Origin of the sequence: Bacillus sp. SIMBA_005 (genome assembly GCF_046535585.1) — a bacterium.
Lineage (GTDB): Bacteria > Bacillota > Bacilli > Bacillales > Bacillaceae > Bacillus > Bacillus pumilus.
On record NZ_JAWRWI010000005.1, the window covers coordinates 57,498 to 172,840 of the forward strand.

The following is a 115,343-nucleotide window of genomic DNA, read 5'->3' on the forward strand; positions in this document are numbered from 1 at the left end:
GGGCATAACAAAAAAAGCCGCTCTCAGCGTGGGCGGCTTTTATGATTCAAACATTTTATGACACCATTCAATGGCTTCTATATAACATCCGTAGGCTTCTTGCTTCGGGAGATTCCCATCTAACATCTCATGATCCCATTCATTTCGTTCAATCCGTTTGGCGACATCCAGCACAAATGAATAATCATTTTCATAGCCAAGCAGTGCCTCACCAACTTCATCAGAAAGTGGCAGCTCTTTTACAAGTTCTGTGATATCTGCCCTGACAAGTGTATCAATGAGAGAAAACATGCCTGTCAGCATATAAGAGGCTGGGTGCTCTCGTTCGGTACGACTTGCAATCAGTTCACACGTTTTTGCCCGAATGAAGGACATTTTAATAATTTCTTTTTGGCTTGAGTTGGCTTGAACATTCAATTCTTTAAATGAAAGAATAAAGATCCACCGCCTAATTTCATTAAAACCAAGCAGAATAATCGCCTGCCGGATACTTTTGATTTGATAAAGACGTCTCATGCCGCCTGAATTGAGCATTTTTAATAATTGGTATGATAGCGAAAGATCACTTTCAATAAAATGGGTCACAACCTGGATATTCGGCTGTTCCTTGCTCAGCTCATTTAATAGCTGGTGATACGCATGGAAGCTGGTTGATAATGCTCGTCCTGATATAACATGCGGCTCACTAAAGAAATACCCTTGAAACAAATGGAAGCCGGCTTCTAGCGCTTCTTCATATTCTCTTCGCGTTTCCACCTTTTCTGCAAGGAAACGAAGTCGATATTTTTTATAGGTATGTAGAATTTTTCTACGTTCTTCCGATGTGGTCTTTAGAAAGTCAATTTTTAAAATATCAATGCAATAGAGGAGTTCCTCAAGCAACTTGTCACTGAAATGTGATCCGCTTAGAAAAAAATCATCAAGTGCAATCGTATATCCCCATTTTTTTAATTCCTTACATCTCATAATAAGTGCCGGGGTAATCGGGACATTTTCTAATATCTCGATCACAAGCTGATGCGGATCAAAATAGGTGAGCAGATCAGACGAAAGTAAGCTTTCGGTGAAATTAATGTAGCATCTTTTGCCTTCTGTCAATGTTTCGATGCCGATATTTAAAAAACTGTTAATAATGAGGTCCGTTGTCGCTTGGTCACCATCTTCAGCGCTATATGTATTGGTTTCACTATCTCTATAAAGCAGCTCGTATGATACGACTTGTTCTTTTCTGTTAAAAATAGGCTGTCTCGCAACAAACACCCTCAACTGCTCCAATCCTCCTTTATGCAATGACAAACAAGATGTGCTTTCAGTATACCAAATGATTGTGCTTATGGTTCATTTTGAATCGGTCAAAAAATAAAAAAAGAGATCACCTGACTTGATGATCTCCTTTCTTCCAACATTAGCTTTCATAAAGCTCTAGTTTAATTTTATTTTTCACGTCATGGATAAACTGCATCTTGTTATCCCAGCATTTTTGACTCAAATCGACTGGATATTCTTCTGGTTTGCTGATTCGTTTATATTCCTCCCAGAAAAGTCCGAGGCTCTCCTGCACATAGGCTTGAATCGTTTGAATATCCGGATTGTCATATACAAGTTTCCCTTGTTCAAAAATCGGGACATGTAGATCCTTCGCCACAAAGTTTGTGACAAATTTGCTGATAAATGTATGCACAGGATGGAACATTTTCAGCTTATCCTCACTATGAACATCTTCCTCTTCGAGCGCAATGTAGTCACCCTCAGAGTGATGATTCAATTGATTGATAATGCGGTACACACGTTTACGTCCAGGTGTTGTCACTTTCTCTGGGTTGGATGAAATTTTGATGGTATCATTCATCTTACCATTCTCTTCAATCGACACAAGCTTATACACTGCACCGAGAGCTGGCTGGTCAAATGCTGTGATCAGTTTTGTCCCAACACCCCACACATCAATTTTGGCACCCTGTGCTTTTAAATTCATGATGGTATGTTCATCGAGATCACTTGATGCAATGATTTTTGCGTCATGGAATCCAGCTTCATCCAGCATCGTTCTAGCTTTTTTAGACAAGTAGGCAAGGTCACCACTATCAAGTCTGACACCAATAAAGTTGATCTTGTCTCCAAATTCTTTCGCTACCTTAATGGCATTTGGAATACCGGATCTTACGGTATCATACGTATCGACTAAAAAGACACAGTCTGTATGGGTTTCAGCGTATTTTTTAAATGCCGTATATTCATCGCGGTATGCTTGTACAAGTGCGTGAGCATGTGTTCCTGACACTGGGATGTTGAAACGCTTCCCAGCACGAACATTACTTGTCGCCTGAAAGCCGCCGATGAGTGCCGCTCTTGCTCCCCACATCGCAGCATCCATTTCATGTGCACGTCTTGTTCCAAATTCTAATGCTGTCTCATCTTCAATGATTCCTTTAATCCGAGCTGCCTTTGTTGCAATCAGCGTCTGGAAGTTCACAATATTCAGCAAGGCGGTTTCAATGAGCTGCGCTTCGACAAGCGTTGCCTCGATACGCATAATTGGCTCATTTGCAAAGACAATTTCGCCTTCCCGCATTGAATGAAGGGAGCCTGTAAAGGACAACCCGCTTAAATAATCAATGAAATCGCTTTTATAACCGAGTTCGTCTTTTAAATACGCTAGATCACTTTCAGTGAAGGAAAAGTCCGATAAATATTCAATCGCTTTCTCTAAACCAGCAAATACAGCGAAGCCATTGTCAAATGGAAGCTTTCTGAAGAAGAGTTCAAACACTGCCTTCTTCTCATGAATGCCGTCTCTCCAATACGTTTCTGCCATGTTAATTTGATAAAGGTCTGTATGTAGTGATAAACTGTCGTCAATAAACCGATGCTCCAACTTCCATTCTCCTTCCCTTACTTAACCACTTTCGCACCAAGCGACTGCTCAAAGTGAGAAAGTGCCCACTCGTGCCCCGCTTCATTAAAACTCGCTACAGCATTCTCGTGAATCACAATTTCAAAGCCTTTATTGTACGCATCAACAGCTGTATGAAGTACACAAATATCGGTACATACGCCGGCTAAATGAAGTTCAGTGATGCCACGCTCGCGCAGTTTCATTTCTAATTGAGTGCCTGCAAAAGCAGAGTATCTTGTTTTTTCCATATAGTAGACATGTTTTAAATGCTTTGACGTGTGAAATAGTGAACTTAGTTTGCCATAAAGTTCAATTCCCTTTGTCCCGCGAATATTATGGGGCGGAAATAACTTTGTCTCTGGATGATAAAGGTCTTGCTCCTCATGATGATCGACTGCAAAGACGACAAAGTGCCCTTCATCAATAAACGAAGAAGTGATCTCTGTGATCTTAGGCTCAATCGCCTGTCCAGGCTTTCCGCATGTCAATTTTCCATCGTCTGCAACAAAATCAACGGTATAATCAATACAAATCAATGCTTTGCCCATCCGCATCTCTCCCATATGCTCTTTTGACTCATTATAGCTTATTCATTTCACTAGGGAAACCTATTCAACAGATTCGTGAGAAAAAGCCTTTTGAAACAGCTCATCTTCTATATAGATGTGCTTTTGATTGACCGCATTTGGCAGCTCTATCACAAGACCAAAAGGAGAATGTGCCTCATGATGATTCACCACTTTAAAGGAACATCCCGCGGTATTAGCCATTTTCACATATTGAGAATAAGAAGCATAGGACAACTCACCATTTAAAAGAACAGTGGCCTGACGGTTGGCCTTTAATACTTGTTCGACCTCTTGATACGGTTTATTTCGTGAGACCTGTCCCTTTGTCAGGGCAAGAAGCGCTCGTTCTCTTAATGAACCGAGAAACATTCTTCGTTCATCGGGTTTTGTTTCAGCATGTCCAAATATCCCTTGCTGCAAATAAAAGTCTACGGATTCTTCTTTCATCGCTGTTTTCACTCCTGGTTTTCATATTTACATTTCTGTGACCCAGTGCACAATCTTTAGTGCAAGTTCACGGGCTTCGTCTGTTTCTGCTCTTTCCATTAAGGATTGCTCGAGTGTATGGATCAGCTGCTCTTTTTCGTCCTCGTACGCAATGGAAATACTCCATTCAATATCAGGTACGGCAACAAGCGTTTTATATTCTTTTTTATTTTCATGTAAATATACATTGTAGGTCTTTGGTTGTCCGCTTGTGATGTGTGCTTTTCTAATTTTCATTTGGCTCTGTTCACACCTCTTTTTCCTTCTTACTTCCATATCCATTGTACCATAAAAAAAGACAGCTTCAGAAAAGGAATTCCCTTTCAAAGCTGGCTACGCATTGAAGCTCTTCTGCTGACTAATAAGATTTGAATCCCAAACAAATGTGACATTTGGACTGTTAAAAAATTGGACGAAGTCACCTGCATTATACGTACCTGATCCACCGGCAGAGTGATCGACACTTTTTGGCGAAATGGCAAAAACATCACCGAAATGTGCAGAACCATTTCCAATTACACGGTCAATATGAATAGGCCCAACAATCGCTGGCATCTTTCCACCACCTTTACTCCCCTCATCATATGCCTATGAGGAAAATATGTGTCTATCCAATATAAAAAAGACAGCTGATATGTGAGCATCAGCTGTCTTTCTATGCATTAAATGATTGAGGCTGGCCAAACAATGTGAAATCCCATAGCATCGTCGCATTCGGATCACTTGTAAGCGACATATAATCACCTGAATTAAAGGCTCCTGCCCCGCCAGTCGAGTGGTCTACAGCTAATGGGGCTATGGCCAGTACATCACCGAAAGTAGCTGCACCATTGCCTCCTAATGACTCAATATGAATAGGTCCAACGATTGCAGGCATCAGAATCTCCCCCTATCTGCTTATGACAATCATCTTATGCAAAAAGGGAAAAGTTGTGCATCTGCCCTAGACGTTTAAGTGCTGCTCTTTGCGAGAGCGCTGACGTAGCTGAACCAATCTGACAATATTCAGAGTGATGGCTTTGAGCAGTGCATAGACAGGAACCGCAAAGATCATGCCAAGGATGCCGCCAAAGCTTCCTGCCCCAATTAATAACAGGATAATGGTCAAAGGATGTGTGTTCAGGCGTTTCCCAATGATCAATGGAGAAATGACATTTCCGTCAATTTGCTGCACGACAAGAATCACAATCACTGTCACCACTGCTTTTCCAGGCGAATCAAGAAAAGCAATCAGTACAGCTGGTGCCGCTCCAAGATATGGTCCAAGGTATGGAATCACATTTGTGACCGCAATGATAATACCGAGAATAAGCGCATATTTTACACCTATTAATAAGTATCCAATAAAACAAGCGACTCCGACAAACAAACAGACAATAATCTGGCCCTGGATGTAAGCTGCGAGTGTGTCATTTAATTCTTTGAAGATCTTCAGCCCTTCCTTGCGGTAAGGCATTGGCAAGAACTGTACGAGCTTGTCCGGAAACTTATGCCCGTCTTTCAGCATATAAAATAAAATAAATGGAACTGTGATGACGGCTAAGGCAATATTCGCAATCACGCCAAACACCGCAGACATGCTTGAAGCAATGTTTTCCGGTAATGCCTTTAATGTCGAAACGACCGTCTGTTCAAACTTTGAGACAGATACATAATCTTGGCTCATCATCCAAGTAAATGTTTTAGAATGCGAAAAGTCATTGATAAATTTCTGCATGTCCGTCACATAACCAGGGAAGCTTTTGACAAGTCCACCAACCTGCGAGATAATCACCGGTCCAGCAGCATTGACGATAAACGTGATGAGTCCAATGAACAGGAGATAAATGATCAAGATAGCGAGAGTTCTAGGTATTTTCTTGGACAAAAATTGAACAATTGGATTAAAGATGAAAAAGAGAATACCCGCCAGCAAGATGGGGACAAACAGTGTTGATGCAAATAAAATAATCGGCTGAAATAAAAACGAAACCTTTGTTGATACATACACAATGAGTAAAACAAGTAATATTTGGAATGTCCAAAAATGAACTTTAGATTTTAACAAAGATGCTCCTCCTGTTACGTATTGATCTTATTAAAAAACTACTATTCAACCCCCCTTCTGTCAACTGCTTCTTGTTTTTAGAACCTCATTTTTTGAAAAAAAAAGAACAATTGGTATATCATGCACTTTTTCCAGATATACATTCTATAAGCATGAAAAAAAGCAGACACCTATGCGTCTGCTTGTTACACTCTTTCACTGTGATCAGGCATCACCGACACGATTTGCTGGATCCGCACATAAAAAACTGATTTCGCCCCCGCTTCTATGACAATATGATCCGGCATGACTTCCTTCAATTTCCCACGGACCGTATCTTTCACTGTTTGCACAATTAATCTCATACCGACCACTTTCTGCAATGTTTGATAAACATATGGATCAACTAATGAAACAAGCTGTGGACTTCCTTGTTGTGCCATACTACCCGCCCCTTTACTTGTGTATTTACCCACAGCGTATGCATGAACCCATGTGAATGTCACTCATGGCAACCCCACAACATTAATACCATATTTTAACATTTAGTTCGTTTTTACATTTTTTAGAAGTATAATAGATTGGTGCTGCCAACAATTTAAATCATTTGAAGAGGTGAATTTTCTTGAAAAAACTCATTTGTATTGTTGCTGTCATGCTCTTTCTATCCTCTGCAAGCTTTGCGTATGCAGGGACAATTGGAGATCCCCCAGGGACGCCAGGAAAGTGGTTTAAAGGAGAAGAGCCCATTCAAAAAGACGGGTCAAAACCACCACTTGTTTTTGTTCATGGTATTAACAGCTCCTCCTCCACTTGGTCCAACCGAAACGATATGGCAAATCAGGCTGTTCAGAACGGATACGAAAGCGCATTCATAGATTTGCACCCAGATCAGGACATGAAAAAGAACGGCAAACTATTAGCAGAAAAGCTCAAAGAAATCTATGACGCGTTTGGTAGAAAACTAATAGTGATTGGTCACAGTAAAGGAGGGGTCGATACACAGGCCGCCCTAGTGTATTTCAAAGCACATCCCTATGTGGAAAAGGTCATTACTCTTGGCTCTCCTCATAACGGGACACCGCTTGCGGATCTAGCATATAGCAAAGGTGGGAGCTGGCTCGCGCAAATTCTTGGACAAAAAAGCGAAGCGCTTTATTCTTTGCAAACTGGTCTGATGGCAGCTTTTCGAAGTGAAACCGACCAGCTAGAGGCGTTCCCCAATAAATATGTCACCTACTCTGGTTCGGAATGGGGAACATTTGGCGGTGCGCTGTATTTAGGCGGCATGTATTTAAAGAGCTTTGGTACAAATGATGGTGCCGTCACAGTAAACAGCACAAAACTATCCTATGCAAACAATATTTTAACAGGAAAATGGGATCACTATTCAATCAAAAACGGAACAAGTATGTTTCCTGTGTTCCAGCATCAGCTGCTGGCAAATGCCTCGAGCGCTGAAAATAAACATAAAGAGGAACAAGAGCCCGTCTCTGCTGAGCTCAATACAGATGTTTATGTGACAGGTGGAGAAAGTGAAAAGGATAAAACAGAAGCGTTCTATGTAGAGGAAGGAACGAATGGCTTATCGATCCAGTGGTTAAATGAAAGGCAGGAGTCGCAGCCCGAAATCATTGCCCCAAATGGAGACGTCTTAACAAATCTTAAGACATCGGAAGCTTCTTTCCCATATGAAGGCGCATATTCACACCATGTGAAAATCAATAAACCTGTTCCTGGAAAATGGACGATTCAATCGAACTCTGGAAAAAGAGCTCCTTATCTGCTGCTTGTATCTTTTGATTCACCATTAAATGAAGAAATGAAAGAAGCTGCTTCGAAGTCAGGAGGTGCATCGACCCATTCAAGCGGTCTAATTAAACGGTTAAGCAAATCTGTGGAAACCAATTACTTTAAAGACGCACAAAAGGATCATCCAGTGAAAACAAGTAGCTCATCAGCTATTCAATTGAAAAAAGAAGGTACTTATTCTGTCACGGTACAATACACTGGACTCACTACGTCAGGGACATCTGCGTTTAACCGTACCGTTATTCGCACATTGTATGTTGATCAGCACGGAACGATTCATGGAGACATTCCATATTAAACAGAGCGTTTCATGGGCTGAAGTGCCTGCTGCACTTTCTGATCCAAATCGGCAATTTTCTTCATTGCCAGTGATTCGTCTATTTGTCTGTAATGGTGGTGCCCGCCTGGCTCTTCATCCATTTCATCTGCTTTCTTCACAATTTGTTGGAGTGTGTCCTTATGAAGGTCACCCTCTGGCAAATATGAGTCTGTATGAAGCAGAATCGCAAGTGCAATATCTTTAGCTGCTTTTGGTTCCTCCCCGAGCCGTATGAGCAGTTTATGTGCCCGCTCTGCACCTTTAATGGCATGAATATCATTTCGTCTATATGTCTCGTAATCCCATTCTCCGCCGGCTGTATACCATTCATAGTGGCCGATGTCATGCAAGAGTGCTGCTTTCACAGCGAGATCTGGGTTAATTCCAGCCTTCATTGCCAGTTTAAATGCGTGATAAGCACAAGCAATCGCATGGGCTTTTCCTGAACGATTTAAATATTTTTGAGCAACTGGATGGGTGTAAACATCCATTAATGTAACCTTTCTCATGGAAACCCCTCCTTATCTATATTTTTAGCATCCTAACATATTCTGAAAAGAAACTCAAATGTTCTGTTATATTTTCTATGAGTCTCAAGATTATCTTATGTCAAATCAGCCGGTTTTGCTTGTACAAGACGGAAAAAAGCAGTCGTTATGACTGCTTTTTTCCATACTCTCGTGCATCATATACGCAGCCTCCAGCTGGATCATCCGCTATAAGATCGAGCAAAATAGATGCGACTTCATCTGGACTCTTCAGTGTGCCTGTTTCATATAATTGCTGAAAACGATCAATTTGTTCGAAGTCCTGTTTTGAAGATTTTCGAATCTCTCCCTGCATATCTGTATCAATCGTGCCTGGGGAAAATGAAAACGTGTTGATTGGATACGCCTCGTCCTGCTGTTCCTCATGCAAAGTCCTCATAAACATATCAAGTCCTGCCTTTGAGCTGCAATACGCACTCCAGCCTTTATAAGGATTTTTCGCCGCTCCAGAAGAAAGATGAACGATCGTTTTCTTTCCATTAAACGATTGAGTCTGTTTAACAAACACATGGCTCAGCAAAACAGGAATCACAAGATTCAGCGTATAATGCTGATGAAGCGTATCCTGTCCGCCTTGCCCCACACGCTTGATTGGTGTCACCATGCCAGCATTATTGACGAATAAGATGTCATCAGCTGCTGTCAGTGTTTGCGGCGTGAGACAATCTTGAAGCCATTGGGCTGCTGCTTTCTCATCTGTCAGGTCGACCTGTGTATGTGTGAGCTTCGAATGAGAAATTGGTGATGCGCTTCTTGCTGCCGTGTACACATGATCTCCGCGTGAGAGCAGCTGATTCACAAGTGCTAGGCCAAATCCTTTTGATCCTCCTGTAACGATTGAAATTCGAATGACAATCTCCTCCCTTGATAACCTTATTTTACGTAGTGAAACGGTATGACTTCAAGCAATGTGCATAAAGAAAAACCTGCCTCTTTTTAAAGAGACAGGCTATTTCTTTTCAGCCTTCACATTCACCTTCGGAATCAGAATGAACATCACAACGATGCCAAAGACGATCAAGAAACCAAAGATGATCGGAAGCAGTGCGGATGACTGCTTCTTGTGATCATCGCCAGAAGGTGCCGATACAGCGGCATCTCGAAAAGAGATATTCATCTCTTCCATCATGTGAACTGATGTTTTGGGCGGGTTCTCTTTTAGATCACTGAAAAGCTGCGGAGAAAGAGACCCTCCCGGAGTTTTAGGCGGTTCAGCAAAATGAATGTCTGTTTTAACTGTTGATGTCTTTTTGCTTTGTTCGTATTTCGTTTGATCCCTCAATATACTTGAGTTAATATTGAGTTCTTTTTCTTGATATTCATTCGGCTTGACATTTGTATCCGTATCTTCACCAGCAGCGAAAGCAGCAGGAATGAGAAGAAAAAGGGACATGACACCAAGTGCCATCCCATTCACGAACAGATTAAGCCTCATGAGTGACATCACGTTCCTCTGTTTTATCTTTCCATAGCTTTGTCACAAGAGGGATGACCATGAAGAGGACAGTTAAAATCACTAATCCTATCACACCCATTCCAAAGTGATCTCCATTTCCATATTGGATGGACAAGTACACGTCTGTCACTGGATTTGTGAAATGGAAATTCGGCATCACCAAATCAATTAATGGTGCGACAAAGAAGAAAATAAGCGCTGTTGCTGCCATCCATCCGGCAATGGAGCCGAAATGGAACGCCGTGCGAATAAAGGCGGAACAAGCCACTAATAGTAAAATCGTGAAAATGGACCACTGAATCGCTTGATCATCTGCAAGCTTGTAAATGTTCAGTCCGAACAAGCTGATCATAAGTCCGACTAATAGATTTAAGATGCCAAACAGTGCACCTTTCACCAGCATCGGAGCTGCCGCATAATACGAGCTGAAAAAGCCAATTAACAAACTACTGATCATCACAATGACCAAAATGACCACTGGCGGTACAGTCTGCGTTTTTTCTTCTGGTACATCACCACTGATTTTCAGCGGATTGGCTAAGTGATTATACACATAGTTGCTATTGCCTTGATCACTTAATGTGTTTCCTAAAATACCTTTTAAATCTTGCTGAACAAGCTTCGTGGAATGAACATTCTTGCTCCAGTTTTCATTCAGCGTATCCGCTTTTTCTTGGACCGTCGTCACACTCTCTTCAATGTTATTCGTATAATCCGCCACCCCTTTTTGGCGGTCGGTTAACGAACTCATATTTTCAGAAAGTCGAAGCACTTCCTGACCAATTGAATCCTGCGCACTGACAACAATTGAACTGCCTGCAAGTTCTGCCGTATACACTGCATCTCCTTGATCAGCCATTTGCTCCGCAACATTGTCCGCACTTTCAGAAATTGTGTTTAATTCCTGTTCCATGCTTGCCTGCTGAGTCGAAATGTATTCTGCATAGCCATCTGAAAACTTCTGCATCTCATCAATAAAAGTCGACACATCCTCGTTTGACGTCAGCATTTGTTTTTTGAGCGTATCCCAGTTTTCTGTTTCCTCTTTTTTGATGGAGAGGATGGACTGGATTTCATCTGGTTTGGTGTCGACCAAAGAAGAAGGATCCTTCTCTTGATAGAAGCTGTTAAGTAATGCTTCATAATGTACTAATTCATTTGAATACTTTAATAATTCTGATGCATTTTCTGATTTTGTATTAAAATCTCTAAGTTTATCCATTTTCGATGTATATCGATTTAATGGAGATTGAGTTGTTTCTATTCGTTCTAATTTTCTTGTAATAGCAGATTCTTGTTTGATGATGGATTTCTTTATATCACTTATGTTTTTATTGTTGCTAGTTTCTATTCTTATTATTTTTTCTTCTAGTTTATCTATTTTATCTGTTAAAGATTTTAATACTTTACTCAAAAGATCGACTTTTCCTTGTAATTGATCATTATGAGCTGTGGTTTTCTCCTCGATATTCTTTTTCACTTCTTCTAATTTTATGGATAGTGCTTTTAGTTGCTCTTTTGATTGAACTGACGTTGATTTGGTTTCCCCAGTTTGTTCTGGATTTTCTTCACCATTTTCTGGAGTAGGTGGCGTTTCTTCATTTCCAGACAACTCATCTGCCACTTGATTTATTTCTGTTGAGATTTCAGTTAATTTCTTCGTCTCTTCTTCAAGATTTATTTTCAAATCGTCTGTCGAGTCTTTTTGGTCTTCACCTTGATTATTCGAATCCTCATTCGGATCCTCTTTCGGTTTCTCTGCTTCAATCAATGCCTTTCTCGAAACTTTCAATTGCTCTTGCAATGGAGTAATTTTATCCCCTATGTATGCAAGATATTGAGCTTCATAATTACTAATCAATTCTTCCTGAGACGTCTTCACAAGTTTCTTTAATCCCTTTGATTGATCAGGAATAGCGTCTTCTCTTGACTTTTGAACAGATTGGATGGCACTGTCAGTTGTTTTCAGCTGACTTTGTACTCCGTTGATATCTGTTTTGAGTCCACCCATTTGATCCCTAAAGCTGCGGGCATTTTGGTTTTGGATATCAGCGAGCTGTTTGAGCCCCTGCTGGATTTGTTTTTGGTTTGTCGATTGCGCTTTGATCAAGAGGTCTTTTTGTTTGTCTTGATACTGCTGGTATTGATCGACTACTTTTACAAAGTCCTTTAACTGGTTCTTTGCTTCTTCTGTTGTAGTCAGACCGTCTTTATACTGTTTCTGCGAGTCAGTCATCGCATTTTTTAATTCTTCTATTTGTTTCTTCTGCTGCTGAACGGCGTCTGATAGTTTGTTTGAATTCGGCTTATAGAAGTTATACATCGTGTTTTGGAATTCGACTTCTTTCCCGACAATATGTTCAAACTCTTCTCTGACATTGCCGATTTCCTGTGATACAAAACTCCAGTATAACGTCGACATCTGTTCATTCATTTTCTTTTGCGCATTTTCCAGCTCTCTTTGCACTTTCTCTTTATTGACTGAATTGAGCTGATCTTGAATGGAAAATTGAATGGATGCCTTTTCAGGATGGTCTTTATCATAGCTCAGCACATTTTTAGAGAAATCAGACGGAATATAGAGGACAGCGTCATACTTTCTGCTTTTCAGTCCATTTTCTGCCGCACTCCGATTCACTACGGTCCATGTATAATCTGGACGCTCTGATAATGCGGCGGCAACATCCTGCCCGAAGCGAGCGGTGTTTTCACTTTCGCTCGCTCCCATATCCTCATTGACCACAGCTATATTACGTGTGGCATTCTTTTTCTGTTTTGCCGGGTCATCTCCAATGAGGTGGAAAAATAAAACCGGCAGAACCAGAATCAATATCATCGTCGATACGATTTTGATGGAGCTTTTTTGCTGCTCTGTCATTGAACACTCTTCCTTTCTACCGCACATAAAGGAACCTGGATTTTCTTCTCTTTCCCGTTTTCAACCAAATACCCGAAGCCTGGCTGAATATCTGGTTCTTGTCTTGCATACGGAAGCGGTATGATGTTTTGCTCTGATTTTTTCATGAGTAACATAGCATGACGAACTTGTTTGATTTCATTTGTGAGTGCATCATAGCCTTTACTGAATTCGGTATGATTTCCTGACGCAATCAGGCTAAAGCCTAGGTGTGCATATGACTTCATGAAATCAGCCAATTGATCTTGAAGACGCGGGTCGATTGTCTGCTGAAAACGCGTAATGCCATCAATCACAAGCACAATTTGAGAGAACGACAACTGATCAGTCTCTCCCCGGCGCACAGCTTCGACGTACATCTCTTCACGCACCTTGAATAAACGATCTATTTCCTCGGCCCATTCAGTGATATCATCCTTTGTTTCAAGGTAATCAATGTTCTCTTCTTTTGCATAATGAGAGAGCCCCCGATCAATCGAATCAAAGACGGCCAGCTTCTCAGGTTTTGCTGCTAATAGCTGATCAAGCATCAGTTTTGTCACATTTGTTTTCCCTCGCTGCGTTTGACCGATGATGAGGCAGTGTTTATTCTTCTTCAAGTCAAAGTAAACAGGAGCAACAGATTCCTCATCTAGTCCGACTGGAATGTCATACGGCTGTTTTTGTTCTTCTAAGCGGCTCTCTAGCTCCCAAATGGTTAGTTTATCAGGAAGCATTGGTACAGGTTTTGGTTTTTCAGCTGATTCAAAGCGATCATGAAGAAGCTGGATCTCTTGTTTCAAATGCTCAAACAGCTCAAGATCGTTCTCTCCTTCAACTGGCAGGAACATTTGTGCAAAGTATAGCTCTTCTTTGTTGATAATGACTCGTCCTGGAATCGGCTCTAAGCTAAATTTCGGTCTGCCAATAATCGAGTACGCCTCTCCTTGATCCATTAAGTAATGGACGACCTTTGTTTTCAAGTTGTTCATAAGAGATTGACGGACTGCGTTTACCCGAGTCGCTGTAATCAAGAAGTAAATTCCTAATGATTGCCCATCACGGCTCAGCTGGATAAATTCAGATTCAAGTTCATGCATTTCGTCTTTGACAATGTCAAAGTTGTCAATCACGATGAAAATGAATGGGAGCTTTTTCTCATTTAAGGCGTTGTACATTTTGATATGACTCATTTCTTGCTGTCTAAATAATCGCTTGCGGTATTCAACCTCTTCCCGCAGACGCGTCATCGACTTTTGAATCTTTCTCATTTGATCCATTAAGAAATAATCCGCCGTGTGCGACAGTTTGGCTAACGGAAGCAATGTTCCGTTTCCAAAGTCATAAATATACGCATGCCATTCTTCCGGTGAATATCTCTCCGCAAAGCTCATGAGCAGTGTTGTTGCAGCAAGCGATTTTCCGTAGCCGGAGGAACCAAAGATCCCAATGTTTCCATCCTCCATCATTTGATAAGAAAGTGGATGCTGGCTTTGTTGATCTGGCTCATCGACAAGCGCAAAATGGAAGACATGCTCTTCACTTGACGCGTAACGTGATTTTGGAATCCGTTCTTCGAGCGGTGGAAGCCATGGACTTGGGAGCTTCTCAATCCCAAGCTCCTGCTGCATACGTTCTATTTCATCCACAACAGCAGAAATCTCCGACACTGTCTCTTTTTTCACAGCCGGCTCTGTGCTCACCCCTGATAACGGAATAAGTCCAGTATCAGTCACAATGGCAATATCATCTTCTGATCCGTAGCCATCTTCCATATACGGCGCACCGCTCCAAGCTGATTGGAACAATTCATAGATTTCATTGTTCCCCACTTGTAGGTAGCCGCGGCCTGTAACGGTAATGGACGCCGCATCACTATTTTTCAATATTTCCTTACTGTCTGACGCATCTTGTACTTTTAGTGCGACCTTAAAGCGGGAGTTACTCCAAATCTGATCATCGATGACTCCGCCTGGCTTTTGGGTAGCCAAAATGAGATGAACCCCGAGGCTTCGGCCGATACGCGCAGCACTGACAAGCTCTCTAATAAAGTCCGGCTCTTCACTTTTTAATTCTGCAAACTCATCAGAGATTAAGAATAAATGAGGCATTGCCTGTTCAGCCTTTTTCTCCTTATAGAGCTTCGTATAATCATTGATGTGATTCACATGATATTGATCAAACAAGCGTTGTCTTTTCTTCAATTCACTTTTAATTGAGGCAAGCGCTCTTTCACTAAAATTCTTACTGCCTTCAATATTGGTGATCGTGCCAAGTAAATGAGGAATATTCCGGAACGGCTGCGCCATTCCGCCTCCTTTATAGTCAATCAATAGGAAAGCGACTTCATGCGGATGAAAGTGTACAGCGAGCGATAAAATGTACGTCTGTAAAAATTCACTTTTCCCTGACCCTGTTGTTCCCGCCAACAGGCCGTGTGGACCGTGTGCTTTTTCGTGCAAGTTCAGATCCACAATGTCATTTTTCCCTTTATAACCGATTGGCACAGAGAGTGATTTAGCCGTTTCTGATGTGAGCCATTTTTCACGAATACCAATCTCGTCTACCTGTTTGGCATGAAAAAGATCAAGGAAGGAAACCGTTTCAGGAATCGAATTGGTCATGCCAACTTGATGATCTAATGTTCTCAGCGTTCTGGCAAACAGCTCATTGTCCACGCGCTCATGTGTATCAAGCTGAAATGGAATTCGGACGGCTTTCTTGTGCTGAATGAGAATATCTCCTTCTTCTTCGTTAATATAACGGACAAGCGTCGAGATATTTTCAGCTAAGCTTTCCTTTGTTTCAGCAGCAAAAATAATGGAGATGCCAAGGTCCGTTCGGCTGCCTTCTAAATATTCTAAAATCACATGTTCAGCAATGAGCTCATGATTTGTCACGATAAACACAAAGTGAGGCGTAAAGATCTTCTTCTCTTTTTCTTCTTCTAGATCACGCTCACGTAAAATCTCATAAATCGAGGACAACAGCTGGTCGCGTGTTTGTTCGTTATAAATAAACCCTTTGCCGTATGTATGAGGCAGCTGGAAATGTGGAAGCCATTTCATCCATTCCCAATTCTCATACTCCTGCTCATGAAAAATAAACACAAATCTTAAATCATGATAGCTGTGCGAGAAGGCAAGCTGTCCGACAAGCTGATGAAGCTCCTTTTTCACAATGGCTGGCTTTCCAATCAATCCAGTTGGGCCATCGGCAAGACCGAATGTGATGGGTACATCCTTCACTTCACGATAAACCTGTTGCATATGCTGCGTTTGTTCCATTAAATCATCAATGTCACGATTGGCCATATCGCCGCCGCTCATCGATAGTTCATAGCTTGATGGGACTGCGCCCGTCCCAAGACGCAGCTGCAAGAAATCATCACTCACAAGTGTTTTTTCCCAAATTCGGCCGCTAATTTCTGATGTTAAATACTTCATTTGTTCAAATGACGGATAATGATACGTCAAAATATATTGCTGGCGGTCGTAGAGCTCTTGCAGCTCTTTTCGTTTATTCTCTAAGTAAAGAGAATAGACTCGCTGCCGTTTCTCTTCCCGTCTTTTGCGTTGTGATTTCTCTTTAAAGTATTGAACAGACGATGTGATTAACGTCATGATAAACATCGCCATCGACACGACAATAAAGATCCCGCGGGGCTGGATCAGAGCGACAATTCCCATTACGAGAAGCATCACAAGCGGCGGGAGGACAACAAGCCAAAGCCCTCTGCTGTTATTTTCACTTTCCTGCGAAGGAAAGCTAAAGGAAACCCGGTCATCTGGCAGATCATAAATTAAACGCGGTGTTCGTCTATATAAAGGATATTTTTGTTTTGTTTCTGTGCTAGGTGCTCTTGTTTTTTCCAAACGTGTTTGAAATGGTTCATATGCAGTCACCTGCAATAAATCATCATCTTTCAATGTCACCGTTAGAAAGTTCCAAAACAGCTCATCTCCAGCATCAATTGTCTCTGGACCGTGAATTTTTTTCCCGTTCACATAAATCGTTTCGTTCTGAGGCATGACATACCAAGTTCCTTCAATTTTCTCCAAAGTAAACTGGCTCGCATCTTGAAACATGGAATGCGCTTGTTCTTTCCACACATCGATATCATCTTTGTTCTCACGTGAAAAAGACAGCTCGACTCTATTTCCTAGGTAATAAATGTGTTGATCATGATGTGCTTCCATTAAAATAAGTGTCAGTGTACCAAGCTTATACGGTTCATGTAGAAGTAATGTGCCTTTCTTCTCTTCACCCTGATAAATGGAAAAGCCATCATTCGGTTCATCGGGAGATAAACGGATGATCCCTTCATCAAACGAAAGTGAAGGGATTGTCACCGTATGCTCTATTTCAGGTCCAATCACAGCTTCTCGATTGAACTGCTCGTCTAAACGGACGGTTTGATAATCCTCCTCATAAAATACCCAAAGAAGACTCAAACGCTCCACCTCCTCATGGGACAGCACCAACTGTCAGTTGTAGCGAAAGAATTATTTTTTCTCATCTTTTTTCGTCTGAGAGGTTTTCTTTTTCGCTTCAGATTCTTTCTCTTTTTTCTCTTGATCGGCTTTTGACTCTTCTTTTTGTTCAGCTGTTTCATCTGTTTGGCTTGCGCCCGAGGAGTCATTGGTGCTTGTCTCCGTTGTTTCTTTTTCTTCATATTTCGCCATTTCCTTAATAATTGGATCTAGCTGTTTTTGTTTTTCTTCTGCAGAAAGACTGTCATCGTTTTGAATGTCATTGCGGTAGGCGACGAGTGCTGTAAATATGTACCGGTCGTCTCCAAGTACACGTGCAATATCAAGTGCTTCCTTGCTATTGCCTTGTCCAATATGAATCCAGAAAAGGAAATATTGCGGATCAGTCTGTAATGTGTATGTATCTGTGATTTCTTTTTTATGCTGATCGAGTAACAGATTGCCTTGATTTGTTTGTACATATGAAATGGCCAGTTCATATTGAAGAGAGACCGGCATTTGATTGGCTGAATATTTTTCTAACGTATCCACCACTTGGCTGTACTGTTTGTTGAGATAATATTTGTTTGCCTCGACATACGCTTCTTGTTTCGGCATCGCAAAAAAGAAGGTGTAAATGGTGTACACCAAAGCAGGGATTAATAGGACAAGCAGACCTAGTCCGACATATCGTTCGACCTTCCATTTCTTTTTCGGAATGGTCAATAGCGTTTTCTCTTTCGTTTCAATCGCTTCGATCTTTTGCTGAATCAGGGCAGACAATTCTTCCAAAGACTGCGTTTCGCTGATTTCTTTTGCCAGTTCAGATAGTTTCAGCGTTTCGCTGTAAGCCACATATTCTTGAAACTGATATTCATGGTCCACCACTCGAAGAATGACGGCTTTGACTTCTTTTAATAAACGATGTTCCTCTGTTTCATATGGCGGGATGCTTTCTTTGACGCCGTAATGCAAAAATGCAGGAGCTAAGCCTTGATGAAAAACAATGTTTTCAGGAGAAACAATAGGATGCAGCCGCTTCACGTCGTGTTTGCAAACTGCATCGACAAGCTGGTATGAAAAAACCCATTTGCTTTTTTCATCCTTCGCATGGATGAAACGAAATTCCTGATAGGCAGGAGGCGGTTGAATAGAAATGATGACTTCATCTTCAGTTAGTTGAATCTCTTTTTTGAATGAAGGATTGATGTCTTTGATCGGTGCCGCTTCTAAACCGTCTAAGAGTTTAATGGTCTCTCTTTGAAAAATGAAACTGTAGGTGCCGCCCTCTTTTTTCATCACTGCTTCTAATTGTTCTTCTAAATAGGAACTCTTTTTATCTGCCATTTACAAAAGTCCTTTCATAGTATTTCCAGCCTGTCTCCTGTGGTGATTCCACAGTCTGACAGCTTATATTCGCCTGAAAACACAGCTTTCTTATTGACTACTCGCACCCAGCCGCCTTCTCGCTTAGGAAGTGAGATTTGTTTTGCCTGCCAGGCGATATGGATGACTTGTTTAATATGTAAATAATTTGATAGTCTCAAATCAAACACACTGCCATCATAATTTTTTAAGTCGATGGTAATATCGATATACACAAATTTCCACCTCACAAAATAGAAAGAGCGCCGGCATCCATTGACAGACTCGGCGCTTTTTCTGCTTTTCACACTTAGAAAGGAAATCCCTTTGATTAGCCGCGGATTTGGCTGGCGATGTCTTGGTCAGTGCTTTCAAGTGTATTTGCCGTTTGATCAAGCTGATTGCTGACATCTGTTAATAGATCAGACATTTTGATGAATGAAGGCTTTAACTGCTCGTATTGATCAGCAAATGCTTCACTAGAAGCACCTTCCCACATTCCTTTTAAATCTGAGATCATTCTATTTAGACGATCAACTTGGTTTAACACTTCTTGACTTTCAACACCATATTGCTTAGCGGTCGCTCTTAGTTCTTCTGGGGTTACGCGAATAATTCCTGACATATTCCTCATTACCTCCCGTGCATAGCCGCCATATAATGGGCTAATCCACTTATTTTTTGACGTTATTATTATAAAAACAGAAATGATACACAGTCAAACAAATCTGTTTTTATTTTACAAAATGAGTCTATAGAATTACTGTATTTTCGCTTTTTATCTAGTATTTAACATTTTTTTGGTCATATATTCTCAATAAGTGTAGACACACTTCACTGAATCTTTCCGCCTATTGATTTATTACTACGTTATTATTGTACTATTTCTTTTTCGCCTTCTTTCAGCATGATACGCTCGCTTCTCATAGCGATCTCTTTTTTAAATTTATGGCATTTTGTTATTGATTTACGTACCGCTTTCTCTTCATAATGTAAGTACGTGAAATATTCGAAAAAGCAGGGGTTTTTATGACAAAAAAGACAGATCCATTTAAGTATAGTCTTGATCGTTTAGAGGATGTGGCAGACCAAATTAGTGATGTGCTCAATTGCCCTATTACTATAGAAGATACGCATCATCGATTGCTGGCTTATAGCACACATAATGATTTTACTGATCCCGCCAGAACTTCAACCATTATCTCCCGCCGTGTACCGGAAAAAGTCATTAATCGGCTTTGGAAAGACGGCATCATTCCTACACTCCTTAAAACAGACGAACCGCTTCGTGTCCCTCAAATTGCAGAGGTGGGTTTATCTAGCAGGGTGGCCATTTCAATCTGGAAGGACAAAGAAGTACTCGGATTTATCTGGGCGATTGAATCCACACAGCCTTTTTCAGAAGAAGACATGGACCTTCTGAAGATGGCAGCACATGCTGTTAAAAACAAATTACTTAACTTACAAATTCGCAAAACGAAAACAGAAGAACGCAATCAGGAGCTTTTTTGGAAGATGCTCACAGGTCATATTCATGAAAAGGATGAGATGCTCGACCTATTTTTAAGACTCGGCATCAGATGTCCAGACACGTATGCCATCATCATCTTCCGACTTCGTGATGAACTGACAGAGGACACAGAAAAAAAGCTATCTTATCTGCTTGAAACAACGCAGCAAGTCCAAGTGTTGTTAACGACTGTTGATTTTCACGAATTCATTATTCTTGTCTCACCAAAAACAGAGCACCCGCTGCAGGATATTAAACAATTCACAAGCGGCATGCTGCAGCAGCTGTCTGACCGTTATCATATCCATCACGTTCAAGCGGCGATTGGTGGAATTTACGATAACATCTCTCATATTCAGCCATCCTATAAAGAAGCACTCGCTGTATTAAAAACAAAAGAACGCTTCCCTGTTGAAACCGAACGTTTACACAGTTTTTCTGAACTCGGTATTTATCAATATTTAGATGTTCTCGCTGAAAAACGAAGGGGCTCATCTTACTCCAGTTACTCTTTATCAAAGCTGGAAGATTACGACCTGAGGCATCATTCCAACCTAGTTGAAACCCTTGAACGGTTTATTGACTGTGACAGCAATGCCAATATTGCGGCAAAGCAATTAAACATCCACATCAATACATTGAATTACAGATTAAAACGCATTACTGACATTGCAGAAATCGATTTAAAAAACATGAATGAGAAAATGACTATATACCTTGATATGAAGCTAAAAAACGTCCATTTGTGAAATTTCACAAAGAGGCGTTTTTTTATTTTTTATTTCAACCGAAGCATTTTTTAAACATTCAGGATACACTAGACATACAATATGAATAGATAAGCATGGGAGGAATAAACATGATCATCGGCATTCCGAAAGAGATTAAGAACAATGAAAACCGAGTGGCATTAACACCAGGAGCAGCTTCTCAATTACTTTCAGCTGGACATCAGATTTTGATTGAAACAAACGCTGGTTTTGGAAGCGGATTCACTGATGACGATTATGTATCTGTTGGTGCAGAAATTCTTGATCAAGCGAAAGATGTGTGGGCATCTTCTGATATGATCATGAAGGTAAAAGAACCATTACCTGAGGAATATTCATTTTTCAGAGAAGGACTCATCTTATTTACGTACCTGCATCTTGCGGCAGAGCCCTCCTTGGCTGAAGCTTTAAAACAAAAAGGCGTCACAGCTATTGCTTATGAAACAGTAACGGACGGAAAATCACTCCCTCTCTTAACACCTATGTCTGAAGTGGCAGGCAGAATGGCCGCTCAAATCGGTGCACAATTTTTAGAAAAGCCAAAAGGCGGTAAAGGCATCTTGCTCGCAGGCGTACCAGGGGTATCAAGAGGGAAGGTCACGATTATAGGCGGCGGTGTTGTTGGAACAAACGCAGCGAAAATGGCGATTGGACTTGGCGCAGATGTCACTCTGATTGACGTAAACGCAGAACGCTTACGTCAGCTGGACGATCAATTTGGTCATCAAATGAAAACGTTAATGTCTAACCCTGTCAACATCGCCGATTCAGTCAGTGAGGCCGACCTTCTCATTTGTGCGGTATTGATCCCAGGTGCCAAAGCACCGACGCTTGTGACGGAAGAAATGGTGAAGCAAATGAAGCCCGGTTCCGTCATCGTAGACGTAGCCATTGACCAAGGCGGCATTGTCGAAACAATTGATCATATCACAACACATGATCAACCTACTTATGAAAAACACGGTATTTTACATTATGCTGTCGCCAATATGCCTGGAGCCGTTCCACGGACATCGACTGTTGCTTTAACAAATGTCACCGTTCCCTACGCACTACAAATTGCTAATAAAGGCGCTGCAAAAGCCATTCAAGAAAACAAAGCCATCGCAGAAGGTGTCAATGTCATGAACGGACATATCACATATGAAGCCGTCGCTCGTGATCTCGGCTATGATTATGTACCAGTTCATCAAGCGATCGATGCGTCTTCTATGACAGAAGCTTAATACAGACCCGCCCTTTTGATGGGCGGGTTTTATTGTTAACCAATATTAAAAACAGGTTGACAAATAACCTTCATCCCCTTAATCTATTTGTACAGATAAGACAGGGGGAAACATCATGCAACAGAAAACAAGAACCGCTGATTTTGTGCTAGTCGGAATGTTTGCTGCACTCATGGCGATTGGAGCCAATATCACATCCATTGTACCGTTTTTGCAGGTCGGCGGAATTCCACTTACGATGCAGCCGTTTTTTTGTGTACTTGCTGGTCTTTTGCTCGGTAGACGGCTTGGTGCATTAGCGATGATTGTATATGCCTTGGTTGGAATTGCTGGCGCACCTGTATTCGCACAGTTCTCAGCAGGCTTTGGAGTGATTTTAGGCAAAAGCGGTGGTTTTGTCTTATCGTATATTCCTGCTGCCTGGCTAGCTGGATTCATTTTAGAAAAAAGAAAAAATCCTGGCTTTGGCCGCTTTTTGCTTGCAGCTATTGCAGGTACGACCGTCATGTATATGATCGGAACGACTTATACGTACCTCGCATTAAATGTGTGGCTGAATGCACCTATTTCCTATCAAACCACGTGGTTCTTTATGATCTGGTTTATGGTGAAAGACTACGCATTGACGATATTGCTTGCAATGCTGGCCCCTAAAATTTATCGCTCTGTTTCAAAAGCCACGTCCTTTCGAAAACAACAAGCCGCATCATAATTGCAGACATCATCTACAAGTCGCATAGAAAAGAGCCTGTCTTCATTCAGGCTCTTTTTTCATCATTATTCCGCGTATTGGTCGATGATTCCTTCTAGCATCCCTTCAAGCACTTCTACATCTTCAAGATCTGATGGACTGAAGCGGTAGCGCACAAGCTGTTCTCCATCATGATACATCTCCTCAAGCCACCCTCTGAGTCCTCTTGCTCTGCGGTCGACTTCGAAAACAATTTCTAACCCGCCTTCATCTATCAGAAAAATCAGCTCTAACTCATCAAGCATATAACGATAGTCGTCTGATGTCGGAATAAACTCAAATTCTTGAACAAATGGCAGACGACGCTGGAAGTAAGGTGCTTGTTCACAGTCCGCTTCGTTCAGGTGGAAGCCAAGGTTTCTAGTGGCCTCCAGTACATTTCTCACCCAAGGATGTGCTTCAACGAAAATGCGGTCATAGTCAGATTTATCGATTCCTCCTTGGATATCAAGGTCTGTCATTACTGCAATTTCTACTTTTCCGATCGTCATCGGGGTATCGATAGGAAGAATAAATGAAAACGGAAATTCATGCTTTTCTCCAGGCTGGGTGATAAAAGAATCCGTCACCCGTAAAGTAAAGATATTCACATATTTTCTATGCTCTTCATCATCTTTCACAATCACATACTGTGTTTGAATCTTGACATTGATATAGCGGATGTCCTGAGAGATTTTCCCGCCCTTTACATGGACGGTTCCCCTTACCTCTTGTCCTGGATAATAGGCGTTTTTCTCCAAAATGGTATCTATTTTCGCTGCACCTATCCCAGCACTTGCCGCTAGCTTTTTAAAAAATGATATCTCTCATCTTCCCCTTTTCATTTTTATTAGCATATATACGTAAGAAAGAGAATGAAAGATTCATTTAATTCATACTTTAGACCTAATTATTTTTCACCTTCAGAAAGTGAACAAATGGATAAAACATCACAAAAAAAGCTTATAGAAAAAACAACGTTTTCTCTACAAGCTTTCATGTTAAAGAATAATTGCCGCTAGCCAGCCGAAGAGGACAAGCGGAACATTATAAAATACGAAGGTTGGAACACAAGTACCCCAAATGTGGTGATGCTGTCCATCCATATTCAATCCAGATGTTGGTCCAAGCGTACTGTCACTTGCAGGTGAACCTGCATCACCAACAGCCGCAGCTGAACCAATAATAGCAATGGTGGCTAGTGGGCTAAATCCTAAGTGCATACATAACGGAACAAAAATGGTTGTAATGATTGGAATCGTCGCAAAGGATGAACCGATCCCCATTGTCACAAGTAAACCAACTAATAGCATTAAAATGGCCGCAACGCTTTGATTGTTTCCAATGAACTGAGAAGATGCTTTCACTAGTTGTTCAATATCTCCTGTTTTCGTTAATACGTTGGCAAATCCAGCCGCTACAAGCATGACAAACCCGATAAATGCCATCATATTCATACCGGAAGTAATCAGCGCATCCGCTTCATCTCGTTTCATCATGCCTGTGGCAAACAGAACTAGAAGACCTGCCAGTGCACCGAAGATCATTCCTTCCACACCAAGGCTTTGAGATAAATAAAGCTGGACAATAAGTGAGACAAAGATAGCCAGCACTGCAAGCAATAAGCTCTTTTTCGTATAAGCTGATTTTTCTACGTCCGTGATATCTCGATCCTCATATACCCTTGGTTTCCGATACACGAAAAGTGAAACAAGCAGCCCGAGCACCATGCCCCCTACAGGAATAAGCATGGCTAGTGGAACATCTGATAATTGTACAGTTAATCCTGCCTCTTTCATGTTATCACGAAGCATTCCGTGGAAAATCTGTCCAAAACCGACTGGAAGTAAAATATATGGTGCAGTGAGTCCGAAGGTCATGACACATGCTAGCAGTCTGCGGTCAATTTGAAGCTCGTTAAACACTTTTAATAATGGCGGAATTAAGACCGGAATAAAGGCAATGTGAACCGGAACGACGTTTTGTGAAAAACACGATACGATCAAAATCACAAGAATGATCAGTACTTTTGATAATGTTTTTCTTCTTGAGTCGCCTTCTTTTCCTAAAAGCTTCACTGCTCCTTCAACCATGGCATCTGGAAGGCCTGTTTTCGTCAGCGCCGCAGCAAATGCCCCTAAAAGCGCATAACTAATCGCCACTGTCGCATTTCCTCCGAGCCCATCAGTAAAGGCTTCAACTGTTCCTCCAAGGCCTAATCCACCTGCAAGTCCGCCAGCTAAAGCACCAAGTGCGAGGGCAATGACCACATTGACCCGCAGCAAGCTTAATATCAACATTAAAAGAACCGCTATCACAACTGCATTCATGATGAAACCTCCGAAATCCTTTAGTTTACTAATGTAGTAGATAATTAAAGTACCAACGTATGTTACCATAGAAAATTTTCTTCGTCAAATGGCGTATGACCTACATAAAAAAGGCCCTGCCAGTTGGCAGAGCCTCATCCTTTATTTCTTTCCTTCAAATCGTTCCACAAATGTAGCCAATGACCGTACCATCACACCTGTCGCTCCTGTTGGCCCAAAGCATGAAGGCTTTTCTGTTGTAGCTGTTCCTGCAATATCCAAGTGAACCCAAGGCGTATCCTCAGCGAATTCACCAATGAATGCTCCTGCCATGATCGCATGTCCATCACGGCCTGGTGAGTTATTGAGATCCGCCATTTTGCTGTTTCGTACGCGCTTTTTATCTTTTTCGGTGATTGGCAGCTGCCAAATCATTTCACCGCATTCTTCTGATGCCTCTTTAAACTGGGCATACAGTTCATCGTTATTTGTCATGACGCCTGTTGTCTCATTTCCAAGTGCCACAATGACTCCGCCTGTTAATGTCGCCACGTCTATAAGAACAGAGGCACCGTGCTGCTTCGCATATGTCACCCCATCTGCTAAAACAAGACGACCCTCTGCATCCGTATTCAGCACTTCGATTGTTTTACCGCTAAGCGACACAATGACGTCATCCGGTTTCATAGCATCAGCCGAGATCATATTATCGGTTGATGCTATGACAGCAATGACATTTTTTTCTGGGCGCAGTTCACCGATGATTTCCATGGCACCTAAAACAGAGGCTGAGCCGCCCATATCAGTTTTCATCCCAACCATACTGGCTCTTGGCTTTAATGAATAGCCACCAGTATCATACGTGATGCCTTTACCGACAAGCCCAATCACGTCCGTCCAGTCTTCCTTGCCTTGATATTTCAGAACGATGAGCTTTGGTGGTTCTGTTGAGCCTCTATTGACAGCTAGAATCCCGCCCATCCCGAGCTCTTCCATTTGTTCTTTATCTAAAATTTCAATCTCAAATTCGTATTTATACGCAAGCTCTGCCGCGTACGAAGCCAGATCAGAGGATGTGAGCATATTCGGCGGCATATTCACAAGGGTACGGGCTGAATTGACGGACTGTCCGTAGACTTCGCCCACTTTCAGACTTGCCTGAATTTCTGCTGTATCATGATCCGTCGCTGCATAAACAAACTCGATGAAGCGATCCGGTTCATTTGTTTTATGTTTAAAATCTTGTAATTCATATGTAGCTAAAAGGCAGCTTTCAGAAAGGGCATGGGCTGCATCTTGGGCAGGCAGATCCTTTCCAATAAACGTATCCAGTAAGACAGAAACCGCTTGCTTTTTATCTTGATGAAGCTTTTTAAATAAATGGGCAAACGCTTCTTTTGCCTCTTCAAACGTGTAATCTGATTCCTTCCCAAGCCCGACAAAATAAATGCGTTTGATGCCTGTTTCAGGGGACGGGAAAAACTTCGAAAGCTGATTTCGTTTAGATGAGATATCGCCTTCTTTTAATAATTCAGTGATTCGTCCTTCAAGTAATTCATCCATTTCTTTTGCTTTTCCTGATAATTGGCTCTTTTGAAAAAGTCCAATCGCCAGTGTATCTTTATGTTGCCATTCATTTGTCGAGAAAAACATATTTATCACACGCTCCTTCAATGAACTCCATTTTTCACATTGGAACTTCTATTATATCAAAATTTGCGGGTCTATACGATCATTGCCAATCTGTCTTTTCTTGATGAACATTAATATTTTCACACGCGGAAGGGCATCATGAAAAAGCGATGAAAACTTGTACAGCCCCCCTGCACTCTCCTCGTTCCACATCTACTTTCTTTAATGTTATAATTGAACATGGACTTGGCAGCTTTTTGAATCTGCTATCATTTTTTCATCATACTAGGGTACACAGTCCATCATTTTGCACGATATTTTTTCTTACAGAGAGGATGTTTCTTGTTCATGAGCGTACTGACGAATTTTCCGCTGCTTGCCAGCCTTGCAGCCATCTTTTTTGCTCAATTTGTAAAAGTACCGATTCAATTTATCATTTCTAGACGACTAGATTGGTCGCTCATTACAAGCACAGGCGGAATGCCAAGTTCACACTCCGCAGCCGTAACAGCACTCTCAACAGCAGTGGCTTTAGAGCACGGGCTAAATACATCGATCTTTGCGATTTCCGCCATCTTTGCGATTATTACCATGTTCGATGCAACAGGTGTGCGCAGACAGGCAGGAGAACAGGCGACTGTACTGAACAAGCTCGTAACAGATTTTAACCGATTTGTTTCTGAAGCAAAGAATTTCCCGAGTGCGGAAGAAAAAGAAAAGCAAAAGAAATTGAAAGAGCTTCTTGGTCATAAGCCGATTGAAGTCTTCTTTGGCGGCTTAACAGGGATCTTACTAACACTCATCTTAGATTATTACTTCATGTAGAAGCGAAAAAAGCTTTGGACCTTAAACTTGTCCAAAGCTTTTTTTATTCTTTATTGGCTTGAAACTGCTGACGGAATACTTGCATGGATTTTGCTTCATTCAGCTGGTTTAAGTCATTTTCTGTTAACGTTCCTTCTCCCTTTTTGATGATATACACATCGAGTACTTTTTTACCCCATTCTCTATACACATCATCTACCGTTTCATAGTATAAATCCAGCTTATGACCTTTAATGGCTTTTCCCGTATCTGCGACCACTCCGTAGCCGTAGTTTGGGATAAAGAGCACCGTTCCAATTGGAAAGACTGATGGGTCAGCAGCCACAGTTGAATATAAATCACGTTTCACTTTGACGCCTGAATATGTAATGCCATATGCATGGTGTTCCTTCGTTTTACCTGTTGATTCAACACCTGCTGTATAGCCTGTGGCAACAACCTTTTGCTTCGGGTAATCGTTCCAATTAAACGCTTCTTCGAGAGAAATAGCCCGCAAGTCATCGCTTTTGAGTGCCATCGTTTCTCTTTTTTGCTGTTGGAAAAAAGAAGATACTTGCTTGCCAGGATCAGTCTCTTTCACCCAGGCAGCTACATCACTTGGTTCAACGCCAGATATGCCCGTAAAGCTTGTCAAAAGAGCAAGCATAAAAAGGGCTGTCATGAACAATCGTTTCATCCATGTTTTCATCTTTATTTGTCACTCCTCTACCCATCTATTTGTTTCCAAACGAAATGGAAACTATGCAAAGGAGAAACAAAAAAACTCACTTGCCTATCCACAAGTGAGTTAAAACATTTGATATCCTCTTTTTCGAAGTGCATTAATGACAAAACCTGATGCAATTGCACCAATCAGACCACTTAACAAGATTATGATATCAGCCGCAGCGAGAGAGACTATGCGGTCCCCTATTCCTGAAAAAGCGATGCCCGGTTCTCTGACATAAGCGATCATCTTTTGATTATTGATAATGAAAAGGCATACAATTGGATATAAAATAGCCATAATCCATGACATTCTCAGCAGCATATTGAGCAAAAAGCCAATGCCGAAGAATAACACGAAAAATAAAATAACGGAAATAATAACGACTGGTAAACTGATCACTTCATCTCCACCCCCAAATATCCCATCATTAGTTTAACTTGGAAATAGAGATGAAGTCAATCAATGGAAAAAGCAGATGGATTAAAGCTTCTTTCCTGTCCCTTTACATTCCTCACATGTTTCAGATCCGCCGAGCAATAACTGAAAATATCCTTTCCCCGAACAATATTGACAAGTAGACTTTTTTTCTTTTGTATGTGCATTCATATTGTTCACTCCCTTAATCTAAATTTTCTGATAATTTATCATACCATACTTTACTGCCAATGACCAAGTAAGAAAATATGCCAAAAAAAAACGTGTATCACGAGGATACACGTTTTTGTCTATACGGTTTAGAAAAACTTGAATTTTCCTTTTTTCAGAACAAGTCCTGGTCCGCCAACCATGAATAAAGAACGGTTGTCGATGATTTTCTTCATTGCTGAAGCTTTTGTTCCTTGAAGTTTTTTACCAAACGCAACACCTACAGCGTCGTGTTCACCAAGAGAAGCAACTGTTCCTTTGATGTCTGGCTTAAAGCTTTCAAGAGAACCACCTTTCACTAGTGCTGCAAGGTTTTTCGCTACTGTTTCACCTTGCTGCATCGCGATTTGTGCAGTTGGTGGGTATGGACGGTTGATTTCTTCATTGATGATCAATGAACAGTCACCGATGATGAATACATCATCATTTTCTGGTACACGAAGATCTGGAGATACTTTTACGCGGCCGCGCATGTTTTCAAATCCAGCTTCTTCTACGATTGGGTTACCGCGTACACCAGCAGCCCAAACAACAGTTTCAGCTTTGATTTCTTCGGTATCATCGTCTTTTCCAACAATGATGCCTTCAGGCGTACATTCTTTGATCGCTGTACCAATTTTGAACTCAACGCCTTTTCCTTGAAGGTAGTTCATTGCATAGTCGATCAATTCAGGATCGAATCCTGGAAGAGCTGTTGGTGCAGCTTCTACACAGATGATGCGCACGTCTTTTTGATCAATATCATACTCTTTGCAAAGCTCAGGTACACGGTTTCCAAGCTCACCAAGGAACTCAATACCTGTGAAGCCCGCACCGCCGACAACGATTGTCAAGCGCTCTGGACGTTTTTCAGCTTCCGTATTATATGTCGCAAATTGAAGCTCAATGTGCTCACGAAGCTGACGAGCAGAGTTGATGTTAGAGATTGAGAATGCATATTCTTTCAATCCTGCAATACCAAATGTTTCAGGAACAGCACCAAGCGCAACAACAAGGTAGTCGTAAGAAAGTTCGCCATCTGATGTCACAACTTTCTTCTCTTCCTTATTAATGCTTTCAACTGTTGCTTGTACAAAGTTGACACGGGAACTGTTAATCACATCTTTAATTTGATAACGACAGCGGTCATGATGAAGTGTACCTGCACTTGCTTCATGTAACCATGTTGTTTCGTAATGATAATTATGTTTGTTCACAAGAGTAATCTCCGCATCATTTGTGCCAAGCTGTTTTGTTAATCTTGTTACAGTCATTAATCCGCCATAACCTGCACCTAATACAACGATTTTCGGTTTATTCACTGGAATCACATCCACCTTTTTTAAATTTGCTGTAAAACGGATAAAAGAATTACATATCGTTATTCTCAACCGCTTTCCGGCATTTTATGAAATTTAAACAAAAAAATAAGTATGTGAAAATCTGAACTTTCACCTACATAAAACGAAAGCATTTGACCGTATCCGACAAAAATTCATAAAAAATTAATATTTAGTTCCCTTAACAATAATAGCGAGTTCTGATCCAATTTTCAAGGCTTTAAACTGAAAATCCTTATGATAAACGGTCTTTCTCACTTTTTCCTCTTTTTCAAAGCTTCGGCATCAAAAAACGACAAGTTTTTCAAAACAAGTCAAACGACGATGTGTGGTATGATATGATATAGTGATAACAATTTTCATTTGGGAGGATTAAAGGAATGCAAGAAGATTCTAAGGTATATGACATTACCGTTATCGGGGGCGGCCCAGTAGGATTGTTTACTGCTTTTTACGGCGGCATGAGACAGGCAAGTGTGAAAATTATTGAGAGCCTTCCTCAGCTCGGCGGTCAATTATCCGCTCTTTACCCTGAAAAATATATTTATGATGTGGCTGGTTTTCCAAAAATCCGCGCACAAGAACTAGTTGATAACTTAAAGGAACAAATGGATAAATTTGATCAAACCATTTGCTTAGAGCAAGCAGTTGAAACGGTTGAAAAACAGGCAGATGGGATCTTTAAACTTGTGACAAATCAAGAAATTCATTACTCTAAAACAATCATCATCACAGCTGGTAACGGGGCATTCCAACCGAGAAAGCTTGAGCTAAGTGCAGCAGAATCATTTGAAGGAAGCAACCTGCATTACTTCATTAATGACTTGAACCAATTTGCTGGCAGACGTGTGGCCGTTCTTGGCGGCGGAGACTCTGCGGTGGACTGGGCACTGATGCTTGAACCAATCGCAAAAGAGGTTTCCATTATTCACCGCCGCGATAAATTCCGCGCACATGAGCACAGTGTAGAAAACCTGCACAACTCGAAAGTCAATGTCGTGACGCCATTTGTCCCAACGGAGCTCGTTGGTGAAGACCGCATTGAACAGATTGTGCTGGAAGAAGTCAAAGGCGACAAAAAACAAGTGCTTGATGTGGACGACGTGATCGTCAACTTCGGTTTTGTTTCCTCCCTCGGACCAATTAAGCAATGGGGCCTTGAAATCGAAAAGAACTCGATCGTTGTGAAATCCACAATGGAAACAAACATTGAAGGCTTCTATGCGGCAGGAGACATCTGTACGTATGAAGGAAAGGTCAAATTGATTGCCAGCGGATTTGGTGAAGCACCAACGGCTGTCAACAATGCGAAAGCCTACATGGACCCGAAAGCCCGTGTACAGCCTCTTCATTCCACAAGCTTATTTGAAAACAAATAAACGAGATCAAAAAAAGGAGTTCCCACTAGCGGAACTCCTTTTTTGTTTATTTAAAAACCCCAATATAGGCATTCGCCATTCCAAGTACCATTGCAGCAAGCAGCACCACAACAATCCCTGCCACAACCAAAATCACCCGATCCTTCACACGTTCCTTTTTCGGAAGCGGCTTCTCAATCCCGCAAGCTGGACACGTTTTAGAACGATACGGAATCAGTTCATGACAGTTCCTGCAATTGATTTGTTCACTCAAACCTCAGCAACCTCTTTTCTACCTACAGTTTATGTTTGGTTCTCATGATACTCTTTTCGGGTGGAAATAGCCAGTTGTGAGAGCGAGATGTAACAAAATTGAGCGATTTATAAATGATTGAAGTGAGAATGAAGGTTTCATCTGATCAACCGATATAGGAAAAGAAGAAGATCTTAATGAAGGATAGGTGAAAAGATGTTAAAACGTTTCATAATCAGTTTGAGCTTATTACTGATGATTGGTGGCTCAGTTAAACTGTTTGCAAAAGACTATAATAAACATTATGCGCAGTTCGCAGCAGGATTGAATATTGATGTTGATCAACTAGAACCATTTTTAAATCGTGTGTCCACTTCAATTTTAGATTCTGGATTGAGTGATCAAGAAATCAAACAGATACTCTCCAAAGTTCAAAAAATGAATCAAAACAATGAAACGGAAAAAATGGGTACATTTGAAGTGGTGTACCACGAAAAACCAGCAAAGATTAAAATGGTGATTGAAGTCCATGTGGAAGATGACAATAAAGAAGTGGTCATCTATATGTTTAGCACCCAAGAGCTGGTGGATGTCTTGGATAAAGAGCTATTGAAAATAGAAGAAGCAATATAGAAAGAGACACTGAATGAGTGTCTCTTTTTTATGGTTGGTTTTCTTCATCAAAAAAGCCTCCTCGATCGTGTTGTTTACAAAAACAAACGAACAAGAAGGCTTATCATGATCAGTTGTTAACACTCTTCCGGCGTACCGGTATTCGTCGCTGTTCTGAACGAAGAACCGCATCCGCATGACGCAATCGCGTTCGGATTATCGATGGTGAAACCGCCGCCCATTAGTGATTGTTTGAAATCAATGATGGTGCCGTTCATGATATCAAGGCTTTCGGAATCGACAAGGACCTTTATGCCCTGCTGTTCGAACTGCGTGTCTTTCTCTGATACTTCATGGTCAAAGCCCATGCCGTATGAAAGACCGCTGCATCCGCCGCCTTTTACGCCCACTCGTAGGAACGCATTTTCTTCTTCATGTTCTTTCATCATATCTTTAATCTGCAGTGCAGCAGCTTCTGTAATGGTTACTGGTGTACTCATGATCATCCCTCCTTTTGACTGGATGTTTCTTTTCAATTATAAACGTGATGGTGCCTTTTCTCAAATAAATGGTTTACAGATAAAATGTGCCGTCACAAATCGTTTCAGCAGGTCCTGTCATAAGCACATGCTCATTCTCTTTCCAGCGAATGATGAGATCTCCGCCAGCTAAGTGAACCGTCATGTCCGTTTCTCTTTTCGCCTGTCCATTCACAATCGTGGATACAGCAGCCGCACAAGCTCCTGTTCCGCAGGCTTGAGTAATACCAGACCCTCTTTCCCACACACGAAAATGCAATTCTGTTTCACTGACCACTTCTACAAATTCTACATTGACGCCTTCTGGGAACATGTCGTGTTTTTCGATGATTGGCCCAATTGTATCCAGCGGTGCCTTTTCAATGTCCTCCAGATAAAAAACGATGTGCGGATTTCCCATTGAAACAGCCGTTCCATTTAAGGTCGTCGTGCCAAAATCAAGCGGTTCATTAATCGTTGTGCTTGCTGGTTCGCCAAGCATCGGCATCGCTTCTTTTTCAAAACGAGGCTTTCCCATATCTACTGTCACTAAATGTACGTGACCATCCTGCACATGAACGGTCGCTTCAACGAGTCCTGACAATGTCTCAATCTGGAACGTTGTGTCTGTTACGATTTGATGCTCATACACATATTTAGCCACACAGCGCAGACCGTTACCGCAGTTTTTACCCTCTGAACCATCATTGTTAAAAATGCGCATTTTCACAGGTGCAGCATCTGATGGGCAAATAAGGATCATTCCGTCTGAACCGATTCCTGTGTAAACAGAAGAAACCCGGATCGCGATCTCTGATAGCTGCTCTTCTGGAAGCTGTTCCTTCATCTGATTGACGTATATATAATTATTTCCTAACCCGTGCATTTTCGTGAATTGAAATGATGTCATGAGCTTCCTCCAAAAATGTTGTTTCTTTATAGTATAAAAGGAGTCGGTTCAGGAGACAATCTTATCATCCCCCGTTTTTCATACATAAAAGCTCTTTGCTGCCATGGCAAGGGGCTTTTATTATGCATATGCCTCATTTTCTCTCGTGTGATGCTTCATTTTGATGATATTTTATTAGCATAACATATTGGATGCGCTTTCTATTGATTCTCCTTAAAAATGGAAACTGAAAATATGAAAAAAATGCACCTCATGACCCATGTGGTGCATTTAAAACATCTCATTTTCCTCTATAAAAGCATAAATACGCTCGACTAGCTGCTCTGCATTTTCTCCGGAAACAAATTCTCCATTCACGAGTGCAAATGGGGAGTCCATACATTTGCCGCAATAGCTTAAACAGCCGTATTCCATAACGTCTAGGTTTGGGTCTTTATCAAGCATCTCTTTTGCTTCTTGAGACCCTTGCGCAAGATTACTTACACAAAATTCGATCAGTGGGAACACTTTGCTTCACCTCACATTGCTTTACCATCCTACCGAAATTCCTTCTATTAGTCAAAACATGAGCTTCACCTGTATCGTTACGCCTATTCCTCGTAAAATGTTTTACTATTTAGGACTAACTAATGAATATGTAGGTTATTTTGAAACAATTATTGTGGTTTCACAGTAAATTCGATATAATTTTATTTGGTATTTTAACTTAAAGTTTTTTAGTATAAGTGTTTTTCAATGTCTACGGGGAAAAGGAGAATCGTCATGAAAAATTTAGTCTTGATCGGCGGAGGTTACGGGAATATGCGGGTTCTCCACCGCTTATTGCCAAATCAATTACCTGATGATGTTACCATCACATTAATTGATCGAAATCCTTACCACTGTTTAAAAACAGAATATTATGCACTCGCTGCTGGAACGATCTCTGATCATCACATTCGAGTATCATTTCCAGAGCATCCGAAGCTGGATATTCAATATGGGGAAGTAGAAAAAATTGATATTGAAAACAAACAGATCTTATTCAGCGACCGTGAACCCATTCCTTATGACGACACGGTGATTGGGCTCGGCTGTGAGGACAAGTATCATAATGTCCCTGGTGCGAAAGAACATACATACAGCATTCAAACCATTGATCAGTCAAGACACACGTATAACAAATTAAACAATTTGAGTGCAGGTGCAACGGTTGGCATCGTCGGTGCTGGACTTAGCGGGGTAGAGCTAGCCAGTGAATTAAGAGAAAGCCGTGCTGATTTAAACATTATTCTTTTCGACCGCGGAGAGTTGATTTTATCAAGCTTCCCAAAAAGATTAAGTTTATATGTGCAAAAGTGGTTTGAAGAAAATGACGTAAAGATCATTAACTGTGCGAATATTACGAAGGTTGAAGAAGGTATTGTTTATAACCATGATGATGCCATTGAAGCAGAGGTCATCGTATGGACAGCAGGCATTCAGCCAAGCAAAGTGATACGAGAGATGGATGTTGAAAAGGACGTACAAGGCCGCGTCGTATTAACACCTCATCACAATCTCCCTGGAGATGAGCACGTCTATGTCGTGGGTGATTGCGCAAGTCTTCCGCATGCTCCAAGTGCACAGCTTGCCGAGGCGCAGGCAGAACAAATTGTCCAATCTCTGCAAAAACGCTGGAAAAACGAGCCGCTTCCTGAGGCTTATCCTCAGTTTAAGCTAAAAGGTGTCTTAGGATCTTTAGGGAAAAAAGCTGGCTTTGGCTTAGTAGCAGATCGTCCACTTGTTGGCCGTGTACCAAGACTTCTAAAATCCGGACTCCTTTGGATGTATAAGCACCACAATGGCTAACATCATGTGAATTTTATCTCAAAGCTCCTTCTCGTCGAGGGAGCTTTTTTCTATGAAACGGCATGTGCCGAGGAACGGGTCAATTTGATTGGAGCAAGGGCAAGGATGCAGTCTTTACGAAATGTTCTCATCGTCTTTTTTGATAAACAATACGCTTGGATGATTTGGTCTGTTTGACGGTGAACAATAATTTTACGCTTCGTGCACTCTCCGTTCTTCTTCATATAAATCATCTCAATTGGTATTTGCTGATGAAGAGATTGTTTCAGTAAATAATTCATGATGCTCACGCTCCTTTCATTTTATTATAATCGAACAAACGTTCTTTTTCAACCTAAAAAGGAACGTTTGTTCTGTTTATTTTCTCAAAAAGAGAACAGTTTATTCACTGCTCTCCGTGTAACCGTATTTCTCCATTTCTTGATAAATGTCTTTTAATTTTGGATTACCCTCTCCAACAATTTGATCCTCCACTAAGACAAGTGGATAAAAGAATTCATCCTCAAGAATTCGTTCAGACAATTCCTTTTGGTGTTCGTTTTCTGGCGGGTGCTCAATATCAATATATGTGATGCGAAACGGCTGATTCGGATATTTTCGTTTTAACGCTGCATCTAACCACTCAAATGTGTCTTTTGAAGAAGGCAGATTGACGCAGCTAGCGCAGAGTACATCTCTTCCATATACATAAAGATCGACGGTTTGATTCATTTAACAAGCCCCCTATTCTTTCTTTATTTTAGCTGAATTTTCTGTATGAAAAAAGTCAAAATCACTTTTTGTTTCAAGATGAGATTGTGCTATAATGAGAAGGAAACTTTGAAACCAATCAATAGATTTTTATCGTCCAGATGAATATAATGGTGATATGTTGTGAAAGGAGCGATTATATCCAATGACTGAAGTCGAAATGAAAGACCAAGTACAGGAAGTACTGGACAAACTTCGTCCATTTCTATTACGTGATGGTGGAGACTGTGAGCTTGTAGACATTGAAGATGGCATTGTGAAATTACGTCTTCTTGGTGCATGCGGCAGCTGCCCAAGTTCAACCATTACATTAAAAGCCGGTATTGAGCGCGCATTATTAGAAGAAGTGCCTGGCGTTGTAGAAGTTGAACAGGTTTTCTAATTCATATATGACATGAAAACGACCCGAATTTGGGTCGTTTTTTTTAGTTTAACTTCTCTCTAAACCAATCCTTTATAAAGGTCAGTCTTTGAATACGCTGCCCCGGATGGCCGCTTCTGGATAAATCATGAGATGCTTTCGGGAATTTGACGAGCCTTGTGTCTTTCCCAAGCTCCTTCAGTGCTACAAAAAGCTGTTCTGCTTGATCGACTGGGCAGCGATAGTCTTCATCGCTATGCAGGATGAGAAGCGGCGTATTTACCTGCTTCACATACTTTAGCGGCGAACGATCCCATAGCTTATCGGCTGAATCATAAATATCCCCATCCATCTGCCACCTTGTGAAGTAATAACCGATATCACTGATGCCATAAAAGCTAATCCAGTTTGAAATGGACCGCTGTGTGACGGCTGCGCGAAAACGGCCGGTCTGTCCGACAATCCAGTTGGTCATAAAACCGCCATAGCTGCCGCCTGTCACTCCAAGTCTTGTTTCATCAAGGAAATCATAGGCTTTCAGCACATGATCAACAGCCTGCATGACATCCTCATAATCAACGTCACCATAGCTCCCTCTCACACGGTCGGTAAACATTTGTCCGTATCCATGACTGCCATGAGGATTGATATATACGATGGCATAGCCTTCAGAAGCGAGCATTTGAAATTCATGAAAATACGTATAACCATACATGGCATGCGGTCCGCCATGAATTTCTAAAATAAGCGGATAAGTCTTCCCCTCTTCCATCTCGGAAGGCTTCATAAACCAGCCATGCACCTCGCCGCCTTCTTTTGACTGAAACGAAAATGGCTCTGGTACCGATAGGACATGCTCCTTGAGGAATTCATCATGCTCAAACGTGATTTTCTTTAGATCTGCCTCCCCTAATGTCAGCTCATACAGCTCACTTGGTGAAACGGGTGACAGCCGGCTCAGCAGCATTTTGGATTCATTCGGATGAAGGCTGAAGTTTGTAATATGTTCTGCCTCTAATCGAACAGGATAGGCTAAGCCTTCAACGGAGAAATAATAAATCCCTGTACTGCCTTGATCAGAAACAAGCGAATAAAATCCCTGGCTATCCTTTGTCCACTGCGGAAGCTGATTGGCTTCGCCCATAACGCTATCCCCTGCCATACAGTTGCCCACATACATATCGAGCATTTCTGACAGCTGAATGACTTTTTGCTCCTTCAGATCATACAGCCATAATGCTGGGAAGGTCGCATTTTGAAATTCACGCTCATGTCCAATATACACGAGGCTCTCTCCATTAGGAGCAAAAGACACGGCGGAATAAGCGCCAGCAGATTGTGTCATTTTCTTTGTCATACCGTCCTCTAATGATTGGAGGTACACGTCACTTATGTAAGGTTTCTGAGGATTTGATTGAATATAGGCAAGCCATTTCCCGCACGGAGAGAGCGTGTGATTCACATGATGATGCTCTCCGCTCGTAACTGCCCTGGCCTCTCCTGAATGAACATCCACTTGAATGATCTGCGTAAAACGTCCATCTAAAAAGCCTCTGCCATCTGCTTTATAGGTTAAATCATCATATACCGCAGGAGCGAACTCATCTCGCTCTTCCTTCTTTTCATCATGAACAGATTCTGATGGTTTCAGTGACACAGCCGCATAAATGAAAGCTCCATCTAGTGAAAAGACAGGATGAGATACCCCGTAAGGAATCGCCGTTAAGGTGCGCACACCGCCTCCCTCGCTCTGAATGAGCGCCAGCTGAGGAGCTTCCTTTGGTTTTTGCAAAATAAACGCAAGCTGCCTGCTGTCTTTTGACCACACTGGCTGATGATGCTTTCCATCCTCAAATGTCCATTGTGACAGCTCCTCTGTCTCTTCATTTCGAACCCATAAATGGATATTATAATCATCCTTGTTGTCATTCACCGTAACCTTTGTAAAAACCGCCTTTTTTCCATCTGGTGAATAAACCGGATGAGAAACAGAAACAATTTCCGTTAAATCTTCTGCTGTCATCAATTTCTTCATGAATGTATCTCCTCCTTTTATGCATAAAAAATAGTTCGATCCTCTAAATAATAATCCCTGCTCATTTTATAAAAACAAGAATAAAAAAAGAACGTGCATTTTTACAGCACGTTCTTTACTTGATTGACTGGATCATGCTCCACGACAACACCTTCTACTGGTACCGTCAGCAAATCTACTTCGCAATGCGGGAAGTTTTGGGCAAGCTGCTTTTTCAGCGCTTCTCCCTTCCCTTTTTCAACTAAGGTTAAGATTGTCGGACCAGCACCGCTTAATGCCGTTCCATACGCCCCTTTTAGCGAAGCGACATGCTCTACCTTCGACAGCTCTGGGACGAGCATTGTGCGGTAAGGCTGATGAAATAAATCCTTATTCATCATTTCTCCAACAAGCGGCCAGTTTTGCGTCATTAATGCCGCAACAAGCACGTTGCTCACAGCACTCGCACTGACGGCATGTTTATAGGAAAAATCCTCTGGCAGGACATCACGGGCATCCTTTGTCAGTACTTCATAAAAAGGAATCACGACGACAACATCTATATCCACATGCTGTACTTTGACAGCATGTGTCTTGTCTTCTTCATGAAGACCAATCAGTAAACCTCCGAATAAAGAGGCACCCGCATTATCTGGATGACCTTCTACCTCACTTGCAAAAAAGAGCTTTTGATCATCCGGCATATTTAATTCAAGAAGCTGATTGGCTAGCTCAATGGCTGCCACAATTGCAGCAGCACTGCTTCCCAGCCCCCGTGCCAATGGAATATCACTCCACACTTTGACATAAACAGGCGGGAGTGTTTTTCCAAAGTGATCTGCGACCTTTTTGGCTGTTTGATAAATGAGGTTGTCGGTGCCTGATGGAATCCCAGACACGACTTCTGATTCTGCTTCAAACAGCCAGCTATCATGGTCATAGACCGATAGCTTTAAATAACGGCTGAGCGCCATTCCAACTGAATCAAAGCCTGGTCCTAAATTGGCAGTGCTTCCCGGTACTGTGATTGAAAAAAGCATGGAGGCTTTACTCATACGCGCGCGGCCTTTTCCAAGTGTTCAAGAATTTGATCTTCATCTGCATCGAGTGTAACCGGCTTGATTTGTGAAATATCAATGGCCGTATTCGGATCTTTCAATCCGTTGCCTGTTAATACTGCAACAACTTTACTGCCTGGCTTGATTTCTCCGGATTTCACCTGCTTGAGCACACCTGCGATAGACGCACATGAGCCTGGCTCTGCAAACACGCCTTCTTCACGAGCAATCAATTGATATGCATGGAGAATTTCTTCGTCTGTCACGTCATCAATCTTTCCGTTTGATTCATCTGCCGCTGCCACAGCTTGTTTCCAGCTTGCTGGATTTCCGATACGGATAGCCGTTGCCACTGTTTCTGGCTGCTCAATCACTTCATTTCTCACGATCGCAGCTGCGCCCTCTGCTTCAAAGCCGCGCATGACAGGCAGTCCAGTTCCTTTTTTCTCATGGTATTCCTTGAAGCCTTTCCAGTAGGCGGTAATATTCCCCGCATTTCCAACAGGAATCGCCAGTACGTCCGGGGCCGACCCTAGCTGCTCACAGATTTCAAATGCCGCCGTTTTCTGTCCTTCAATTCGATACGGATTGACAGAGTTCACAAGGGCAATCGGCGATTTTTCACAGATGCTGCGGACGATTTTCAGTGCATCATCAAAGTTACCGTCAATCGCAATGATCTCTGCTCCGTACATCACCGCCTGTGCAAGCTTGCCAAAGGCAATTTTCCCGTCTGGAATGATGACGATACATTTCATATCAGCACGGGCTGCATAAGCGGCTGCCGCTGCAGAAGTATTCCCTGTCGAAGCACACATGACCGTATCATTGCCTTCTTCTTTTGCCTTTGCAACAGCCATGACCATCCCGCGGTCCTTGAAAGAACCTGTTGGATTGACGCCTTCTGTCTTTACATGAAGCTCAATCCCTAGCTTTTCCGAAAGCTTGGAGAGGTGGATCAGCGGTGTATTCCCTTCATTTAATGTTAGTTTTGGTGTTGATTCGTTTACTGGTAAGAATTCTTGGAATTCTTCAATAAGTCCATTCCACTTCATCAGCTTAAACCGTTCCCTTCTACTCGGTACGTGCTCTTCACTTGAACCACCACGTCGAGATCGTTTAATTTTTGCAGGATATTTGAGAAATCTTCTTCTGAGGTCCGGTGTGTAATAATCACAATTTCAGCCAGCTCATCATGCCCTTTCACAGGAAGCTGAAGGATCTTTTCAAAGCTGATACCTCTTTCAGAAAAAATAGATGTAATGCGGGAAAATGCCCCGACTTGATCTCTCACATGAATTCTTAAAAATTGCTGAGCAAATACTTCCGATGGTGATTTGATCTTTTTCTCAAACTGCGGTGCAATAAATCCGCTTCCGTTCACGCCAAGGCGCATGTTTTTCATGACTGCGACTAAGTCTGATACAACAGCGGTTGCCGTTGGCAGACTTCCAGCTCCAGGTCCGTAAAACATCGTTTCTCCCACAGCACTTCCATAGACATACACCGCATTGAATTCATTGTTGACCGATGAAAGCGGATGGTGATCAGGAAGTAACGTTGGCTGGACACTGACTTCTACTTTTTCTCCGTCACGCTGGGCAATTCCGATTAGCTTCATTGTGTAGCCGAATCGTTTACTGAAATTAATGTCTTCATCAGAAACGTCAGAGATGCCACTGACCTTTACATCCTCTAATTCCACATTCATGGAAAATCCGAGTCTTGCAAGAATTGCCATTTTCCTTGCCGCATCTAGTCCTTCTACATCAGCTGTTGGATCTGCTTCTGCAAAGCCTAGATCCTGCGCTTCTTTTAAGACATCTTCATATGCGCTTTTATCGACGTTCATTTTCGTTAAAATAAAATTCGTTGTGCCGTTCACAATCCCCATCATCTTCGTAATTCGGTCAGAGGCTAATCCTTCCTCCAGCGTACGCAGAATCGGAATTCCTCCGGCGACACTTGCTTCATAATAAAGATCACAGCCATTTTCTTTCGCCACATGTAAAAGCTCTGTTCCGTAAAGTGCCATTAAATCTTTATTGGCGGTAATGACATGCTTCTTTTCATTTAAAGCATCTATTAAATATTGTTTTGTCTCTTCAATGCCGCCCATCACTTCAATAATGACGTCGACCTCTGGATCTCTAATCACATCGTATACTTCAGTTGTGAAGACCTCTCTTGCCACATCCACATCTCTCTTTTTATCGGGATTGCTCACAAGCACTTTTTGTATTAATACCGGACAGCCGATCTGGTGCATTAATTTATCCTGATGATCTTGGATAATCTTGACGACACCGCTCCCCACTGTTCCTAATCCTAATAGTCCAACTCGAATTGCCTTCACCTGAAATTCCACCTTTCTCTGTCAATGTCCTCTCTAAAAAGACATTTGTTAACCTAACACAGACATTCAATGTACACACATTATAAAGGGGTATCCTCATTTTGACAAGGTAATAAAATAAGAGATTGTTAGAATGAAACCGCTTAACAGCTATTTATATCAAGATTCTATATTTTCAAAATATTTTTGTCAGAAAAACTCCCGAAACTCAGGGAGCCTAATATGATGAGCGAACCGGCGTTTTAGCTTGCTGACCTTGTAAGACAAGCGCAATATTTTCAGCACATAAACGCATCATCGTTTTTCTCGTTTCAACACTTGCACTTCCAATATGAGGGAGAACCGTGACGTTAGGTAATGTTGTTAACGGATGAGATGGGCTGACAGGTTCCTGTCTAAATACATCTAGGCCAGCGCCGGCAATTTTTCCTGTCGTGACTGCCTCATATAAAGCATCCTCGTCCACAGTTTGTCCTCTTGATACGTTAATAAAATAAGCAGAGTTCTTCATCAGATCAAATGCCTTTTCATTAAACATGTCTTTCGTTTCTGGGGTTAACGGTGTCAGGCAGACGATGAAATCAGACTGCGTGAGCAAATCCTCAAAAGCCGCGTAGGTCACGCCGAGCTGCGCTTCTGCCTCTGGCTTTCTTGACCGGTTATGATACAGCACCTTCATGTCAAAGCCTGCTGCCCGCTTGGCAAGCGCTGTTCCGATGCTGCCCATGCCGACAATTCCAAGGGTTTTATGATGGATATCAGCTCCTGCAAGAAGAAGCGGTCCCCAGTCTGTCCAGTTTCCGTCCTTCACCCAATCACTCGCCTCGACAATCCGTCTAGCTGACGCCATTAGAAGGGCAAAGGCTAAATCAGCCGTGGATTCTGTTAATACATCAGGCGTATGACAAATGGTGATGTTGCGCTTTTTAGCGGCTTCAAGATCAATATTGTCATAACCCACAGCAAGGTTTGCGATGACCTTAACATGTGGAGCCTTTGATAAAAGGGCTTCATCTACTTGATCTGACAGCATGGTGAGAAGCGCATCCGCTTTCGCTGCTTGTTTTTCTAATTCTTCTCGTGGACATGGCTCCTCTTCACTCGGCCACATCTCGATATGAGCGACTTCTTTTAGTGGTGTAAGTGATGCTTCATCCAGCTTTCTTGTGATATAGACATAAGGTTTCGTCAAGAAGAACACTCCTTTGATTGATTTCTTTAAGCATAACGAAAAACGCCTCAAGAGAAAAGAGACGTTTCATCTGTTCACGGAAACTTCAAATCAGTGGACCTGTGATCCAGCCAACAGGTGGAATGAGGCTCCCGCCGCTTCGCATGGCACTCATTTCTTGAAAGACCTTGAGAAAGTATTCATAGCGATTGGCGTCATTTAAGACGTAATCTAGCCGTTCTTCATAATATGATTTTTCATTTTCTCCCGACATGTAGTAGCCTTCCACAATTTCAAAATAATGAAGCGGAAACAACAAGCGGCTGTATAGCAAACGCTTAGAAAAAGAAGAAAGTGGTGTTACCTGCTCATATTGCTGAAGAAAGGAAAAACCCTCTTCAATTAAATCTTCCTTATGCTGGACAAAGGTTTCTCTTAAATATTCGGCAATATCCCGGGTTGGATGATCAAAGACCCAATCTACAGGTAAACGAAGCGGCTGCTCATCCGGCCATGTCCTCCGCGAAAAACGCTGGTGGCAGACAGTGCCTGAGTCACATTCTTTCGGTTCATCATCCAGCTCAGTATCCACTAAATATTGAATGGCGTTTTCCGTTAATCCAAGATAATACGGAAAGGATTCGATAAATTTTTTTTCAAACCGTTCCAATGGTTTTTGATGCATTTGCTGCATCCAAAAGCCTTCAAGCTGATCTAACCGTTTTGCCCATAATTCCTTCCAGGCTCCCACACGTTTTGTTTCAGACACCTCATATGGAAATCCTCTTCCTCTGACATGAAAGGCCGCCAGCTCTGACGCCTGTTGAAACGAGCGGCTTGAGATCGGCGGTGCTGCCTTCAATAAGGCATACAGCTCCTTTCCATGAGTAAAGATGGGCTTCTCTTCATTTGTTAATTCAAACACAGCGACGTATGGGTCTCCGGCATTCAGTAAATACTGACTGATATGAAACAGCTCTGTGAGTTCTTCTTCGCGCAAATGAGACACAGGAACAATGATAAAGAGAGCCTCCGACGTTTGAAAGCTCTGATAACTGCCATATGGCATAAGTTGACGCACATCAATACCAAATGTGTGATAAATGGTTTCTTTCATGTTTTCACCTGCGTTCATATGATCGATCTCTTATCATATCGTAGTCGCAGGTTGAGGGATTTATGAATACTATTTACTATCCGAAGCTTTTTACACGTTGTGGACAAATTACGAGGATTGGGTGAGGAATATATGCCGCATCATCATGAGATGAACGAAGTAGAAAAAACAGCAAGACGCCGTTTACAAGAACGAGGCGTATCCATTCAAGATATAGCAGACCTTGTCTACTTTTTACAGGAAAAATATCATCCTGGCTTAGACATGACAGAATGCATCCACAATGTGGAGCGTGTCATCGCAAAACGAGAAGTCCAAAATGCGATATTAACTGGTGTCGAACTAGACGTACTAGCCGAGCAAAAAAAACTGACCGAGCCGCTTCAGTCTATTCTGGAAACAGACGAAAGCCTGTATGGGGTTGATGAAATTTTATCGTTTGCTATCGTCAACATTTATGGTTCGATCGGCTTTACGAATTACGGATATATCGATAAAGAAAAACCAGGAATTCTCGAGACACTGAACGATAAATCCACAGGGCAGTGCCATACCTTTTTAGATGACATTGTCGGCGCCATTGCTGCTGCAGCATCAAGCAGGCTGGCACATAGTGCGAGAAATGTGGAATGAAGCAAAAAAGAGGACACGCGCATAACGCGCTTGTCCTCTTTTTTTATGATAATCGCTCAATCCACTCTGATAATGAATCAATGACATAGGTTGGCTGTTTATCATATTTCTGAAGCAGCTCTTTTGTTGTCACGCCTGTATGAACGAGCAATGTGTCCATTCCTGCATTCATCCCTGCCATAATATCTGTATCATAGTTATCACCCACCATGAGCGTCTCGGACACATCAGTCCCGAGCACCCGCATGGCTTGTTCCATGATGATCGATTCTGGCTTCCCGATAAATGTTGGCTTGACGGTAGTGGTCACGGTCAATACAGATGTTAACGAGCCGTTCCCTGGCAGAAGCCCTCTTTCAGTTGGAATGGCAATGTCTCCATTTGTTGAGACAAATTGTGCGCCTTGACGGATGGCAATCGCACCTACTGCGAATTTTTCATATGTAATGCTGCGATCAATTCCAACAACTACGAAATCAGCGTCCTCCTGACCAAACGTCAGCCCTTTTTCTTCAATGGCCTGCTTGATTCCTTCTTCACCGATGACGTACACAGACGCGTCTTTCTTTTGTTCGGCAATATAGTTGGCTGTTGCCATACTTGTTGTAAAGACTTGTTCTTCTGTTGCTGGGATATCGAATGAAACGAGTTTTTCCGCTACCTGCTTTGGCGTGCGTGACGAGTTATTCGTGACAAACAAGTAGGGAATGTTCAGCTCATTTAACTTTTGAACAAATTGACCTGCTTCTTCGATCTTTTCTGTTCCTTTATACATTGTTCCGTCTAAATCAATTAAATAGCCTTTGTATTTCATGATGCTCACAACTCCAATGGATTATTTAAACGCTGATACTGGGCCAAGCTCTTGCTCCAAGTAGGTACGGATGCGGTTTGGGAAAACCTGTAGCGCATGCTCAACCTCGCTGATCACCTGCAGCAAGTCGTGATGAACCACTTCTTGGTATTGCTGTACAAGTGTTTTGCGGCACGAGACAAGCTTTTTCAGCTGACTGCCTTCCTCTTCTGGTACAACCTTTTCATCAACAAGAATATCCATGATGTCATCATAGCTTCCTGGATCACGCATAATAAAGCCATCAATCATGTCATTTCCCGTATCAAGAATACATTCGACAAGCAAATGAACAATTCGTTCCAGCGCTTTTTTCTCTAGTGGACTTGTCCATGTTTGATGACTCTGCATCAGCTCATATTGCTCCTCGAAAAAACGTAATGTCTCTTCAATCTTTTTTCTGTCTACGAAATACATCATGACGCTCCCCTTTGCGTTATTTTCTGATTCGTTTTAAGACAAAATAGGCACAGCCAAAATTACAGTATTCATAAATGTATTCATCGAGTGTGCTGATTTTTGTATCAAATGTGGCCTTTTGGTTTTGGTCATCAAAGAACCCCTTCAATCTCAGCTGATTGTAGCCCCAGTCCCCCACAATATAATCGTACTTATTTAAAATATCTGAGTACCTTGCTTTAAACGCTTCTTCATCAAAACCGTCTTTAATCTCTCTTACAAGATCAAAAGTAGCATTCTGAATGACGATCATCTTCTCACCTCTTTTTAAACGATCCATCTTTAATGATAATTCATTGGAAGAACTCCATCAATTGCTAAAGCATGTTTTTTCCGATTTAGCCGAAGCTAAAGAAAAAAGGAGGTCACATTTATGAAGAAACAACTGACAGCCGCGATTCTCCTCAGCATGCTTTTAGGCGGGTGCGGCTTTCAATCAGGTATGAACCGGCAAGTGGATGAAGATTCTTCAAGTAAAACCATCCGTCTGTCGGATCGTCATGAAGGAAATAATTCCAACATGCCAGAAGCAGACACAAACAGAGCAGGGTATGTTCGTTATCAGCGCCAGCAAGTAACGGATCAGAAAGAAAGAACACCTGCTTTAAATCGCGAGCATCTTGCCCACGTTATTACAAGTTTAACTGTGCAGCTGCCAAACATCAAAGATGCAGCAACACTTGTGACAGATGAGGATGCACTCATTGTGTATCGTACAGGAAACAAAAACCGGGATGAATCTGCCGATCAAGTAAAGAAGACGGCGGTTTCTGTTCTCCCTCGTTATTATCATGTATACGTCTCTGATAATCCAGAGCACTTTCAATCCATTGCCAATTTTTCACGTCTTCAAACCAATTCACGTGATTTTGATCAAATCTTAACCAAAACAATTCAACAAATGAAATATTCCCCTCAAGGTGGAGATATTTCTACGAAAGAAGATGCAAATGGTATGACGAATTCCGACCGTACCATGAGAAGAAACGCCCCTTACGGACAAAATTAACAAGAGAAAAAACGCCAGAGAGATCTGGCGTTTTCTTTGTTATGCTTGCGCCTGACGCTTTTTAGACGCTTCGTTTACTTGTTCATCTGCATGGTAGGAAGAGCGCACAAGCGGTCCAGCTTCACAATGACTAAAGCCTTTTGACATCGCAATTTCTTTCAGCTCTGCAAACTCATCCGGATGATAGTATTTTTGAACTTTTAGATGTTTTTTCGAAGGCTGTAAATACTGACCAATCGCCATAATATCGACGTTGTTAGCAAGAAGATCATCCATGACTTCAATGATTTCTTCCTTCGTTTCACCTAGTCCAATCATAATGCTTGATTTCGTTGGAATGTCGGGCTGCATTTCTTTTGCACGGCGCAAGAATTCTAATGAACGATCATATGTAGCACGCGCACGAACCCTTGGCGTTAATCTGCGAACTGTTTCAATATTGTGATTTAAAATATCAGGACGTGTGTCCATTAACGTCTTCAAATTATCGTAATTGCCGCCCATATCTGAAGGGAGAACTTCAATTGTCGTAAATGGGCTTTTTCTTCTAATGGCACGAACGGTTTCAGCAAACACACCTGCTCCGCCATCCTTTTGGTCATCCCTTGCAACCGCTGTTATCACAGCATGTTTTAAGTTCATTAACGCTACTGAATCTGCCACGCGTTCTGGTTCTTGCAGGTCAAGCTCAGTTGGAAGTCCAGTTTTCACAGCACAGAAACGGCATGCGCGCGTACAAACAGATCCAAGGATCATAAATGTAGCGGTTCTTCTCACTGCCCAGCATTCATGAATATTCGGACATTTTGCTTCCTCACAAACGGTATTCAGGTTGTTTTCCCGCATCATTTTTTTCAAACCGGTATAGTTTTCATTCGTATTCAGCTTAATTTTAAGCCAGTCCGGTTTTCTTACGTGCTCTTCCTTCTTTGCCAATTCCATCATCTCCATATGAATTCGTTAAAGGTGCATCTACAAAAATCTTCCTGCTATATACGATGGATGCAGCTAATAAGCTGCAAAAAAATTGAATCTTCGGCCTAAAGCCTTTTCTTTAGACACTTTAACATAGTACAGATTGAACAACAAGGGAATGAGCTGCAAAAATACCCAAAAGCCTCCTAAAAAAATCACAAGAAAATTACTAACATTTTCTTCTTATGAAATAGGGTGATCTAACCACACTAAACGGTAGAAGACGATGCTTGATGAAAGGAGATGGACGTTTGTGAAAGTGGTTTTAGCCATCATGATCGCTCTTTCAATGCTCCCTTTACCTGTTCATGCACAAGGGGAAGGCAAGCAGCCAGATGTACTGAAGCAGCGAATGGCACTATACGAAAAAGTCGCCATCACGACACAAGTTCCATGGTATGTACTTGCTGCGGTTGATCAGTATGAGCACAATATTCGAAAAAGCAGAAGAGATTTACCGAAACAAAAAGGCATCATTGGTATCTACATTCCCCGGGAAATGTGGATCGGCCCTGAAAACCCGAATAAGCAGGATACCTCTCCTTTAAGCATTAAAGTGTTTGATGGAATTGGACTTGATGGAAACGGGGATGGAAAAGCAAGCAGCGATGACGATGAGGATGTATTATTCACGTTTGCTCAATACTTGCTTCATTACGGCAACAGCATTGATCAATTAAAAATTGCTTTATGGGACTATTATGGACGAGATCAAACCGTTGGAATCATTTCATCTTTTATGAAGCTATATCAGCACTATGGTCATCTTGACCTCGGAAAGCACGCTTTCCCTCTTCCGGTTGGAGCTGACTACAGCTACCGGAGCACATGGGGAGATGCAAGAGGATTTGGAGGCAGAAGAATTCATGAGGGTACGGATTTATTTGCCCATTATGGACTTCCCGTTCGTGCGACATCGTATGGTGTGATTGAAATGAAGGGCTGGAACCGCTTTGGCGGCTGGCGGATTGGTATTCGAGATATTCATAACCATTATCATTACTTCGCTCATTTGAATGGCTTTGCAAAAGGACTCAAAACAGGTCAAATTGTTGAACCCGGACAGGTCATTGGATCTGTCGGAAGCTCCGGTTATGGCCCTCCAGGCACAGCAGGAAAATTTCCGCCGCATCTTCACTATGGCATGTATAAAGACAACGGCAGAACTGAATGGTCTTTTGATCCATACCCTCATTTAAGGGCATGGGAAAGGGCTGAACGGAAACGCAAATAAAAAACAGCCCAATCATTCGTTGGGCTGTTATTCTTTCTTCTCCTTTTTCTCAGGAAGAACAATCGATGGAGCGCCAGAGTTCGTTCCGCTGCCATTGTAATAATCTGGTACGTCCCCTTGAACGGCTTGGATGGAGACGGGAACTGAGTTTTTGACCACGATTGTTTCAGATGCAAACGGGATGATGACTCTTACCTTGACCTCGATCAGAACACTAATATCAATCAAGGCATTGTTGATGCCATAGGGCTTAATGTTTTTTTCAACGTCCGTATGCGGATCACCAATGACACTGAAGCGTACAGGTACTTTTGGTCCTAGGTTGGCGATGAGTGCATTTCCGGACGCTTGCCCAAGCGGAATGTTATATATAATGCCGTCATGTCCATCTGTTTGATCCTTTAATGCTTCTTTTGCCTCTTTTTGAAAATTCCCCTTTTCAATGTCCTCTAAATTTTTTTGAAGATGACGTGACAGATCAGCCATTGCTTTCGATGTTGCTTGCGCATTAAAATCGATGGTCGTTACTTTTCCGTTCTCACTTGTATTCATGACCACCATATCCTTCATATTCTCCTGATCTTCTGCAAAGTCTTGAACGGAATATTGAATCAGATGATTGGCGATACGCTCTGTTTCTAGTTCAGCAATGTGAATAAGGGTTGGTTTAATGGAACGGTTAATAAAAAATAGACTGATGACAGTTGAGAGTACAAAGAATAAGATCGCAAGCAGCATGACGTATCGGAATGGCAAAGGGCCCTTTTTATAGGGGCGATAGCGGCGGTTCATTCTCAATAAAAAATCCCCCCTTCTCCATTACAAGTGTATGCAGACAGGCGGGGGGATAGGAATCATCTCTCCATTTTATTTCATCATTTTTAATAAGGCGTCTCTTCCAATGGTTCCAACTGTAATACCTAACGCTTCTGCAGCGTATGTCACAGATTCTAATGGGGCATCAAGCAATTGCTCTATCGTTCTCACTCCAACTGCTCTCCCTGCGATAATGCCTCTATCTGCAAGCTTTTCATTTAAGAGCCCGACATCCAGTGCACCGCACATAATATACCCATGTTCATTTGTCACTGCCATAAAATTCGTCTTCGGCAGTTTGACGGTGACGGCTGTAAAGGAATGTCCATCAATATTAATAGGTGTTAAATTCACCAAATCCCTTCACTCCTCTCATCACAATCTATGTGACAAGAGGGCGAGTGTTGTTAGGCAAAAGCGGATTTCATGTGGCTTCCTTCAGGCGCCAAGTAAGCACATCACGTAAAAATTCCGGCATGAAATATTCAATGTGTTCATGGTCACGAATATGAGGAAATAGAGAGCCTAATGTATACATATCGACTGTTCCAACCGTATAGGAAGCGTCTTTATTGATCAATTGATCATGCACAAAAACATCCTTCACCCGTTTGGTTTCGCCTTCTTCTAATGTATAGGTGAGACCGCTATACAGCATTTTGCCCATCAGTTCACCTCTAAAGCCGAAGCCCTTGATGCGCAGCTGTTCCATTTTTTCTTCACATGCACGCCGAACGGTTTCGATGAGCTGTTGACCCGAAAGCGTCACACGAATAGGGTTAATGGGATGCGGGCAGATTCGATGGATTTCTTCTCTTGTCACAATTCCCGCCTCTAATGAATCAAGCACCATCCCAGCATTCATCATGCCGATATCTGCCCCGCACCAATCTTTAATGGCATCTGTTAAGAGCTGCGGAAGCGGGGATTCATCAAACCACTTCGTTTCTAACCTTGACTCAATCGCGGTTACTTTTTCCTGCATGAGGGCTTTTGCTCTTCTCTCTGCTTGCTGTAAAGTAGTGATGGCTTCATCTGATTCACTGATCAGCTGATCCACTGACTGCACCGTTGCTTTTTTCTCGATGAGCTCTTTGCTCGCTGTATCAATGGTCAGCTCGACACAGCCAATATAATGCCCATACTTTTCAGCGCATGCAAGCAGCACTCCATTGTCCATTTCACCCTGTTTTAACAAATGATGCGTGTGTGAGCCTAGGATAATATCGATGTCAGGAAAATCATGGGCTACCTCTCGATCATGGATGATACCTAGATGGGATAAGAGCACAATGACATCCGCTTTTCCCTTCACTTCCTGCAGCATGTCCCGTATGCTGTCAAACGGATCTGTAATCTCCCAGCCCAGCTTTTCATAGACAGGTGTATACGCAATGGTCACGCCTAAGAGACATATTTTCAGTCCATTTTCCATTTGGATTATATGATAAGGCTTTGCCCACGATGGCCTTTTGCCTTTCTCAAATAAATTAGACAGGATCACTGGAAATTGTGCATGCTCGTACAATTGATCGAGCTGATCATGAGGCAGCGTAATGCCTTCATTATTCCCAATCGTGACCCCATCATAGCCAAGTTGATTGAGAAGCTTGACATTTACTTTTCCATAATCAGCTTCTGACACAAGGTTCACTCGGTCCATATGGTCGCCAATATCAAACAAGAGCATCTGATCGTGAACTTGACGCTTTTCCTCAATATAAGCTGCGATTTTTGGCCAGTTCTCAAAGTGGCTGTGCAAGTCGTTTGTATGATATAACCATAGCTTCTGCAGCATGTTGATCTCTCCCTCAAGTTGTCACTGAACCATCTCATTCAGGTTGAAAGCCGCAGCTCTCATTTAACTAAATAAATCTAACTGCTTCGGAGAAAGGCTTGAATACGTAATATCCAGCAAATCAATCATCTGCTGGCCATTCGCCGCTGCATCTCCGCCGGAGTTATTATTAAATACGACATAGACATCTTTTGATTGCTGATGCAGAATGTCGAGATTCTTTTTCCACTCTTTTAATTCAGCTTCATTATATAAATATAAGTATCGCACTTCACGCCAATTTTCATGATCCGCTGGGTGAAGCCAGCCCTGTTTATTTCTCCCGTGAAAACGAACCAATGTTTTATCACGGTGCGTAGCTTGTATGACTGGCGGAATGGAGCCTTCTCCCACTTGCGGCTCATCACAAACAGAATGAATCCAGCCTTCTTTTTCCATAAAGGACAAGGTCTGCTCATAAAATTCATCTGAGAACCATGTGCGGTTACGGAATTCGAGGGCACATGGAATGTCGCCCATCTTCTCTTTACACCATCTTAAATAAAGGACGTGCTCTTTTTTGCAATCAAACCATGGTGGAAATTGAAATAGAACCATGGCTAGTTTCCCTGCACGAATGAGCGGAGTCAATGAAAGAATAAATGCGTCAAACATCTCTTCCTTCGAAGCAAACGGAATTTCGCCCCTCTGATGACCGGTCATTCCTTGATATGCTTTTACGACAAATTGAAAGGTGTCTGGCGTATCCTTGATCCACTTTTCATGATTACGTTCAGGCTGAACTGCATAAAAGCTGGCATCCAGCTCCACAATGGGAAACGTAGACGAATAGTGAAACAGCTTTTGCGCGCTGCCGATTTTCGGCGGATAAAGACTGTCATGGTCTCCCCAGCCAGTTAATCCGATATAAATCATGTTTCTCACCTCTTGCCACTTTCATGTATAGACGGCTTCCTCACATGAAAGCCTTTTTCTCTTGTCATACCCATCTTTCTGAAAGAAATTCTTCTGTCTACAACATATCATATTTGCCGGTAATTCTGAATGAAGATGACTGATGGTGCGTGATTTTATCATGATTTCTGTTTGTTTGTCATGTTAGTTGACAATATTCTATCTAAAATGATGTGAGCTGATAACATACTATATATCAGAGAAGTGAACAGTGATTGTCCATTTATTTATGCATCTTCACCAAGAACTTTAGTACTCAATAAAGGAGACTTAGTGGATATGAACATAGACGATAACCAATTTGAAACATTGCAAAAAATCGCCGAAAAGATTCACAAACCTGTCTATTTGTGTAACCAGCATGGGCGTCTTCTCGGCAACTCGCCCATCACGCGCCCAGATTGGATTCGCATTCTCCCTTTTTTCCAAAGCATGGCACCCCATTATTTTTCGATAATCGATACGAAGCAAACCTTTTCTGTCTTTCCGATTGATCTAGCCGAACAAACATGTGAGTATGTGGTCATCCCTTCCTTCATTCTTCCGCTGGATGAAACACTGCAAGTCATCATTGAACAAGCCGTACACGAAATCTCGATTGCGCGAATGAGACAATATACTGCCCAGCAAACAGCCAAGCGTGCCAGAAATGAAGCGTTTCGCAGATGGATAGAGGGTTTATCGTCTTCTCAGCAAGACGCTGCATACGTTGCGAAGGCGTTTGGATTAAATGTAGATAGCAGCTATCTATGCATGATCTATCAGCTTGATCAGTGTCATGAGACCACTCATTTTTTGAAGCAGCAACTAATATTAGATCAAGTCGTTGATCTGCTCGACAGCGCACTGCCAAGCTCTCCTTTCCCTTCCTTTTTATTTGTCAAAGGTGATATGGGCATTCTATTAATGGAAGAGACGGGCAGTTGGTCTGAGATGAGTGACAGACTCCTCTCTTTTTTAAAACAGCTGCAGATGCTCGTTAGCATACAAGTGAATCACACCATTTCCTTCGGCGTGAGCTTGACTAGTTGTCGCATCACCCATCTGTTTGAGGGCTACAGTGAAGCATTAGACGCACTTCAAGCCGGACATCTCTCGGCACAGCCGGAATATATACACTTCTATCAAGCAAAGGATGTGCCAGATTTATTGAAGCTTATTCCAAGAAAGGATTTAATCACGTTTCACCAAATGCACCTTCATCCGTTATATGAAGCTGGTCAAAACCTCCTCCACACCATATCTGTCTATTTAGAAACACATTGCCACATTTCAGAAACAGCAAAACGTTTGTCAATTCATCGCAACACGGTCATTTATCGATTGGAAAAGTGTGAAGAGCTGCTTCGAATCAGCTTAAAAGACCCTGAAGCCACATTAAGGCTGCGCTTAGCATTACGTATTCAGATGCTTCTTTCACCCCATCCTGATTGAATGTTTTCTTCCGAAGCTTCATATAGTTTGGAGGAGAAAAGTGATACAAGAGGAGGGATGATCAATGGATGGTGAGCTGGGTCACATCCCGCAGCCAATTCGAGAGGATGGTGCTGGTGCCACCGATCTAGGCCCGCGGGACGTCCTTCGAGACATCGAGAACCCCGATATGCTTGTTCCACCTAAAACCGATGCCGGAACCATTCCAAACTTGAAATTTTCATATTCCGATACACATATGCATTTGAATCCTGGCGGCTGGTCAAGAGAAATTACGAAGCGAGAGCTGCCTGTTTCCACAACGATTGCGGGTGTCAACATGCGGCTGACTCGAGGCGGAGTGCGAGAACTCCATTGGCATAAGCAGGCTGAATGGGCGTATATGATTTTAGGAAAAGCCCGTATCACCTCTGTAGATGCAGAAGGGCGAAATATGATCGCTGATGTAGCAGAAGGAGATTTATGGTATTTCCCGCCAGGTATTCCGCACTCCATTCAAGGACTTGAGGACGGGTGTGAATTTCTTTTAGTCTTTGATGATGGCGCTTTTTCTGAATTTGATACGTTCACCATCACAGACTGGTTTGCCCATACACCGAAAAACATTCTCTCCGAAAATTTTGGCGTTCCTGAGAAGCTGTTTGATGATATTCCGAATAAGCAGCGCTACATGTTTCAAGGCTCTCCACCAGCATCATTAGAAAGCCAAACGGTATCTGATCCATACGGAAGCATCGAGCCACCATTTACGTACCAGCTGCTTCGCCAAAAACCGCTGACGACCTCTGGAGGAACTGTCCGCATTGTCGATTCACGGAATTTCCCTGTTTCAAAAACCATTGCAGCTGCGCTTGTTGAAGTAAAGCCTGGCGGCATGAGAGAAATGCACTGGCATCCTAATAATGATGAGTGGCAATACTATTTAACAGGTACAGCCAAAATGACGGTCTTTGGAGCCGGTGGCACTGCCCGCACCTTTAATTACAGAGCAGGTGATGTCGGATATGTTCCTTTTGGTATGGGACATTACATCCAAAATATCGGTCAAACGAGCCTTTGGTTTTTAGAAATGTTTAAAAGTGACCGCTTTGCAGATATTTCGTTGAATCAGTGGATGGCCTTAACCCCTCCTCAATTAGTGAAAGAGCATTTGCATGTAGGTGATGCCATGATTCGTGCGCTTCATAAAGAAAAATCACCTGTCGTGACATATAAAAGGTGATGACCATAAAAAAACCGATCCATTTGTGCTGATCGGTTTTTTATCATTGAATTTTAAGAAATTGCAGAACGCTGCTGCACTTTTTTCCCCCACACGATGGATGCAATGAAGCTTATGCAAAGCACCAGTGTTCCGAGCATAAAAGGGAACTCAATATTCACATCAAATAAAATGCCCGCAAGGCTCGGTCCAACAATATTGGCAAGGCTCATAAAGGATGTATTGAGGCCTCCCGCTACTCCTTGCTGATTACCTGCCATTTTGGACAGCAATGTATTGAGGGCTGGACGAACAAATGATGTAGCCGACAAAAATAAAATAGAGCCTGCAAAGATCAGCCAAAATGACGGCGCAACACGGCAGACGATGAGCATCAAAGCCGCTCCCAGCAGGGCATAACGCACGACACGCATTTCACCAAATCGTTTCACAGAGGCATTCACCAACGCACCTTGGACAAGCACGCCAGCAAGACCCGCAACTGTAATCACAAACGCAATATCCTTCGGTGTAAATCCATGTTTTTGATCTACATATAAGCCGAAAATCGATTCAAAGTGAATGATGCCAAAATTGAGGACAAACGCCAATATAAACAAAAAACCGTAGGATGTCTTTAAAGCTTGCATCATTTGTACAAATGGGTTGAAATGAATGTCTTTGTTTAACCGCGCTTCTTCCTGCTTTTCCTTTGTTAATGTTTCAGGTAAAAACAGGATGGACAATAGGGTAGAAAGAGCTGCAAAGGAACCTGCGATGAGAAAAGGAAAAGCGATTCCGTACTCGACCAAATAGCCGCCTACGCCTGGTCCAATGACAAAGCCTAACGTCATTGCTGCACTAAATAGCCCCATTCCTTTCCCTCGATCCTTCTCACTTGTGATATCAGCGATATATGCAAACATGGCTGGCATGAGTAAAGCTCCGGCAGCACCACCTAAAAACCGAGACACAAACAGCATCCAAAGCTGATCAGCAAATGCAAAAATAAACTGGGCAATCGTAAAGCCGGCGATCCCGGCAATGATCAATTTTCTACGTCCAAATCGATCGGTCAGTGCGCCTGCGACCGGCGATAAAGCAAACTGTGTGAGACCTGTTGCAGCGACAAGAAAACCGAGTGTTTTTCCTGTTGCGCCAAAGGCCTCAATGTAACTTGGCATGACAGGGACAATGAGGCCAAAGCCAAGCATGGCAATAAAAATATTGAGCATCAAAATGTATAATCTGCCCATTTTTTTCATATCAAAAAACCTCTTTCTGCTAAATAAATGAAAATGATGACAAAAATGATCAGAACTTCTTCAGTATAGCGATATCACTGTCTATAAGTCTAGTTTTTCAAAATTTAGTTTTCTTTTCCAAATAAAAAATACCCGCAAATAGCGAGTATCCTTATGACTTTATTCACCATGTTCATAGATAGAAAGAGCCGCCTGAAGCCCTGCACCGCAATGGATAGATGCACCATGCTTGATTAGAATTGCTTCTAGCCCTGCTAACACAAAGAGCACATTTTCTTTTCGGCAGCTATAGCCCATTGTACCAATTCTCCATATACGTCCGGCTAGCGGTCCAAAGGAGCTGGCAATTTCAATACCAAAATGCTTAAGCAGATCGGCACGTACCGCTTCTCCATCCATACCACTTGGAATCTCAATACATGTCACAACTGGCATTTTACAATGTGGATCACCGAACAATTGAAGTCCCATCGCTTCAAGACCTTTCATCAAGGCTTTCTCGTGATATGCGTGCCTTTGAAAACGCTCAGACAGACCTTCTTCCAGCACAACACGAACCCCTTCACGAAGTGCATAGAGCATCGTTGTCGCTTCTGTATGATGATTTAATCGCCTAGGGCTCCAATAATCCTGGAGCTGGCTGAGATCAAAGTAATTGCTTTTAATTGGCGAAATATCCATTTGCTCCTGCAATTCATCCTGTGTCGCAATACCCTTTTCCACTTTCTTTCTCGACTCAACGACAGCTGCCACCCGTTCATTATACGTGATAGGGGACATACCTGATGGAACTGACAAGCACTTCTGCGTACCGCCAATCGCCGCATCAATCTTCCATTCGTCCACTTTCACCTGGACCCCGCCAATGGTTGCTACAGCGTCTACAATGAACAACGCATCCAGTGCTCGGCACGCTTCACCGATTTGCTCAAGCGGCTGCAATCGACCGGTGGATGTTTCACCATGGACCATCGCAACGATTTTAGGCTTAACCTGCTTCATTTTCTGAATGATATCACTAGGGTCAAAAACCGTTCCCCATTCACATTCCATTGTATGTACATCAGCCCCATAGCGCTGTCCTATTTCAATGAGAAGATGACCGAACCGGCCAAAGACAGGCACAAGCAACGAATCTCCCGGCTCAATGACACTGGCAAGCACAGCTTCAAGCCCTGAACGAGACGTGCCGTCAATTGGAAAAGCCCATTCATTTTCTGTTTGGAAAAGGGAACGCAATAAGGTCATCGTCTCATTCATGATATGTGTAAATGCTGGATCAAATTGACCGAGAATGGGCGTACTCATCACACGGAGTACCCTGGGATCTACTTCAACAGGTCCTGGTGTCATAATCGTTCTTGAAGGTATTTGTAGTTCTTTCACGTTATCCATCCTTTCCCTTGCTGTCATCCTATATGCCCACTTATACAGTAATGCTGATAAAATAGCAATCTCTTTTCCTGCGAATTTATTACATAAAATTTACGATAAATCCATTTATTTCTTTCTGACATTATGATAGAAATAAAGAGAATACATTCCCTATTAAGGAGGAAATCGAATGAAGAGAACCTTATTTGGAACTGTGGCTGCCGGAATTATGATATTCGGTACGTTAGCCGCCCCGCTGCCGCAAGCTGCGAATGCTCAAAGCTTTACTCTGAATGAACCGAGCCAAACCATCACATTTTCCCCGTTACAGCTTCAAAACGAAACATCTGCACAGCAAACGAAAACAACCGCTACAAGTCAAATCGATTCCTATTATCAAACTGCTAATGGCAAATCAGGACCCGCTTTAAAGAAAGCTTTACACGATATTATTGATGATCATAAGCAGCTATCCTACAGCCAAGTTTGGGATGCCTTAAAGAAAACAGATGAAGATCCAAAGAATCCAAACAATGTGCTCTTGCTCTATAGCGGTGTCTCTCGCTCAAAGCAAGCGAATGGCGGAAATGTTGGTCAGTGGAACCGGGAGCATGTGTGGGCTAAGTCACACGGCAATTTTGGGACAAGCCAGGGCCCAGGTACAGATCTCCATCACCTGCGGGCAACAGACGTACAAACGAATAGCACTCGTGGAAATTTAGATTTTGATATGGGCGGAAATGAATACAAGGGAGCACCGGGCAATTTCTACGATAGCGACTCATTCGAACCTCATAGCCGGGTGAAAGGGGATGTGGCAAGAATGCTCTTTTATATGGCAGTGCGATACGAAGGGGATGACCGCTTTCCAGATTTAGAATTAAACGAAAAAGTGAATAATGGCAGCGCCCCTCTCCATGGCAAAATGTCCGTACTCCTCAAGTGGCACAAACAAGATCCTGTCGATCAAATCGAACGAAACCGCAACGAGATCATTTATCAAACATACCAGAACAACCGCAATCCCTTTATCGATCACCCAGAATGGGCAAGTGCGATTTGGGAATAAAAAAGAAAGGCACTGCTACGAACAAGCAGTGCCTTTCTTTTTATCAAGCGGACAGACAAGACAATAATCGAGACTCTCCGATTTTTTCTCGAGCTTATAATACATACAGCAAGTCTTTCGATTGGATGTTTCTAGTAAACTGTCATCTAAGTTTAAGCTGTGATGAAATGGATTTTGTTTTGCTCCGAATACATTACCCGCTGCTTGCTTCAGATACAGATAGTCCTCCCGTACGCGCTGCTTCACAGCAGGGTCTTCAGCCTCCCGCATCATGCTTCGATAAAGAGAATTGATACGAACTGCTACATTCTCCCATAAAATAGAATATGGAAGTCTTGACGTGCGCTTTAATACATCTAAAAGAGGTGTAACACACTCCGTAAACAGCGCATGCACAACCTGCTCTCTCCATTCATTCCGATCTCCTTCTAATGAAACAAACGAACACAATGACTCATCAATTTCGATTTTCCGATCCTCTCTAAAGGCACATGCCTCTGGTGGAAACTGATAGACACCGTCATACAGCGTCATCATGTACAAAGTGGAACTGACGGCTAAGTAGGCATAACGCTTTGAAAACATCGACGACGCTACAGCTAAATTCGGTGCATGCATTGCTTCCTTTTCAGCCTCTAATAAACGCAGGACAGATGCTTCTGAAAAAAGCGCAGCAAGTGTGCGATCAGATGTCATTGGTCCATGTGTGATGTGTACGCCGAAATCAAGTAATTCTCTCTCAACCCACTCTGGCCTCATATCAAAACCTCCATCTTTCGTTTATCGATTTCTCTGCTGGTATAACAAATAAATAAAGAATGGTGCCCCAATTGCAGCTGTGAATACACCTGCTGGTACATCTAACGGTAGAAAAGCCGTTCTAGCGACTAAATCTGCGAGCATCACGAGAATACTGCCAACTAGTGCAGATGCCGGGACAAGCGCAATGAAGGAACGACCGATGATCATCCGTGCGACATGCGGCGCCATCAGTCCAACAAATTCAATACCGCCTGCAAAGGCAACCGCAATCCCCGCCAATGTCACACTCATCAGTAGAAAGAATAACCTTTTTGCCTGCACTTTTACCCCGAGACCTGTTGCAAGATCATCTCCAAGCTCCTTCACATTCATCGTTCTTGCTAACACCATGACAATTGGTAAAATGATCATGATCCAAGGAAGCATCGACATGACGTCCTTCATCGTAGAACCATATAAACTGCCTGTCAGCCAAATATATGATTTTGTCGTCGTCATCGTATCACTAAGAACAAGAGTAAACGTCACACACGCCTTCATGATGGCAGAAATCCCGATGCCCATTAGAACAAGTGTGATCGGCTTGACTCCTTTTTTCCATGAAAGCAAATAAATCAGACACGAGACGGCAAACGCCCCTGCAATCGCCCACAAAGATTGATACGCAATAGGCACAGTACCCATCCAAAAAACAATAAACATAATCGCACCGAACGAAGCACCACTCGTAATCCCAATGATGTCAGGTGATGCAAGCGGATTTCGGATTAACCCTTGCAAAATAAGCCCTGATACCGCAAGTGCGGCTCCCACTAAGACAGCCAGCAATGTTCTTGGAATCCTCAGTGTATTGAGCACAAAGGTATTTCCCTCTCCCTGACCGATTAAATGAAGAAGCACATCCACAGGCGAAATAAATCGGCTGCCCATACAGAGACTGAGAATAAATAACCCAAAAGCAATGGCCGTCAATAAAAGTAAAATTAAAAACGTCCGCTTTGAAAATTGAAATGAAATGCGTCCGTCCTTTGAACGCACTGTATATGTTTTAGCCACCTGTCTTCAACCCCTTGCGCACGAGATAAACAAACAGAGGCGCTCCTGCTACCGCCGTCATGACACCAATCGGTACTTCCTGCGGCATAATCAGAAAACGAGCCGCAAGGTCTGCGACAAGTAATAGAGACGCCCCCACTACGGCACAATACGGCAGTACCCAGCGGTGGTCAGGTCCGACAAGCTTTTTCACAATATGCGGCACTAGAAAACCAACAAACCCAATCGATCCTGCGACAGCGACGGAACCACCCGCTAAAAAGACGACGAGAACTCCCATCGTGATTTTCAGCATCAGCGTACGCTGGCCAAGTCCCTTCGCAATATCATCTCCTGACAAAAGGACGTTGATGGAACGTCCAAGAAGCAGCGCCACAACTGTCGCACCTAAAATATAAGGCAGAACAGGCAGCAGCATATCAATGCTTCTTCCAGACACTGAACCCGCCATCCAGAACAGAATGCTTTGAATCGACTGTTCATTCACGATTAAAAGACCTTGTGTAAAGGACGCAAACAGTGCAGATATTGCCGCTCCCGCAAGGACAATTTTGACCGGTGTCAATCCATCTCTTCCAATGGAACCCAAAAGAAAAACAAGCATCCCTGCAATTGCCGCACCTAGAAAGGCTGTCCACATATAGCCTGTTAATGACTCTGTTGAAAAGAAAACAATCGAAATGACGATAAAAAATAGTCCACCTGCATTAATTCCTAACAAATCTGGTGCTGCAAGCGGGTTTCTCGTTAATGCCTGCATCAGTGCACCTGAAATGGCTAGACTTGATCCAACAACTGTTGCAATTAAAGCTCTTGATAATCTGGATGTCATGACAATGACACTGTTTGGATCCGATTCATCAAATTGAAGAAACGCATGGATGGTGGCTTTGAGGGAAATGGAGGTTTGCCCAAGAGAAATGCTGAGCATAAAAAAGACCAACATCAATACGACGAATCCAGCAAACAGCAGCGCCTTGCTCGAATCCTTTTTTAATAAACTTCTCATCTGATTCCCGCTTTCAATCTGTTATGGAAAAAGGAGAAAATGGTTTTTCACATTTTCTCCTCTGTTATCCTTATTTATCAATGCCGAGACGATCATAAATATCATCAAGCATCATGTTTGCAGCAATAATACCGCCGCCCATGTTCCAAGTGATTTCATCGACTTTATGCACTTGTTTCGCTTTCACTGCGTCAAGCTGCTTCCATAAAGGATGACTCGTCCACTCTTTATGTGCTTTTTCAACCGCTTTATCCTGGTCATCCATGAAGTAATAGATCACATCTGCATCCATTTGCGGAATGCTCTCTTTGTCTGTAAGTGTAATAATGTCTTGCTTTTTATCTTTGACATTCTTAGGTCCTTCAAAGCCTAGCTCTGTTAAAATGGACCCTGCGAAACCAGTTTGATAGATTCTAGCATGATCTGCACGGAAGTTCACTACAGACACACTCATTGGCCAGTTTTTGATGTCTTTTTTCGCTTTTTCTTTGAAGTCAGCGACGCGGTCATCCCACTTCGTTAGCAATTCTTTTGATTTGTCTTGCTGATTTAACGCATCACCCATTAATTTCACTGTATCTTTAAATGTGAACACTGTTTCAGTTGCAACAGTTGGAGCGATTTCTTTCAGCTGATCAAAAATTTGCTCGTGGCGGACTTTTGATGCAATGATCAAATCAGGGTTAAGCTTTTCAATTTCCTCTAGGTTTGGCTGTATTTCCTGCCCAACAATTTTGACATCCTTTAAGTCATCTCTTAAATATTTATACGTAGGTGCTTCAAGCCATGATTCAACAACACCCACTGGTTTAATGCCCATTGCGACTGCTGCATCGGTTGCTCCTTGGTACAGCGTCACCACACGTTTAGGCGATCCTTTAATTTCAGTTGAACCGATAGCGCTTTCAACTGTTCTTGCTTTTTCTTTACTATTTGACTTGCCTTCACTGCTATTGCTGCCGCAAGCTGCAAGTAAAACGATGGAGAGCACAACTAATAGCGACCAAAAAGATTTTTTGAACATGTACCTCACCTATCCATTCTATATGTAGTCATATCGTTTGATAACGATTCTCATTATCACACTATGATTTTATCATAGAAAAGGATGGTGTCAATGTAAATTTTTAAGAAAAAGGGAGAGTGTTGACTAGTTGTTCATACTAAATAGAACGATTCCACATTTGGATGGTCTCGCCAATCTGTTTTCCCGCTTCGAGTAACACCGACAAATGGGTATGTCCATCCAGCACTTCATAGACTGATTGTTGCTTGATCTCTTCATTTGGCAGTTCATGATAGGCAGAAAATTTTTCTATATCATACAGTTCATCCTCGCTGCCTACTATCATCGCATAGGGCCGATCAATCCTAGCAAATTGTTTTTTAGGTGCAGAAGGGGTTAAAGCAAGTGATAGATTGACGGTGATGGATGTTAATAGAAGCGGATCCTGCTCAACTACCCATGCTGGATAATGAAAACGCACGGCTTCAGAATGACCCATCAGCATCCCTTTTGTCATAGCAGACAAAACGAATTTCCATACTTGAACGGTCGCAAAAGGAATTTGATCAGGTCTTGCAGTGTCTGATTGATAGCCAAATTCAGGTGCAATAAAAAAGTAACCGTCTACTTCTCTTTTTTTCGGCCAAGATAGGTAATTTAGCAGTAATCCCGCTCCAGAAGAATGCCCGCAAAGATAAACAGCTCCTTTATGCTGCTGTTTGACCGTATCCACAAACTGCGAAATATCTTGCCACACATCTGTGACACTAGGTGTATCACCCTTTTTTCCTTCCGAATGGCCGTGACCTCTTAAATCGATTAAAAACGTATTCACATGGAAATCATGCTGAAGCGTATAGGCGATATGCTCGTAACCAGCTAGGCTGTGAGCGCCTCCGCCATGAATCAAGATGACATTTGCCACGTTCTGCTTTTCTGCTAAAAATGGATAATACGCAAGGCTTGTGCCGTCGTGTGATGGCATGAATTGTCTTTCTGGAATATGAACAGGGGCTACCTGCTGCATACTTGCAAATGAGAATGGTTCGTTCTTGGTGTCTTTCAATTGTTTTCGCTCCTTCAAAAAGAAACGAGGATGGCAAACGATACTGGCCATTCTCATGACTACATTCTATTAAGTAATCTCCCACAAAGGGAAGGTCTTGCTTTGAATAATGGCAACAATTTATTTTAACGTTTTTTTTGCATCGGGAATAGGGAAGACAGGAAAGACGTCATTTACTTCAAAGCTTTTCATGAACAAATCCATTGATTTCATTTTTATGTATTGTCCTATTGTGTTTTATGATGAGCTGTATGTATTGAATCTAATTGTTTACTAAATATACATTTTCTATTTTTGTTATAGACTTAGATTGCAAACGGTGATTATCCATTTCTACGTAAAGGGAAAAATCATTGTTTTGAACAAAAATTATATCGCTTCCATTATTAAGTTTTATTTTTAATGCATTGCCTTCTTTTTGAGTATTAGGAAAGGTATTCTCAATCATATTAAAGTCTAATTCCGTCCACTTGCCATTAATTATCATTTTGGTCATCCCCATTATTTTATGACTGATACTATTGGGGATCATTTTCTTTTGAAATTTTTCAGAAATATCTTCGTTATCTAATTGCTGAAATCCAATTTGAAATGCCTCTTTTTCAAAATAAGGTAAGTACATGTTTCTCCATAATGATGAAATTTTAAATAGTCCAAATAATTTATATTCGATTCTTTCTGGCGTTTGTACATCAAATGCTTTGTCTAAAAGCGATTGATGTACAGAATCAATATCTGATACTTCAATCATTAAGCATATTGCTCCTCTTGTGCCTCGATTATACAACTCTGTCCAATCTTTTTTCCAGCCACCGCCATCCTTCTGTGTGATATTCACTAATTCAAGATACTCCTTTCCAATCCAAAGATTGCTTATTTTAAAGCCTTTTGTTCTTTTACCTTTTTTAGGTGCATACGGAAAACCATTTTGTTGTATCATATCTATCATTTTTTTGTCTTTTTGATATTTTTCATCAACATTGATAACAATATGATCAATTTTATTCATCGGTTAATCCCCCGTCTTTATTAACTGAATAACTTCATGAAGATACTTCATTTTCATTTCTTCCATTTCATAAATGTAATCAAACGTTAGCCTTGTTAAAGAAGATAAATTCATTTGTTTCTCTTTTTCTTCTTCACCCTTTTTTATTTCTGCTAAATGTCTTTTTTGCGCTTCAATTTGAATATTTAATGATTTAACAGCTTCTTGTTTTTCAATTTCATCAGCAAACATGAGTCCAGTAAAAAGTTGAGTTGGATAAGTATTTTGAGATTCTACAAGGCATTTCATCACACATTCTTTCTTGTATTTTTTTCCAAGTTCTGTGATTTTATAGATTTTCGTACTCTTTTTCCCTATCGTCCTTGTTTCACAAACTTTTATATAGTTTCCTTTTTCTAATTTATTTAGCGCATAATAGATGGAGCCAACTAGAATTCCACCCCATGTATCCACCATTGTATTTTTTAAATTCTGCTCAATATCATACCCTGACATCGGTTTCATCGATATTAATCCTAATATATATAAGTTCGTCATTAGATTCCTCCTAAGCAACATCTATTTACACTATACTCAACATTGAGTATTGTTTCAAGATTAGGGTGAAACTTTCTTTCGTACTAAACACTTTTTCAGATTCCCCAAAAAAATCCTAGCACGATGTTCATGAATGAAGAGGTGTGCAATACGATGAGTGATCAACTGAACAGGTTGAAATTCAACAATTTCATTGAACTTCCTCTCAATTTTTAACCGTTCATTAATAGACAACCAGCTCAAGATTGTGCATGAGCGAACCACCTCGTTCAAATTAAAAAAAGACGAACGGTCATCGTTCGTCTTCTTCCCTCACTTCACTTCTTCATTCTCCTGAACCGTATGTCGTTTACTAGCGATAAAAAGTGCAACAGTCATAGCTAAAATAGTCAGCGCCCACCAGAAGGTCGATACAGCCTCTTTATGATCGATGATAATCAAACGGATAACGGCTGTGATGCCAATATAAATAAAATAGCGAAGCGGAAAATGAAAGTTTGATTTAAAGTACTTAATAATTAAGGCAATAAACTCAAAGTACATAAAGAAGATCAGCAGCTCACCAAGCATTTCATAATAGCTTTCTCCTTTGTTGACCACATTCTTGTAGACAAATTGGACAATATACCACGTTTCACTGATTAAGAGAACGCTTAAAGCAAGGGCTAGAAAGAATAGACAGATATTCAGCAGACCTTGCAAGAGATCGGGTACCTTTTGGAAATTGTTGAATCGTTTCATGAGATTGTCTCTCCATTCCATATTATTCATTTGTCATCTATATTTTGATGTGCCAGAATCGCAGCACGGTGTAGTAAACGCCGTTCTTTTCCATCTTTTCAAACTGCCCGTGCATGCGGGACATCATTCGTTTAATGCTTCGTTCACCAAGTCCAGTGCTTTCCTGCGTGTCATTTGTCTCTTTTATCGCATTGCTGACATGGATCTCAAAGATTTCTTGATCGGATAGAAATGTGAGATTGATGTCTTTTTTCGGATCGGCGTATTTCAGTATGTTCGACATCAGATTATCAAACACTCGGCCCAGCTCCTCGACATTCACGTTGATATAGCTGTCAGGCAGCTCTCCTAAAAGATGAACCTTGAATGTCTCTTGCTGCAAGATCGCCACCTGATCTGATAGGAGATCGTAAATGACCTCTTTGACTGCAACGGTCTCAAGCTCAGGTTCATGTTCTTTATCAAGCAGAAAATAGGCAAACAGATTATCGGACAGATTTTTCAATTGCAGTGCTTTGTCATAAGCACTTGCTATATATTGATCTTTACGTGTATCCGTCCCAGCCGCCTCTTTTTTCGCAAACTCTAAATTCATCATTAGCGATGTCAGCGGTGTTCTCATATCGTGTGACATTTCAGTAACTAAGCTGCGGCTCTCTTCTTGCAGCTCATCGATGGCTTGAAGCTTGTCCAGAAAAGCTTTACGAAGATCCTCAATACTTTTGGCAATCATCGCTAATTCATCATGTCCTTTCACCGTCATCTCGTAATCCAGCTCACCGCCTTCAAGAATATGAATGTCTTGGTGAATCGTTTGCAGGTAGCGTAAACTTTTGCGAATGCCTAGCAGAACAATGAGGAGAAAAATAAGCGTCGACCCGAGCAGCTCAAGTGTAAAGGCAAGATCGTGGTAACGAGATGAATAGAAACCATCCACCATGACACGGCCTTCACCGTCGCTAAACTGAACCGGATACGAATGATGCTCAGCATACTGGGTCACCTTTTCTTTTCCGTAAGCCGATTCATCAGCAGCCGAATAGATGGAGTCATATTGCAGCACTTCATCCTTGAAGATGGTCAAATTAATGTAATTCTCTTTTTTCACCCATTCACCAAACGCTTGTCGATTTGTAGAAGACAGCTCATTCTCAGACACATAGCGGCTGAATTTTTGAATATATCTAGCTGACTCCGCCTCGTAATACTCGTCTGAACTCAAATATCCGTCAATGAGGTCATTGGTGATTTTTTGCAGCGTCAAAAAGACAAGTCCACTCACAACCGTAGCTGTCAAAATCAGCAGTGCCAGCTTTTTGGCTAGTGTATATTTACGATGTGCCAAATCGATATCCTCTTCCCCATTCGGTTTTGATATATATAGGACGTGCCGGATCATCTTCAATTTTGGCACGCAGCTTTCGAATATGCACCATCACCGTATTGTTGGAACAATAGAAATAAGGCTGTCCCCACACACTCTCATAAATATTTTGGGCTGAAAAGATTTTGTTTCGCCTGCTCATGAGCAGCTTGAGCACACGATATTCTAAATCAGACAGCTTGATTTGTTGATTTTCTTTCCACACTTCATTAAATTCTTCGCTCACCCTCAGCTTGCCCCCAACAAAAAAAGTTTCTTCCTGTTCCTTCTTTTCCTGATAGACGGTGTACCTGCGTAATTGTGCAATCACTCTAGCATGAAGCTCCTCTTGTGAAAAAGGTTTTGTCATATAATCATCCCCGCCGGCAAGTAAGCCTTCGGTTTTATCGAATGTACCTGATTTGGCTGTTAGAAACAGAATCGGGACATTAGAAGAGGCTCTCATCTGCTGGCACGTTTCAATGCCTGAGAGCCCCGGCATCATCACATCCAAAATCACCAAATCGAGCGAATCGTCCACAAACTTCAATGCTTGCTCGCCATTCATTGCTCTCAGCACCTCATATCCAGCACGTGTAAGGGATTCCTGCAAAAGGTCTCCAATATCCTGATCATCTTCTACGACTAATATTCGATGTGTCATGTCTCTCTCACCTCATGATACGTGATGTACTTTCTATTATGCCTTTACTATATATCATCTAGCTATGTGAAAAGATACAGCATAAATCTTAACAGTTTATGAATTTGACCATCCTCCATCAATTTGTCACATTTATTTTCAAATAATTGGATCTTCATAAATTGTTAAGAATTGGGACGTATATTGATTCATTGTAAGGATCGTTGAACTGATCCGAATGACAATTATCATAACAAGAAAAGGAGCATGGATATGAATGCAAGCAAAGTAGCACACGCGATGAGTTTGAAAGATCGGATCCATTTCTTAGACATCGTACGGGGATTTGCCCTAATGGGAATTATTCTGGTGAATTACTTTTTGATTGTGGATTCGGCGAAGGGGTTCGATATGGGAGCAAATGATGTCTTTCATAACTTGGTGAATTGGTTCGCCTCAGGGAAATTCATTACGTTGTTCTCCTTCCTATTCGGGGTTGGTTTTATGATTTTTATGGATCGAGCGGCTCAGAGGGTGAACAATCCGAACAAGCTGTTTGCCCGCAGATTAACCATTCTCTTAGGATTTGGCCTTCTGCATTTAACTTTTGTTTGGATTGGTGATATTTTGGCCTATTATGCAGTCGCTGGCTTTTTATTGCTTTTCTTTTACAAACGCACAGCCAAAACCATCGGATACTGGTTGATCGCACTCTTTGTGATTCAATTGCTCACGCCCTTTTTCACGATGCTGCTCAATACCGTCAGTTCAGGACCATCAGGCAAGCCGGACTTTGCTGATTTTGAATTAATCAGCCACAACAGTCTGACTTATTTAGCATCTATCGGTGATCGGTGGACAGATATGGTCACGATGGCTTCCAGTTCTTTTTCTACTGTCTATTCCATGTTCTTCATGTTTTTACTAGGTGTGTATTTTGTGAAAATGGCGTTTTTCAAAAACATGGAGGCGAAAAAAACGATTTGGAATCGCATTTGGCTCATCTGTACAATCGCTTTTCTCATCACTCAAAGCAGTACGATCATAGCAGCGGTCAATCCTTTTGAAAATACACTCTTGGTGAGCATTGCCACTGCTCTGGAACAAAACGGGGGATTAACTGGCAGTATGTTTTATATGAGTACACTTGCGATGCTGTTTCTGCACGTTCCTCAGCTGCGAGGTGCTTTGATGGTCTTTACAAAAGTCGGACGGATGTCCCTGACCTGTTATTTGCTTCACTCGATCATTGGAACGATGCTATTTCTAAAGTATGGAGCGGGGCTTGTCGATCATCTCCAGCCGGCTGGTACGTTCTTTATGGCTATTGGCGTGTATGTCTTCCTTGTGCTTTTCAGTACGTTTTGGTTAAAGCGCTTTAAGTATGGACCGATGGAATTTATTTGGCGTCAGCTGACGTATGGGAAGGTCAATGACAGATCGAAAACCAATACATTTCATGAGGCGAAGTAAAAGAAAAAAGGCGAATGGCTATAGTTCGCCTTTTTTAATATGTGAAGTTTTATTCAGAGACAATTCGTTCACTTTCAATACTGATCCATCATTTCTTGCAATTGAGTCAAATAACTCTTTTTTAATTCATCTGGGTATTCAATTTTCACATGTTTCCCAAATGAGATCAAATAGTGAGTCATATACGATAATTCTTCTTGATTGTACCCACCCATAATATAAGGAGTATCATCAATGATCTCCAATCTCATATTCGGATAATGATTCTTCAGAAACTTTTCTTTCCCTTGTTCCGTTAATCGACATTTAAATAAGATATCATGATAAGTTTTTTCGTACTCGACCTGCATTGCTTTTAATTCTTCCTTCGTAAAGGTGTCACTGCCTTCTTCTTCAATGATCAAGTCCTTCATAAAATCACATCTATAGATGCCCCACTTTTTATTTTGAACATCATATGCTTTGGTGAACCAAATCCCATTTCGATAAAATAACTCAAGAAATTGCAGCCTGATCGTTTTATTTTCATATTGAGTGTACGTCATCTTCACGATTTGATCTTCCATCATCGCCTGTAAAATCAATTCCAAATGATTTTGTTCACTAACTGGTGCGACATTATAGTAATGAATCACTTCCAAAGTCTCCGTAATCATTTGTTTTCTCTCATCAGACATTGTGGCAAACAGCTTTTGCCGAATTTGTGAGTAGGACTTTTTAAATGGTGTGGCTGACACCAGATCTAGCGCTTTAAGCGCGAAAAAAATAGCTTGAACTTCATCGATATTGAAATAAATAGGGACCATTGGAGATTGTTTCACCAGTCGATATCCTCCATGTCTGCCATTTTCAACATAAAAAGCTAAACCCATGGACTCTAGTTCTTCCATATCTCTCAACGCCGTACGTTTCGATATGCCAAATTCGGTTTCTAAATCCTTTAATTGAAAAGAGTACTTATCACTTAAAAAAATAAGTTCCTGATTTAATCGTTCTGATTTTTTCATTTGATTTTCCTTTTGAAAAAGGTGACATGTTTTGTCACCTTTATATTTTATACTCAGTTTATCAAAAGAAAAGGAGCATGTATATGCAAACATTAATTATTAACGCGCACCCTGATTTCACTCATCGAGAAAGTTATTCACACAAACTGCAAACACTATTTTTAGAACATTTTAAAGAAAGATTCCCTCATGAAGAACCAACAATTTTACATTTACATGAAACTGAAATTCCTCGTATTGAAAAAGACCAGCTGCTACGTATTTGGAATAAGCAAGCATCTGAACAAACATTAACAGCGGCCGAAGAAAAAATTGCTGCTGCTTCATCTGCTTTATTGGCTCAATTCAAAGCACATCATCGAATCGTGATTGTATCACCTGTTCATAATTTCAATGTGACGTCACGTATGAAAGATTATATAGATAATATCTTGATTGCTAGAGAAACGTTTAAATATACAGAAGATGGTTCAGTTGGTCTGATGACTGACGATTATCGTGTACTTTTGCTTCAAGCAAGCGGCTCAATTTTCACAAATAACGATCGATACACACCTCTGGAATTTTCACATTACTACCTAAAAGAAATATTCCAAAACTTAATGGCCTTTCAACAATTTCATATTGTCCGAGCACAAGGAACAGCGATTTTAGAGCAAGATGCTATCTTACAATCTGCATCTGATGATATGACGAAAACCTTAGATCAGTTTTATGGACCTAATTAACCCGTATTTAATCAAAAGACCCAAAACGAAAAATCGTGCTTTTTTTAATAAAAATCACCTTTTTCGTTTTAGGGCGCTACAAAATCTTTCAGTTGATGGGCATAGGCGGGATCGCAAGCAATGCGATTTCACTTCAATTACGACATACTTTATTTATCCCACACTCTCATCTGCTGGTATATTATTTTTTATGACCAATGCTGCCGTTTCACTCGGATGGCTAAGAGGAAATTGGTGGCCATATGGTACAAACTCAACCTTACCAGGATGTGATGGAGCAGAATAGCCTTTGTCATACTCCCCCCAAATCATGTGCAGATTATCCTTTGTTATTTCTTTGAAATCATCTTTATCGGTTTGCAGTAATAAACTGTTAAGCTGAACCGTCGTATTTAACTCTTGTTGGCGTGATTCCTGCAGTTTATATTTGTTTTACGTCATATAAAATAATAAGCCGTCATATGTTTGTGGGTGCTTTGTGGGCGCGCCCACATAAATAAATTAAGATCATTCCTTTATAAAACATCTCAATGCCGTTCAAAAGGGTACTATTGGAAAACGCATCATGCGCTGCGGGGAAAGCATCCGGCAAGATAATGAAAAAGATATTCAAATAAGATAGTCCGAGGTGGTGATCTCATGAATGATCTTGAGAGGAAGCTATACAGGATCATCAATAATATGAGCTGATTTCGCAAGAACCCCACAATAGAGGACTTTAAAATAAAAACAGGTAAAGACTATCGGAATTCCATGAGAGAGAAATATAATAATAAATCCTGGCTTTCCTCCATATGATCGAGCAAAGATTTTATTTCTTCTTTATATGCTTCGGCGTACCGCACGTTAAATCTGAATATGGTAATACCATTCATTGATTTTCATACCGACAAGAGAAGAAAGCACTTTCTCCATAAGACCCTACCCCTTCCTTACTATTCCCTATAATGACATATATTCTTATTTTATAAATAAATCCACGAAAAGAAATCGCAAAAGTTAGGGTGTTTTGATATGGTAAGGCCTTATTCGGGAGCAATTTTGACTAGTTAATATTAAAAAAGAGCCGAATTAATACGAACGGCTCTTTTTAAAATCATCAACTATTAGATGTTTTGGTGCTCTTTCTTTTAATAAAGTAAACGACTGCTGTGATAATGATTACAGGTATCACAACAAATAGACCGGCAGTGATAATTGTATTCCAAGGCATATTTACTATCTCCTTTCATTAAGGATTAATGCCATCTAGTCCAAGTTTTAGAAGCTACATCATAGGCATTTCCTGACTTTGTTTTCACAGCTGCCTTTGTCCACATAGTGGTGTAGACAGGCAAAACGGAATTGTAACGATGTGTTTTATCCATTGCATATGTTTTAGCATTGGCAACTTTTTTATTACTGACTTTTCCACCATATACTTTACCAACAGATGGCCACCCTCCGTTCCATCCTACGACACCGAATGAATCATGGTAAGTAAGTAGAGTGATCTGCTTGAGCTTCCCACTGTTTCGTGTTGCTTTAATATTTCCACGAAACGATGATGTTCCTGCAACGAACGCAATATTTTGATACATTGTGCCTTTTAAAGTTACTTTTGTTCCGTATTTCTTTCTTGAAGTACTAAAACTTCTTGATGATTTACCAGCTAGAGTTGAAAGCTCTCCGTTTTGATCTTGACGTTCAACAATTGATTCAGTTAGTAAAAATAAGGTATCTTCTTTTGATAAAACATCACCTTCAGCATAACCCTCACTAATCGCTATTTTTCGATCAATGATCTCGTCTTCACTTAAAGCCTTGTAGTTTACTATGTCTTCATTTGTTACAATATCCGTTGCTTTTTTAAACGTTAAATCCTGATCGTTAGTTTCTTCTGCGGTTGCTACAATGGGTGTGATCGCAAACAATAATAAGACAACAACAGAGACTTTCATACTTGTTATAAATCTCTTCATTTTGTTTCCCCTTTGAATTGTATTATTAAAAAATTACGACCCGGACTCGTAATTTAATAATCAACACTTTAACGACCTTGTTGTATGTACACATTATACAATTATAGAATATTATGGTATTAAAGACAATGTATTCAATAGGTCTAATTAATCAAAAGGGATTTAAACAAATGGATTTTCAACTTTTTCCGACTAACATACAGTCCCCTATCACTATTCATTTTATTTCATTATCGCAGGCGAAGAGTACATTTTATATATTTTTGTTAAAAACAAGTGATTTTATTAAAATATTGCTTATTAACCCTTATTTTAACAATAAAGTTCATGAATATATATAGGAATATGTATGTTTTTTATTGGTGAAAATGCTTTAGATATTTAACAAAATTTTAGAAATTTTACTTGATCGATGTTACAAATCAACAAAAAGTTCCCCATCCTAAAAAGGACAGGGGTTTTACTTATTTCAATGCTTTTTGCAGAGATTCTTTTGTCTTAGGTCCGTAAATGCCGTCAGCAGCAAGACCATGCATCAATTGGAATCATTTTATAGAAAACACAATCTTTGGTCCGTAATAGCCATAAATGCGGCTATTTTTTGCGCCTTTGTCCGGGTAGTAATGAACCGCCACTAGGGTTTGCTGTACCGCTTTTACTGCTAATCCTTTTGTAAGAGGCTTTGTGGCTTTTAAAATACCTGTTGGCAAGCCATATGACTTTTTAACAGGTTTGAAGCTGCTGTTTTGAATGGGTCTGCTTCTGTTGTTAACAGGTGGCTTTTTATTTCTATAAGAACGGCGATACCACCTTTGAAGCTGTCCCAACGATCAAGCAACCTGCGGGGAAATTCTAGCATAAAAAAACAACCGCAGACACGTCTCTCCATGTCCCACCATAATTGAGGACCAATGGAAATGTATCTGCGGTATGTTACATAATTAAATTTTGTGGGTGCTTAATATAAATGTAATGCCTAAACACCTTTAATCCCCAGTATATCAACGGTTAACCTATACTACCTTCCATCTCAAACTTAATCAAACGGTTCATTTCAACGGCGTATTCCATTGGTAGTTCTTTTGTGAATGGCTCGATGAAGCCCATAACGATCATTTCTGTTGCTTCTTCTTCAGAAATTCCGCGGCTCATCAAGTAGAATAGCTGCTCTTCTGATACTTTTGATACCTTCGCTTCGTGCTCTAATGAAATGTTGTCGTTTAAGATTTCATTGTAAGGGATCGTATCAGATGTTGATTTGTTATCCATGATGAGTGTGTCACACTCGATGTTTGAACGTGCACCCTCTGCTTTACGTCCGAAGTGAACGATTCCGCGGTATGTGACTTTACCGCCTTGTTTCGAAATTGATTTCGATACGATCGTTGAAGAAGTGTTTGGTGCAAGGTGAATCATTTTCGCACCTGCATCTTGGTGCTGACCTTTACCTGCTAGGGCAATACTTAATGTCATACCACGAGCGCCTTCACCTTTTAGGATGACTGCTGGGTATTTCATTGTCAGCTTAGAACCGATGTTTCCATCAATCCATTCCATCGTTGCATTTTCTTCACATACTGTACGTTTCGTCACAAGGTTGAAGACGTTGTTTGCCCAGTTTTGAATCGTTGTATAACGGCAGTAGCCGCCTTTTTTCACGATGATTTCAACAACCGCACTGTGAAGAGAGTTTGTTGTGTAAACTGGAGCTGTACAGCCTTCTACGTAATGCACATGTGCGCCTTCATCAACGATGATCAGTGTACGCTCGAACTGACCCATGTTTTCAGAGTTGATACGGAAGTATGCTTGAAGTGGAGTATCTACTTTTATCCCTTTTGGTACGTAGATAAATGAACCACCAGACCATACAGCCGAGTTAAGCGCAGCAAATTTGTTGTCAGTCGGAGGAATGACCTTTGCCCAGTGCTCACGGAAGATGTCTTCGTTTTCTTTTAATGCGCTGTCTGTATCTTTAAACACAATGCCTAGATCTTCAAGGTCTTGCTTCATGTTGTGATACACAACTTCAGATTCATACTGAGCAGATACACCTGCTAAGTACTTTTGCTCTGCTTCTGGGATCCCAAGCTTATCAAAGGTTTGTTTGATTTCTTCTGGTACTTCATCCCAAGAACGCTCAGAGCGCTCTGATGGCTTTACGTAGTACGTAATTTCATCAAAGTTTAATGCATTTAAATCTCCGCCCCATTGTGGCATCGGCATGTTGTAAAAGTGCTCAAGAGATTTCAATCGGAAGTCGAGCATCCATTGAGGCTCTTCTTTCATACGAGAAATTTCTTCAACGATCTCTTTTGTCAGTCCGCGCTCTGAACGGAAAATGGAAACGTCTTTATCAGAAAAGCCGTATTTATATTCACCAACATCTGGCATTTTTTTAGCCATCCATTTTCACTCCAATCTTATGATTTGCCGTTATCTTCGGCAGATGCGCCTTTTTCAAGCGCCTTCCAGGATAATGTTGCACATTTGATACGGGCAGGGAATTTTGCCACTCCCTGCAGCGCCTCAATGTCACCAAGATCAATGGAATCGTCGTATTCTTTTCCTAGCATCATATCGGAGAAAATCTGAGACATTTTCAAAGCTGTTTCAATATCTTTCCCTTTAATCGCCTGCGTCATCATAGAGGCAGATGCCATCGAAATCGAGCATCCTTCTCCTTCAAATTTCGCATCGGTGACTTTTTCGTCTTCGATTTTCATCGTGAGACGAATGCGGTCACCACACGTTGGGTTGTTCATATCGACGACAATGCTGTCGTTTAACACACCTTTGTTTCTCGGATTTTTATAATGATCCATAATCACTTGTCTGTACAGTGTGTCTAAGTTTACATTAAAAGACATTCGTAAAATACTCCTTTGTCTTACGGAGCGCTGCAATAAGTTGGTCAATCTCTTCTTCTGTATTATACAGATAAAAGCTTGCTCTTGCAGTCGCTGATACACCAAGCCATTTCATGAGCGGCTGTGCACAGTGGTGTCCAGCACGAATGGCGACACCTTCCGTATCCAGAACAGTAGACGCATCATGCGGATGGACGTCATCTAAGTTAAACGTCACAAGCCCAGCTCGGTGCTGCGGTCCATAAACAGTCGCACCGTCAAGCTCTTTGAAGCGCTCAAGTGCATAAGTGGCAAGCTGATGCTCGTAACGGCTGACTTCCTGCATACCAATGTCATTTAAGAAATCAATGGCTTTTCCGAGTCCAATTGCTCCGGCAATAATCGGTGTTCCCGCTTCAAATTTCCACGGAAGCTCTTTCCAAGTAGAATCATACAGATCCACAAAGTCGATCATTTCACCGCCAAACTCAGCAGGCTCCATATTATTCAAAAGGTCCTTCTTCCCGTAAAGTACACCAATGCCAGTCGGTCCACACATTTTATGTCCAGAGAATGCGAAAAAGTCACAATCTAGATCCTGAACATCAATTTGCATATGCGGTGTGCTCTGCGCACCATCGACAACGATAATAGCACCGTGATCGTGGGCAATCTTTGCGATTTCTTTAATCGGGTTGATGGTTCCTAATACGTTTGAGACATGTGTGACAGCGACGATTTTCGTTTGATGTGTGATCGTTTGCTTCACATCTTCAAGCGATAGCGTGCCGTCTTCCTGTAACGGAATGTATTTCAATGTGGCGCCAGTTGCTTTTGCTGCTTGCTGCCAAGGGATGATATTCGCATGGTGCTCCATGTGCGTAATGACAATCTCATCGCCTTCTTTGAGATTTGCTCTAGCATAGCTGATCGCCACTGTGTTTAGTGCAGTTGTTGTACCTCTAGTAAAAATAATCTCCTGGACAGATGAAGCACGGATGAATGCACGAACTTTCTCTCTCGCACCCTCGTATGCGTCCGTTGCTCTTGTACCAAGGGTATGAACACCCCGGTGGACGTTCGAGTTGTAAGACCGGTAATACTCATTCATTGCATCAATGACCACTCTTGGTTTTTGAGAAGTCGCTGCACTGTCCAAATACACCAAATCATGTCCGTTCACTTGCTGATGAAGGATTGGAAATTGCTCACGAACGTCTTTGATATTCATTATTTTACTTTCCTTTCAATCACAGAAACGAGCTGCTTTTTAACTCCTTCAATCGGCAGTTCTTTGACAACTGGATTTAAGAAGCCATAAATCACAAGTCTTTCTGCATCTTCTTTGGAAATCCCGCGGCTCATGAGGTAATACAGTTGAATTGGATCGACACGTCCAACAGAAGCAGCATGCCCTGCTGTTACATCATCTTCATCAATCAATAGAATTGGGTTTGCATCACCGCGTGCTTTCTCACTCAGCATGAGAACACGTGATTCCTGCTCGGCATTTGACTTCGTTGCGCCATGCTCGATTTTACCAATTCCGTTAAAGATAGAGGATGCTTGATCCTTCATCACACCATGCTTCAAGATATACCCTTCAGAGTTTTTACCGAAGTGAATGATACTTGTTGTAAAGTTTTCCGTTTGATTCCCGCGGCCGACAACAACTGATTTTGTATCACCAAATGTACCGTCGCCCATAAGCTTTGTGATGTTTTCAGACACGACGTCTCCATCATTCATCAAGCCAAGCGCCCATTCGATTTTACTGTCACGGCCATTTGCCATACCGCGTCTATTCACATAGACTGTGACACCTTCAGAAAGGTTATCTACTGCACCGTAAGTAACGCGGGCATTAGCACCCGTGAACACTTCGGACACGATATTGAAGATTGCTTCTTCAGGTTTTGCTGTACTGATGTAGTTTTCTACATATGTCACTGCACTATGATCGTCTGCTACGACGATGACATGGTTGAACAAAGTCGTGTCGTCATTTTCATGCAGGTAGACGGCTTGAATTGGTGCTTCAAGTTCTACATTTTTCGGTACATAGAGGAAAGCTCCGCCATTCACTAAAGCAGCATGTAAAGCTGTTAGTTTATGCTCATCTACTTTCACTGCATCCGTCATGAAGTATTTCTTCACTAGATCACCATGTTCGCGAAGCGCTGTATGAAGATCAGTGAAGATCACGCCTTTGTCTTTCGCTTCTGTTGAAAGAGACAAGTATGCTGGCGTTTGATCACGCTGAATGTAAACTGTCTTATCCGTGTCCTCTAAATCAATGAGAGATTTCACTTCTTCAGGAAGCTCTTCTAATGATCCAAATGGCGCACTTTCGACTGTATGCTGTTTAAAATTGGTTAAATTCCATTTAGAAATATTCGTTTTGTCAGGCTTTGGCATTGGAAGGTCTTCTGCTTTTTCAAGAGCCTGTAAGCGAAGGGAACTCATCCATGCCGGTTCCTGATGCTTCTCGGAGAAGCTTTTGACATAATCTTGATCTACTGATAATTTCGTTTCTAATGTCATCAATAATCCTCCTAACGCTTACGCTTCTTGACCAACAGTTTCGTCTTCAATTCCTAACTCTTTTTTAATCCAGTCATAGCCTTCTGCTTCTAGACGCTGCGCGAGTTCTGGTCCGCCAGATTTCACGATACGTCCTTGCATCATGACATGAACATGATCTGGTGTGATGTAGTTCAGTAGACGCTGATAGTGAGTGATCATTAAGCAGCCGAAGCTTTCGCCGCGCATTCTGTTAATTCCTTTAGAAACCACTTTCAACGCATCGATATCAAGACCAGAATCGATTTCGTCAAGAATGGCAATTTTAGGTTCAATCATCATTAATTGAAGAATTTCGTTGCGTTTTTTCTCCCCGCCTGAGAAACCTTCGTTTAGGTAGCGCTGCGCCATGTCTGGGTCCATTTCAAGGAACTCCATGTTTTCGTCCATTTTGCGGATAAATTTCATGAGAGAGATTTCATCGCCTTCTTCTCTGCGAGCGTTAATAGCAGAACGAAGGAAGTCCGCATTTGTCACACCACTAATTTCAGATGGGTATTGCATTGCAAGGAAAAGACCTGCTTGAGCGCGCTCATCTACTTCCATTTCAAGTACATCTTCGCCATCAAGCAAAATGCTGCCTTTTGTTACTTCATATTTAGGGTGACCCATAATTGCAGCAGATAAAGTTGATTTACCTGTACCGTTTGGTCCCATTACTGCGTGGAATTCTCCACCTTTTATCTCGAGGTTTACACCCTTTAAGATTTCTTTCCCTTCAATCTCAACGTGCAAGTCCTTAATTGTTAATGTCGAAGCAGTCATATATCGATACCTCCAAAATAATCATTATTCTCAATTTATTCTCATTCTAATTTTATAACAAATTAAAAGTGAATACAACACATTCACGATAAGCGTGAGAGGATGCTCTCAAAATTCTAACAAAAAAAGCCGGTAGATAAAAGGAATTATGTCGAAAAGACTGTTTTCATAAAGAAAGGACGGGAAACTGTTCTCCCGTCCCTAAGCTATTTAATAGCCTCGTATATTCATTTTTGCGAGCTGCCTTTTCTCATCTCGATAGGACTGCTCTCGTTTATATTCCACTTTCATCCGTAAGTCATGGTCTCTTTCGTACTCTGCATAGCTCATGCCATGAGCCTTATGCATGGCCTTTTCCATCTCGGCGGTATAATCCAATCCCAGTGTACTATGGTCCGAACAAATAATAAACCATTCCCTTCTTTGAGTGTAGCTTTATTGTATCAAAGGCATGCGGCTTCACTCAAAAGGGATATAGCGCGTTATGCTGGCATATTTTCTCACACCATCGGCTGAGAACGACTCAACTCCCTGAGATGGATAAATACCATCTTATCCTTCCCTTAATGCGTCTGTCCTCCAAATTCGTCAATACATTGCTGAACGACAGTAATCCCTTGGCTCAGTGCTGCCCCGCCGCCAAATGCTGCCGCCACGCTGACAACCTCCAGCAAATTCTCCTCTGTCGCGCCTTGATCGAGCGCCCCCTTTGTATGATAAATCATGCAGTATTCATCCTGTGCATGAATACTGATGCCAAGAGCAATCATTTGTTTTTCCTTTTGTGTTAATGAATCGCTCTGAAAGCACTGCTCCGTGAATTCATTGAATTTCTTCCCAAACACCGGCATTTTCTTCTGAAATTCACCCATTGCGGTTTTATAATCAGTCAGTGATTGCTGCATGGATCCGCTCATATGCTGTTCATTCATCTTCATTCCATCCCTTCAGGTCATTTGTACATTTTTATTATGAGCGAGATTTGAAAAAATACACAAAAAAACCTCGCTTTGATGAAAGCGAGGTTAACACATGGTTATTCAGATACCGGTAGTACAGCACCGTCATATTTTTTGTCGATGAATTCTTTGATTTTATCAGAGTGAAGAACTTCCATTAAAGTCTTGATCTTATCTGATTTTTCCTCACCTTTGCGAACCGCCACGATGTTTGCGTATGGGTTGTTTTTTGTTTGCTCAAGTTCGATTGAATCGTTTTTCGGATTCAATTTATTTTGGATCGCATAGTTGACGTTGATAAACACAGCATCGCCTTCACTGTTTTCATAAGCTTTCGCAGTTAATTCAGGCGCGATTTTTTTGAATTTTAGGTTCTTTGGGTTTTCTTTGATGTTCTTTACAGTAGCGTTGATTGTATCAACCTTTGGATCAAGTTTGATGACACCAGCATTTTGTAATAGGGCAAGCATACGTCCTTGCTCAGCTACGTTGTTTGTCATGATGATCGTGCCGCCGTTTGGAATATCTTTTACTGATTTGTATTTCTTAGAGTAGATACCGAATGGCTCAAGGTGAACCGCACCAGCACTCACAAGGTTGTAATCTTTGTTTGATTTATTTTCTTCGTTTAAGTAAGGGATATGTTGGAAAAAGTTCGCATCCACTTCTTTTTCAGATAACGCTTTGTTGTACATTTTGTAATCGCTAAGTACCTTCACTTTGAGGTCGTAGCCTTTTTCTTTTAGAAGTGGTTTTGCTTCTTCAAGAATCTCGGCATGTGGTGTTTTTGAAGCAGCAACCGTAATGGTTTTGCTATCACTTGCGTTATTAGATGAACCGCATGCAGCTAAAATGCCTGCAAATGCTAGGAATAGTGCACTTAAAATCAATTTCTTCATGAATAAATCCTCCCTTATCGTTTATCAATTTTATTTGTAATCAAATCACCGATTATTTGAATAATAAAGACGATGATGAGAATAAACACAGTGGCAACAAGTGTGACATCTGTATTACCAGATTGGTATCCTTCCACATAGGCAAGGTCACCAAGTCCGCCTGCTCCAATTGCACCTGCAATCGCAGTTGAGCCAATTAAAGCAATCGCTGTTACGGTAATACCTGAAATGAGGGCTGGCAATGATTCTGGCAGCAATACTTTGAAAATGATGGTCGACGTTTTCGCTCCCATTGATCGTGCTGCTTCAATGACTCCTTTGTCTACCTCACGCAGTGCAATTTCGACAAGACGTGCATAGAATGGAGCTGACCCAATGACAAGGGCAGGGAGTGCTGCATTTGGACCTAGAATTGTATGCATTAAGAATTTCGTGAACCCTAATAAAAGAATAATTAAAATGATAAAAGGAATCGATCTGAAAATGTTGACGACTGCACCGATGACTGTGTTGATCGGTTTATTTTCCCAAAGACCACCTTTACTTGTGAGAAAGAGCAGGAGTCCAAGAACAATTCCAATCACAAAGGCAAACGCCAATGAAATGAGTGTCATATAGACCGTTTCACCCGTTGCATTCCAAATGACTTCTAAATCAACATTCGGAAACCATTTCTCAAACATGTGTCATCACCTCAATTTCAACCTGTTTGCTTTGGATATAGGCGATGGCTTTTTCTACCTCGGTCTCTTCTCCATTAATATGGATAAAGAGTGTTCCAAACGCGCCTTCCTGCGTTTGAGAAATCTTTCCTTGAAGGATGTTTACATCGACCTTGAAGGATCGAATGATTTCAGTGATGAGCGGCTGCTCGGCAGAATCACCAATAAAGGACAACCGTACGACCTGACCTTCTTTTACGCGCTCTAAGACGTGCTCGATTGTTTCTTTCGCTTCCTCTGGTTCAGCAAGCTGCTGGACGAATCGCTTCGTCATTTCTTCCTTCGGCTGTCTGAAGACGCGTAATACCTCGCCTTCTTCGACAATGCGCCCATTCTCCATCACCGCCACGCGATGACAAATTTTGCGAATGACATGCATTTCGTGTGTAATCAGCACAATCGTCAGCCCAAGTCGTTTATTGATATCTGCTAAAAGATCAAGGATAGAATCCGTTGTTTGCGGATCAAGCGCTGATGTTGCTTCGTCACAAAGAAGAACCTTTGGATCATTCGCTAATGCTCTCGCAATTCCTACACGCTGCTTTTGCCCGCCACTTAGCTGAGAAGGATATGCATTTTCTTTTCCTTCTAAACCGACTAGTTTAATAAGTTCGTTTGCACGAGCTCTTCGTTTTGACGATGGTACACCTGCGATCTCAAGTGGGAACATAATATTTTGTCTCACCGTTCTTGACCAAAGTAGGTTAAAGTGCTGGAAAATCATGCTGATTTCTTGTCTTGCTATCCGAAGTTTCGCATTCGATACTTCATTGATCCGGTTGCCTGCCACTTCAACAATTCCTGTTGTTGGCAGCTCCAGACCGTTTAATAGGCGAATAAGCGAGCTTTTCCCGGCACCGCTATACCCGATAATTCCGAATATTTCACCTTTACCAATATCCAAGTTGACGTCTTTCACGGCATCAACATTTCCGCTTTTTGAATGATACGTTTTTGATACATTCTGTAAATGGATCACAGTCTGTTCACCTGCTTTCTTGCTGAATCTATAGGTTGCCATCACATACATTAATTATTCTTCCTGCTGCCATGCTTCGCGCCTGGCTTGAGGTCAGTAAAAAAGACCTAACTGCAATGCAAGCAGAAAGGCCTTTTATGTTCAATACGCCTTTCTCTCATCTTTCAAAGCATTGCGGCTTTGAGTGAATTGGCACCAATTTCAGCTATGCTGACGGTTGCCGGGTTTCATAGGGCACGTCCCTCCACCTCTCTTAATAAGAGAAAATATGTTGTTTTATGTGATGTTCATGTTTTTACTAACGTAGAATATCATGCTACCCGAGATATGTCAACGCTGTAAATCGCTAATTTCCTAGTAAACGACTACGTTATCATTTTTCGAAAAAAACCGTTCGTCAGCCAAAGCACCGCCTCTAGTCTTAGGAGCGCACGGAATGACCCTTTTACTTTCACTTGTCCCCTGCTAATTAACTGCTGTAAGGACATATCTCCATCTAATAATTGAAGTATTTCTTTTCTCTCACCATAAAAGATGAGATCCGATAACTCAATTGCAGGTAGTTTCTTCACTTCACCACGCTCATCCACAATCAATGTACAAGAGTCAGTTTCCGCCTCAAATGTAATCTTCAAGGATGATGATGAGAGCAGCGGCTTTAGCAATAATCGCTGCCCTGTTGTGTTACCATGGGTTTTCACTTTTTCCACATGTATAACCTCCCTGTCATTTGGTTATACATAACATTTCTCTACAAACATTGGCTTGTCCTTTATAAATAACTCGACAAATTTTCAGATGAATTGCTTGAAATATGACAAAAAACCGCTTTATTTAGCGGTTTCAATCATTTCGTGAAGATATGGAACAGAGTGAAAGGCATAGCCTTTTTGCACTAGCTCACCTTTTTTAAACAGTAGAAAGCAAGGAACGCTTTCGATCTCAAAAGCTTTCGCAAAGCCTGGTGAGTAGTTTAAGTTATTTTCGTAAAATGGTACATCCGGCTGCATGGTGTCAACGACAGCAAGCATTTTCTTTGCCAGCTGACATGTCCCGCAAAACGGTGTATATAAGTATAAAAGAAATAAATCGTCCTTTATCTCCTTGAATTCGTGTTCTTCAATCTCTTTCATATACGTCCACCCTCATACATATTTCGAATGAACATCAATGTTTGCAGCTAATAGGATAGATGCAATGTGGGCTGACGGTGAAGCGGCCACTTCGCGGTACGTTCTGTCGACAAAAAGATGAAGTGCTTCAGGGAATTCTTTTCGAAATTGCTTCCGCAGTTTGTCGCCTGCATCGTCACTGTCTGCTAATATGTAAACGTCTTTCCCCAATAATTCGTCTACGAGCTGATCCAGCTTCGATGTACTGATCGTGCCATTGGTGCAAATGATGGTAACAGGTTCACTTATGATTTCTTTTAGTTTTTGTTTGTCTGTTTTACCTTCTACAATGATGACCTTTTCTACCTCTACATTCATCACGATCACCCGGCCCTTTTGACGTTGTTCACTTCTCCCTTAGATTACAATCTTTCATCGAGGTTGTAAAGATTGGGCGCTTGCACTAAAAAGACTGCAGCTTATGCTCACTGCAGCCTTATCTGTGATTAGCACCAGCCATTTTCATCATCACAGTCTACATATTTTTCTGTCCCGTGGGTCAATGTATCCGTCAGACGATAAAAACGATTTTGATCATAGGAATAACCTGATTTTAACTCATATTGGTTTTCACTAATCATCGTGCCAATCTCTTCATTTTGATGATACAGCACCATGCCGCTTTCTTTGAATCGACCAGTGACATGATCTGTTATATCCACCTGTTCTTTTTGAAAAGACAAATTGGACACCCCCCATAAAGGTAGAGTGTCCAATTTCACGTGAATTAGTCTTCTTTTGTCATTTCTTCATATTGCTCAGCAGTCATCAAATTCTCAATTTCAGATGTATCAGCTGGCTCTACCACGATCATCCATGCTTTTTCGTATGGAGAATCATTGACGAATTCAGGGCTGTCATCCAGCTCATCGTTCACTTCGACGATTGTGCCGTTGATCGGTGCGTAAAGCTCAGAAACTGTTTTCACTGATTCTACACTTCCGAAAGGCTCGTCCGCTGTAATTTTGTCTCCTACTTCAGGAAGCTCAACGAACACGATATCACCTAGCTCAGATTGAGCAAAATGCGTAATACCGATACGCACCTTATCTCCTTCTACTTTGACCCATTCATGTTCTTCTGAATAACGTAAATCTTTTGGTGTGCTCATTCAATACCCCTCCAGTCTTTTCTTTCAATCTATATTGAAGATACCACAATCTGAATGAAAGTTACATCATTTCCAGACGCTTTTAAATGTATCTTCATTAAATCCAACTGTGACTCGTTTACCGTCTGTTGTAATCGGACGCTTGATCAGCATTCCGTTAGATGCGAGTAATTCTAGCTGCTCGTCCTCTGACATTGCAGGAAGTTGATCTTTCAGCTGCAGCTCTCGGTATTTCTGTCCGCTTGTATTAAAGAATTTCTTCAGCTCTAAGCCGCTTTTTTCATAAAGGGCTTTTAATGTTTCTTTATCAGGCGTCTCTTCGACGATATGTATGCTGTTGATGTCTTTATTGTGTTCTTCCAGCCATTTTTTTGCTTTTCGGCATGTACTGCAAGATGGGTATTCATAAAAATCTAAGGCCACCATTTTCACCTCCTGCAAATAGTGACAACATTTTATCACAAAATATTTTAAAAACCTAAATGTATGCTTACAAAAAGGTGCGGAATGATATCCGCACCTTTTAAGCCGTCTTATACAATATATTTCTCTGCTTCAAAGATTTGTTTCGCCACTTCGCGTTTTTTGGCGATGACATTAATCGGGGTGAATCTTGTCAGTTTGCGAAGAGCTGACAGACTCATGCGGAGTGCATCTCCTTCTTCCATCGCGATCAAGGATTCTTTTGCATGAGCTTCAATTTTTAAGAAGGCTTCCTGCGTGAAAATTTGTGTGTAAGCAAGCTTTTGAGTATTCTTATCAAGCCCTGATGCAGCGATTGCCTTTTCAGTACGTAGAATCGCCGATTCAGCCGCAAAAATTTCATTGACGATATCCGCTATGTTCACAAGAATCTCTTGCTCTTTGTCTAATGCTTTTCCATACTTCATCGCCGCCATTCCAGATACCATTAAGGCGATCTTTTTCGCATGGGCGAGCAAATATTTTTCTTGATCGAGCGGCTGATCACCCGGCTCTTCCGGCATCATCATCATGAGCTCTTCCTGTAAGGTTTGCGCCTTTTGAAGAAGAGGAAGCTCTCCCTTCATCGCTTTCTTCAAGAATGTGCTTGGTACTAGCAGACGGTTGATTTCGTTTGTTCCTTCAAAAATACGGTTAATCCGCGAGTCACGATAGGCTCTTTCGACCTCGTATTCTTGCATGAATCCATATCCGCCGTGAATCTGCACGCCCTCATCCGCAATATAGTCTAAAGTTTCAGAGCCAAGCACTTTACAAAGAGAGCATTCAATTGCATATTCTGCAATGGACTGGGCAATTTGTTTGCCGTCCTTTTGCTCTTCTTCACTTAATAGACCCATGCGCTGTTCAAATAATCCAACTGTGCGGTAAACAGCACTTTCCATCGCATAGAGCTTTGCCGACATGTTGGCTACTTTTTCACCAATTAAGCTAAATCGAGAAATGGGCGTTTGGAATTGCTTACGCTGGTTTGCATATTCTGCCGATAATTGAATGACACGTTTTGACGCGCCAACTGTTCCGACAGCCAGCTTGTAGCGTCCGATATTTAAAATGTTAAAGGCAATGACATGACCTCTGCCAGTCTCACCTAGTAAATTCTCTTTTGGCACTTGAGCATCTTCAAGGATCAACGTTCTTGTCGAGGACCCTTTAATGCCCATCTTTTTCTCTTCAGGTCCCGTTTTGACACCAGGGAAATCCTTTTCTACGATAAAAGCAGAAAAGTGTTCACCATCAATTTTCGCATATACGACAAAGACATCGGCAAATGCGGAGTTTGTGATCCACTGTTTTTCCCCATTCAACACATAATGGGTTCCGGCTTCATTTAACACCGCAGTTGTCTTTGCTCCAAGAGCGTCAGAGCCTGATCCTGGCTCAGTTAGGGCGTACGCCGCAATCGTTTCTCCAGAAGCAAGTCCTGGCAGATATGTTTCCTTTTGCGCTTGATTTCCGAACAGTACGATGGGCAAAGATCCAATGCCGACATGGGCGCCATAGGAAAGGGAAAAGCTCCCTGCTCTGGAGAATTTCTCGGTAATAATGGCTGAACTGATTTTATCTAATCCGAGCCCGCCGAATTCTTCAGGCACGTCAGCTCCCAGCAGTCCAAGCTCTCCAGCCTTTTTGAGAAGCCTGACAGAATGCTCAAATTCATGCTTTTCAATTTGATCTATATATGGAACAACGTCTTGTAAAATATAATCCTCTGTTGTCTTTCCAATCATTTGATGCTCATCAGTGAAATCCTCTGGTGTAAAGATATGCTCATAATTCGTCTCATCAATTAAGAAGCTTCCACCCTTTTTTACCTCTTCCATTGCTTTCATCCTGATTTCCCCCTTTAGATCAATTCAAAAATTCCTGCTGCTCCCATGCCCCCGCCGATACACATTGTGACGATACCAAATTGCTCGTTTCGACGTTTCATTTCATGAATAAGTGACAGTGTCAGTTTCGTTCCTGTACAGCCGAGCGGATGTCCGAGCGCAATTGCCCCGCCATTCACATTCACTTTCTCTTCATCAATCCCTAAATGACGAATGACTTGAATGGCCTGAGAGGCAAACGCTTCGTTTAATTCAAACAGCCCGATATCTTTCAGCTCAAGTCCAGCGATTTTCAGCGCACGCGGAATGGCTTCAATTGGACCGATTCCCATCACCTCAGGCGGTACACCGCCAACAGCAAACGCCCGGAACTTGGCGAGCGGCTGAAGGGAAAGTGAGGATGCTTTCTCACGATCCATCATCATCACACACGCAGCGCCGTCACTTGTTTGTGAAGAGTTTCCTGCGGTTACCGTGCCCTTTGTTGAAAAAGCCGGACGCAAAGTCGAAAGAATCTCCTCCGTTGTCCCTGCTCTTACGCCTTCATCCTGTGAGAACGTGAATTGATGTTCTTCTAATTGATATTGCTCTCCTACCCGCCGCTCTGTTACATCAACGGAGACAATTTCATCTGAAAATTTTCCTTCCTGTAATGCTTTGGCTGCCTTTTGATGACTTCTTACCGCAAAGGCGTCCTGATCTTGACGTGTGACCTGATACTTTTGCGCCACCTGCTCTGCCGTGTGTCCCATGCTCATATAATATTCAGGCGCTTGTTCTGCCAAATGAGCATTCGGACGAATGGAGTGACCCATCATCGGCACCTGTGACATCGATTCGACGCCACCAGCTAAGATTGTTTCTGCCTGACCGAGCATGATTCGTTCACCCGCATAAGCGATGGACTGAAGACCAGATGAGCAGTAGCGGTTAATGGTGATGGCAGGGACTGTATACGGAAGCCCTGCTAATGCTCCAATATTCCGAGCCACATTTAACCCCTGCTCTGCTTCTGGTGTTGCACATCCGATAATCAAATCATCTATCTGTCCGTCGTAATCACCGGCACGCTTTAATGTTTCTTTTACACACAATGCGCCCATATCATCAGGTCGAACATGTTTTAACGATCCTTTTTTCGCCTTACCTACTGGTGTTCTCGCGCCAGCGACAATGACTGCTTCTCTCATTTTGACTCCCCCTTAGTTACGTAAAGGTTTTCCTTTGACGAGCATGTGCTGCATGCGTGCTTGTGATTTCACTTCTCCTACAAGACTTAAAAAGGCTTCCCTTTCAAGCTCTAATAAGTATTGCTCCTCTACTTCTGTTCCAAATGGCAGTTTTCCGCCGGAAATAACATGAGCTAATTTTTTAACAATGGTCATGTCATGCTCTGAAATGTATCCAGACAATCTCATATTTTCAGCCGCCAATATCATTGCTGCATAGCCTGTTTCGCCCATGACGGGCACCTTTTGCTTGAGCGGCGCACGATAACCCGCTTCATCAAGAGAGAGCACAAGTTGTTTCGCATCATAGATCAAGTGATCTCCGTTCATACTGATTCGGTCACTCGCGCGAAGCATGTTCATATCCCGCGCTTCCTCTGCCGAAGTGGATACTTTCGCCATTGCAATTGTTTCAAATGTTTTCATCGTGGCGTCTTGTATAGCGGTCTGCGATGGCTTCGCTGATCCTTGCAGATGGCGAAGGTATAATTCTTTGTTTCCACCGCCGCCTGGAATCAGTCCAACTCCCGCTTCGACAAGACCCATGTATGCTTCACTCGACGCCTGAATAGCTGCTGCCGGCAGACAAACCTCTGTTCCGCCTCCGAGTGTCATACCAAACGGTGCAGCAACGATTGGACGGTCGCTATATTTCACCTTCATCATTGCCTGCTGGAAGCGGCGGATCACAAAGTCAATTTCAAAGAAATTATCGTCCTGAGCTTCCATTAAAATCAAAGCAAGATTGGCACCAACACAGAAGTTCTTGCCTTGGTTTCCGATGACAAGCCCTCTATAATTTTGTTCCACCTCATCGACAGCGCGATTGATCATGTCAATGACATCTAGTCCAATGGCATTGCTTTTGGAGTGAAATTCGAGCAAGGCGACATCATCACCGATATCGATCAAGCTCGCACCAGCATTTTTAAAAATAACGCCGTGCTTCTTTTTCAATCTCGCTAAGGAAATATTCTTTTCGTTTCCTTTTTCCTGTTCATAAGTCCCATTATGATAAAACGCACGCTCTCCATCAGCATTCTCTTGATAGAATGTATCGTGTCCTTCTGAAAGCATGTCTTGCACCCACTGCGGGATGCTGTGACCTTCTGCTTCCATGCGCTCGACTGCTTTTTTCACACCGATTGCATCCCATAGCTCAAATGGACCGTGCTGCCAGCCAAACCCCCATTTCATTGCGTTATCGATGGACTGAATGTCATCCGCAATTTCGCCTGTTAACTGAGCCGAATAAAGGAGCACAGGTGCCGTCATGTTCCAGAGCAATTGTCCTGCACGCCCATCTTGATAAATAAGCGCTTTCAATTTCGCTTTCGTTCCCTTTTGCTGCTTCGCCATCTCAATGCCTGGATCTTTCAGCTTCGTTCGTTCTCCATATGTGAGCGTCACAGGATCAAGTTCTAAAATGGCCTTTCCATTCTTTTGATAAAACCCTTGTCCTGCCTTGCTGCCAATCCATCCCTTTTCAAGCATTCTTTCAATAAACTCAGGAAGCTGGAAAATATCTTTTTCTTTACCTTCTACTTGGTCATATACGTTGCGGGCTACATGGAAAAACGTGTCGAGTCCTACGACATCAAGTGTACGGAAGGTCGCACTTTTCGGTCTTCCAATGAGGGGTCCTGTGACTGAATCCACCTCTCCAATGGTGTATTTGTTTTCAAGCATTTCACGCACTGTCACAAGGAGTCCATAAGTACCAATACGATTGGCAATAAAGTTCGGCGTATCTTTCGCTTCAACAACGCCTTTACCAAGTACATCCTCGCCAAACGTTTTCATAAATTGGAGTACTTCTGGATCTGTTTCTTGAATAGGAATGATTTCTAAAAGCTTTAAATAACGAGCGGGGTTAAAAAAATGTGTGCCTAAAAAGTGGCGTTTAAAATCCTCTGATCGGCCTTCTGCCATTTTTTCAACCGAAATTCCCGATGTGTTACTTGATACGATGCTGCCTTCTTTGCGGTGTTCGTCGATGAGCGAGAATACGTGCTTTTTGATGCTGAGCTTTTCAGTGACGACTTCAATGATCCAGTCAGCATCTTGTAATAAGGAAAGGTGATCTGTGAGATTTCCTGGTGTGATGTATGATAGGTTTTTTGCTGAAGTAAGAGGTGCTGGCTTTTGCTTTAACAATTTTTTCATCGCTTCTTGACTTAATCTATTCCGAACACTAGGGTGATCAAGCGTTCGCTTTTTTGCCGTTTCTTCCTTTGTCAGTTCGTTTGGCACAATATCTAGCAATGTTACTGGTATCCCGATATTGGCTAGATGCGCAGCAATGCCTGAGCCCATGACACCTGAACCAATGACAGCCGCCTTGCGAATATGTTTGCCCATAAATATCCCCCTAAACATTTTGAATGAACAGTCATTCATTTTTTGTCCAAAAAAAAGCAATGCCTCTTTCTTTATCTTAAAAGATTTTCCGAAACAGTTCAAGTACGGATTTCAAAAATTTACACTTTCTCATGAGCCTTACTTTGCGGCGTATGAATTAAAGATGAGAGGGCATTGTAAGAATGGAGGTGATGTCCACATGTCTCGTTTGAAGAAAAACCCATCGAAAGCAGGCGTAAGTGCTGCAAGTGTAAAAGGAAACGCAGGTCCATCACAGGAATCAGACCTAGGCGGCAAAAAGACTAGTCAAAATCAGCAATATAAAAAGAATCAGTAAGGAAACAAAATCGTAAGGAGGAACACACCTTGAACAATCAGCAAATGAATATGCCCCCGCAAGTCATTTCAGTGAAGGATTCCTTGTACTTAGAGGATATGCTGAATTGGAACTTGATCGCTATGAAAAAGGCTCACTTTATGGCCGAGCATTGCCAGGACCAAACATTGAAACAAGAATTAAATCAAGTGGGCCAAATGCACCATCAGCATTACACACAAATTCTTCAGCATTTAGGCAGCTCAGGGCAAGGCCAGTCTACTGGCTTTATGCAATAGGAGGAAAAAACATGGAACAGCAAAACCAACAAAAAATCGGGAATCCTCAAACTCCGGTTCCCACAACAACAAACATGAATGATCGTGATTTTGTCACAGATCTCTTGTCGACTGAAAAATATATGACAAGCGGATACAACACAGCGCTCAATGAATTCAGTCATGAATCTCTTTATCAGGATATTCAGCGAATTGCGCTAGAAACTCAGAAAACACAAAGACATTTATATGATGTCATGTTCCGATATGGGTGGTATTCAGTTGAAGCCGCTGAGCAGCAAAAGCTCCAGCAGGCACACCAGAAATTTCAGCAAACACTGACAGAACAATCTCCATACGGACCATCACAGATGTCATAAAGAAAAACTGCCAGCACTATACTGGCAGTTTTTTTAGCGGTCTTGATTGGATCGATGAGCTTCGTTCATTTGTTTGATCCGCTGAATGGTTTCTTTGATTTCTTCCTTAGCCTCTGGATACGTTTCATTAAAGTGCTTTGCTAGAGGCGGCATACTTTTTGCAATATGAGAATAGATGACCCACTGTTTCACATCTTGTTTCAGTGCGTCTGTTGATTCACCGAGCAGCAGCTCAGTATATTTCTCAAGTAAGCCTTCCAGCTTTTCGTCTAGTTCATTCCCCATTTTGATCTTCCGCTCCTTTTTTCAGAAAAAAACCTGACTCTGTACGTAACAGATGTCAGGCTTTTGACATACGATTATCTTGCAGCGAGAAATGTCTCCGCTTGCGCTTGCTGCACAATACAGCGTCCTCTGCCATGCGGAATACATAATGGCGTTCCGAATAAAGGATCTGTTGTCACTTGGCAGTTCATATCAAAGACATTTTTCACAAGATCACAATTAATGACCGTTTCTGGTCTTCCTTCTGCATAAATCGTCTTGTCTTTAATCGCTACAAGGTGATGAGCATATCGGCATGCGAGATTCAGGTCATGAAGAACCATGACAATCGTGCGCTGCTCTTTTTCATTTAAGTCAAACAGAAGGTCGAGAATTTCAATTTGATGCGTCATGTCTAAATATGTTGTCGGCTCATCTAACAAAATGATATCCGTCTCCTGCGCTAACGTCATCGCAATCCATGCACGCTGCCTTTGTCCACCTGATAATGAATCGACCGTTCGATCAGCAAGGTCTTCCATCTTCGTTGACTTCAGTGCACGATTCACTGCTTCCTCGTCCTGCTTTGACCACTGCTTCAGCCAATTTTGATAAGGATATCTGCCTTGCTTCACTAATTGATGCACGGTTAATCCTTCTGGCGCTTCTGGTCCTTGCGGAAGAATGGCGAGCTGTTTCGCTACTTCCTTTGTTGGTAATTTGGCAATGGAATGACCTTCAAGCAAAACAGAACCACCCATTGGCTTCATGAGACGGGCCAAAGAGCGAAGTAGCGTGGATTTACCGCATCCATTGCTGCCAATAAATACTGTGATTTCACCCTTAGGGATTGATACATTTAGTTCATCTATGATCATTGTTTCTCCGTAGCCTAAGCTTAAACCTTCAGTAGAAATGGCACTCATTCCGCTCAAACGCTCCTTTTCTCATGCAAATTTTTTATATGAAATATCGTCTATATATAGACGCAAAAGATCACTTATCTCAATCTAGTGTATCAGATTTAAGTGATCTTGAAAATCATTTTCAATTAAAAAATGAGAAAGTTCCGTTTTACTTCTTCTTTTGGAATGTACGTTTGGTCCCATCTTCAAGCTTAATATCGACCTGAATTCGCTGATAATCATCGTCTAAATTAAAAGCAGCTAATAGCTCATTTACATACGTTTCATTGATCTTCGCACTAGGAATAGACATATCATTTAGCTTCATCTTCATCTCCCGTAATGCTTCTTCACCTTCATAGCGGACACCGTTCATATGATCACGAATAAGTGCTTCTTCTTTGCCTTTCGCCTGACGATAGGTGGCTTCGTATAATTCGCTTTTCTGCCCGTATTGAACATGCAGGTGGAGATGCTCAAATGGAAGTTCTTTCATTTGAACCGCTGAAAGACTCTCTGCTTCTGCTTCCTTTGTTTGCTGGAGCGGCTCGATTGATTGGCAGCCAGACAGCATAAAAAGCAGCACTCCTATTTGTCCCGCCTTCTTCCAACACATCATGTGCTTCCTCCTATTTCTTATCATCGTTTTTTATTCTTCTCCATCCTTCTTTTCGTTATTCAATAAAAGAGCGGGCTATGGTAAATTGAAACAAAAAGGAGGTACGAGATGATGAAAAGGACAGCCATTGTAACTGGTGCCAATAGCGGCTTTGGCAAGCTCATCACGATAGGTCTCGCCAAGCAAGGCTATACAGTGATTGCAGGCGTCAGGCAGGAAGCCAATGCGAAAAAGCTAGCTGAAGAAATCGAGCAAGTCTCGTTATCCGAAGCGATACATATTGAAGCATTAGATGTGACAGACACGCAGTCGATTCAAGCATTTCAGAAAAAACTACATGCTTACGCCCCCATTACCCTCCTTGTCAATAATGCAGGAACAGCCTATGCGGGTTTTGCTGAAGAGGTTCCTGTTGACACGTACCGCCAGCAATTTGATGTCAATGTTTTCGGAGTCATGGAAGTGACACAAGCCGTCCTTCCGTTTATGACAAATGGTGCAAAGATATTCAATATGAGCAGCATCAGCGGATTAATGGGAATGCCTGCACTTTCTCCTTATGTATCTTCCAAGTTTGCTTTAGAGGGCTACACAGAGAGCTTGCGCCTTGAACTGGCCTCGTTCGGTATTCAGGCAGCCTTGATCGAGCCAGGCTCTTTCCAAACGAATATTTGGAACACGTCTATGAACGAGCACATGTTGCAGCCAGAGGAAGGCTCGAAATACATACACATTTATCAAAAGATGATGGCTCATATCATTGCCCAGAAATCAAACTACGGGGATCCGCGTGAAGTCGCAGACCTTGTGATCCGATTAGCCGAGAAGACGCGGCTGAAAAAGCTGAGATATCCGATTGGGAAAGGAGTGCGACTTTCATTTACCGCAAAGCAGCTTCTGCCTTGGAGCTTCTGGGAAAAGATCATATTACGTACACTCTCTTCAAAAAAGTAAGCATAAAAAAACAGGTAGACCTTTAACGTCCACCTGTTTTTTCATTTATTCAGTTTCAGACTGTCCAAGGGTAATGTCTAGATTTTTGTTTTTCCCTTCACGAATGACAGTCATTGTTGTTTTATCGCCGACTTTTGTTTCTTTGTACAAAATTTCTTTCAGCTGAGAGCTGTTCGCCACGTTTTTCCCTTTAAACTTGATGATGACATCTCCAGACTTCAAGCCTGCTTTTTGTGCAGGTGATCCTTTTGATACATCCTTTACGTAAATCCCTTTGCCGATTTGTTTATCAAATAGGCCGAGCGTATTTTCTTGATATGTTTCAGGCACTTGCTCAAGGTCAATCATTTGTACGCCAAGGTAAGGACGTTCAACCTTTCCGTTTTTCAACAGCTCATCTACTATCGGTTTGACATCGTTACTTGGAATCGCAAAGCCAAGTGATTCCACACCGCTTTCACTAATTTTTAAGCTGTTGATACCGATGACTTGACCATCTGTATTGATAAGCGGTCCACCGCTGTTTCCTGGATTGATCGCTGCATCTGTTTGCAGTACATTCATTTCCACCGTACCAGATGACGTGTTCGCTTCAACTGTACGATCAAGACCACTAATAATCCCTTCTGTTACAGTACCAGAGAACTGGGCACCAAGCGGGTTTCCAATTGCGATCACTTTGTCTCCAGCACGGAGCTTAGAAGAATCACCAAAGCTCGCCACTTTATCAATGCCGTCTGCATTGATTTCTACAACCGCTAAATCTGTCATCACGTCACTGCCGACAAGCTTCGCGTCTTTTGTTTTTCCGTCATAAAGTGTGACCTTCAGTTTATTGGCACCCTCGACTACATGGTTATTTGTAATAATGTACGCTTTTTTGCCATCTTTTTTAAAGATGACACCAGAACCCGTTCCAGCTTCAGCTTCTGTTGAATCACCGCTAAGGCCAAACGAATTTTGGGTAGATTGATAGTTTGAGACTCCCACAATGGTTGGCTCTAAATCTTCTACCATATCAGAAACATTCGTAGCATTGGTGATTTGTTTTGTTGAGAAATTTTCAGAGGCCGCTGGTTCACTTGACGCTGTTTGCGTTTGATTGTTTGCTGTTGTGTCCTGTGACTGCGGCAAAAGCGGTGTAATGCCAAGCACAAGGCCGCCGCCAATAATTCCGCCAAGGATCGGACTGAGCCATGCTGCTTTCCGCTTTTTCTCCTTTTTCGACGCACGGTCATCCCCCATTTGAGGAGAATGGTTTGTCACACTCTCCTGAGTGGCAGAAGCTTCGTTTTCATGAGGTTGAAAAACGACTTCCTTTTCTTTTTCAGGTTCGTCTATTTGTTTCTCATTCTCTTGATGTACATCTTCTTCTTGATTCAACTTCTTCTCTTCATCTTCTCTTCGAAAATCCATCGCTTACACTCCTTTACATCATGTTCATGACTTGCTTGATTCATATGTGTAGATAGGACTCATGTCCTCTTAATGGCAACATCATTGAAGATACTACATGACAATAAGTCAAATTATATAATACTTATTCATAGAAAAAAAGCAAGGTGCGCACATTCGTGAAAAGCACCTATTGATCTGCCTTTTGTCTATGCCCTTTTTTCCCTTGAGCTTATCATAAACAAACATTATGGGATAATAATGAGAAGAATATGTGAAATTGTGAAAAAAGCATGAGATTGTTGACATGCCGCCTTTATATCCCGTTATAATGACGTTGAGAGGATGTGGAAGACTTTGTCGTACACCATTTATTTAGTGGAAGATGAACAAAACTTAAACGAACTTTTAACCAAATATTTAGAGAGTGAAAATTGGAATGTCTCCTCTTTTTTAACCGGAGAAGCGGCACGCGAAGCAATGAATAAGCCGCCGCATCTATGGATTTTAGATATCATGCTGCCTGATACAGATGGCTACACACTGATTAAAGAAATCAAAGCCGCATCACCTGACGTACCGGTCATTTTCATTTCAGCACGCGACGCTGATATTGATCGTGTCCTCGGTTTAGAGCTGGGAAGCAGTGATTATATTGCGAAACCATTTCTTCCGCGCGAGCTGATCATTCGGGTGCAAAAGCTGCTTGAGCTTGTGTATAAAAACAGCGATACTCCGCAGCAGCAAAGTGTTACACCCGTTTCCTCTTATGTCATTCATGAGAATGTAAGAGAGGTGTATGAAGGAGATCAGCTTATTAACTTAACTTCTAAGGAATTTGACTTGCTGCTTTTATTTACACATCATCAAGGACATGCTTTTTCTCGTGAAGATATTCTCGTCAAAATTTGGGGACACGATTACTTTGGGACAGATCGTGTGGTGGATGACCTTGTCAGACGATTGCGCAAAAAAATGCCCGACTTAAAGGTCGAGACCATCTATGGATTTGGCTATAGGATGCTAAAAGGATGAAGAACAAACCACTCGCTTTTCAAATTTGGATCGTCATCTCTGGTATTTTACTCACCATCTCGATTGTCCTGATCATCCTATTTTCCAATACATTACGTAACTTTTTCACGAATGAAATTTATAAAAATATCGAAAATGAACAACAGGTGCTCACAGAATATCCGTTGAACCGAGACGGCTCACCAAAGTCGACACCGGAAAACCGCTCGGTGCAGCACATTCTGATTCCGTCAGATGAATTAAACCAAATGGCACAGTTTTTCCCGCACGCTTTTATTGAGAAAATCCAAGCCTTTGTGAAAAAACAAAAAAGCGCAACGAAACGCTATTCTGAAGAGGTGAACGGCCAGCACATCTTTTTTGTCATCAAAAAAGTATCAACAGGCAATACACAATATATTCTGTTGTCTTATGCGCCAGACTCTTATCGAGATGACCTGTCCTTTACACTGTTTAAACAGCTGATCTTTATCTTGGGCACCGTTATTTTATTAAGCTGGATTCCATCGATTTGGCTTGCCCGCTACTTATCCCGTCCAATCGTTGCATTTGAAAAGCACGTGAAGCGGATTGCACAAGAAGACTGGGACGATCCTGTCATCGTTGACCGGCAAGATGAGATCGGAAAGCTTGGTCATACCATTGAAGAAATGAGACAAAAACTCATTCAAAAGGATGAAACAGAACGGACTCTTTTGCAAAATATATCACATGACTTAAAGACACCTGTCATGGTCATCCGCGGCTATACGCAGTCGATTAAAGATGGTATTTTTCCTAAGGGAGATCTTGAACAAACGGTGGAAGTCATTGAAGGTGAAGCGGAAAAGCTTGAGAAGAAAATCAAGGATTTGCTGTACTTAACAAAGCTTGATTATTTATCAAATCAACACCCTGCACATGCTTCCTTCCTACTCAGTAATACGATGCTGGAAGTGGTCGACCGGATACGCTGGTCGAAAAATGAATTGCAGTGGAACGTGGACTTAGATGATGAGGCTGCTCTTGAAGGCGATCCAGAACAATGGAGCAAATTATTTGAGAATGTACTAGAAAATCAACTTCGCTACGCAAAAAGTAAAATTGATATTCATATGAAACAGGAAGAGGATCAAATACGCATTGTCATTCGTAATGACGGTCCTCCAATTGAAGAACATATGCTATCCAACCTATACGAACCTTTTAGTAAGGGAAAAAAGGGCGAATTCGGTATTGGATTAAGCATTGTCAAAAAAATTCTCTCCATGCATCAAGCGTCTATATCTATTGAAAATGATGAACTAGGTGTACGTTACACGATCACGGTTCCAAAGAAGAGACTGTAGGTTTTTGACCGCAGTCTTTTTTAGATGAATGAATACCCATTAAAATCACGGTATGTGGCTTTAATTTTCTTGCCAGCTTGATACATCCATTTCTTTTCAATGGTTGTCTCTTTCGGCATTTTGACTTTTTCTACTTGAATTCCTTTTGTTCGCAAGCGTCTCATCATATCATCGATTTCTCTCATGGAACATCATCCTTTCACATATTTTGACCAGTTGGTCACCTTACTTTATAATATAAAGAATTACACTGTAAAAAACAAGTTACAATCTGATTAATTTTTGAAAACTTTCGTCGTTTATGACCGATAAGTCACATCTCTTTGCGCACGTTTCCTAAGACATTTGTCTCTCGGTAAGAAAGGATGACATTCATATTGAAAAAGAAAGAGAAAATGATCATTGAGGCTGGCATGAAATTGTTTGCCAGCAAAGGCTACAATACAACGTCTGTTCAGGAAATTGCGGATGAATGCCACATGTCAAAGGGTGCGTTTTACCTTTATTTCAAATCGAAGGAAGCACTGCTCATTTCGATCTTGCATTACTATTACGATAAGGTATTTACCCGGATTCACGAGGTTCAAACAGAGGGCGGCACACCAAAGGAAGCCTACCGTAAACAGCTCACTGTCTACTACGATAATATTTTGCAGCAAAAGGATTTTATTAAAATGCAGCTAAGTGATCGAGCATTGCCAATGAATGAAGATACGCAGCAGCTCGCAAAACAAATCAGACTTGCCACCATTCAGCTTCACATTGATAACATTAAGCAAGTATATGGAGATGCAGCGATTCCTTATATGGCTGATCTTTGTTTGACGATTGAGGGCATGAGCCACGTATATTTCGAGCTTGCGATTTTATATGATTTTCAGCTGGAGGCTGAGGAGCTAGCCGCAACGATGATTCACCGTATTGATGATTTGATGGGCGGTATGATAGAGCGACATGATCTTCCGCTCATCTCTGTAGATCAAGCGAGCGATTGGTTTGGTCCTATTTATGAACGGTCATTCGACCCGCTGACAGAATCTCTTTTAAAAGAACTAAGAGAGCAGGCTGAGGCACACTATGAAGTGAAAGACGAGCCTGATTTATTTGAAGCACTTGGCATTTTAGAAAATGAATTAAACAAACAGAAACCTAGACAAGTTATCGTGAAAGGCATGCTGCATCAATTAAAATTATACACACCGCTCCGAACCCACTCCGAATCACTTTTGCGTATTTTGAAAGAGGACCATTTGTAGAACCCAAGGCATTCCTTGGGTTTCATTTTTGTTCACATCACATTCAATGAAAAAAACCAGGGGCAGCCGCCCCTGGTTTCTTATTTTGCTTTCGGTGTCACCATTTCTTCTGGTTTCACAAACTCTTCAAACTGCTCTTCTGTTAACAGCTCTAATTGAAGTGCTGCTTCTTTTAACGTTAAACCTTCTTTGTGAGCAAGCTTTGCAATTTTCGCTGCATTTTCATATCCGATGTGCGGGTTAAGTGCCGTCACAAGCATCAATGAATTGTTCAAGTTTTTCTCGATTGTTTCTAGGTTTGGTTCAATTCCAATGGCACACTTGTCATGGAATGAGTTCATACCGTCAGCAAGTAATTCTACTGATTGCAAGAAGTTATAGATGATGACCGGCTTGAATACGTTCAGCTCAAAGTTTCCTTGGCTGGCAGCAAAACCGATCGTTGCATCATTCCCCATAATTTGTGCTGCAACCATTGTTAAAGCTTCACTTTGAGTTGGATTCACTTTACCTGGCATAATGGAGCTTCCTGGCTCATTTTCAGGAATGATCAATTCACCAATTCCGCAGCGTGGACCACTTGCCAGCCATCTCACATCGTTGGCAATTTTCATTAAATCAGCTGCAAGTGCTTTTAGGGCACCGTGTGCATACGTAATTTCATCATGGCTTGTCAGCGCATGGAATTTGTTTGGTGAAGAATTGAAATTTTGACCTGTCAGCTTGCTGATTTCCTCAGCGACATATTGACCAAACTCAGGATGTGCGTTAATTCCTGTACCAACAGCTGTTCCGCCAATCGCAAGCTCTCTCATTTTTTCAGTTGATTCTAGAATCATTTCTTTTGAACGGTCCAGCATGTACACCCAGCCGCTAATTTCTTGACCTACTGTCAGTGGTGTTGCGTCTTGCAAATGCGTACGACCAATTTTCACAATTTCTTGATAGGCTTTTGCTTTCTCATCAAGAGTCGCTCTCAATTGATCAATCGCAGGCAATAACTTTTTGTACACAGCTAAAACAGCTGCCACGTGCATAGCAGTTGGGAATGTGTCATTTGAGCTTTGACTGCGGTTGACGTCATCATTCGGGTGAATGCTGAACTCACTATTTTTATCTTTCAAGTAAGCAGTTGCTCTATTTGCAACGACTTCGTTCATATTCATGTTACTTTGTGTCCCGCTGCCTGTCTGCCATACAACAAGCGGGAAATGCTCGTCATACTTTCCGCTGATGATGTCATCACATACAGCAGCAATTGCTTCTGCTTTTTCGCTCTCAAGGTTGCCAAGACGTTCGTTGGCAATCGCTGTGCTACGTTTCAAAATTGCAAACGCATTCACAACTTCCTTTGGCATTTTCTCAGAACCGATTTTGAAATTTTCTTTGCTTCGTTGTGTTTGTGCACCCCAGAACTTGTCCTTTGGCACCTTGATTTCGCCCATTGTATCTTTTTCGATTCTAAATTCTGTCATTATGTATCCCTCCATAGCTTCTATACACTCAACTCTATTCTATACAAAAAACCAAAATCCTTTAAGCGTTTTCAATTAAAATTTTATCTTTATTTTAATTTTAGTTCAATATAAACGCGGACATCTTTCGAATATTTGTATTTTGGGTTCGTTTTTCCGTAATCTTTTGATGTATATGTCACTTCATAATGCTTGTCAAACGACTGTAGAATACGGTCAATCTCCTCTTTTGTTCCTGCTAAACGAATTTGCGCCATCTTGTTTCCTCCAAAACCCTAATTCTTTCTTTTACCACAAAATAATGTAACACAGAATATTGTTTTTTCAAGCAGGTAATGCTAAGAAAAAGTTATTTGAGGCGGGTGATCCATTTGAATCAAACTCCACTGAAAGAGCACTTATACGATAATCTCTCTGTCATCCTCCCGCAGTTAAAGGATATGGACGATTTGATTCATGAGAAAAAAACGCTGCCTCACGGGCAAGTTGTTTACTATTTATACATAAAAGAAATGAACAAAAAGATGGAGATTCAAACCTTTTTAAAGCTGCTTCTCCAAGATCATGCGTCTCTTACAAAAGAAAAGTTGGAATCTAATTTATCCATGATGACCACTCGTTCGGTTAAGACCTCTGAAGAATTGATTGATGCGATTTTTGAAGGTCACTGCGTGGTGCTGATTAACGGATTTCAGCATGCTTATATATTAGAAACAAACGGAACGAAGAAACGCAATTTAGGGGATTCTACCTCTGAAACAGTCGTAAGAGGACCAAAAATTGGTTTTATTGAAGATTTAAATACGAATTTAGCGCTTGTAAGACAGCGCTTAAAAAATCCTGATGTCAAAACCATCGATATGAAGATTGGTCTACAGAAATACACACAGGTGACCATCATGTACATCGACGGTATCGTACAAGTACCTGTTTTAAAGGAAGTCAAAAAGCGGCTCAAGCAAGTCACCATTGATGATATACAGGACTCTGGTGTTCTTGAGGAGCTCATTGAAGACAATGTGTACTCTCCTTTTCCACAAATTCAAAACACAGAACGGCCGGATAAAGTCGCGTCTGCTTTAAACAATGGCCGGGTCGCCATTTTTGTCGATCACTCACCTTTTGTGTTAATTGTACCTGCTTCGCTCGCCACAATTATGCAATCACCTGATGATTATTATGAAAGGTGGATCGCTGCCTCTCTCATTCGGATGCTGCGGTTTACCTCGATCTTTCTGACATTATTTTTATCAGCCATTTATATTGCGCTTGTGTCCTTCCATCAAGGGCTTTTACCAACAACTCTTGCTATTTCAATCTCAAGTACGAGAGAAAATGTCCCCTTTCCGCCTATTGTGGAGGCGCTTATCATGGAGATCACAATTGAACTGCTGCGGGAAGCCGGTTTAAGGCTGCCAAATCCACTCGGTCAAACGATTGGACTTGTTGGCGGGGTTGTTATTGGACAGGCTGCCGTTCAGGCACATATTGTCAGCTCGATTATGGTGATTATCGTGAGTGTCATTGCACTTGCATCCTTTACTGTTCCTCAATATGGAATGGGCATGTCCTTTCGCGTGCTCCGTTTTGTGTCCATGTTTGCTGCAGCTACCTTTGGTTTATATGGGATTGTGCTGTTTATGCTCGTACTCCTTACCCATCTCACACGTCAAAAAAGTTTTGGCACACCGTATTTCTCACCAGATTTTGTGTTCAGCTATAAAAACGAGAACAATTCCATTATTCGATTGCCCTTAAAAAATCAACAGAAAGGAGAACGAGATGGTCAATCATAAAGAGTCGATATCAAGCTATCAGGCAAGTGCCATTATTGCGAATACAACACTAGGCGCGAGTATGATGATTCTGCCACGTGCAATGGCTCAGGCTGCGGCTACACCTGACGGCTGGATTGCACTCTTACTCATGAGTGTCATTTACATTGTGTTTATTTTTGCAAATGTCCTGATGATGAAAAAAGTACCCTTCTCCTCATATTATGATTATACGAATGAGGGACTTGGAAAATGGATTGGCGCGCTTGCTAACCTCTTAATTATTATTTATTTTCTTGGCGTTGCCAGCTATGAAGTACGGGCTATGTCGGAGATGGTAAAGTTCTTTCTGCTTCAAAACACGCCTGTAGCGGTGACAATGATTAGCTTTATTGTGGTCGGTCTTTATCTTGTGATTGGCGGGATTGGTGATTTAGCCAGGCTATTTCCTTTTATTCTGATTGTGACGCTCATCATCTTATTTGTCGCTTACGGACTGAGCGTGCAAGAATTTAAGCTAGATAACCTTCGTCCCGTTTTAGGAGAGGGATTCACCCCTGTCTTCAAATCTTTGAACGCATCAGCCATTTCGTTTGTAGGCATTGAAATGATGCTGTTTATGCCTGCCTATTTGAACACGCAAAAACACACCTTTGCTTATGGTACAGTCGGCTTTTTGATTCCTGCGATCATCTATATTTTCACCTATATTCTTGTGGTTGGTGCGTTCACGGTGAAAGAAACAGCGACTTTGACTTGGCCGACAATTGCCTTATTTCAATCGTTTGATATACAGGGGATTTTTATTGAACGGATTGAATCCTTTTTGCTGATCGTTTGGCTTGTTCAGCTGTATACAAGCTTTGTTGGGTATACATTTTTTGCTGCTATCGGTATATCTAAACTGACTAAGTTTCCTAAAAAGGTGGTCCTCGTTTTAATGGGAATTGTCATTTACTTTGCTGCTATTTTCCCAAAGGATGTTGACACAGTACGTGATTATTTAACTTATGTGAATGATTTATTTTTCCTTTTATTCGGTATCCTCCCGTTTCTCTTATTTATCATCGTGTTTTTTAAAAGGAGGCGGAAAGCTGCATGAAAAAGAACGCAACCTTTGCAATTCTGATCCTTGTTCTATTAAGTGGATGCTGGGATAGTACCAATATTGAGGAGCTGAACATGGCGATTGGTTATGGCTTAGATAAAGGAGATGACGGTCATAAGCTTAAAATATCTATGCAAGTCCTTGTTCCTCAAAAAATTGAGCAAGAATCCAGCGTAAAAGACCCAACAAAGATTATTGAAACGAGCGGAGATTCCGTACATCAAATATTCCGAACAACAACACTTAAAAGTCACCGTATTTTCGCGCAGCAGCTAAGGGTGTATTTATTTTCTGAGGAGCTCATCAATGAGAATAATTTCGACCTCGTCATTAATGAATTTATTCGCGACAATGAAGCGCGGAGAGGAAGCCTCGTCTTTATGACCCCTGAGAAACCTGGGGACATCCTGAAAATCAATGACGATGGACAGCCAGCTTCTTCTACATTATATGATATTTCTGGGAATACTAAATCGACTATACGTATGCTCAAGCCCGTTTCATTAGGAGATATTTCTTCTGCTATGCAAAACAACGTATCTTTTGCTGTTCCGAAAGTCAGTGTGGATCAAGGGAAATTAATAATCGACGGTGCCTCTATTATTAAAAACAAACGTTTTCTCACCAATATCTCTCCGTTAGCCGTGCAGTCATACAATCTGTTGACTGGGGACGGTAAAGGCGGAGTCGTTGAATTTAAATATGATCAGAGCATCTATTCTTTTGAGATATTTAAACTAAAACACAACATTGAAACGAATAAAACAGCCAGTGGGAATTATCAATTTAATGTGTCAGTGGAGCTTGATGGAAGATTGTCTGAGGATTGGAATGAGCGAGAGAACGCATTTAATGAAAAGTATCTTCAAGAAATTGAGCGTGCAGTGGAGCGTCGATTAGAGGAAGATGCAAAAGATTTCATCGAGGAATTACAGCATGAGATCAAAGCTGATATTTGCGGGTTCTATCAAAAGGCGAGTATTGCTTACCCGAAGGATTTTCGAAAAGATGCAAAACATTGGGATGAGATTTTTAGTGAATCAGATATTCAGTACAAAGCAAATGTGAAAATCCGTGACTTCGGGACTAAGGGCGCAACACAATCCTTATAGAGTATGTTAAAATGGTAAGAAAAAAAGGGTGTCAATCATGAAACGAGCTTTACTTTCGGCCGGCATTCTATTTTTGATTCTAGGAATACTCCTGTTAATCGTTGTATTCATGCAATCAAAAGAAGATTTCTTCATTGAAGCCGACAGCTTTTCAAGCACATTTTTGATCGTGATCTATTATGGACAAACCCCTGCGCTCCTTCTTATTGGAGGCGGTATATTCGTCGGACTTTCACAGATCATTGGTTTGCAAGAGAAAAAGGCAGCTTTGGCAAAGGAGAGCGTAAAGCTATTATCCGAGATGAAGAAAGCCCTAGAAGACAAATCGGCCGAGGAGCAGGAGGCTTTTCCAGTTCCTGAGCTCCATCAACTATCCGAACGTCCGATCACAGGACAGAAGGACTAAACTTACGCATGTTCTAGCAGCTTTCTTTTGAAAGCTGTTTTTTTATTTTATTGGATCAGCTTATGACGATGTGCATACACAGCCGCTTGCGTCCGGTCTTCTACATCGAGTTTGGAAAGAATGTTCGTAATATGTGTCTTCACTGTTTTAATTGTAATAAATAGTTCCTCAGCGATGACCTTATTCGATTTCCCATCGGCAATCAGCTTCAAGATTTCCATTTCCCTTGCTGTTAATGCATCATGAAGGATCGATTCATTTGAGGAATGACGAAGTTTATTCATCACCTTTCCAGCTACTTTTGATTCTAGTCTTGGTTCGCCGATACTTGCAGACCGAATGGCATCTGCAATTTCGCCTGCCTTGGATGTTTTTAATAAATAACTTAACGCACCTGCCTCAATCACTGGATAAACTTTATCATCGTCAATAAAGCTCGTCAGAACGATAATGCGAGCATCTTCAATTTCCTGACAAATTCTTTTCGTTGCTTCGATGCCATCCATGCCTTCCATGACAAGATCCATTAAAATGACATCTGGCCGTAATTCAACTGCTAGCTCTACACCTTTTTGTCCATCTGACGCTTCACCAATGACTTCAATATCAGCCTGTGCCTCTAAAAAAGCAGCAAGCCCCATTCTCACCATTTCGTGATCATCAATTAAAAGCACTCGAATCATCGAACGTTCTCTCCTTTTCCTTCATCAAAAATGGGAACCTTCACATCAATTTGTGTTCCTTTTCCTTCAAATGACATAATCTCTGCGACACCGCCTACTTCACTTGTTCTTTCACGAATTGATTCCAGTCCGTAGGAGGCCGTCTTCACATGATCGGTTTGAAAGCCGATCCCATTGTCGATAATCTTCAGCTGCACCTGCCGATTTCGAATGAGCAGACGCACCGTCACCTTTGTCGCCTTTGCATGCCTGAACACATTTGACAGGGCTTCCTGTACAATTCGGAAGAGGTGATCCTCTACTCCTTTTGAGAGCGGTACATCATCTTCTATTTCCCAATCAATATCAATCGGCTGCTTTGCTTGAAATTCATTTAGGAGTTCAATCAAGCCTTTTTTCAAGTCTTTTCCTTCAAGGGTGATCGGTCTGAGATGTAGCAAAAGCGCACGCATTTCATTCTGTGCATCGCCAGCCATTCGTTCGACTAAGCGCATCTGCTTTAAAATCTTTTCATCCTTTTCCTTCATGCCTTCAAGAATCGCAGAGGTCATCATTGAAATTGCAAACAACTGCTGGCTGACCGCATCATGCAGTTCTCGTGCTAGACGCTGACGTTCTTCGGAGACGACCGATTTTTTCATTTGCACCTGCCATTCTGCCCGCTCATTCGAGAGCTTTTGCAAAGAGGCTACTTGACCTTCTACTCGTTTCGCCATTTCATTTAATTGGTCTGCCGCTAAGCCAATTTCATCATCGCCAAGAGACGGCAGTCTGTATGCAAAGTTCCCATTTTCAAACTTTAAAATCGACTCTACAAGCTGATCAAGACGCTTTTTATGCTGATAGCCAAATACATGTGAGGCAGAAACCCCAATGGCAAGACTAATGATCAGTAAAATACAAAAAAACGGGATGCCGAACCAGCGGGTAGAGAGGAGAATCATCGGATCAAGCTGATAATAAAAAAACATGGGCAGCATCGTCATGATAACAACACCAAGTGAGATCCCTACTCCAAGACGAATAGATTGCCACTGGATACCTAGATGGAGTTTCCTCATAAGTATCTCACATCCACATCTCCGATCAGTAAAGAGATGGAGATTTTCACTTTTCGTTTGCTCTCATCGTAATTGTCGGTCATCACATACACTTTACTGCCGAATCCGCTTCTTTTTTCATCAATAATTTTCATATCACCAATGGCAGCCGAAGCACTCACACATACTTCAATATCCTGCGGCACGAAAATATCCACATCTCCGATGAGCCCGCTTATTACGATCGTGCTCTCTTCTTCTGCGATGATGGCCTTTGATAAGTCGATTTTGACATCTCCGATAAACCCTGAAATCGTCAGATCACTTAATTGAAACGGCTTTTTCATCAGTCTGACTTCACCGATAAAGAAGTCATGCTCCTTGCGCGGCTTTGTCTGGCTTTTTGTTTTCTTTTGCTCGCCCTCTTTTTCAAGATTGACTTTCAGAGAAGGCTTATTGCTCTCCGGTGCTTCCTTTTTATCGACATCAAAAACGGGTTTGTTTTTCAATAAGCGATAGCCGGCATATATCAAAAAGGCCGCAAATAAATATCCTGTGAGACTAAACGTAATATTGAGCAGGAATTTTAAAAAGAGAAAGCCGGCAAAAATATAGGAAACTGAACCGAGCCAACGTTTGGATCTTGAGTGCAGCCAATAGCCCGCAAGCGCAAAAAACACAGGCCAAAACAAATCGGCTCCGATCCCAATAATTTTGAGAAATAGATTAATACCAAAAATCACGACAATGATGCCTAAAATTTGATTCCTTGAAAAACGCAGTTGACTCGCCTCCTTCCTTTGTTTCGTTCATTACCGCAGCTTTAAGTTTCCACTTGTCATTTCAATATCGACTAAGTGTGTCCCTTTTCCCCGCGTGCCTGTAAAGCCTCGACCTTCACTATCTGCTTGATCAAAGTGATAGGTGTGATCGACACTTCCACTTGTTTTTTTCACTTGGACATTAAAATCTCCTTCATCCGGCAGGTTAAATTTTGCGCTGCCTGATGTCATGTGAAAGGAGACAGGTGATTCAATGGTATCAAAGCTTGCCGTCAATCTACCACTCGTCATTTCTAGCTGCATTTCCCCTTTGACATCTTTAATATCGGCACGCCCTGAGGTTGCTCCAATATCGCTATTTTTCGCATCGATGTGAGACACAGAGAGTCTGCCAGATGTCGCTTTGATTTCGACATTGTTTGCTGAGAAATTCTCGGCATTGAGGTTTCCGCTTGTTGATTTGAGGATCACATCTTCAAGTGCCAGCTTCCCTTCGCCGTCAATCTCACTGACCCCGCTTCCACCCGTAATCTTCACATTTTTATGATAATCTGTTGGCATTTTGACTAAGAGTTCTCCTTTTTCAAATGAAGTGAAAAACAAGAATCCTTTATTTTCAGCACGGATGTTAAATGTACTGCCTGTTTGTTCCGCATACATTTTCCCTTTTCCACCTACGACCATCACGGAAATATCGGAACGATTTTCAGGCTGTACCTTCACGCAAAATCCAGAAAGAGAAATATCTAATTGATCAATTTCATCTTTTTTCGCTGAAGCTGTTGTGACTGGTTTTTCACGGGAGAAACTCAAATGAAAGAGATTTTCGTTTTTGAAAAGCATCCCAATCATTAAAAAGACACCTACGAGTATACAAATTAGACCAATTAATCGCTTCATTCATACCATCCCTTTATCTTCTGACCTTTTCATTATAAGGAAAAGCGAAACAGAAAGAAATCAAATATCGGAAGAAAAATCCTGCTTTTCTTCCGACCTGTCTCTGATTTCTTAGTTTGCTTGCTTCTGCTCAGGCTTCTTCTCCAGCTTGAGCTTTTGCCATTCTTTTTCAACCTCATCTGCATAGTCTAGGTGAGCATATGCCCCTTGATCTGCAAATTGTGCATAGCTGCCTGCTTTTGTCTCCATTTCTTCGATACGGTTCTCCATTCGAAGAAATTCTTTATATGCACTTTCACTATCTACTTTATTCATAGATTCGTTCATATGCTGCTTTGCCTGTGCGGCATTTGCTCTTGCTATGAGCGCCTGCTTCTTGTCTTTAATATCACGCAGCTTCGTTTCTAACTGCTGCAATTGCTCTTTTAGCTCCTTTAGTTGTTTCACAGATTGCTGATAAGCTTCCTGATATTCCAAATGCTTTTCTTCAAAATACTTCATTTCTGTGAGCGCTTTTCGAGCTAACTCTTCTTCTCCTGCGTGAAATGCCAGCTCAGCCTGCTTCTTTCTTTTTTCAGCAAATGCTTCCGTCTCTTCTGCTTTGCGCAGGAAACCTTGTTGAATCGTTTGCTGTTTGATGATCGCATGTTTCGCTTTGGCAATATCGTCCTCCATATCACGAACGTACTGATTTAGCATGACACGCGGGTTCTCCATTTTATCTAAGCCCTCATTGACCGTTGCAACAAACATATCTCTCATTCTTCTAAATACCATTTGAATTTCCTCCTCTTATTTTTTCTTTAAAAAGTCTTCCCATTCTTGATCAAATGACGTATGCATAGGTTCTTCCATTTTCGGGGACGTGTTTGGCTCCATATATGATCTGCTTGATGATCCTTTTGCCACTTCACCATTGATCATCGTCCAGCCGAAGTAGAGAAGCCCCCCAGCTAGTGCGATTCCAAGGATAAATGGCAGAGCTTGCACAACGATCATGACACCAATGACTGCTAGAATGACACCGAAGGTTTTACTGCCTTGCTCATATTTCTTTACACCTACATAGATGAGCCACGCCCCAATCAGAATCGGGATCAGCCCTCCTAGTGAACCACCGAAGAAGATGGATAGACCGACAAACATTAAAATCGAACCGATGATGGTTTTACTTGTTATTTTCATCTTCATGCCTCCTTTCTTGCTCCTTGCTTTTACTATAGTCAAAAAAGAAAGCTGGCAAAACGTGTCGCAGATTGATCTTTCATTGCGACCAGAGTCGTAACTTCGCTCAGACTGAGCGGTAGAATCCAATAAAAAAGCACTCTTCAATGAGAAGAGTGCTCAGATTGTTGACAAAGGGCTAAAATGATCTTTATTTTAGCCCTTTGTCTTCTTTTCTTTATTTAGACCGAAATACGTTTGCACTTCGTTCATATTCAACATCCGCTTCACCGAGCCGATGATTCACGATTCGGGCAGCTGCAAATAAATAGTCAGATAGGCGGTTTACATATGTGAGCGCAACTGATGGAATCTTCTCCTGCTTCGCAAGCGTCACCATATGCCGCTCTGCTCTTCTGACGACTGTCCGCGCCACATGTAAGAGAGCTGCGCCTTCCTGGCCGCCCGGTAAAATAAACTTCGTGAGCGGCGCGGCTTCTTCTACATAGACATCCATTCTTTGCTCAAGGACTGCTACAGACGCTTCCGTTAATTTACCTTCTTTCGGTGGTTTCACTGCTGCTAAATCACCGCCGCAGTCAAACAACTCGTGCTGTATCATAATCAGCTCTGACAAAATGTCTTGAAACAATTCGCCATGCTGACGTAATTTTGCATGTGCGAGTCCAATAAAGCTATTCGCCTCATCTAACGTGCCATAAGCCTCTACTCTCACATCATCTTTATCAGCTCTTCCGCCGATCAAGCCTGTTTGGCCCTGATCCCCGGTTTTGGTATAAAGTTTCATTGGTGTTCCTCCTTCTCTATTGCTTTGTCCTTTTAGTATAACCTGAAGTGAAAAGGATGTATTTGTTTAACTAAAGCACTGTGATGTTCATCGCATCATAAACAAAAAAAGCGAACCCTTTGGTTCACTTTCAAATGGCATTTAATGAATAAAGAAGACGGTGCACTTTCTGCTTTAATCTTTCGTGTAAATGCTCATCATCTTCTGTTTCTTGCATACCCGCAGCAGCGATACAAAGATGATGAATGGACATGCTCGTCTCCTGTTTCATCATATGGACAAGCTGCCCCACAAGCTGAACAGACGCTCCGTCTGATATAGACTCTTTCAGTACAAGCCAAATGGTCAGCTCTCCTTGATGACGCATGCCGTAAAGCACCATGTCGTCGTCTGTGTCTTCAGCAGCAAATTGTTTTGGTCCACTTGCTTGGTCGTAAAACAATAGTCCTTCCCGATCTTCCAGCTCATCTCGAAGCATCTCACTTCCCGTTCCGAGAGACCTTTTCCAAAAGAAGCCGCCTTTTTTCTGATATGAGGAAAGGATGCGAAGCGGCTGTTTGAGGGAAAACGTCATTCCTTCTCCGCCATGCGTTTTCCAGCCATCCGCTAACTTTGCATTTGATGCTACAGAAGCCCCCGCAGGCTCAATGATCACCTGAGGGTTTGCCCTTCGCGGATGTTGGAGCGGTGTTACATTTGTTTCATATACTCGGTTGATTCGCTCAGGCGTCAAGACGTGATGCGGCAGCCCTGCCATCTCTGCCTTTCCTTCATCAAGCAGGAGCAGCCGATCACAATACAAACTGGCGATGTTCACATCATGAAACACACCGATTACCGTCAGCCTAGAGGAAGTGGTCTCTTCTTTAATTAAATCAAGCAAGTCTTTTTGATAGGCCAAATCAAGAAAACTGGTTGGTTCATCCAGCAATAAATAGTCAGGCTGCTGGGCTAATGCCTGTGCCAAGTACACACGCTGCTGTTCTCCCCCGCTTAGCTCATGAATGGATTGATCCTTAAATTGTGCAACATCCGTTTGTTCCATTACTTTGTTGATGATCTGCATATCTTCTCGTGTAACAGATTGCAGCCATCCTTTTTGATATGGATAACGACCGAATTGAACCGTTTCTTCCACTGTAAATGAGAAGGCTTGGTCCGTTTTCTGCGGTAGAACAGCCATTTTTTGTGCAAGTGCCTTTGGACGGTAAGATTGAATCAGTTGACCGCTCAGGCGTACCTCACCACTGTCAGGTTCCAGCAGCCCAGAGATCATTTTAAGCAAAGTCGACTTCCCGCTTCCATTTGGACCAAGTATACCGAGAAATTCGCCTTGCTTTACCTCAAGACTGATGCCGCGTATGACCTCTTTCTCTCCATATCCACCTTTAATTTCCTTCACTTGAATCATAGATGAGTCCCTCCTCTATATTTACGAATGAGGATGATGCCGAATACAGGGGCACCAATTAACGCTGTGATGATGCCGATCGGTAATTCAGTCGGCTCAATGATCGTACGCGATAACACATCTGCTAAAACAAGAAAGGAAGCGCCATTCAGCATAGACAAAGGCAGGAGGTGCCGGTGGTCTGTAATAGCTAAGAGGCGAATAAAATGCGGAATCACAAGTCCCACAAATCCGATCGTTCCTGATACCGCTACCGCACTTCCAGTCAGAATTGATCCAGCAAGCAGCACGATATATTTGCTCCTTTTCACATGTACACCTAATAGCTTTGCCTTCTCCTCGCCATACGTCATAACATTCAAATCTCTCCCCATCAGCATTAATGCAAAGGTCCCAATCAGAAAGAAAGGAAGGAAAAGCACAATATAGCGCCAGCCCCTCATGGACACACTGCCAAGAAGCCAATGAATAATCTCTTTTAGATCATCACCCGTTAAAGCAATCATCAATGAAATAAGCGCGCCCAAAAAAGAACTGAAAATCACCCCTGTTAAAATTAACGAGGAGATGCTCATCCCCCGATGAACAAGACGTGCAAAAAAGAGGACGAGACATAAGGTCACAAGTGCTGTTGTCATACTGAAAAAAGGCAGTGTGAAACTGCCGAGCAAAGGGAGCTGCAAACTGAAAAATAGGGTCGCGACAGCTCCAACTGATGCACCTTGAGATACCCCCAGTGTATATGGGTCAGCAAGCGGATTTTTTAATAAGCCTTGAAAAGCTGCTCCAGATAACGCCAGCGCTGCTCCGACTAGTGCCGCTAATATCACTCTTGGCAGCCGGATATTCATCATAATATTGCGATCAATTGAATCTATTGTGCCTATCTGCACACCGAATAGTTCGTGAACAAATATACGGAGAATAGAAGGAATGGGAATCCCTAAGCTTCCAAAGGAGATTCCCATTCCAATGCTCACCACAAGAAGTAAAGCACTTAGTGTGTATGCGATGATGAATTTATTTGAAGGTGTCAGGATAGATGCTTTTCGCAAGAGCCTCGACTCCTTCAACCAATCGCGGTCCCGGTCTTGATGCGAGATCCGTATTCAATTGAAAGACTTGTTTTTCCTTCACTGCTTTGATCGCATTCCAGCCGTCTCTCTTTTTCAGATCAGCTAAACTGGAACCATCAATTGTGACGATTACGTCAGGGTTTCGTTTGATAATCGATTCTTCTGTCATTTGCACCCAGCCAGTTTGATCACCAGCAGCATTTTTCGCATGGATTACAGAAAGCATTTCGTCCATAAATGTATGAGTTCCTGTTGTATAAATTTCAGGAGTACCTGACACTTCAACAAAGACTGTTTTTTGTTTGTCTTTTGAGATCGCCTCTGCTTGTTTCTTGATGTTATTCAATTTTGCTTTCATCTCGTCTACAAGCTTTGTTGATGTTTCTTTTGCACCTGTTGCTTCACCAATCATATTGATCGATTTGTACACATCCTTAAAGGAAGTGGCATCATTTACAGTCAGTACTTGAATCCCTGCATCCTCTAGCTGTTTAAATCCATCTTTTGATCCCATCTGCGAGGCATGAGCTAGTACCAGATCAGGTTTTAAGGAAATAACCTTCTCGACATTGAATTCAAGTCCGCCAATTTTCTCTACCTTTTCAACTTCCTTTGGATAATTGTCAAAATCAGATCGTCCAACCATTTTATCTCCAAGACCAAGCG

The 115,343-nt window shown here is 41.8% G+C and carries 122 protein-coding genes, 4 pseudogenes and 1 riboswitch (2 of these 127 cut by a window edge); of the genes and pseudogenes, 29 read left to right on the plus strand and 97 right to left on the minus strand.

Annotated elements, in window-relative coordinates; translation table 11 throughout:
• Positions 1-8, plus strand: the end of a protein-coding gene (locus tag SB660_RS09675) for a YuzC family spore coat inner layer protein (RefSeq protein ID WP_034620108.1). It extends 346 nt beyond the left edge of the window; 8 of the gene's 354 nt are visible here — the last part of the coding sequence; its start codon lies off the left edge, out of view; the stop codon is at positions 6-8.
• A gap of 31 nt (positions 9-39) precedes the next feature.
• Here SB660_RS09675 and SB660_RS09680 read toward each other — a convergent pair whose 3' ends face one another.
• From SB660_RS09680 to SB660_RS09720, 9 genes are all read right to left on the minus strand, one after another.
• The gene (locus tag SB660_RS09680; RefSeq protein ID WP_012011110.1) at positions 40-1,266 is read right to left on the minus strand and encodes an EAL and HDOD domain-containing protein; all 1,227 of its coding nucleotides are present in this window, start codon (positions 1,264-1,266) and stop codon (positions 40-42) included.
• 139 nt (positions 1,267-1,405) lie between these two features.
• The gene (locus SB660_RS09685; RefSeq protein ID WP_058013789.1) at positions 1,406-2,875 is read right to left on the minus strand and encodes a nicotinate phosphoribosyltransferase; all 1,470 of its coding nucleotides are present in this window, start codon (positions 2,873-2,875) and stop codon (positions 1,406-1,408) included.
• A gap of 17 nt (positions 2,876-2,892) precedes the next feature.
• The gene (locus tag SB660_RS09690; protein ID WP_144461867.1) at positions 2,893-3,444 is read right to left on the minus strand and encodes a cysteine hydrolase family protein; all 552 of its coding nucleotides are present in this window, start codon (positions 3,442-3,444) and stop codon (positions 2,893-2,895) included.
• Between the two features lie 60 nt (positions 3,445-3,504).
• A complete protein-coding gene (locus SB660_RS09695; RefSeq protein ID WP_410582315.1) occupies positions 3,505-3,912 on the minus strand; it encodes a YueI family protein in 408 nt (135 codons plus the stop codon).
• Positions 3,913-3,939: 27 nt separating this feature from the next.
• On the minus strand, positions 3,940-4,188 hold the full coding sequence (locus tag SB660_RS09700; RefSeq protein WP_058013786.1) for a YueH family protein: 249 nt from the start codon (positions 4,186-4,188) through the stop codon (positions 3,940-3,942).
• A gap of 96 nt (positions 4,189-4,284) precedes the next feature.
• Positions 4,285-4,506: a spore germination protein gene (locus SB660_RS09705; protein WP_034317131.1), complete on the minus strand. Its 222-nt coding sequence runs from the start codon at positions 4,504-4,506 to the stop codon at positions 4,285-4,287.
• A 100-nt stretch (positions 4,507-4,606) separates the two neighbouring features.
• Positions 4,607-4,828, minus strand: coding sequence for a spore germination protein (locus tag SB660_RS09710; protein WP_003213446.1), 222 nt, complete (start codon positions 4,826-4,828; stop codon positions 4,607-4,609).
• 66 nt (positions 4,829-4,894) lie between these two features.
• Positions 4,895-5,998: an AI-2E family transporter gene (locus tag SB660_RS09715; RefSeq protein WP_058013785.1), complete on the minus strand. Its 1,104-nt coding sequence runs from the start codon at positions 5,996-5,998 to the stop codon at positions 4,895-4,897.
• Between the two features lie 185 nt (positions 5,999-6,183).
• Positions 6,184-6,420 (minus strand): YuzF family protein, encoded by a 237-nt coding sequence (locus tag SB660_RS09720; protein ID WP_003213721.1) that lies wholly within the window; start codon positions 6,418-6,420, stop codon positions 6,184-6,186.
• 182 nt (positions 6,421-6,602) lie between these two features.
• Between SB660_RS09720 and SB660_RS09725 the strand changes: the two genes are divergently transcribed.
• Positions 6,603-8,087 carry an esterase/lipase family protein gene (locus SB660_RS09725; RefSeq protein WP_180310167.1) on the plus strand — a complete coding sequence of 495 codons (1,485 nt, stop codon included), beginning with the start codon at positions 6,603-6,605 and terminating at the stop codon, positions 8,085-8,087.
• Here the strand turns inward: SB660_RS09725 and SB660_RS09730 are convergent.
• From SB660_RS09730 to SB660_RS09765, 8 genes are all read right to left on the minus strand, one after another.
• Positions 8,084-8,617 carry an HD domain-containing protein gene (locus tag SB660_RS09730; RefSeq protein ID WP_003212819.1) on the minus strand — a complete coding sequence of 178 codons (534 nt, stop codon included), beginning with the start codon at positions 8,615-8,617 and terminating at the stop codon, positions 8,084-8,086. The two genes, SB660_RS09725 and SB660_RS09730, sit on opposite strands and share 4 nt — an antisense overlap.
• Positions 8,618-8,762: 145 nt before the next feature.
• On the minus strand, positions 8,763-9,506 hold the full coding sequence (locus SB660_RS09735) for a (S)-benzoin forming benzil reductase (RefSeq protein ID WP_257474648.1): 744 nt from the start codon (positions 9,504-9,506) through the stop codon (positions 8,763-8,765).
• A 99-nt stretch (positions 9,507-9,605) separates the two neighbouring features.
• On the minus strand, positions 9,606-10,100 hold the full coding sequence (gene essA, locus SB660_RS09740) for a type VII secretion protein EssA (protein WP_410582319.1): 495 nt from the start codon (positions 10,098-10,100) through the stop codon (positions 9,606-9,608).
• On the minus strand, positions 10,081-12,990 hold the full coding sequence (gene esaA, locus SB660_RS09745; RefSeq protein ID WP_410582321.1) for a type VII secretion protein EsaA: 2,910 nt from the start codon (positions 12,988-12,990) through the stop codon (positions 10,081-10,083). The genes essA and esaA overlap by 20 nt, the downstream gene beginning before the upstream one ends.
• Entirely contained in the window at positions 12,987-17,462 is a 4,476-nt protein-coding gene (essC, locus tag SB660_RS09750) for a type VII secretion protein EssC (protein WP_410582323.1), read from the minus strand. The genes esaA and essC overlap by 4 nt, the downstream gene beginning before the upstream one ends.
• Before the next feature lie 51 nt (positions 17,463-17,513).
• Positions 17,514-18,827, minus strand: coding sequence for a type VII secretion protein EssB (essB, locus tag SB660_RS09755; protein ID WP_410582325.1), 1,314 nt, complete (start codon positions 18,825-18,827; stop codon positions 17,514-17,516).
• Positions 18,828-18,841: 14 nt separating this feature from the next.
• Positions 18,842-19,081 carry an ESX secretion system protein YukD gene (yukD, locus tag SB660_RS09760; protein ID WP_003213579.1) on the minus strand — a complete coding sequence of 80 codons (240 nt, stop codon included), beginning with the start codon at positions 19,079-19,081 and terminating at the stop codon, positions 18,842-18,844.
• Positions 19,082-19,176: 95 nt separating this feature from the next.
• On the minus strand, positions 19,177-19,470 hold the full coding sequence (locus SB660_RS09765) for a WXG100 family type VII secretion target (protein WP_003213769.1): 294 nt from the start codon (positions 19,468-19,470) through the stop codon (positions 19,177-19,179).
• A 404-nt stretch (positions 19,471-19,874) separates the two neighbouring features.
• Here SB660_RS09765 and adeR point away from each other — a divergent pair, with 404 nt between their 5' ends.
• The 3 genes from adeR to SB660_RS09780 all read left to right on the plus strand — a co-directional run bounded on the left by adeR (position 19,875) and on the right by SB660_RS09780 (position 23,063).
• On the plus strand, positions 19,875-21,104 hold the full coding sequence (gene adeR / locus SB660_RS09770; protein ID WP_061409497.1) for a sporulation transcriptional activator AdeR: 1,230 nt from the start codon (positions 19,875-19,877) through the stop codon (positions 21,102-21,104).
• A gap of 110 nt (positions 21,105-21,214) precedes the next feature.
• Positions 21,215-22,351, plus strand: a complete 1,137-nt coding sequence (gene ald / locus SB660_RS09775) for an alanine dehydrogenase (RefSeq protein ID WP_061409499.1) — start codon at positions 21,215-21,217, stop codon at positions 22,349-22,351.
• Between the two features lie 115 nt (positions 22,352-22,466).
• The gene (locus SB660_RS09780) at positions 22,467-23,063 is read left to right on the plus strand and encodes a biotin transporter BioY (RefSeq protein WP_058013777.1); all 597 of its coding nucleotides are present in this window, start codon (positions 22,467-22,469) and stop codon (positions 23,061-23,063) included.
• Positions 23,064-23,128: 65 nt separating this feature from the next.
• Here SB660_RS09780 and SB660_RS09785 read toward each other — a convergent pair whose 3' ends face one another.
• From SB660_RS09785 to SB660_RS09795, 3 genes are all read right to left on the minus strand, one after another.
• Positions 23,129-23,905, minus strand: a complete 777-nt coding sequence (locus SB660_RS09785) for a sporulation protein (protein ID WP_410582549.1) — start codon at positions 23,903-23,905, stop codon at positions 23,129-23,131.
• A gap of 177 nt (positions 23,906-24,082) precedes the next feature.
• The gene (locus SB660_RS09790; protein ID WP_180310159.1) at positions 24,083-25,411 is read right to left on the minus strand and encodes a Na+/H+ antiporter family protein; all 1,329 of its coding nucleotides are present in this window, start codon (positions 25,409-25,411) and stop codon (positions 24,083-24,085) included.
• Between the two features lie 141 nt (positions 25,412-25,552).
• Complete coding sequence (locus tag SB660_RS09795) at positions 25,553-27,043, minus strand: leucyl aminopeptidase (RefSeq protein ID WP_180310158.1); 1,491 nt, start codon at positions 27,041-27,043, stop codon at positions 25,553-25,555.
• A gap of 327 nt (positions 27,044-27,370) precedes the next feature.
• Between SB660_RS09795 and SB660_RS09800 the strand changes: the two genes are divergently transcribed.
• Positions 27,371-27,847, plus strand: a complete 477-nt coding sequence (locus tag SB660_RS09800) for a divergent PAP2 family protein (RefSeq protein WP_003212726.1) — start codon at positions 27,371-27,373, stop codon at positions 27,845-27,847.
• A gap of 43 nt (positions 27,848-27,890) precedes the next feature.
• Here the strand turns inward: SB660_RS09800 and SB660_RS09805 are convergent, their stop codons facing one another.
• From SB660_RS09805 to SB660_RS09820, 4 genes are all read right to left on the minus strand, one after another.
• Positions 27,891-28,535, minus strand: a complete 645-nt coding sequence (locus tag SB660_RS09805; RefSeq protein ID WP_410582329.1) for a 3D domain-containing protein — start codon at positions 28,533-28,535, stop codon at positions 27,891-27,893.
• 99 nt (positions 28,536-28,634) lie between these two features.
• Entirely contained in the window at positions 28,635-28,955 is a 321-nt protein-coding gene (locus tag SB660_RS09810; protein WP_003212933.1) for a YuiB family protein, read from the minus strand.
• A gap of 81 nt (positions 28,956-29,036) precedes the next feature.
• Positions 29,037-29,162: a YuiA family protein gene (locus SB660_RS09815; protein ID WP_157957789.1), complete on the minus strand. Its 126-nt coding sequence runs from the start codon at positions 29,160-29,162 to the stop codon at positions 29,037-29,039.
• 128 nt (positions 29,163-29,290) lie between these two features.
• Complete coding sequence (locus SB660_RS09820) at positions 29,291-30,508, minus strand: NAD(P)/FAD-dependent oxidoreductase (protein ID WP_169056134.1); 1,218 nt, start codon at positions 30,506-30,508, stop codon at positions 29,291-29,293.
• Between the two features lie 392 nt (positions 30,509-30,900).
• Between SB660_RS09820 and yumC the strand changes: the two genes are divergently transcribed.
• The gene (gene yumC, locus SB660_RS09825) at positions 30,901-31,899 is read left to right on the plus strand and encodes a ferredoxin--NADP reductase 2 (protein ID WP_169055636.1); all 999 of its coding nucleotides are present in this window, start codon (positions 30,901-30,903) and stop codon (positions 31,897-31,899) included.
• Between the two features lie 46 nt (positions 31,900-31,945).
• On the opposite strand, the gene SB660_RS09830 is transcribed toward yumC, so the two are convergent.
• Positions 31,946-32,152, minus strand: coding sequence for a hypothetical protein (locus SB660_RS09830; protein WP_012011136.1), 207 nt, complete (start codon positions 32,150-32,152; stop codon positions 31,946-31,948).
• 195 nt (positions 32,153-32,347) lie between these two features.
• Between SB660_RS09830 and SB660_RS09835 the strand changes: the two genes are divergently transcribed.
• Positions 32,348-32,764, plus strand: a complete 417-nt coding sequence (locus SB660_RS09835) for a hypothetical protein (RefSeq protein ID WP_410582332.1) — start codon at positions 32,348-32,350, stop codon at positions 32,762-32,764.
• Between the two features lie 116 nt (positions 32,765-32,880).
• On the opposite strand, the gene erpA is transcribed toward SB660_RS09835, so the two are convergent.
• The 3 genes from erpA to SB660_RS09850 form a co-directional block, all read right to left on the minus strand.
• Positions 32,881-33,243, minus strand: a complete 363-nt coding sequence (gene erpA, locus SB660_RS09840; protein ID WP_017358921.1) for an iron-sulfur cluster insertion protein ErpA — start codon at positions 33,241-33,243, stop codon at positions 32,881-32,883.
• Between the two features lie 73 nt (positions 33,244-33,316).
• Positions 33,317-34,171 (minus strand): diaminopimelate epimerase, encoded by an 855-nt coding sequence (gene dapF, locus SB660_RS09845; RefSeq protein ID WP_180310154.1) that lies wholly within the window; start codon positions 34,169-34,171, stop codon positions 33,317-33,319.
• 270 nt (positions 34,172-34,441) lie between these two features.
• Complete coding sequence (locus SB660_RS09850; RefSeq protein WP_410582334.1) at positions 34,442-34,678, minus strand: YuzB family protein; 237 nt, start codon at positions 34,676-34,678, stop codon at positions 34,442-34,444.
• Positions 34,679-34,933: 255 nt separating this feature from the next.
• Between SB660_RS09850 and SB660_RS09855 the strand changes: the two genes are divergently transcribed.
• Positions 34,934-36,001, plus strand: a complete 1,068-nt coding sequence (locus SB660_RS09855; RefSeq protein WP_058013768.1) for an NAD(P)/FAD-dependent oxidoreductase — start codon at positions 34,934-34,936, stop codon at positions 35,999-36,001.
• 50 nt (positions 36,002-36,051) lie between these two features.
• On the opposite strand, the gene SB660_RS09860 is transcribed toward SB660_RS09855, so the two are convergent.
• Positions 36,052-36,282 (minus strand): WYL domain-containing protein, encoded by a 231-nt coding sequence (locus SB660_RS09860; protein WP_410582336.1) that lies wholly within the window; start codon positions 36,280-36,282, stop codon positions 36,052-36,054.
• 100 nt (positions 36,283-36,382) lie between these two features.
• Entirely contained in the window at positions 36,383-36,712 is a 330-nt protein-coding gene (locus SB660_RS09865; protein ID WP_058013766.1) for a YuzD family protein, read from the minus strand.
• 121 nt (positions 36,713-36,833) lie between these two features.
• Between SB660_RS09865 and SB660_RS09870 the strand changes: the two are divergent.
• Positions 36,834-37,133: pseudogene (locus SB660_RS09870) on the plus strand (NifU family protein).
• A gap of 43 nt (positions 37,134-37,176) precedes the next feature.
• Here the strand turns inward: SB660_RS09870 and SB660_RS09875 are convergent.
• The 6 genes from SB660_RS09875 to yutH all read right to left on the minus strand — a co-directional run bounded on the left by SB660_RS09875 (position 37,177) and on the right by yutH (position 44,828).
• The gene (locus SB660_RS09875; protein ID WP_410582338.1) at positions 37,177-39,147 is read right to left on the minus strand and encodes an alpha/beta hydrolase family protein; all 1,971 of its coding nucleotides are present in this window, start codon (positions 39,145-39,147) and stop codon (positions 37,177-37,179) included.
• Between the two features lie 101 nt (positions 39,148-39,248).
• Positions 39,249-40,181, minus strand: a complete 933-nt coding sequence (gene thrB / locus SB660_RS09880; RefSeq protein WP_058013764.1) for a homoserine kinase — start codon at positions 40,179-40,181, stop codon at positions 39,249-39,251.
• Positions 40,178-41,239 (minus strand): threonine synthase, encoded by a 1,062-nt coding sequence (thrC, locus tag SB660_RS09885; RefSeq protein ID WP_410582341.1) that lies wholly within the window; start codon positions 41,237-41,239, stop codon positions 40,178-40,180. The genes thrB and thrC overlap by 4 nt, the downstream gene beginning before the upstream one ends.
• Positions 41,239-42,540, minus strand: a complete 1,302-nt coding sequence (locus SB660_RS09890) for a homoserine dehydrogenase (protein WP_058013762.1) — start codon at positions 42,538-42,540, stop codon at positions 41,239-41,241. The genes thrC and SB660_RS09890 overlap by 1 nt, the downstream gene beginning before the upstream one ends.
• A gap of 217 nt (positions 42,541-42,757) precedes the next feature.
• A complete protein-coding gene (locus SB660_RS09895; RefSeq protein ID WP_410582342.1) occupies positions 42,758-43,732 on the minus strand; it encodes a 2-hydroxyacid dehydrogenase in 975 nt (324 codons plus the stop codon).
• Positions 43,733-43,817: 85 nt separating this feature from the next.
• Complete coding sequence (gene yutH, locus SB660_RS09900; protein WP_257474647.1) at positions 43,818-44,828, minus strand: spore coat putative kinase YutH; 1,011 nt, start codon at positions 44,826-44,828, stop codon at positions 43,818-43,820.
• 132 nt (positions 44,829-44,960) lie between these two features.
• Between yutH and SB660_RS09905 the strand changes: the two genes are divergently transcribed.
• Positions 44,961-45,461 (plus strand): phosphatidylglycerophosphatase A family protein, encoded by a 501-nt coding sequence (locus SB660_RS09905; RefSeq protein ID WP_058013760.1) that lies wholly within the window; start codon positions 44,961-44,963, stop codon positions 45,459-45,461.
• A gap of 43 nt (positions 45,462-45,504) precedes the next feature.
• Here the strand turns inward: SB660_RS09905 and SB660_RS09910 are convergent, their stop codons facing one another.
• The 3 genes from SB660_RS09910 to SB660_RS09920 are packed head-to-tail and all read right to left on the minus strand — an operon-like array spanning position 45,505 to position 47,026.
• A complete protein-coding gene (locus SB660_RS09910; protein ID WP_144461935.1) occupies positions 45,505-46,278 on the minus strand; it encodes a TIGR01457 family HAD-type hydrolase in 774 nt (257 codons plus the stop codon).
• Between the two features lie 18 nt (positions 46,279-46,296).
• Positions 46,297-46,731, minus strand: coding sequence for a DUF86 domain-containing protein (locus SB660_RS09915; protein WP_012011153.1), 435 nt, complete (start codon positions 46,729-46,731; stop codon positions 46,297-46,299).
• A 19-nt stretch (positions 46,732-46,750) separates the two neighbouring features.
• On the minus strand, positions 46,751-47,026 hold the full coding sequence (locus SB660_RS09920; RefSeq protein WP_008346837.1) for a YutD family protein: 276 nt from the start codon (positions 47,024-47,026) through the stop codon (positions 46,751-46,753).
• A gap of 120 nt (positions 47,027-47,146) precedes the next feature.
• Between SB660_RS09920 and SB660_RS09925 the strand changes: the two genes are divergently transcribed.
• On the plus strand, positions 47,147-47,782 hold the full coding sequence (locus SB660_RS09925; RefSeq protein WP_034659879.1) for a YhcN/YlaJ family sporulation lipoprotein: 636 nt from the start codon (positions 47,147-47,149) through the stop codon (positions 47,780-47,782).
• A 39-nt stretch (positions 47,783-47,821) separates the two neighbouring features.
• Here the strand turns inward: SB660_RS09925 and lipA are convergent, their stop codons facing one another.
• A complete protein-coding gene (gene lipA / locus SB660_RS09930; protein ID WP_034317455.1) occupies positions 47,822-48,718 on the minus strand; it encodes a lipoyl synthase in 897 nt (298 codons plus the stop codon).
• 328 nt (positions 48,719-49,046) lie between these two features.
• Between lipA and SB660_RS09935 the strand changes: the two genes are divergently transcribed.
• The gene (locus SB660_RS09935; protein WP_234034838.1) at positions 49,047-49,991 is read left to right on the plus strand and encodes a M23 family metallopeptidase; all 945 of its coding nucleotides are present in this window, start codon (positions 49,047-49,049) and stop codon (positions 49,989-49,991) included.
• A gap of 27 nt (positions 49,992-50,018) precedes the next feature.
• Here SB660_RS09935 and yunB read toward each other — a convergent pair whose 3' ends face one another.
• From yunB to SB660_RS09955, 4 genes are all read right to left on the minus strand, one after another.
• Positions 50,019-50,783 carry a sporulation protein YunB gene (yunB, locus tag SB660_RS09940; protein WP_044140941.1) on the minus strand — a complete coding sequence of 255 codons (765 nt, stop codon included), beginning with the start codon at positions 50,781-50,783 and terminating at the stop codon, positions 50,019-50,021.
• Positions 50,784-50,858: 75 nt separating this feature from the next.
• The gene (locus tag SB660_RS09945) at positions 50,859-51,164 is read right to left on the minus strand and encodes a YunC family protein (protein ID WP_061409521.1); all 306 of its coding nucleotides are present in this window, start codon (positions 51,162-51,164) and stop codon (positions 50,859-50,861) included.
• A 67-nt stretch (positions 51,165-51,231) separates the two neighbouring features.
• Positions 51,232-52,605: a bifunctional metallophosphatase/5'-nucleotidase gene (locus SB660_RS09950; RefSeq protein ID WP_410582346.1), complete on the minus strand. Its 1,374-nt coding sequence runs from the start codon at positions 52,603-52,605 to the stop codon at positions 51,232-51,234.
• Positions 52,606-52,668: 63 nt separating this feature from the next.
• Entirely contained in the window at positions 52,669-53,520 is an 852-nt protein-coding gene (locus tag SB660_RS09955) for a DUF72 domain-containing protein (protein WP_061410264.1), read from the minus strand.
• A 318-nt stretch (positions 53,521-53,838) separates the two neighbouring features.
• Between SB660_RS09955 and SB660_RS09960 the strand changes: the two genes are divergently transcribed.
• Together SB660_RS09960 and SB660_RS09965 are read left to right on the plus strand one after the other, a co-directional pair.
• Entirely contained in the window at positions 53,839-54,993 is a 1,155-nt protein-coding gene (locus tag SB660_RS09960) for a PucR family transcriptional regulator (RefSeq protein ID WP_410582348.1), read from the plus strand.
• A gap of 64 nt (positions 54,994-55,057) precedes the next feature.
• A complete protein-coding gene (locus SB660_RS09965) occupies positions 55,058-56,215 on the plus strand; it encodes an oxalate decarboxylase family bicupin (RefSeq protein ID WP_058013751.1) in 1,158 nt (385 codons plus the stop codon).
• 53 nt (positions 56,216-56,268) lie between these two features.
• On the opposite strand, the pseudogene SB660_RS09970 reads toward SB660_RS09965, so the two are convergent.
• Positions 56,269-57,462 (minus strand): annotated as a pseudogene (locus SB660_RS09970) (MFS transporter); the annotation flags it as partial.
• Between the two features lie 156 nt (positions 57,463-57,618).
• Positions 57,619-58,854 (minus strand): pyridoxal-phosphate-dependent aminotransferase family protein, encoded by a 1,236-nt coding sequence (locus tag SB660_RS09975; protein ID WP_410582351.1) that lies wholly within the window; start codon positions 58,852-58,854, stop codon positions 57,619-57,621.
• 169 nt (positions 58,855-59,023) lie between these two features.
• On the opposite strand from SB660_RS09975, the gene SB660_RS09980 reads away from it, so the two are divergent.
• Positions 59,024-59,902 (plus strand): endonuclease I family protein, encoded by an 879-nt coding sequence (locus tag SB660_RS09980; RefSeq protein ID WP_410582352.1) that lies wholly within the window; start codon positions 59,024-59,026, stop codon positions 59,900-59,902.
• Positions 59,903-59,917: 15 nt separating this feature from the next.
• Here SB660_RS09980 and SB660_RS09985 read toward each other — a convergent pair whose 3' ends face one another.
• The 10 genes from SB660_RS09985 to SB660_RS10030 form a co-directional block, all read right to left on the minus strand.
• Positions 59,918-60,661 carry an IucA/IucC family C-terminal-domain containing protein gene (locus SB660_RS09985; protein ID WP_410582354.1) on the minus strand — a complete coding sequence of 248 codons (744 nt, stop codon included), beginning with the start codon at positions 60,659-60,661 and terminating at the stop codon, positions 59,918-59,920.
• A 21-nt stretch (positions 60,662-60,682) separates the two neighbouring features.
• Positions 60,683-61,720: a FecCD family ABC transporter permease gene (locus tag SB660_RS09990; protein WP_410582356.1), complete on the minus strand. Its 1,038-nt coding sequence runs from the start codon at positions 61,718-61,720 to the stop codon at positions 60,683-60,685.
• The gene (locus SB660_RS09995) at positions 61,713-62,729 is read right to left on the minus strand and encodes a FecCD family ABC transporter permease (RefSeq protein ID WP_169055653.1); all 1,017 of its coding nucleotides are present in this window, start codon (positions 62,727-62,729) and stop codon (positions 61,713-61,715) included. The genes SB660_RS09990 and SB660_RS09995 overlap by 8 nt, the downstream gene beginning before the upstream one ends.
• 70 nt (positions 62,730-62,799) lie before the next feature.
• Positions 62,800-63,753 (minus strand): ABC transporter substrate-binding protein, encoded by a 954-nt coding sequence (locus SB660_RS10000; RefSeq protein ID WP_410582359.1) that lies wholly within the window; start codon positions 63,751-63,753, stop codon positions 62,800-62,802.
• Between the two features lie 139 nt (positions 63,754-63,892).
• The gene (locus SB660_RS10005; protein WP_410582361.1) at positions 63,893-64,801 is read right to left on the minus strand and encodes an alpha/beta fold hydrolase; all 909 of its coding nucleotides are present in this window, start codon (positions 64,799-64,801) and stop codon (positions 63,893-63,895) included.
• A gap of 262 nt (positions 64,802-65,063) precedes the next feature.
• Complete coding sequence (locus SB660_RS10010; protein WP_180310143.1) at positions 65,064-65,810, minus strand: transporter; 747 nt, start codon at positions 65,808-65,810, stop codon at positions 65,064-65,066.
• Between the two features lie 3 nt (positions 65,811-65,813).
• Positions 65,814-66,347, minus strand: a complete 534-nt coding sequence (locus SB660_RS10015; RefSeq protein WP_180310142.1) for a PadR family transcriptional regulator — start codon at positions 66,345-66,347, stop codon at positions 65,814-65,816.
• Between the two features lie 312 nt (positions 66,348-66,659).
• The gene (gene psiE / locus SB660_RS10020) at positions 66,660-67,088 is read right to left on the minus strand and encodes a phosphate-starvation-inducible protein PsiE (RefSeq protein ID WP_180310141.1); all 429 of its coding nucleotides are present in this window, start codon (positions 67,086-67,088) and stop codon (positions 66,660-66,662) included.
• 37 nt (positions 67,089-67,125) lie between these two features.
• Positions 67,126-68,433, minus strand: a complete 1,308-nt coding sequence (locus tag SB660_RS10025) for a HAMP domain-containing sensor histidine kinase (RefSeq protein ID WP_410582364.1) — start codon at positions 68,431-68,433, stop codon at positions 67,126-67,128.
• On the minus strand, positions 68,420-69,115 hold the full coding sequence (locus SB660_RS10030) for a response regulator transcription factor (protein WP_410582366.1): 696 nt from the start codon (positions 69,113-69,115) through the stop codon (positions 68,420-68,422). The genes SB660_RS10025 and SB660_RS10030 overlap by 14 nt, the downstream gene beginning before the upstream one ends.
• Before the next feature lie 252 nt (positions 69,116-69,367).
• Here SB660_RS10030 and SB660_RS10035 point away from each other — a divergent pair, with 252 nt between their 5' ends.
• Complete coding sequence (locus tag SB660_RS10035) at positions 69,368-70,567, plus strand: DUF418 domain-containing protein (protein WP_410582368.1); 1,200 nt, start codon at positions 69,368-69,370, stop codon at positions 70,565-70,567.
• Positions 70,568-70,641: 74 nt separating this feature from the next.
• Here SB660_RS10035 and SB660_RS10040 read toward each other — a convergent pair whose 3' ends face one another.
• A complete protein-coding gene (locus tag SB660_RS10040; protein ID WP_410582370.1) occupies positions 70,642-71,574 on the minus strand; it encodes a helix-turn-helix transcriptional regulator in 933 nt (310 codons plus the stop codon).
• A gap of 83 nt (positions 71,575-71,657) precedes the next feature.
• Here SB660_RS10040 and SB660_RS10045 point away from each other — a divergent pair, with 83 nt between their 5' ends.
• On the plus strand, positions 71,658-72,302 hold the full coding sequence (locus SB660_RS10045; protein WP_410582372.1) for an FMN-dependent NADH-azoreductase: 645 nt from the start codon (positions 71,658-71,660) through the stop codon (positions 72,300-72,302).
• 153 nt (positions 72,303-72,455) lie between these two features.
• Here the strand turns inward: SB660_RS10045 and SB660_RS10050 are convergent.
• The 23 genes and pseudogenes from SB660_RS10050 to SB660_RS10160 all read right to left on the minus strand — a co-directional run.
• Positions 72,456-72,698 (minus strand): annotated as a pseudogene (locus tag SB660_RS10050) (alpha/beta fold hydrolase); the annotation flags it as partial.
• Positions 72,699-73,045: 347 nt separating this feature from the next.
• Positions 73,046-73,217 (minus strand): annotated as a pseudogene (locus SB660_RS10055) (response regulator aspartate phosphatase); the annotation flags it as partial.
• 323 nt (positions 73,218-73,540) lie between these two features.
• On the minus strand, positions 73,541-74,263 hold the full coding sequence (locus SB660_RS10060; RefSeq protein ID WP_180310135.1) for a hypothetical protein: 723 nt from the start codon (positions 74,261-74,263) through the stop codon (positions 73,541-73,543).
• A gap of 545 nt (positions 74,264-74,808) precedes the next feature.
• Positions 74,809-75,090 (minus strand): hypothetical protein, encoded by a 282-nt coding sequence (locus SB660_RS10065; protein WP_410582374.1) that lies wholly within the window; start codon positions 75,088-75,090, stop codon positions 74,809-74,811.
• Between the two features lie 181 nt (positions 75,091-75,271).
• On the minus strand, positions 75,272-76,669 hold the full coding sequence (gene sufB, locus SB660_RS10070; protein ID WP_058013733.1) for a Fe-S cluster assembly protein SufB: 1,398 nt from the start codon (positions 76,667-76,669) through the stop codon (positions 75,272-75,274).
• A gap of 17 nt (positions 76,670-76,686) precedes the next feature.
• Positions 76,687-77,133 (minus strand): Fe-S cluster assembly sulfur transfer protein SufU, encoded by a 447-nt coding sequence (gene sufU / locus SB660_RS10075; RefSeq protein ID WP_012011181.1) that lies wholly within the window; start codon positions 77,131-77,133, stop codon positions 76,687-76,689.
• Positions 77,123-78,343, minus strand: coding sequence for a cysteine desulfurase (locus tag SB660_RS10080; protein WP_058013732.1), 1,221 nt, complete (start codon positions 78,341-78,343; stop codon positions 77,123-77,125). The genes sufU and SB660_RS10080 overlap by 11 nt, the downstream gene beginning before the upstream one ends.
• Positions 78,343-79,656 carry a Fe-S cluster assembly protein SufD gene (sufD, locus tag SB660_RS10085; RefSeq protein WP_050944088.1) on the minus strand — a complete coding sequence of 438 codons (1,314 nt, stop codon included), beginning with the start codon at positions 79,654-79,656 and terminating at the stop codon, positions 78,343-78,345. The genes SB660_RS10080 and sufD overlap by 1 nt, the downstream gene beginning before the upstream one ends.
• An 18-nt stretch (positions 79,657-79,674) precedes the next feature.
• Entirely contained in the window at positions 79,675-80,460 is a 786-nt protein-coding gene (gene sufC, locus SB660_RS10090) for a Fe-S cluster assembly ATPase SufC (protein ID WP_003213654.1), read from the minus strand.
• A 210-nt stretch (positions 80,461-80,670) separates the two neighbouring features.
• Positions 80,671-80,808 carry a YuzK family famiily protein gene (locus tag SB660_RS10095; protein ID WP_162839378.1) on the minus strand — a complete coding sequence of 46 codons (138 nt, stop codon included), beginning with the start codon at positions 80,806-80,808 and terminating at the stop codon, positions 80,671-80,673.
• A 215-nt stretch (positions 80,809-81,023) separates the two neighbouring features.
• Positions 81,024-81,392, minus strand: coding sequence for a carboxymuconolactone decarboxylase family protein (locus tag SB660_RS10100; RefSeq protein WP_003212803.1), 369 nt, complete (start codon positions 81,390-81,392; stop codon positions 81,024-81,026).
• A 104-nt stretch (positions 81,393-81,496) separates the two neighbouring features.
• On the minus strand, positions 81,497-82,318 hold the full coding sequence (metQ, locus tag SB660_RS10105; RefSeq protein ID WP_058013730.1) for a methionine ABC transporter substrate-binding lipoprotein MetQ: 822 nt from the start codon (positions 82,316-82,318) through the stop codon (positions 81,497-81,499).
• Between the two features lie 14 nt (positions 82,319-82,332).
• A complete protein-coding gene (locus SB660_RS10110) occupies positions 82,333-83,001 on the minus strand; it encodes a methionine ABC transporter permease (protein ID WP_180310132.1) in 669 nt (222 codons plus the stop codon).
• Positions 82,994-84,019: a methionine ABC transporter ATP-binding protein gene (locus tag SB660_RS10115; RefSeq protein ID WP_180310768.1), complete on the minus strand. Its 1,026-nt coding sequence runs from the start codon at positions 84,017-84,019 to the stop codon at positions 82,994-82,996. Before SB660_RS10115 ends, SB660_RS10110 begins: the two co-directional genes overlap by 8 nt.
• A 154-nt stretch (positions 84,020-84,173) precedes the next feature.
• Positions 84,174-84,282, minus strand: a riboswitch (SAM riboswitch).
• A 102-nt stretch (positions 84,283-84,384) separates the two neighbouring features.
• Complete coding sequence (locus tag SB660_RS10120) at positions 84,385-84,729, minus strand: SCP2 sterol-binding domain-containing protein (protein ID WP_058013728.1); 345 nt, start codon at positions 84,727-84,729, stop codon at positions 84,385-84,387.
• A gap of 120 nt (positions 84,730-84,849) precedes the next feature.
• The gene (locus tag SB660_RS10125) at positions 84,850-85,152 is read right to left on the minus strand and encodes a thioredoxin family protein (protein ID WP_003213095.1); all 303 of its coding nucleotides are present in this window, start codon (positions 85,150-85,152) and stop codon (positions 84,850-84,852) included.
• A 12-nt stretch (positions 85,153-85,164) separates the two neighbouring features.
• Complete coding sequence (locus SB660_RS10130; protein ID WP_144492875.1) at positions 85,165-85,509, minus strand: ribonuclease M5; 345 nt, start codon at positions 85,507-85,509, stop codon at positions 85,165-85,167.
• Positions 85,510-85,637: 128 nt separating this feature from the next.
• Positions 85,638-85,874, minus strand: a complete 237-nt coding sequence (locus SB660_RS10135) for a YusG family protein (RefSeq protein ID WP_034659913.1) — start codon at positions 85,872-85,874, stop codon at positions 85,638-85,640.
• A gap of 44 nt (positions 85,875-85,918) precedes the next feature.
• Positions 85,919-86,302, minus strand: coding sequence for a glycine cleavage system protein GcvH (gene gcvH / locus SB660_RS10140; RefSeq protein WP_003213614.1), 384 nt, complete (start codon positions 86,300-86,302; stop codon positions 85,919-85,921).
• Positions 86,303-86,368: 66 nt separating this feature from the next.
• Entirely contained in the window at positions 86,369-86,725 is a 357-nt protein-coding gene (locus SB660_RS10145) for an arsenate reductase family protein (RefSeq protein ID WP_061410268.1), read from the minus strand.
• A gap of 110 nt (positions 86,726-86,835) precedes the next feature.
• Positions 86,836-88,617: an acyl-CoA dehydrogenase family protein gene (locus SB660_RS10150; protein WP_410582380.1), complete on the minus strand. Its 1,782-nt coding sequence runs from the start codon at positions 88,615-88,617 to the stop codon at positions 86,836-86,838.
• Between the two features lie 14 nt (positions 88,618-88,631).
• Positions 88,632-89,807 (minus strand): acetyl-CoA C-acetyltransferase, encoded by a 1,176-nt coding sequence (locus tag SB660_RS10155; RefSeq protein WP_058013726.1) that lies wholly within the window; start codon positions 89,805-89,807, stop codon positions 88,632-88,634.
• 12 nt (positions 89,808-89,819) lie between these two features.
• Positions 89,820-92,207: a 3-hydroxyacyl-CoA dehydrogenase/enoyl-CoA hydratase family protein gene (locus SB660_RS10160; protein ID WP_144461834.1), complete on the minus strand. Its 2,388-nt coding sequence runs from the start codon at positions 92,205-92,207 to the stop codon at positions 89,820-89,822.
• Between the two features lie 199 nt (positions 92,208-92,406).
• Between SB660_RS10160 and SB660_RS10165 the strand changes: the two genes are divergently transcribed.
• Genes SB660_RS10165 through SB660_RS10175 form a run of 3 tightly spaced genes read left to right on the plus strand, consistent with a single transcriptional unit; the run spans position 92,407 to position 93,181 of the window.
• The gene (locus SB660_RS10165) at positions 92,407-92,544 is read left to right on the plus strand and encodes a YuzL family protein (RefSeq protein WP_169055667.1); all 138 of its coding nucleotides are present in this window, start codon (positions 92,407-92,409) and stop codon (positions 92,542-92,544) included.
• Positions 92,545-92,588: 44 nt separating this feature from the next.
• Positions 92,589-92,822: a hypothetical protein gene (locus tag SB660_RS10170; protein ID WP_223250686.1), complete on the plus strand. Its 234-nt coding sequence runs from the start codon at positions 92,589-92,591 to the stop codon at positions 92,820-92,822.
• An 11-nt stretch (positions 92,823-92,833) separates the two neighbouring features.
• A complete protein-coding gene (locus SB660_RS10175; protein WP_058013724.1) occupies positions 92,834-93,181 on the plus strand; it encodes a spore coat protein in 348 nt (115 codons plus the stop codon).
• A 33-nt stretch (positions 93,182-93,214) separates the two neighbouring features.
• Here the strand turns inward: SB660_RS10175 and SB660_RS10180 are convergent, their stop codons facing one another.
• From SB660_RS10180 to SB660_RS10190, 3 genes are all read right to left on the minus strand, one after another.
• The gene (locus SB660_RS10180; RefSeq protein ID WP_169055668.1) at positions 93,215-93,466 is read right to left on the minus strand and encodes a YusU family protein; all 252 of its coding nucleotides are present in this window, start codon (positions 93,464-93,466) and stop codon (positions 93,215-93,217) included.
• A gap of 74 nt (positions 93,467-93,540) precedes the next feature.
• Positions 93,541-94,371, minus strand: coding sequence for an ABC transporter ATP-binding protein (locus SB660_RS10185; RefSeq protein WP_003213584.1), 831 nt, complete (start codon positions 94,369-94,371; stop codon positions 93,541-93,543).
• Between the two features lie 148 nt (positions 94,372-94,519).
• Complete coding sequence (locus SB660_RS10190; RefSeq protein ID WP_186306811.1) at positions 94,520-94,966, minus strand: YusW family protein; 447 nt, start codon at positions 94,964-94,966, stop codon at positions 94,520-94,522.
• A gap of 111 nt (positions 94,967-95,077) precedes the next feature.
• On the opposite strand from SB660_RS10190, the gene SB660_RS10195 reads away from it, so the two are divergent.
• Positions 95,078-95,923 (plus strand): oxidoreductase, encoded by an 846-nt coding sequence (locus SB660_RS10195; protein WP_410582384.1) that lies wholly within the window; start codon positions 95,078-95,080, stop codon positions 95,921-95,923.
• Positions 95,924-95,968: 45 nt separating this feature from the next.
• Here the strand turns inward: SB660_RS10195 and SB660_RS10200 are convergent, their stop codons facing one another.
• Positions 95,969-97,339 carry a S1C family serine protease gene (locus SB660_RS10200; protein ID WP_323639308.1) on the minus strand — a complete coding sequence of 457 codons (1,371 nt, stop codon included), beginning with the start codon at positions 97,337-97,339 and terminating at the stop codon, positions 95,969-95,971.
• Between the two features lie 336 nt (positions 97,340-97,675).
• Between SB660_RS10200 and SB660_RS10205 the strand changes: the two genes are divergently transcribed.
• Positions 97,676-98,353, plus strand: coding sequence for a response regulator transcription factor (locus SB660_RS10205; RefSeq protein ID WP_169055670.1), 678 nt, complete (start codon positions 97,676-97,678; stop codon positions 98,351-98,353).
• A complete protein-coding gene (locus SB660_RS10210; RefSeq protein ID WP_306011175.1) occupies positions 98,350-99,681 on the plus strand; it encodes a sensor histidine kinase in 1,332 nt (443 codons plus the stop codon). Before SB660_RS10205 ends, SB660_RS10210 begins: the two co-directional genes overlap by 4 nt.
• Before the next feature lie 20 nt (positions 99,682-99,701).
• Here the strand turns inward: SB660_RS10210 and spxO are convergent, their stop codons facing one another.
• Complete coding sequence (gene spxO, locus SB660_RS10215; RefSeq protein ID WP_095285802.1) at positions 99,702-99,866, minus strand: anti-adapter protein SpxO; 165 nt, start codon at positions 99,864-99,866, stop codon at positions 99,702-99,704.
• A 192-nt stretch (positions 99,867-100,058) separates the two neighbouring features.
• Between spxO and SB660_RS10220 the strand changes: the two genes are divergently transcribed.
• Positions 100,059-100,937 (plus strand): TetR/AcrR family transcriptional regulator, encoded by an 879-nt coding sequence (locus tag SB660_RS10220; RefSeq protein ID WP_410582388.1) that lies wholly within the window; start codon positions 100,059-100,061, stop codon positions 100,935-100,937.
• A gap of 80 nt (positions 100,938-101,017) precedes the next feature.
• Here SB660_RS10220 and fumC read toward each other — a convergent pair whose 3' ends face one another.
• Positions 101,018-102,412, minus strand: a complete 1,395-nt coding sequence (gene fumC, locus SB660_RS10225) for a class II fumarate hydratase (RefSeq protein ID WP_180310124.1) — start codon at positions 102,410-102,412, stop codon at positions 101,018-101,020.
• Positions 102,413-102,501: 89 nt separating this feature from the next.
• Positions 102,502-102,669 (minus strand): YvzF family protein, encoded by a 168-nt coding sequence (locus SB660_RS10230; protein WP_003213147.1) that lies wholly within the window; start codon positions 102,667-102,669, stop codon positions 102,502-102,504.
• 114 nt (positions 102,670-102,783) lie between these two features.
• Here SB660_RS10230 and SB660_RS10235 point away from each other — a divergent pair, with 114 nt between their 5' ends.
• Genes SB660_RS10235 through SB660_RS10250 form a run of 4 tightly spaced genes read left to right on the plus strand, consistent with a single transcriptional unit; the run spans position 102,784 to position 106,813 of the window.
• Positions 102,784-104,208, plus strand: a complete 1,425-nt coding sequence (locus SB660_RS10235; RefSeq protein WP_180310123.1) for a spore germination protein — start codon at positions 102,784-102,786, stop codon at positions 104,206-104,208.
• Positions 104,195-105,289: a GerAB/ArcD/ProY family transporter gene (locus tag SB660_RS10240; protein ID WP_180310122.1), complete on the plus strand. Its 1,095-nt coding sequence runs from the start codon at positions 104,195-104,197 to the stop codon at positions 105,287-105,289. Before SB660_RS10235 ends, SB660_RS10240 begins: the two co-directional genes overlap by 14 nt.
• A complete protein-coding gene (locus SB660_RS10245) occupies positions 105,286-106,407 on the plus strand; it encodes a Ger(x)C family spore germination protein (RefSeq protein WP_410582391.1) in 1,122 nt (373 codons plus the stop codon). Before SB660_RS10240 ends, SB660_RS10245 begins: the two co-directional genes overlap by 4 nt.
• A gap of 37 nt (positions 106,408-106,444) precedes the next feature.
• The gene (locus SB660_RS10250; protein ID WP_339163848.1) at positions 106,445-106,813 is read left to right on the plus strand and encodes a hypothetical protein; all 369 of its coding nucleotides are present in this window, start codon (positions 106,445-106,447) and stop codon (positions 106,811-106,813) included.
• A 47-nt stretch (positions 106,814-106,860) separates the two neighbouring features.
• On the opposite strand, the gene liaR is transcribed toward SB660_RS10250, so the two are convergent.
• From liaR to SB660_RS10300, 10 genes are all read right to left on the minus strand, one after another.
• Positions 106,861-107,496 (minus strand): two-component system response regulator LiaR, encoded by a 636-nt coding sequence (gene liaR / locus SB660_RS10255; RefSeq protein ID WP_410582394.1) that lies wholly within the window; start codon positions 107,494-107,496, stop codon positions 106,861-106,863.
• Positions 107,493-108,557 carry a two-component system sensor histidine kinase LiaS gene (liaS, locus tag SB660_RS10260; protein WP_058013713.1) on the minus strand — a complete coding sequence of 355 codons (1,065 nt, stop codon included), beginning with the start codon at positions 108,555-108,557 and terminating at the stop codon, positions 107,493-107,495. Before liaS ends, liaR begins: the two co-directional genes overlap by 4 nt.
• Positions 108,554-109,318 carry a cell wall-active antibiotics response protein LiaF gene (gene liaF / locus SB660_RS10265; protein ID WP_410582554.1) on the minus strand — a complete coding sequence of 255 codons (765 nt, stop codon included), beginning with the start codon at positions 109,316-109,318 and terminating at the stop codon, positions 108,554-108,556. Before liaF ends, liaS begins: the two co-directional genes overlap by 4 nt.
• Positions 109,319-109,348: 30 nt before the next feature.
• Positions 109,349-110,218, minus strand: a complete 870-nt coding sequence (gene liaG, locus SB660_RS10270) for a LiaG family protein (protein ID WP_410582396.1) — start codon at positions 110,216-110,218, stop codon at positions 109,349-109,351.
• Between the two features lie 111 nt (positions 110,219-110,329).
• The gene (gene liaH, locus SB660_RS10275; protein WP_058013711.1) at positions 110,330-110,995 is read right to left on the minus strand and encodes a stress responsive protein LiaH; all 666 of its coding nucleotides are present in this window, start codon (positions 110,993-110,995) and stop codon (positions 110,330-110,332) included.
• A gap of 15 nt (positions 110,996-111,010) precedes the next feature.
• Positions 111,011-111,403 carry a hypothetical protein gene (locus SB660_RS10280; protein ID WP_058013710.1) on the minus strand — a complete coding sequence of 131 codons (393 nt, stop codon included), beginning with the start codon at positions 111,401-111,403 and terminating at the stop codon, positions 111,011-111,013.
• A gap of 217 nt (positions 111,404-111,620) precedes the next feature.
• Positions 111,621-112,190, minus strand: coding sequence for a cob(I)yrinic acid a,c-diamide adenosyltransferase (locus SB660_RS10285; RefSeq protein WP_180310118.1), 570 nt, complete (start codon positions 112,188-112,190; stop codon positions 111,621-111,623).
• 130 nt (positions 112,191-112,320) lie between these two features.
• The gene (locus tag SB660_RS10290; protein ID WP_180310117.1) at positions 112,321-113,601 is read right to left on the minus strand and encodes a heme ABC transporter ATP-binding protein; all 1,281 of its coding nucleotides are present in this window, start codon (positions 113,599-113,601) and stop codon (positions 112,321-112,323) included.
• Positions 113,598-114,656, minus strand: a complete 1,059-nt coding sequence (locus SB660_RS10295) for a FecCD family ABC transporter permease (RefSeq protein ID WP_410582398.1) — start codon at positions 114,654-114,656, stop codon at positions 113,598-113,600. The genes SB660_RS10290 and SB660_RS10295 overlap by 4 nt, the downstream gene beginning before the upstream one ends.
• Positions 114,622-115,343, minus strand: the 3' portion of a protein-coding gene (locus SB660_RS10300; RefSeq protein WP_180310115.1) for an ABC transporter substrate-binding protein. It continues 229 nt past the right edge of the window; the window shows 722 of its 951 coding nt (coding positions 230-951); its start codon lies off the right edge, out of view; the stop codon is at positions 114,622-114,624. Before SB660_RS10300 ends, SB660_RS10295 begins: the two co-directional genes overlap by 35 nt.

Bases quoted from the DNA above. Each gene is read 5' to 3' on its own strand.
- SB660_RS09780 (WP_058013777.1), top strand. From the start codon at position 22,467: ATGCAACAGAAAACAAGAACCGCTGATTTTGTGCTAGTCGGAATGTTT.
- SB660_RS09935 (WP_234034838.1), top strand. From the start codon at position 49,047: ATGCTCCCTTTACCTGTTCATGCACAAGGGGAAGGCAAGCAGCCAGAT.
- spxO (WP_095285802.1), bottom strand. From the start codon at position 99,866: ATGAGAGAAATCGATGATATGATGAGACGCTTGCGAACAAAAGGAATT.
- SB660_RS09985 (WP_410582354.1), bottom strand. From the start codon at position 60,661: ATGAGGCCAGAGTGGGTTGAGAGAGAATTACTTGATTTCGGCGTACAC.
- SB660_RS10095 (WP_162839378.1), bottom strand. From the start codon at position 80,808: ATGCATAAGGCTCATGGCATGAGCTATGCAGAGTACGAAAGAGACCAT.
- thrC (WP_410582341.1), bottom strand. From the start codon at position 41,239: ATGAAGTGGAATGGACTTATTGAAGAATTCCAAGAATTCTTACCAGTA.
- SB660_RS09690 (WP_144461867.1), bottom strand. From the start codon at position 3,444: ATGGGCAAAGCATTGATTTGTATTGATTATACCGTTGATTTTGTTGCA.
- SB660_RS09710 (WP_003213446.1), bottom strand. From the start codon at position 4,828: ATGCCTGCAATCGTTGGACCTATTCATATTGAGTCATTAGGAGGCAAT.
- SB660_RS10060 (WP_180310135.1), bottom strand. From the start codon at position 74,263: ATGAAGAGATTTATAACAAGTATGAAAGTCTCTGTTGTTGTCTTATTA.
- yutH (WP_257474647.1), bottom strand. From the start codon at position 44,828: ATGAAAGAAACCATTTATCACACATTTGGTATTGATGTGCGTCAACTT.
- SB660_RS10230 (WP_003213147.1), bottom strand. From the start codon at position 102,669: ATGGCGCAAATTCGTTTAGCAGGAACAAAAGAGGAGATTGACCGTATT.
- SB660_RS10170 (WP_223250686.1), top strand. From the start codon at position 92,589: ATGAATATGCCCCCGCAAGTCATTTCAGTGAAGGATTCCTTGTACTTA.
- sufD (WP_050944088.1), bottom strand. From the start codon at position 79,656: ATGACATTAGAAACGAAATTATCAGTAGATCAAGATTATGTCAAAAGC.
- SB660_RS10250 (WP_339163848.1), top strand. From the start codon at position 106,445: ATGAAACGAGCTTTACTTTCGGCCGGCATTCTATTTTTGATTCTAGGA.
- erpA (WP_017358921.1), bottom strand. From the start codon at position 33,243: ATGAGTACACCAGTAACCATTACAGAAGCTGCTGCACTGCAGATTAAA.
- SB660_RS10175 (WP_058013724.1), top strand. From the start codon at position 92,834: ATGGAACAGCAAAACCAACAAAAAATCGGGAATCCTCAAACTCCGGTT.
- SB660_RS10285 (WP_180310118.1), bottom strand. From the start codon at position 112,190: ATGAAACTTTATACCAAAACCGGGGATCAGGGCCAAACAGGCTTGATC.
- SB660_RS10080 (WP_058013732.1), bottom strand. From the start codon at position 78,343: ATGAATATCAAAGACGTTCGTGAGCAATTTCCAATCCTTCATCAGCAA.
- ald (WP_061409499.1), top strand. From the start codon at position 21,215: ATGATCATCGGCATTCCGAAAGAGATTAAGAACAATGAAAACCGAGTG.
- SB660_RS09980 (WP_410582352.1), top strand. From the start codon at position 59,024: ATGAAGAGAACCTTATTTGGAACTGTGGCTGCCGGAATTATGATATTC.
- SB660_RS09965 (WP_058013751.1), top strand. From the start codon at position 55,058: ATGGATGGTGAGCTGGGTCACATCCCGCAGCCAATTCGAGAGGATGGT.
- SB660_RS10125 (WP_003213095.1), bottom strand. From the start codon at position 85,152: ATGAAAGAGATTGAAGAACACGAATTCAAGGAGATAAAGGACGATTTA.
- SB660_RS09795 (WP_180310158.1), bottom strand. From the start codon at position 27,043: ATGTTTTTCTCGACAAATGAATGGCAACATAAAGATACACTGGCGATT.
- SB660_RS09995 (WP_169055653.1), bottom strand. From the start codon at position 62,729: ATGAGAAGTTTATTAAAAAAGGATTCGAGCAAGGCGCTGCTGTTTGCT.
- SB660_RS09860 (WP_410582336.1), bottom strand. From the start codon at position 36,282: ATGAATTATTTACTGAAACAATCTCTTCATCAGCAAATACCAATTGAG.
- SB660_RS09705 (WP_034317131.1), bottom strand. From the start codon at position 4,506: ATGCCAGCGATTGTTGGGCCTATTCATATTGACCGTGTAATTGGAAAT.
- SB660_RS09695 (WP_410582315.1), bottom strand. From the start codon at position 3,912: ATGAAAGAAGAATCCGTAGACTTTTATTTGCAGCAAGGGATATTTGGA.
- SB660_RS10195 (WP_410582384.1), top strand. From the start codon at position 95,078: ATGATGAAAAGGACAGCCATTGTAACTGGTGCCAATAGCGGCTTTGGC.
- SB660_RS10150 (WP_410582380.1), bottom strand. From the start codon at position 88,617: ATGAAAGCAATGGAAGAGGTAAAAAAGGGTGGAAGCTTCTTAATTGAT.
- SB660_RS10210 (WP_306011175.1), top strand. From the start codon at position 98,350: ATGAAGAACAAACCACTCGCTTTTCAAATTTGGATCGTCATCTCTGGT.
- psiE (WP_180310141.1), bottom strand. From the start codon at position 67,088: ATGAAACGATTCAACAATTTCCAAAAGGTACCCGATCTCTTGCAAGGT.
- SB660_RS10015 (WP_180310142.1), bottom strand. From the start codon at position 66,347: ATGACGAACTTATATATATTAGGATTAATATCGATGAAACCGATGTCA.
- SB660_RS10155 (WP_058013726.1), bottom strand. From the start codon at position 89,807: ATGAGAGAAGCAGTCATTGTCGCTGGCGCGAGAACACCAGTAGGTAAG.
- SB660_RS10040 (WP_410582370.1), bottom strand. From the start codon at position 71,574: ATGAAAAAATCAGAACGATTAAATCAGGAACTTATTTTTTTAAGTGAT.
- SB660_RS09955 (WP_061410264.1), bottom strand. From the start codon at position 53,520: ATGATTTATATCGGATTAACTGGCTGGGGAGACCATGACAGTCTTTAT.
- esaA (WP_410582321.1), bottom strand. From the start codon at position 12,990: ATGACAGAGCAGCAAAAAAGCTCCATCAAAATCGTATCGACGATGATA.
- yumC (WP_169055636.1), top strand. From the start codon at position 30,901: ATGCAAGAAGATTCTAAGGTATATGACATTACCGTTATCGGGGGCGGC.
- SB660_RS09950 (WP_410582346.1), bottom strand. From the start codon at position 52,605: ATGCTGCAGAAGCTATGGTTATATCATACAAACGACTTGCACAGCCAC.
- SB660_RS10010 (WP_180310143.1), bottom strand. From the start codon at position 65,810: ATGAATAAAATTGATCATATTGTTATCAATGTTGATGAAAAATATCAA.
- SB660_RS09865 (WP_058013766.1), bottom strand. From the start codon at position 36,712: ATGAATCAAACCGTCGATCTTTATGTATATGGAAGAGATGTACTCTGC.
- SB660_RS09875 (WP_410582338.1), bottom strand. From the start codon at position 39,147: ATGAAGAAATTGATGACAGCAGAAGATTTAACGGAAATTGTTTCTGTT.
- liaR (WP_410582394.1), bottom strand. From the start codon at position 107,496: ATGATTCGAGTGCTTTTAATTGATGATCACGAAATGGTGAGAATGGGG.
- SB660_RS10185 (WP_003213584.1), bottom strand. From the start codon at position 94,371: ATGAGTGCCATTTCTACTGAAGGTTTAAGCTTAGGCTACGGAGAAACA.
- SB660_RS10245 (WP_410582391.1), top strand. From the start codon at position 105,286: ATGAAAAAGAACGCAACCTTTGCAATTCTGATCCTTGTTCTATTAAGT.
- SB660_RS09730 (WP_003212819.1), bottom strand. From the start codon at position 8,617: ATGAGAAAGGTTACATTAATGGATGTTTACACCCATCCAGTTGCTCAA.
- dapF (WP_180310154.1), bottom strand. From the start codon at position 34,171: ATGACATCATTTCAATTCACGAAAATGCACGGGTTAGGAAATAATTAT.
- liaH (WP_058013711.1), bottom strand. From the start codon at position 110,995: ATGGTATTTAGAAGAATGAGAGATATGTTTGTTGCAACGGTCAATGAG.
- SB660_RS10030 (WP_410582366.1), bottom strand. From the start codon at position 69,115: ATGACACATCGAATATTAGTCGTAGAAGATGATCAGGATATTGGAGAC.
- thrB (WP_058013764.1), bottom strand. From the start codon at position 40,181: ATGAGTAAAGCCTCCATGCTTTTTTCAATCACAGTACCGGGAAGCACT.
- SB660_RS09975 (WP_410582351.1), bottom strand. From the start codon at position 58,854: ATGGATAACGTGAAAGAACTACAAATACCTTCAAGAACGATTATGACA.
- SB660_RS09960 (WP_410582348.1), top strand. From the start codon at position 53,839: ATGAACATAGACGATAACCAATTTGAAACATTGCAAAAAATCGCCGAA.
- SB660_RS09855 (WP_058013768.1), top strand. From the start codon at position 34,934: ATGAAAAATTTAGTCTTGATCGGCGGAGGTTACGGGAATATGCGGGTT.
- liaS (WP_058013713.1), bottom strand. From the start codon at position 108,557: ATGAGGAAACTCCATCTAGGTATCCAGTGGCAATCTATTCGTCTTGGA.
- SB660_RS09925 (WP_034659879.1), top strand. From the start codon at position 47,147: ATGAAGAAACAACTGACAGCCGCGATTCTCCTCAGCATGCTTTTAGGC.
- SB660_RS09915 (WP_012011153.1), bottom strand. From the start codon at position 46,731: ATGTATTTCGTAGACAGAAAAAAGATTGAAGAGACATTACGTTTTTTC.
- yunB (WP_044140941.1), bottom strand. From the start codon at position 50,783: ATGAACCGCCGCTATCGCCCCTATAAAAAGGGCCCTTTGCCATTCCGA.
- SB660_RS09805 (WP_410582329.1), bottom strand. From the start codon at position 28,535: ATGAAAACATGGATGAAACGATTGTTCATGACAGCCCTTTTTATGCTT.
- SB660_RS10180 (WP_169055668.1), bottom strand. From the start codon at position 93,466: ATGGGGAATGAACTAGACGAAAAGCTGGAAGGCTTACTTGAGAAATAT.
- essB (WP_410582325.1), bottom strand. From the start codon at position 18,827: ATGGCAGATAAAAAGAGTTCCTATTTAGAAGAACAATTAGAAGCAGTG.
- SB660_RS10130 (WP_144492875.1), bottom strand. From the start codon at position 85,509: ATGAATGTAGAGGTAGAAAAGGTCATCATTGTAGAAGGTAAAACAGAC.
- SB660_RS09920 (WP_008346837.1), bottom strand. From the start codon at position 47,026: ATGATCGTCATTCAGAATGCTACTTTTGATCTTGTAAGAGAGATTAAA.
- liaG (WP_410582396.1), bottom strand. From the start codon at position 110,218: ATGAAGCGATTAATTGGTCTAATTTGTATACTCGTAGGTGTCTTTTTA.
- SB660_RS09905 (WP_058013760.1), top strand. From the start codon at position 44,961: ATGCCGCATCATCATGAGATGAACGAAGTAGAAAAAACAGCAAGACGC.
- SB660_RS10190 (WP_186306811.1), bottom strand. From the start codon at position 94,966: ATGTGTTGGAAGAAGGCGGGACAAATAGGAGTGCTGCTTTTTATGCTG.
- metQ (WP_058013730.1), bottom strand. From the start codon at position 82,318: ATGAAGAAATTGATTTTAAGTGCACTATTCCTAGCATTTGCAGGCATT.
- SB660_RS10165 (WP_169055667.1), top strand. From the start codon at position 92,407: ATGTCTCGTTTGAAGAAAAACCCATCGAAAGCAGGCGTAAGTGCTGCA.
- SB660_RS10160 (WP_144461834.1), bottom strand. From the start codon at position 92,207: ATGGGCAAACATATTCGCAAGGCGGCTGTCATTGGTTCAGGTGTCATG.
- SB660_RS10100 (WP_003212803.1), bottom strand. From the start codon at position 81,392: ATGAATGAACAGCATATGAGCGGATCCATGCAGCAATCACTGACTGAT.
- adeR (WP_061409497.1), top strand. From the start codon at position 19,875: ATGACAAAAAAGACAGATCCATTTAAGTATAGTCTTGATCGTTTAGAG.
- sufC (WP_003213654.1), bottom strand. From the start codon at position 80,460: ATGACTGCTTCGACATTAACAATTAAGGACTTGCACGTTGAGATTGAA.
- SB660_RS09700 (WP_058013786.1), bottom strand. From the start codon at position 4,188: ATGAAAATTAGAAAAGCACACATCACAAGCGGACAACCAAAGACCTAC.
- sufU (WP_012011181.1), bottom strand. From the start codon at position 77,133: ATGTCTTTTAATGTAAACTTAGACACACTGTACAGACAAGTGATTATG.
- SB660_RS10045 (WP_410582372.1), top strand. From the start codon at position 71,658: ATGCAAACATTAATTATTAACGCGCACCCTGATTTCACTCATCGAGAA.
- SB660_RS10200 (WP_323639308.1), bottom strand. From the start codon at position 97,339: ATGGATTTTCGAAGAGAAGATGAAGAGAAGAAGTTGAATCAAGAAGAA.
- essA (WP_410582319.1), bottom strand. From the start codon at position 10,100: ATGTCACTCATGAGGCTTAATCTGTTCGTGAATGGGATGGCACTTGGT.
- SB660_RS09800 (WP_003212726.1), top strand. From the start codon at position 27,371: ATGAGCGTACTGACGAATTTTCCGCTGCTTGCCAGCCTTGCAGCCATC.
- SB660_RS10280 (WP_058013710.1), bottom strand. From the start codon at position 111,403: ATGAAAATAACAAGTAAAACCATCATCGGTTCGATTTTAATGTTTGTC.
- SB660_RS10290 (WP_180310117.1), bottom strand. From the start codon at position 113,601: ATGATTCAAGTGAAGGAAATTAAAGGTGGATATGGAGAGAAAGAGGTC.
- SB660_RS10000 (WP_410582359.1), bottom strand. From the start codon at position 63,753: ATGTTCAAAAAATCTTTTTGGTCGCTATTAGTTGTGCTCTCCATCGTT.
- SB660_RS10240 (WP_180310122.1), top strand. From the start codon at position 104,195: ATGGTCAATCATAAAGAGTCGATATCAAGCTATCAGGCAAGTGCCATT.
- SB660_RS09790 (WP_180310159.1), bottom strand. From the start codon at position 25,411: ATGAATGCAGTTGTGATAGCGGTTCTTTTAATGTTGATATTAAGCTTG.
- SB660_RS09765 (WP_003213769.1), bottom strand. From the start codon at position 19,470: ATGTCAGGAATTATTCGCGTAACCCCAGAAGAACTAAGAGCGACCGCT.
- SB660_RS10110 (WP_180310132.1), bottom strand. From the start codon at position 83,001: ATGTTTGAGAAATGGTTTCCGAATGTTGATTTAGAAGTCATTTGGAAT.
- SB660_RS09720 (WP_003213721.1), bottom strand. From the start codon at position 6,420: ATGGCACAACAAGGAAGTCCACAGCTTGTTTCATTAGTTGATCCATAT.
- gcvH (WP_003213614.1), bottom strand. From the start codon at position 86,302: ATGAGCACACCAAAAGATTTACGTTATTCAGAAGAACATGAATGGGTC.
- SB660_RS09815 (WP_157957789.1), bottom strand. From the start codon at position 29,162: ATGAATGCACATACAAAAGAAAAAAAGTCTACTTGTCAATATTGTTCG.
- SB660_RS09835 (WP_410582332.1), top strand. From the start codon at position 32,348: ATGTTAAAACGTTTCATAATCAGTTTGAGCTTATTACTGATGATTGGT.
- sufB (WP_058013733.1), bottom strand. From the start codon at position 76,669: ATGGCTAAAAAAATGCCAGATGTTGGTGAATATAAATACGGCTTTTCT.
- fumC (WP_180310124.1), bottom strand. From the start codon at position 102,412: ATGACAGAATTTAGAATCGAAAAAGATACAATGGGCGAAATCAAGGTG.
- SB660_RS10035 (WP_410582368.1), top strand. From the start codon at position 69,368: ATGAATGCAAGCAAAGTAGCACACGCGATGAGTTTGAAAGATCGGATC.